This window comes from Methanoculleus sp. UBA430 (assembly GCF_002506585.1).
In the GTDB taxonomy this organism is placed as follows: domain Archaea; phylum Halobacteriota; class Methanomicrobia; order Methanomicrobiales; family Methanoculleaceae; genus Methanoculleus.
On the sequence record NZ_DAXW01000004.1, the window covers coordinates 1 to 112960 of the forward strand.

The following is a 112960-nucleotide window of genomic DNA, read 5'->3' on the forward strand; positions in this document are numbered from 1 at the left end:
CTTCCCGGCTCCACCGTTGAGACTGCTGGAGGAGGGAGTAGGTCTTTTGGTAGACGTTGTAGGAAGGGAGGATCCCGATGGCTTTTGCCGTGAACGATTCGCGGCCGTAGACCTTCTCTCCCTGGCGTATCATGGTGTTTTCTCCTCTTCTTATGAACTCTTCTATCATACGTACCGGTGTGACATCGTCATTCTGCTCCTGTGCTTTTCCCGGCCTTTCGCCGACGAGACAACCAGGATATCCGGTCTCGTCTCGCACCGGCCGCTTTCCGGTAAACCGGCCGGGGCCGGTGCCTCCGGCCGTGAACGCCCCCCGTTCATCGGGAGAGTATACCCCCAAATCCTGTATATATAAATTGGCATGCTGGCATGAGTTCCCTGTGCGATCAGCGTCGCATAAACGCACAGATAGCCCTCCGGAAAGATCCGGTGATGGTTCAGATCTCTCTTCTTTCGGCAGGGGGTTTAATCTCCTGGATTTCCAGGCACAGAATGCCGTTTGGCAAAGCCAAACCTATGGCGGACGTATTTGGATAAACTATAAATATGCAAACGCCTATCAGGGGTATGTCTTGGTAAGATAAGGCGACAGCCACCCGGGCCGTGCACCTTCGCGTATGTGGTGCATGCCGGAGGCAGGGGGGATTATTATTCTAGATAAGGCCGTACCTGATAGCGGTAGCAATGCGGAGATCTTCACAAGTCTCCCAACGGAAAATGATGTTCTGGGTGAGATACGGGCACTGGCCGGCGGGCTGCGCAGGCAGAATGGCGGTGCCCCTGAAGACCTCGATTTCACTGTTCCTATCGGCTGGGAGGAGCGGGTAGGCTACCTTGACGGTCAGCCCACCAGGCGGCTGATCATCTTCCTCCGTTCCACGGGCTGCGAGTGGGTCGAGAAGACCGGGGGATGCACCATGTGCGGGTTTTATTGTGCGACGTCCCGGGGCAGGGAGGTCTCGGCTGCGGAGTACGTCGCACAGTTCGAGCACGTCATGAACACCGTCGATCTGGGGGATTATCCGATCGTCTCGATCTACAACGACGGGAACATCTTTAACGAGCGCGAGATGCCGGTTGCCGCTATCGAGAAGATCTGCTCGTACATCAACGGTTACCCGAACATCAAGAAGGTGGTCGTCGAGTCAAGGATCGATTACTCGCCGGATGAGCACGTGCAGAAGATGAAGAAGGCCCTGAATGGGCGGCAGCTCGAGGTGGCGTTCGGGTTTGAGTCCGCGGACACCCAGGTGATGAACCTCTGCATCAACAAGGGGTTCTCGGCAAGCAATTTCGATCACTTCCATTCGAGGATGCGGGGCATGGGCGTGCTGACAAAGCCGCTCCTGCTCGTGAAACCACCCTTCCTCACCGAGGCGGAGGGGATCAACGATATCCTGCGGACCATAGCGTACTGCATATCCCGCGGGATAGACTACGTCGACCTCGAAGTGATGACGGTCGAGAAGAACACCGTCGTGCATGAACTCTGGAAGAACAACCTCTACCGCCCGCCGTGGCTCTGGAGCCTCGTCGACCTCCTGCAGCGGTGCCAGGAGCAGTTCGGCGATCATGCTCACATCTACGTCAGCCCCTGGAACTACTCGGTCGAGTCCCTCGATTGGGCCCGGAACTGCGGGAAGTGCGATGCCGAAGTCACCAGGGCGATCGAGCGCTACAACTGCCGCTTCGACGTGGGGGAGTTCGAGGGACTGGACTGCTCGTGCCGCGGCGAGGGGTGGAGGGAGGCCGTTCTGGTAGAAGACTCCCGCACGATCCCGGAGAGGATCCGCGAGCAGCTTGCATACATCCGACAGGCAAGAGTATCCGCGGTATAAGCGGATCCTGCCGCCCATACCTTGTGAACCCGGTGGGGGCCGGATGGGCGCGATGCCCGGTCGGTTCCCGTATACTTTTCTTCACGTACGTCACCGTGCGCCGTTCTCTTCTCAGGCTGTCGGAAGCCATTGCCTTCTGGTCAGGATCATCTCCAGCGCGGCACACCTTCACGGATGAAGCGCAGGTGCTTCCCGTGAAGGACGTGAAGATGAGTGTCTGCAACCACCAGTCTTCGCGCACTTCGCATGAGTATGAAGTGCATGGGTAGTTGCCGGACCCCGGTCAACCAGAGATGTTCCGAACTAAAATAGAGAGAGTGTTAAAGCCCGACCTTCCCGAGGTCGATCTCCCGGGGCGTCCCGGTATCGATCGACTCCCAGGCCGCAAACGTCGCAAGCGTTGTTGCGACGTTGCCGACGAAGTCCGGCTCTTCGCCCTTCACGAACGCCAGGAGTTCCTCGGCAAACCCTTTCTCCTGGGCGAGCCACCGCCTCTCCCGTGATACCTTCCCGTCCCGCCGGAGTTCGAGGTCGCGGAAGTCGGTGATCCTCCCGACCGCGTTGCCGCAGAAGACCTCGACCATCTCCTTTGAGTAGGAGCGGTCACCGAGCGTCGTGTAGGTGACGGTGCCGAGCGACCCGTCGTCGAAGGTCAGGGTGGCCTGGAAGTTGTCGTACTTCTGAAGGGTCCCGGTCGGCTCGATGGCCCGGGCGTAGACCTGGACCGGCCGTGCCCCGGTGATATACTGCATGAAGTCGATGAAGTGGCAGCACTCTGAGATCAGCATGCCCCCACCCTGTTCGCCGTCGTGCACCCAGTGCTCGGGAGGGATCTGCCCGGCGTTGACGCGGTAGTGCAGGATTGCCGGTGTGGTCCGGTTCCCGAAGAAATCCTTCATCCGCAGCGCAAGCGGCGAGTGGCGCCGGTTGAACCCGACCTGCACCCGGTGCCCGGACTCGTTCCATGCCGTGACAAGCCTCCGGAGACTCTCGATCTCGGTCGCAAGCGGCTTCTCCACGAAGACGTCCTTTCCGGCGTGCATCGCCTCGATCGCCATCGGGGCGTGGAGATCGTTCCTCGTCGCGATCATCACCGCGTCGATATTGGGGTCCTCAAGGACCTTACGGTAGTCGGTGGTGCAGTAGGCAAACCCGTACTTCTTCGCGACCGTCTGGGCCGAGAGCCCCGTCGCGGTCGCGAGCCCCGCGAGGTTCACGGGGAGACGCGGGAGGTTCGGGTAGAGGGCGGAGAGGGCGTGGACCCCGGCACCGATGCACCCGAGCGTCCGCGCCCCGGTCGGAACCGCCCGCCGCCGTGCGGGAGGCTCCGGGAGGCGGGTGACGGTGCCGGCTGCGCCCGCACCGTTCGGGCTGTACTGCAGGAGAACCCCGATGAACCGCTCCTTTCCCGTGTTGATGAGGTTGTAAGCCTCCGGTGCGGCATCGAGGGGGAAGGTGTGGGTGATCAGGCGGTCGAGATCGATCCTTTTTTGCTGCACCAGTTCCAGGAACGCCTCCATGTTCCGCCGCTCCGTCCACCGAACATATATCGGGTAATCGACCCCCTTCTCCTCGTAGTTCCGGTCGTACCGCCCGGGGCCGTAGGACCGCGAGACGACGACCTCCGCCTCCTTCTCGTAGAAGACGTCCCGGGGCACGTCCATCCCTACGTTCCCGACGACCACGACCCGCCCCTGGCTCCTGACCAGGCGGCCGGCGGCCTCGATGGGAGCGCTCGACCGGGTGGCCGCGGTGATGATGACCGCATCCGCCCCGAACGGGGAGAAGGCCTTCATCCTCTCGGTGAGTCCGTCGTAGTTCGAGACGATGTCGGCGCCGAGGCTTGCCGCGAGCGCGAGTTTCTCCCGGTCGATATCGATCCCGATGACCCGGCACCCTGCGGCCTTGAGGACCTGCACCGAGAGGAGGCCGATCAGCCCGAGCCCGATCACCGCGACGCTCTCGCCCACCGTGACCCTGGCGTTGCGGACACCGTGCATCGCGATCGACCCGACGGTCGTGAAGGCCGCCTCCTTGAAACTGACGCCGTCGGGGATCTTGACGCAGAGGTTCTTCGGGACCGAGACGTACTCGGCATGCACCGCATGCCCGGCCCCGCCGCAGGCGACGCGGTCGCCGACCTCAAAGTCGTCGGCCCCGGTCGAGACCACGGTCCCGGCACAGCTGTAGCCGAGCGGCTCCGGCCTCGTGAGACGACCCATCGCCTGCTGGTACGCCGGCAGGGGGCCGTCCGTGCCGATCTTCTGGAGGACTTTCTTCACGTCGTCGGGACGCGCTTTTGCCTTGCCGACGAGCGACTGTTGTGCGAGGCCGATCAGCGACGATTCCGTGCCGGCGCTGATGAGGGAGTAGGCGTTCTGGACGACAACCCCCCTTGTTACGGTGGGAACGGGGACGTTCTCCACCCGGATGGACCCTGACTGAAGGTCGAGCAGTACCTGTTTCATCTCCAATGGGCAAGGAGGCCCCACTCTAAAGGGTGGGGAGGAATTGCCCCTCCATAATGTTTTTGTGTTCTGAAGTCGATATCCTGGTTACTAGCACACTGACGCCGACTCCTGGAGAGGAGTTTACACACACTACTTGCGGATGATGTGCGCTGACGGGGGACGTCAAGTAGCCGGTGATTCCGTGGTTCCACGGATAATCGGTTGTGGCCGTGTCAACCGGCCGGTGCGAATAAGGCTGGTTAAAGCAAACTTCGTGCGAATTAAATTGCATCGTTGCAGTCTCCGTGATTCCCGGTGCAAGCCCCCTCCGTTAGGGGGGTAGTTGACCTGTGGTTCCCCCATATCCCTGACTGAGTGAGGCAGTCGAGCATCTCTGACGTCATGAAGAGATCGGGAAAGTTTTTCGACGGCTCTACGGTCGACGGCCGGATCCCGAGCAGCCGGCAGAAAACCTCAAACGACCCTGTCTCCGCGGTCTCTGCGTACCGCCTGCGGGCGATCTGCCGGTACATGCCGTAACCGAACCGGAACGCCCGGTGCTTGAGCGGGTAACCCCCGAGTGCCGCCGTCTTTGCCGTCGTGGCGACGGCCGGGATGAGACCGATCCAGGGTCCCGGCTCCCACCGGGGAGCGAGCCCCCGCACGATCTCATCGAGCCGGTCGAGCGAGCGTTCGGCGTGCTCCCGGTAGCGGTCGTCTGTCCGGGATGCGTAGACGAATGAGGCATGGGCAAACGCGTACGCCCCGGAGAGGTAGTAGGCGAAGGAAAGCCCGCTCCCCGACCAGTCGAACCGCCCATCGGGGCGCTGAGCTGCCGCGAGCCACCGGACTCCCTCCGCGATGCTCCGCTCGATCTTCTCATCGCAGAGCACCTCGTTTATCTTTGCGAGGTAGTAGATCGTCACCCCCTGGTAATGCGCACAGGGAAGGTCGAAGACGTACGGGTAGGTCCCCTTATCGGCGGCATAGGGATAGACGCCCTCTCTCTGGTGGCGGACGACGTTCTCCGCCGCCCGCAGGGCGGCTGCACGCGCCTCCTCGTCGTCATACCGGTCTGCATACCGGGCAAGGAACGCCCCGCAGGAGGCGTCGACGTTCAGATGGTCGGCGGTATACCCCGAGGACTTCAGAAAGTACCCCGGGCGTTTCTCGGCGGCGACGACGAAGTCCCGGGCTTTCCGGAGCACCCCCTCGTGCGGATACCGGTCCGCCGCCTCCAGGAGAGCGTCGCCGACAAAGGCGGCGACCAGAGCCGAAGGCTCGTTATAGTTGACGTGGATCTCGTTGTAGGACCCGTCCGGGTTCTGACAGGCCGCGACGTAGTTCAGGATCGGGCCCACGAGCGGGTCGCCGCCCTGCCGGAGCATCGCCTTCACGACCTCGGCGTGGACGCGGTTCCGGACGACCGGAAAGACCGGGTCGCGGAGGTATGCGGTCTCACCTTCGACGACGGCGAGTTCCCTGACCTCCTCGGTTACCCGGGTAAGGAACGACGTCAGGTGCCCGTCCATGCCATCCTCTCGATGTACTGCTTCAGTTTCAGGGCGACTGCTCGCCGATCGTAGTGCTCCGCGACGTACTCCCGGCCCCGGCGGCCCATCTCCTCCATCCTTCCCGGGTCGTCCAGGAGGGCGGTGAGTGCCGCAGCGATCGCCTCCGGCGTGTTCTCGGCGATGACCCCGCCACCCGAATCGTTTGCGAGATGGGCGATCTCACCGCTTCCACAGCCGATGAAGGGTATCCCGCATGCCATGTACTCGTAGGCTTTGGTGGGGGCGGCGTACTCGAGGTTCTTGAGCTGCTTTAAGGGCGCCACCCCGATCAGGGATTCGGAGAGGAGCCGCGGGATCTCTTCACGCGGGAGGATGCCCGTAAAGATGACCGAGCCGGTCAGGCTCTCCGCTTTCACCAGCCGTTCAAGGTTCTCCCTCGTGTCACCATCGCCGACGATGAGGAGTTTCAGGTTGTAATTGCCGTTCATCGACTTGACGGCAAGGGCCACCTTATCGAGGTCCTGGGCGTGCCCGACGTTGCCGGCGTAGATGATCTGCCGTTTCTTTCCGCCGTTTGCGGGACGAAACACGTCGGTGTTGACGCCGTTGGGCATCAACGCCATGGGAGCCGTGACCCGATAACGCGACGAGATCCGTCGCCCGAGTTCTTCGGTCGTGACGCCGACGAGGTCGGCCCGCGAGAGGCAGATCTGCTCGAACCGCCGGCTCGCCCTCTCGTAGAGGCTTCCCTCCCGGAGGAAACCAAGACTTATCGATGCGTCGATCCAGAGGTCGCGGATATCGAGGATCCACGCTACCCCTGCTGTCCGTTTCAGGACGTATCCCGGGATCCCGGTGAAGAGGGGCGGTGCCGACGTGATGATCGCATCGAACCGGTTTCGGGCGAAGAGGAGCCAGAGTGCGGCATGGACCGGGAAGGTGAGGTAGTAGGCCATCCTGCTTGCAAACCCGGGGTCCCCCGAGCCCGGCTGCCAGGTCCAGAGGCGCACGACCCGGACCCCGTCGACCTCCCGCACGTCCGACCGCTTCCAGGTGCGGGGAAACGAGCCGGTGGGAAACGTGGGGTGCGGCGCAAGCACGGTGACGCCGATACCCAGGTTCGCGAGATGCACGGCGGTGTCATAGATGCGTGATGCGTTACCTGATTTTTCCGGTGGAAAGTGTTGTGATACGATACATACCTGTTTCATGAAGCTCCTCGCAGTGTCTGAACGCGGCCGCCGAAGATCGATTGCAATTTCCTCGCCGGGGTTAGATGTAGCCCTCCCGTCCGTTTGGTGAGAGCAGCGAGATCGACGGTGGCGACGGAGGTGCAATCGATCGCGTGGCATCTGCAGAATACAGGCCTGCCGGGGGCATGACCTCGCCCAGCGGCACCGGCTGAAGCAACGACCCGTCACCAAGCACCCTGACGGAAAAGCCCTGGCCGACCCATTTCTCGTGATCCAGAATGTTCCGGGCGTCTATGACATGTTTCGTTCTCATCCGGAGCCCTGCCGGATCGATCGCGCGGAAACAGTCGTGATCGGTGAGGACGACGAGACAGTCGCTCCCGGCCGCCGCATCCGCCGCATCTATGAGTAGGTGCGGGAACTCTCCCACGTACGGGTCGTAGCACCTGACGGCATACCCTTCGTTCTCGGCGAGCTGGATGAACTTGAATGCCGGACTCTCCCGGGTATCGCCGATGTTGCCCTTGTAGGCAACACCGAAGATGCAGATCGTCGGGTTTCTGATGCCGGCAAGCAGGCTGCGGGCGATGTGCAGCACATAGTTCGGCATGGAATCGTTGACCTCCCGGGCTGTTGCGACCATCCTGCACCGGGTCGAGTTCTCGGTCAGGAACCAGGGGTCGATGGCGATGCAGTGTCCGCCGACACCCGGGCCGGGCTTGAGGATGGAGACCCGGGGATGCTTGTTTGCGAGGGTAATGGCCTCCCAGACGTTGATCCCGCACTCCTCCGCAAGCTGGGCGAACTCGTTCGCGAGCGCGATGTTCACGTCGCGGCAGGTGTTCTCCATCAACTTGACGAACTCCGCCGTCCGCGTGTCGGTCTGGTAGATCTGCCCGCGGACGAAGGTCTGGTAGACGGCGGTCGCCCGGTCGATGGAGTCCCGGTCGTACCCGCCGATGACGCGGCTGTTACCCGTCATCTCCTGCAGGGTTCGCCCGGGGATTGCCCGCTCGGGGCAGTGGGCGTACAGGAACTCTCCGGCTGCAACGCCGCTCTTCTCAAGCCTGGGGATGACGACCCGCTCGCTTGTTCCGGGCGGGACGGTCGATTCGAGGACGACCAGGTTCTTCTCAGCGAGATGAGGGGCGATCATCTCGGCCGCTTTCTTGACGTATGAGAGGTCGGAGACCTTCGTTGCGGGATCCAGGGGTGTCGGCACGGCTATCAGGAAGACGTCCGCGGCTTCCGGTTCGGTCCTGGCACGGAATCGAACTTTTGCCTCATGGTACAGGCTTTCAATCCCCGGTTCGTTGAACGGGAGGTTCCCGTGGTTCAGACAATCCACCACGCTCTGCTTCACGTCGACGCCCACGACGTTCGCCCCATGAGCGGCGAAGAGCAGCGCAGTCGGTAATCCTATGTATCCTAATCCCAGTACACAGATCTTCATATTACGTTCCCCGTTAGGTTATTGGGGCCGTGCAGCTGCACAGACCATGACAATCATCTTTCCGGCGATGCCGTCGCCATAGGGATTCTCCCAGCCACGTGGAGACATGGCTGCGGAACGGACCCCTTCAAGGATCTTTCCCGATTCGGTACCGACCAGAACGTTTGATCCGACAGCGAGCGTCTCGGGCCGCTCTGTGTCGTAGCGCATCGTAGCGCAGGGTACCCCGAGAACACAGGTCTCCTCCTGGACGCCCCCCGAATCGGTCAGCACGAGTTTGGCCTGAGATTCAAGCTGCAGGAACTCCAGGAACCCGAAGGGTTTGGTGAGGTTTAATCCGTCGACCCCGATACCCAGCTCCTTGATCCTCTTCTCGGTCCTCGGGTGGACCGGAAAGACGACCGGCAGGGAGAATTCCTTCTGCACCCCTGCAAGCCCTTTCAAGATCTCCTTGAGCCTTGTGCGGTTGTCCACGTTCTCCTGACGATGGGCGGTGACGAGAAAGTACTCCCGGGGCTTGAGATCGAGATCCTTTAAGACGTTGACCTTTCTTCTCGATATGTCGAGGTTCTGGTACACCGCATCGACGATGGTGTTGCCGGTCACGCAGATCCTCCGGTCGGCAATCCCTTCCGCGAGGAGATTCTTCCGGCTGTTCTCCGTCGGGGCAAAGAGGTAATCCGAGATATGATCGGTGAGCACCCGGTTGATCTCCTCGGGCATCCGGCGGTTGAAACTCCGGAGGCCCGCTTCGATGTGCCCTACCCGCACCTGGAGTTTCGATGCCGCGAGGGCCCCGGCCATGACGGTGTTCGTGTCCCCCTGCACCAGGACGATCTCGGGCGGCTCTTTTGCCAGAACCTCCTCGACGCCAGTCATGATCTTCGCTGTCTGACCGGCATGGGTCCCGGAGCCCACATCGAGGATGTAGTCCGGGTCCGGCAGGTCGAGTTCCTCAAAAAAGACCCGGTCCATCTCGTAAGAGTGGTGCTGTCCGGTATGGAGGATAAAAAAGTCAAGCCCCCTTGCTTCACACTCCCTGATGACGGGAGACATCTTGATGATCTCTGGCCGTGTGCCGAGTATTACTCCGATCATTCTGCACCTCTCCTCTGTACTCCGCCCCTCACCCTGCTCACTCCCGCACCCTTGCAATGAGAGCGAGCGCCAGGCCAAGCACGAGTGCGACGCCGCCCGGAATCAGGAGAAGCGATGCGAGCATACCATGCTCGATCTGGGCAAAGCCGGTTTCGTTGAATCCCCGGAAGAACTGGAGCAGGAGAAAGACGCCGACGAGCATCGCGGCAAGCCCGGGCAGGCCGATGTGCAGGAGGGGTCGTCTCTCTACCACAAGCCAGAATATCGATCCGAGCACTTCTATTCCATGGGAAACGGGATTTTTCGTGGATGTGTCAAGATCGTCGTATTTGCAGTTGATCGGCGTCTCCCCGACACGCAGGTGCTTCTCCTGCGCGATCCGGAGCATCTCGGACTCGGTCGAAAAATCATCCTTGCGCAGCAGATCGAGCATCGATTCCATCGTCTTCCTGTTCAGGGCCCGAAATCCGCACTGTGAGTCGGTGATTGCACTGCCGTTGCTGGAGGCGATATCGAGCACCGCCCGTCCGAACCTCCGGTAAGTGGGCATCTGGTCGAAGCTCCGAAACCCGATGACGAGATCGGCGGTATCGGTGAGGATCGGCTCGGCCAGGAGCGGTATCTCCCCGGCATTGTGTTGACCGTCTCCGTCCATGAAGACCAGGCAGTCGTAGTTGTGATCGACGGCGTACCGGAGAGCACTCTTGATCCCTCGTCCTTTCCCCATCCGGGCCCCGTGCGAGATGACGGTCGCTCCGGCATCCCGGGCAACCTTCACGGTGTTATCCGTGCATCCGTCATCTACTACCAGAACCTCGTCGGCATGCTGCCGGGCCATCAGGACGACCGAACCGATGGCGACTTCTTCGTTGAAACAGGGGATCGCTGCAAGTGTTCTCATCCTGCTCGACCGACGGGACGGGGCATCGGCGGCATCGGCGATCTCGCCCGCCACCAGCCGGTGTCCAGGGACCGCCGGCGTCCTCAGCGGACTGATCTGCTCCTGGACCTCACAGCGGAAGGCCGGGATCTCTGTCGAGCTCTCCTGCCCGATACTCCGGGTTATATGGCGTTCTATCCACCTCTCTCTCTCGATATCTGTGTGCTGCGGCAATGGCACAGCCATTTCTTCGGCGAACCACCCTTCCAGATGAACGGATGGCCTCGCCCGAATCGGATCCTTGTCGTACATCCACTTTCCCCTCTTGACGTACTGAAGCGGGACTGTGCTGGCATATATTAATAGGTTATTATTAAGCAAAAATGCTTAATAAATCGAAATATAAAGCTGTTTTAATTAATAATGGTGCCCCTAAAATAGCGTCTCTCTAGTTAAGTATTCCGGCCCGGGAAGAAACGTCGAGAATTGAACTGTAGTCCGGGACGGAGCATCGGCACGCCATGATTCCCGGGGGATCCGGTCCTATTGGGTGCCGCTATCCGCAGCATTTAAATATAACCTGCCGGGATGACGGGCAGAAACATCGATTTTGCCTGCCGCACCTCTATTGGAAGATCCATCGCCTGCGACCTGATCCTTTCAAAGTAGCGATACCGGGAAGGGTCCGTTACTCAACCATCCGTGCATCTCATGTGCCTCGTTCGTAACCCTTATATTCAGGATGTATCCGGCGCCGGACCTTCGGGTGTAAGGCGTGCGGAGACCTCTGCCATAAGGGTGTGGTGGCGGTGGCGGTCGGCAAGGTACCGGCGACTCTTCTCGCCGATCGGGAGTGGCGTAAAGGAGATCGCATAGCCGATATCCCAGAGTACCAGCCCTTCGGGTGGCGCCGCAGGCCCCCTCCGTCCCGCGGGTTCCACGAGGAGCCGGGCGATCTCACCGGGACCGGCCTCGTCCCGCCCCACCCGTTCGAGCGCACTCGCCATGCACCGGACCATATTCCAGAGGAAACTCTCCCCTGTCACCTCGAAGACGACGAACGGCCTGTCGTCAAAGACCCGTGCCCTGATGATCCTCCGCTCCGGGTTCCGGTCGCTTGCGCGGGCGAACGCCGAGAAGTCGTGCAGCCCGACGAACTCCTGTGCCGCGTCATGCATGGCGGCGGTGTCGCCGGGAGCGGGGAAGAAGTAGTAGCGGTAGGTCCTCGATGCGGCGCTGTACCGCGGGTGGAACCCGTCCGGCACCCCGGCCCACCCCGTGCACCATATGTCGGCCGGGAGCACCTGGTTCAACGCCGCAACCGCCCGCTCCGGTTTATCGGTCTGAAACGAGCAGACCTGGTTTTTGGCATGCACCCCGCGATCGGTCCGGCCGGCGGTGACGAACTTCGCCTCCCGCCAGCCGTCGAAGAGTTCGAGGCGTCTGCACGCCTCGATGAACTCGCCCTCCACGGTGCGAAGCCCCGGTTGCACCTGCGAGCCGAAGAAGCGGTCCCCGAAGTAGGAGAAACGGAACGCCAGGTTCATCAGTATACCGTTCGCCGTATCCTGCGGAGAGCCCCCTTGATGGACTGGCGGGTGTAGGTGTGCAGCGGCGTCATCTTCCCTCCCGCCATCGTCCGTCCTTCCCGGATCGCGGAGAGGATGGAGGCCGCGTTCGGTTCGGCCGCGACGTAGGTGACCCCGAACCCGACATACCGGGCATTGTGGGCGTCGCTCCCGGCAACGCCGGGTTTCCCGAATGTTCGTGCAATGACCGCGGCCTTCCGGTTTGCCGACCCGGTGATGTAGCGGCTGTTGAAGACCTCCACCGCATCCACTGCTTCGATGCCGGCAGCGAGTCTCCTCCCGACGCCGTGGCGCCAGCGGTGGTAGGGGTGGGGGAGGATCAGGAGGGCACCCCGGGCACGGGCGAGAGCGACGGTTTCGTGGAAGTCAAGCCCTGCCGGCAGGGGCTCCGTGACCCCGAGAGCGAGCAGGTGGCCCTGTCTCGTCGATATCTCGGTGCCCGGGATCACGGTCACGGTGGTTTCGCACTGCAGGGCGTAGCGGGCGCCTTCCACCGTGTCGTGATCGGTGATCGCGACGGCATCGAGGCCGACTGTCTCCGCTCGCCGGAGGATTTCTTCCACACTGCTCTCTCCGTCCCTGGAGTACCTGGTATGGACATGCAGATCGCACCGCAGCATGAGATCAGATTATTTGGCACCCGCTGAATAATAAGTGAAGTGTATGCGCATTCTTCTCCCGACCGGATCGGCAACGGCCGCGATAGTGAAGGCGGCGGCTGAGCGCTTTTGCGGCCGCTACAAGATAGACGTGGCGGTCACCGGCGATATCGCGTCGTTCCTTGCGCCCGGCACCCTCAGGGGGCTGCTTCTCGCCGGGAACTACGATATGGCGATCGTTTCAGGGATGTGCACCGCATCCTTTGCCGACGTCGAGCGCGAGACCGGGGTTCCGATCTACCGCGGTCCGCGGCATGCGGCCGACCTCCCGCTGGTCCTCCGTGTGCTCGACCGCGCCCCGCTCTCGAAGACCGTTCCGGCCGATGAATTCCTTGCAGAGACACGGCGTGAAGAGGCCTGCCGGCAGGTGGCGCTCCGGGAGACGGAGGCGGACGCCGACTTCATCATCCGGGGTACCAGGATAGGGGGGGGTTCCAGGATGAAGGTGCTTGCGGAGATCATGGACGCGCACAAGCGCGACGATCTCCTCGCCGACGTCCGGCGGTTCTTTGCCGACGGGGCCGATATCGTGGACCTGGGGTTCGGGTTCGATACGACCGAGGACGACGTCGTGCGGTGCTTTGCGGCCCTCGCAGAGGTCGAAGGTCCCCTGGCGGTCGATACGCAGGACCCGCTCCTCATCGCGGCGGCCCTCTCCCGCGCCGACCTGGTGCTCTCCCTGCACGAGGGGAACATCCCGGCCGTCGGGGAGGCGGTTGCGGAGGCCGGGGCGGCCGCGGTCGTGGTGCCGCGCGAGCGGACACTGCAAGAGAACCTTGCGGCGGCGAGAGAGGCCGGGATCCGCCGCCTGATCGCCGACCCCCTCCTTCAGCCGGTGGGTTCCGGGTTGACGGGATCGCTTGCCGGGTTTCAGGGCGCTCCTCGCCCGCTCTTCTTCGGGGCGGGCAACGTCGTGGAGTTGCTCGACGCCGACTCTCCCGGGGCGAATGCGCTGCTCGCGGGGATAGCGCATGAGGTCGGGGCCGCCGTCGTCTTCACAAGCGAGCACAGCGACAAGACCCGGGGCTCGGTGGCGGAGATGCGGCGGGCAACTGAGATGATGGTGCTCGCGACCGACCGCCCCTACCCCAAGGACCTGGGGCTCGATCTCCTGGTCCTGAAGGAGAAACGACGGCGGCGTGAGCCGTCGCTGGAGTACGAGAGTATCGTGGACGCCGCCACCGCCCCGGACGAGATCGTCTACGACCCCCTCGGGTGCATCCGCATCGGCATCGAGGGGGACTGCATCGTCGCGGTCCACCGGGGCCGGGCCGTGCGGGGGAGACACTGGGAAGATGTCTTTGACACGCTCCTTCAGGAGGGGAGTCTCTCACGGCTCGACCACGCCGCCTATCTCGGAAAGGAACTCTTCAAGGCGGAACTCGCTCTGCGGCTGGGACGGAGTTTTGAGCAGGACGGGCCGTTCTGAGCAGTCTGCCGGCGTTTTTTGTTCATGATGTGGGGTGGAATCCGGTCGAGGGCCCTGGCCCCTCAAAATTATAAGAACAGTTATATAATTTATCGGTTATCTCCCCGTCCATGGCAGCGGTGAGCGGTGCCGAACCGGTCGGAAGATACCGCACGTAGCGCGGGTTGCCGGCGACAGAGGGTACGCTGCGCCGGGATCTCCCAGGAGACCCGCTCTCACCCTGTCAGGGTTCAAAACGTGGTGAAACTGCATGAGAAGGAATCCAATTACACTCGGGCTCGTAGCGGCCCTGGCCATCGGCCTCGTTGCCCTGCCGGTTCTCGCGGCGACTGCCGATGTTGAGATACGGGACGGGTTGTATCACCCCGCATCACTCACGATCGAGAGCAATACTACGGTAACCTGGATGAATTATGACCTGGTAAGCCATTCCGTCACCAGCACGGGAGGGGTCTTCGACTCAGGGCCGATAGAGCAGAACGAGACCTTCGACTATACCTTCGCCGATACGGGGACTTACCCCTACGGTTGCGTGATCAACGCCTCGACGCAGCGGACGCCGATGGAGGGTGTCGTCATCGTCGTCCCCGAGGGGATGGCGGTCGCCCCGGACGAGAACGTGACCCCCGGGGAAGAGCCGGCGAGCATGACGCTGGCCGAGCTGGTCGGTCAGAACGAGAACCTGACCGTATTTACGGAGGCTATCGAGAAGGCCGGACTTGCGCAGGCGGTGCTCTCTGAGGGCGGGCCGTATACGGTCTTTGCTCCGGACGATGCCGCTTTTGAGGCGCTCGGCAACCAGACTCTTACGACAATCTTCAACGATACGGAGATGCTTGACGCCCTGCTGATGCATCACGTGGTGGAGGGGAACTATACCGTAGAAGACCTGATGGCGGCAGCAAACACCACCGGGAACATGACGACTCTCGATACGCTTGCCGGGAACACGATCAACGTCACTGCGGTCGACGGCAACCTCACCATAGAGAACGCTACAATCGTCACTGCTGACGTTGCCGCCGAGAACGGCATCGTCAACGTCATCGACAGGGTCCTCGTCCCGGAGGGTCTCATCCCGGCAGAGAACGTGACCCCGACACCGGCGGATAACGTGACGCCGCCCACTGAAGCGAACGTCACCATCGTCGAACCCATGGAGGGCGCCAGCGTCGCTGCCGGGAACGTTACGGTGAGCGTGAACGTCACGAACTTCACGCTGGTGGAGCCGACCGGGCAGCCGAACGCGCCGGGCGAGGGGCACCTGCACTACTACCTGGACGCCCCTGTGCCGACGAACGAGAGTGAGCCCGCCATCCCGGAGACCGGCGGCTACGTCGTCTCCGCGAACCTCTCCCACACCTGGGAGAACGTGACGGCGGGCGAGCACAACCTCTCGGTCCAGGTGGTCAACAACGACCACACGCCGCTCATTCCGCTCGTCTTCGAGACGGTGAACGTCACCGTCGACGGGAACGTGACGCCCGTAGAGACCGTGACCCCGATCGGGAACATCACCCCGGTGGCCCCGCCAGAAGGAAGAGTCATCCCCTGAGCACCCCCTCTTTTTCCTTCCTGACTCCCGGCGGGCCGGTGCTTGCGGCCGGCACGCATGCCGGACGCGAGGGCTTATGTCCCCTTCTCCCCAACTATTCAGGAGAATGGTCATACGTGGGATCAGCAGGGATCTACTTGCGATGCTCCTCGAACTTGGCAAGGAACACTATCCGGATGAGTTCGTTGCCGTGTTGCGGGAACAGGACGGCATCATCCGGGACCTCGACCTGGTGCCCGGGACTATCGTCGGGGAGGAGAGCGCCTCGTTCTTCGTCGATATGCTCCCGCTGGATACCCACCAGGCCGGCAGCGCCCATAGTCACCCGAACGGCGTCCTCTCGCCGTCGTCGGCGGATCTCAGGTTCTTCCCCACGGTGGGCCGGTACCACATCATTGTCGGGTATCCCTACACGATGAGGGACTGGCGGTGCTACCGGGCGGACGGCCGCGCGACACACCTCGAGGTGGTCGAGTGATCCGCGTGGTCGCAACGGGGACATTTGATATCCTCCACCCCGGGCACCTCTACTACCTTGAAGAGTCGCGGAGACTCGGCGACGAACTCGTCGTGATCGTGGCGCGGGATGCAAACGTAAAGCATAAGCCGCAGCCGATCCTCCCGGAGGAGCAGCGGCTCCGGATGGTCCGGGCGTTACGGCCGGTCGACCATGCGCTCCTCGGTGACCTCCATGATATGTTTCGGCCGATCGAGGAGTTCCGGCCCGATATCATCACGCTCGGGTTTAACCAGCATTTCGATGAGGAGAGCCTCCGGCAGAGGCTCCGTGACCGCGGACTCGACGCGGATGTCGTCCGGATACCCGGATATCCCGGCCCGCTTGCCAGTTCATCGAAGATAGTCGAGTGTATCTTGAAGACCCGCTCTCTTTCCCGCCCCACCGGCGAGAGGGAGTGATGACCCGGGAAGCGCGGGCACCCTCCCGCAGGTGACGGCGGTTCATGCGGCAGACCGATGGATGGGGCGACGCCGACGACCGAACGAACTGGCTGAAGATCTCGGTCCCGTTCCTGCTCTGCGGAGCCTTTCTTGCCGTTGTACGGCTCCTCCTTCCGGCGGAGCAGTGGCTCTTGCTCTTCGGGATGATGGTCGCCTACGTCGTCCCGCCGCTCGGCCGGGAGACGATCATCCCGGTCGGCATCCTTCTCGGGCTCCCCTGGTGGCTGGTCGCGTTCTCCCTGGCGTTCCTGGACTTCGCCGGCGGACTCTTCATGGCCTGGAACTTTCCGCTGGTCCTGCGCATCCCCTACGCCGGGCCCTGGATCCGCCGGTTCATGGAGGCGGGCAGGACGTTCCTGGACCGGCGGCCGTGGCTTGAACGGCTCTACTTCGTCGGTCTCATCGCCTTCGTGAGCCTCCCCTTCGACGGGTCGGGGAGCCTCGTCGGTTCTATCGTCGGAAGAATGCTCGGGATGACGAAGACCGAGGTCCTCTCCTGCATCACCATCGGCGGCATCATCGGCAGTTTTGCCATCGCTCTCGGTATCGACTACATCGTGAACCTCATCCCGGCAGGGGCCGGGCTCTGGGTCTCGCTCGCCGTCTTCCTCCTGATCGGCGCCGCGCTCCTGGTGACCTACCGGAGTTACCGGCACAGGCACGAGACGAATGCCTGATCCCGGAGAGGAGCCGCGTGATCCTGTGTTCCGGATGCCGACGGGGGCGGATGGTCTCCCGCGCGCCGAAGTCGATGTCCGGCATAAACAGAAACTATATATGCGGCCCGGAGGATTGATCATCCGGGTCAGGACCCAGAAGGCGGCAGGAGACGGCTCGGCTCTACAGCCCGGGGACGATACGAGTATGGTTCCATACACGGCGAACCGTTCGCTGAACGGAGAACTTTCAGGGCAGCACGATGACGATCTGGATTGTCGGGAGAGAGCGAACGCTGTCGGCAGCCCGGAGATTCCTGCCACGGTGCTGCGGCAGGTGGTCGAGACATCGTTAGCCGGAACCTGCATCGCCGATCGAGAGGGGCGTATCGTCTTTGCCAACGCTTCGTTGCTTGCCATGTGGGGTTACGACCTGCAGGACGTGATCGGACAGCCGGTAGACTTCCTCTGGCTTGCCGGGGGCGAGGGGCCGGACTGTATCGGCTGTGCTCTCTCCGCCGGGCAGTGGAGCGGGACAGTTACCGCCCGGCGAAGAGACTCGTCACTCTTTGGCGCCCGGCTCTCGGTCAACACCGTCCCCGGCCCCCGTGCCGCCGATCTCTGGCTCCTCGTCTCCTGCATGGACGTCACCGCGCAACGAAAGGCAGAGGATGCCCCCGGTCACCCCCGCAGCCTCGCGCGGACCGTCGCTTCGATGCCGGCACGTTTTGTGGATCCTGCGGGGCTCGATCCGGCCATCGACACCTCGCTTGAGGACCTCGGCCGTGCGTGCGGGGCATGCAGGGCCTCTTTCTCCCTCTTCAACGACGCCAGGACGCTCGTCGGTACAACGCACGAGTGGTGCCGGCCGGAGCGGGAGTCCCGGCGGGGGGAGTTCCAGACCCTCTTTGCGCGCGACCTCCCCTGGTGGGTCGTCCGGATCCTCGAGGGCGAGACCGTTCTTGTGGACGGAACGTCCCGGGAAGGACGGCCGCGCAGGGAGGAGCGCGAGTTCCTGAAGCGGCACGGTGTTGCCGCGACGCTGCTGATCCCGCTCCACCTGCAACGGGCGGTCGTCGGGTTTGTCGGGTTCGACCGGAGCACCGGCGGGCCCGGGTTCGCAGACGAGGATGTCGCACTCCTCTCCGCTGCCGTCCAGATCATCGCGAGCGCGCTCGATCGGAAGCAGTCCGAGTACGTCTTCCGGGAGTCAGAAGACCTCTATCAGGTCGTCCTCGACGCCATCACCGATACCGTCACCGTCGTCGATACCGATCTCACCCTCCTCCTCGCAAACGACGCCTTCGTCGCCTGGTGCGAAGAACTCGGCCTCGCGACGGATGTCGTAGGGAAGAACCTGTTTGTCGCGCTGCCGTTCCTCCCGCCCGCCGCGAGGCAGCAGTACGAACGGGTCATACGAACCGGACGGCCGCTGACATCGGAGCGGGCCCTCAGATTCGACGACCGGATCGTGGTCATCCGGGAGATGCTGATCCCCATCTTCGAGCAGGGCAATGTCGGGCGGATCATCACCGTTTCCCGGGATATCACCGCTCAGAGGGAGGTTGAAGACTTGAAGTCGAAGGCCTACAGCCAGGTCGAGCGGAACATGGAGCAGTTCGCCCTCCTCGCCGACCATATCCGGAACCCGCTCCAGGCGATCATGGGGCGGGCCGAGTTGATCGACGATGCCGCGACGACGGAGAAGATCCGGCAGCAGGTGCAACGAATCAACGGTATCATCGATCAGCTCGACGAGCGGTGGGCGGAGTCGAGAAAACTCTCCATGTTCTGGCGGAAGTACTCTTGATATCGTCTCCCTCAAGTCGCATCGCGGATCGAACCCCAGACCCGGTTTCGTTCGAGAATGACCCAGTAACGCCGCAGTTCGGCCTCCGCCTCCCGGTATCCCGGGTAACGGCCGCCGACGAGATGCCAGAACCTTTTTGAGTGGTTCGGCTCAAGGAGGTGGGCTGCCTCATGGACGACGACATACTCCCGCAAGGAGCCGGGGAGGGCTATGACCCGCAGGTTGATGTTGATGTTGCCGAGCGTCGAGCAACTCCCCCACCGGGTTCGCTGCAACTTCACCGCGATCTTCGGCCTCCACCCTGCCGGGTCCGTGCAAGTCTTCAGGTGGTCTGCAACCTCCTCCCTCAGCATCCGGGTAAGGCTTCTCCGGAGAGCGGTGCCGGGCGGGCAGGTGATCGTACCGCGCGTATCGTCGACCACAAACCGGGTCCCCGGTATCAGGTGGTAGAACCTCCCGTGCAGGAGGAGCATCTCCTCCCTCCCGCACCCTTCGGCGGCCAGCCGGTCGAACTCCTCGCGCCGCTCCTCGATCCAGGCCGTGTTGCGTTGCAGGAACCCCGCGACGTCGAATGACGGGGGGGCAACCACCCGCAGGGTCCCGTCAGGCCGCACCTGGAGGCGGGCCGACCGCACCGCCTTCCGGACGACGGTCGTGCCGGCCGGGACTCTCCCCGTCCCTCCCCGGTCCATGTACCAGTAATCGGACGGCAGCGAGAAAAACCCCGCGATCCGGCACGCTCCTATATCTGATGGCGACAAACGTATGTTGACACTCTCCCACGGCTCAAGCCGGGAGATTCTTGCTTCATCGATCGGGACTTGCACCGCCAGAATTAGGGGTGTAGTGGTCCTGATCTCCACAAGCGTAGATTCGGGTGTGCCCCACCCAACACAGAGAACAATGGTGTCCACTATGACAAAAAGATACCCCGCGCGGGGTGAAAATGGAACTTACCAGGGGTGCAATTCATCCCACGGCTCAAGCCGGGGGCTTTCTTGCACCCCTTGGACCCCGAAGTTGTAAGGGGCAGCATCATGAGCGAGAAGGAACTCAAGATCGGCGATATTGCGCACCTCACCGGGCTCTCCGAACGAGATGTCCGGATACTCATCCAGACCTACGACAGCCTCTTCACCTACCGGACCATCGGCCCGGTCAGGCTCTTCCCGCAGAAGACGGTCGGGATTGTCCGGGAACTCGTGGAACTCTCCGGGAAGGGTCTCACTCCCGAAGAAGTCACCACGGAGGTCAAATCCGGCAGGAGGCCCGCTGCGCCGGAGGAGCCCGCAGTTGCGGTCGACCGGGTCGGCGTCCCCCTCCCGCCCGAGGTGGTGCTCGACCTCCGGGTGATGCAGGAGACGCTGGCCCGCCAGGAACGCCGCATAGCACAGATGACGGCTGAACTCGAACGGATAGAGGAGCAGCGGAGAGAGGAGACCGACCGGTGGCGGGAGACCATTGACTGCCTGCAGGAACGGCTCGATAACCAGCAGAGGAAGCTCGCGATCGTCGCGGAGTGGGTGGACTACTTCGACCGGCAGATGGATGAGGTCTCCCGTCCGGTGCTTGACCGGGTCCGGCGAGCCTTCGGGACGAAACAGGACCCGGGCCGCTCGGGTTGACGGCCGGGGTGCGGCCGCCCGCGGCACCCGGGCTGCCCTGCAGCCGTCTGCATGCGATCCGGGACGCCGGGCGCACGGTCACCCGCTGTTGCATCTATTGTATATTTGTATTACAATATATTACACAATAGTATATTATTAGCAAAATTTATATGTGATCCCCGCGACCGTGTCGGCGAGGTGATCGAGATCCAGCAGCAGAAGATGGCCATAGTATTGACCGTTGTCATTCAGGCCCTGGTCATTGGCGGGTTGATAGCCTGCATCGTCGTCGGAACACAGGATCCGCTGTCTTCGGCTTCGCCGGCAGGTGAGATCCGGCACATGGAGTATGGGTCGTGGAGCACTTCGCCTGCCGCGTACCCCATCGTCGGCCACCCACCAGTGGTCCGGCAGATGGACATCGCGGCTGATCGCGGGGAGGATATCTCCCCTTTTTGATGTACGACCGCCCCTCTATCCCATCACGATCTGCACGGCCGTCGGGTACCTGTTCTTGATGGCGTATACGAGGGGTTTTGCCATCCAGAGCCTCCCACCCTGCATCCTCCGGAGAGGACTGATCTCCTGCAGGCACTGGAGGGCCTGCACCGCAGTCTCATCCGCGAGGAAAAAACTGTCCGGGACCCTGGAGCCGAAATAAAAGAGGATCGGAAGCCGGAGCCGCCTCTGCAGCCTCCCCGGGAGGGCCTGCTCCAGCCGGAGGAGGACGTCTTGATCGAAGTCGTACCGGGTCCCGCCCTTCGTGACGGCCGAGGGGTGCTCCTCTGAGAGGAGCAGGGAGAGGCGCTTTCGCTCCGCAACGACGCCGTCGTTGATCTTGCCGATCTCAAGCCGCATCCACCGTAAGAGGGTCGACCCGTCGCCTGCTGATGGTCGGTCGGGCATGGTGCGCTCCCCGTGGGTTTCCTCACCCCTGGTCGGGTCCGGAGATCAGTCTCCGGCATGCAATATATACCTGGCCCCGGACCTGCCGGAGCCCACCCCCCCTCCCGCCGCCCCCGGAAAAGTATATCAGTCTCTACTCCAGATGCGGCGCCTTCTATGTGATTATTCATGAAACATGATTCAGCGTGCCGCAGGGACACCCAACAGCATACCCGCCGCCCCCGGAAGACGCTCATCTCCGTCCTGCTGCTCGTCGGCACGGCGCTCCTCGTCGCCGCCGCGGCAGGTGCTACCGGAGAGCAGAACCCCGCCATCGCCGCAATGCTCACGGAAGTCAACGAATCCGACCTTCAGGAGACGACATATGACCTGCAGGAGATCTCGACCCGGGTCTTCGGCACCCCGGGGAACCGGGAGGCAGGCGAGTACCTCGCCGCGAGACTTGACGGCATCCCCGGTATCGAGGTGGAGTTCCAGGGGGGTGATCTCAGGAACGTCATCGCCACGCTCCCCGGGAAGAATACTACCTCCGATGAGGTTGTCGTGGTGGGGGCGCACTACGACAGCAGGTCGTCGGACCCCGCCCGTGCACCCGGGGCTACCGACAACGGGTGCGGCGTTGCGATCGTCCTGGAACTCGCGGAGGTGATGAGCAGGCACTCGTTTGACCGAACGGTGCAGTTCGCGTTCTGGAACGCCGAAGAGAACGGGCGGTACGGCAGCACCGACTATGCCGGGAACACGGCGGACGCATCAGTCCCGGTCGTACTCTACCTCAACTACGACTCGGCCTGCTACGACCCCCTGAACCGTTCCGTCCTCGACATCATGTGCGACGAGAACTCCTCGGATATCGCGGCACTCATGACGGACTACAATACCCTCTACGCGACGAACTTCACCCTGACGGTGAACAATAACACCTGCGCCTCGGACCATCTGCCCTTCCAGGACCGGGGCTATCCGGCTGTGATGACCCACTGCGAGGGGCACGGTTCGGCCCATACCCCGGACGACACCGTCGACCACGTCTCGTTTCAGTATGCCGTGAGGAACGCCCGGCTCGGCCTCTCGGTGCTTGCGGAGATGGCCGGTATCGGGGACGATGCAGAAAGCCCCACCCTCCCGAGGACGCCGGTCGCCGATGACCCACCGCCGATATCCTGGAACCGTTCCGGGAGGGTTGACCGGGCAGATCGATGACCGGAGATTCCGGTCAGGTCGAGAAACAGCGCCGTTATCCGTCGCGCAGGGGGAGATGAATAGATTCTCATGGCCCATCCGTCATCCCGCCGGGCAACCGGAGCCTATCGTCCCGCCTGGAGCGGGCGAACGCCTTTCCTGCGGCCCGGGGTCCGGTCCCCCTCTCCGGTCGGATGCGGAGCGGAGAGCACGCTTTTATACGGTCGAAGCCAACGTTAGGAAAATATGAGAGATTCCGAGATCCTGATGAACCCCAACGATCTGGTTCGTTATCTCAAGAAAGATCCGGCGGAGTTTACCAGGGAAGATATCATCCGTTTTTGTGCGGAAAACGGCATTCAGATGGTCAACTTCCGGTACGCCGCCGAAGATGGCAAGCTCAAGACCCTCAACTTCGTCATCTCCTCAATGGAGCACCTCGATACCATCCTCTCGGACGGCGAGCGTGTCGACGGCAGCAACCTCTTCTCGTTCATCGAGGCAGGAAGCAGCGACCTTTACGTAATTCCCCGGTACCGTACGGCGTTCGTAAACCCCTTTACCGAGGTGCCGACACTGGAACTCCTCTGCTCGTTCTACGACAACGACGGGAAGCCGCTGGAGAGTTCTCCCGAATACGTGCTCCGGAAAGCAGACCAGGAATTCACCCGTCGGACCGGGTGCACCTTCAAGACCCTCGGCGAACTTGAGTATTACGTCATCAGCCCCAAAGAGGACCTCTATCCCGGCCGCGACCAGAAGGGCTATCACTCGGCCGAACCCTTCGTCAAGTTCGCAGACCTGCGTGACGAAGCAATGCGCCTCGTCGCCCGCGCCGGCGGCAGGATCAAGTACGGCCACTCCGAGGTCGGGTGCTTCTTTGCCGGAGACGCCTACTACGAGCAGCACGAGATCGAGTTCCTCCCGATGCCTGTGGAGCAGGCGGTCGAGCAGGTGATCGTCGCCAAGTGGGTCCTGCGGATGCTCGGCTACCAGTACGGCGTCGAGATCAGCTTCGCCCCGAAGATCACCGTCGGCAAGGCCGGGAGCGGGATGCACTTCCACATGCTCGTCGAGAAGGACGGCCGGAACCTGCTGGTCGAAGGCGGCGGATTAAGCCCGCTTGCCCGGAAGATGATCGCCGGCATCCTTGATGCTTCCGACGCCCTGACGGCGTTCGGGAACACCATCCCGACCTCCTACCTCCGGCTCGTCCCCCACCAGGAGGCGCCGACGACGATCTGCTGGGGCGACCGCAACCGTTCGGTCGTGGTCCGCGTCCCCCTCGGCTGGGTCGGTGCCGGGAACATGACCCGTGACGCCAACCCCTGCGAAGATTCCTGCGCGGAAGAGCGCCCCTCCAAGCAGACGTTCGAGTACCGGGTCGCCGACGGGTCGGCCAATCCCTACCTGATCGTCGCCGGTCTCGTCGTGGCGGCGCTCCGCGGAATCGAGATGCCCGCCGCGCTCGAGATGGCCGAGCAGCTCTACGTCAGCGGCAACATCTTCCGGCCTGAGTTCAGGGAACGGCTTGCCACATTCAGGCAGCTCCCCGCCTCGTGCGTCGAGTCCGCTGAAGCCCTCGAGGCAAAGCGGGCGATCTTTGAAGCGGACGGGATCTTCCCGACGGGGATGATCGAGAGCCGGATCGCCTCGCTGAAGGCGTTCGATGACCGGGGGCTGAGCGAGAGGCTCTACGGCAACAACGAAGCGATACGGGAACTGGTCGAAGAGTACCTCCATATTGCGTGAGAGCGGGTTTTCCCGGCTCTCACGGCAGAACATTTTTCCGATCGGCTTTTTGCTGTCTCTATACCGGCAGATAGCCCCGGCGCCGATGCCGACCGCCCCGCTCCCGGGCAGGGTGCATGCCGGGGGTAAGTTATTATTAGAGGGTGCTCCAGAGGGGGTGGCTCTCCGGGGTGAGGCGGGGACCCCGGCGGTCGAGGATACGGCCTCTGCATTGCTGTCGAGGCCGTCCGGAACCCTGGCCCCTGCCGCACTCCGGATGATGGAGGTATGTGGAATGAAAGGCGGAGCAGAAGAGAGCATGGGAGAGGAATCGGGACCGGTCAAGTTCACCTGCTACCGGGTGACGCCGGGCGAGGGCGAGGGTACCCCTGAGGAGGGTATGAACACCTACAGCGTCGTGGTGTTGCTGCCCGACGGGGACGTCAAACACCAGGTCGTCTGGGCAGGGGCCCCCGAGGATATCGGCGACGCGATCCGGGTCCCCGCCGGTTCACGGGTGATCATGACCGAGATGAAGAGCCCCATGGTCTGGGACAGCGAGGCCATGGAGGAAGAGGCGGTCGCGGAGGCCGCACCGACCCCCTGAACCCTTTTTCTCCCGCCCCGGCTGGGGCTATGCCCTCCGGTTCGCCGCGATGCCTTCTTCCATGTAGGCGTTCACGTTTGAAAGGAAGATATCGACGTAGTCCGGCGCCGGGATCAGGGGCTCTTCGAGGCGTTGGCCGGTCTCTGGAGAGATCCGCCCGTTAATCACGACCTCTGCACCGGCCATCCCGAGCAGGCCCCGGTAGGCATCGATGAGCGGCCGTAGTTCTTCTTCCTGGAGCAGGCTCCCCATCCCCCGGTAGATCTCCCCGACGAACTCCGTGTGGTAGTTCCTCGCCATTCTCCGGGTGAGGAGGCGCAGGACCTGGAAATGGCTCTGTTCGGGGAACCCGCAGTTTGCGATCATGACGAATTTCGGGGCCGGTCTTGCTCCCCGGACGTGGCGGACCTCGCCTACCTCGTCCCTCTCGAAGTGGGGGTCGCCGGCCGGCAGGAGACGGTCGATGAAGTTCTTCGTGAGCACCGAGACGTTGTCGTTATGGAGCGGCGTGGCGAAGACCGCCACGTCGGCGGAGAGGTACTTCTCCAGCAGTTCCTCCATCCCGTCGGCCTGGATGCAGGTCCCGGGGGTCTTTGACCAGCAGGAGAAGCAGCCCAGGCAGTACCCGAGTCTCTTTTCGGCGAGGAATATATTCTCGACCTCTGCTCCCGCACCCTGTGCCCCGGCGAGGAATGCCTCGACCATGACGTGCGTGTTGCTTTGCTCCGCACGGGGGCTTCCGTTAAAGGCAACTATCTTCATCGGACCCCCCTCTGCGATAAGGCCCTTAAAGGTATTTCTGGCGGGTAGCGGCAGGGGGGATAATGATGGCGGCCGGCTTCGCGGGTTCCTGTCCCGGAGGGCCCCGCTGGACGCCCGCCGGGGTTTCCCGACCCCTCTTTCCAGGAGGGCGTGCAGCCCCCGGATACCATTAAATACACCGGCGGTCCCTGTGGGCCCGGTTGTGAACGACGTTCCAGGGGGATGGAATATGGTTGATGACGAAGCAAGGAAGGCAATCGATGCGAATAACAGGAGATTCTCCGAGGGGTTCCGGAAGGGCGACGCCTCGATAACGGCATCCATCTATGCCGGGGACGCCGTGGTCTTCCCCCCGGATGCCCCCGTGGTCGAGGGGAAGGGTGCGATCGAGGAGTTCTGGAGGACCGTCATGGCCTCGGGTGTGCAGGAGGCGGAGTTAACCACGATCGAACTCTCCAGAAGCGGCGATTATGCACACGAGCGGGGAACGGGCATCCTCAGGGTCCGCCCCCCGGGCGGGACGCCTGCCGAGCAGAAGATCAAGTTCGTCGTCATGTGGAAACGCACGGCGGACGGCTGGAAGAATATGTGGGATATCTGGAATGCCTCCCCCTGATCCGGGGAACAGCACGATATCCTGCCCGCGACCGGCTCCCCTCGCTACCGGGGACGGTTGAGGCGGTAGAGGGACCGGTCCCCGGCGTAACCCTTGCCGATACGAGAGGTGCGGTCCCCCGGGCGCGGGAACGGTGTGACTCACGGAAAAAGGGTATTCTTCAGGGGGCCGGGGAGGGGAGGGCTGCATCCGTCCCGGTTACCTCGAAGAGATAGACGCCCGACCCGACCCACCAGTCTTCATCGACCGGGAGGACGTAGCCGATCTTCAGTTCTTCACGGTTCTCCTTATCGGGGTTCGGCCAGACGAAGACGATGAATCCCCCGCCGTCGCGTGCGGTATCCCTGAGCGCCCGGATGTTCTTCATCCCGAAGGGGTCCTGCCGCTCTATCAGGCTGCTCCCGACCGCGGCCTGGAGGTAGGGATGGGCGAGGAGTGTCCCGTTGTAGTCGTAGGCGTAGAGGTAGTGGCCCGCCGGGTCGACGAGGCTCCCGGTCTGGTTCGAGATCTCGGCAAACGCCGTCGCCTTTTCGTGGTTGCGGCCGTAGGCGGCGCCGCGCTCGACGAGGTCGACCATCGCCGATACAGCCTCCGGGTACCGTTCCCGGCCGGTTCCGGCGGTTTCGGAGAGGTAAACACCCGACCCGATCCACCATCCCTCCCCGGCGGGGGCGACGTAGCCGAGCTTCGGGAGATACGCCTCCCCTGCCGATTCATTGACGGTTCCGTTCTCCGGTGCCGGGTAGAGGTAGGCGATGAACCCTCCGCCGTCTGCCGCCCTAGCGGCACCGATACGGATCACCGGCAGACCCCGGAGATCGGTCCAGTTGCCCCGGTCGGTCCCGACCGCTTCGCTCCCGTAGGGGTGCGCAAGGAGCGTCCCATTGTAGTCGCAGGCATACACGTAGAAGTCTCCCAGTGAGAACCGGCCGGAAGCGTTCCCGAACTCGGCGAGCGCGGCATCCTTACCGGCGGTCTCCGCGTAGGCTGCGGCTTCCCGGACGAAGGCTGCAAGGTCCTCGGTGGTCGTGTTCTCCTCCGCGACCTCCCGGACGCCCGGGCTGCTGCACCCGGTCACGAGGACTGCGAGGAGCGCGAGAAGGCAGACCGTGCCGACGAGATGGTATCTTTTCATACCCTTTCGTGCGGCGGGCCCCCTCAAAAAGACGTCGGTATTATCTTCTTCGTTGAAACGGTGCGTTCTCCATCTGCCCATGGACTGCCGGCGGTCTGAACGCCCTGAAAGGGGAAAATCCTCTCAGGAGGGTGTCAGAGCCGCTTGGCAAGATCATGGAGCCCACGCCGACCATCGAGACTGCGATGATTGCAAACACGACGAGGCTGAAGTTCTCGGAGATGAAGGGAACGTTCCCGAAGAGAAACCCTGCGAAGATAAAACTCGATACCCACAGCACTCCTCCGGCTGCGTTGAACTGGATGAACCTGGAGTAGTCCATCTTTCCTGTACCCGCAAGGAACGGTGCCAGGGTCCTGACGAACGGGGCGAACCTGGCTATGACGATGGTCCTCCCGCCGTATCTCTTGAAGTACGACTCGGTCTTTGCGATATGGTGCTCTTTGATGAACGGGATCCCCCGTGAGAGGAACCGGGAGCCGAACGATCGCCCGATCCAGTAGTTCACGGTGTCTCCCGCGATCGCCGCGACGATCAGGAGGACGAGGACGGAGAGAATGTTGAGGCCCCCCTGTGCGGCGATTGCGCCTACAAGGAAGAGGAGCGAGTCGCCCGGCAGGTAGGGGGTGACGACGACCCCCGTCTCGAGGAAGATGATGAGGAAGAGGAAGAAGTACACGAATGTCCCGTACTCCTCTATAACAAGCGGCAGGAAATCATCGAAGTGTATGATGAGATCGACGATCGACCCCAGTTGTTCGAACATCTGCTATCAGTCTATACGCGGACCTAAATCCTTTGCTGTGCCGGTACCGATGCTCTCCCTGAGGCCGCCCCACGGTCACGGGAGGGTCCAAACAGGCCGATTCCCGCGCCCGCTCCACCGCGCTCATCGGTTCCGGGTCTCCGGCCCTCATCCCGACCTCTCCTCAGAGATTAATACGGACAGCGGTTCACTCTGGTTATGGATCCTCCTCCCGACACGGCGGTGCCGATGGTCACCGGGATCACGACGGCGTTCGGTCAGGTCCGCCTCGTATGGGTCTCGTCCGCATCCGGATCGAAGATTCGGCAGATTTTCCTCCCCGGCGACCCGCACGCCGGCGCGGTAGTGGACGAGGGCGTCACGCCCGTCGGGGAGCCCCGCGACGAAGCCGTCCGGGCGCTGATCGCCGCGATACAGTCGTTCCTCCGCGGTCACGACGTGCGGTTCGAGATCGATCTCCTCGACCTTGACCGCTGTCCGCCCTTCCAGCGGCGGGTCCTCCTCACCGAGTACGGCATTCCCCGGGGGCATGTCAGCACCTACGGGCGTATTGCCCGGCATATCGGGAATCCCGGCGCTTCGCGGGCGGTCGGCAGCGCGCTCGCCCGGAACCCGTTCCCCCTCGTCATCCCCTGCCACCGTGCCCTGCGATCGGACGGGCGGCTGGGCGGGTTCCAGGCAGGCCTCGACATGAAACGGAGGCTGCTTGAGATGGAGGGGGTCAGGTTCCGTGAGGACGGCCGGGTGCTCATGGAGAAGACGTGGTATTGACGCGGCCGCAGAGTTCACGAGCCTTCCGGGTGGTTCTCTGCAACGCCCTGGATAACCGTCCTGCGCGACCCGACCCAGAGGTATATGTGGGATGACGTCCCCCCGTCCCCACGGTGATCCGATGGCAGATAGTACAGGTCAGCAGATGACAAAACCCACGGAGTACAGTGCGGCGAACCTGATGAAGGATGCCGGGGTGGATGTGGAACGGTGGAACCGGATGCCGGACGACGCAACGATCCAGAAGACGGTTGCAGCTATCGAGGCACGGAACGTCAGGGTGATCCCTGTGGATACCGCGGAGGAGGCGCTCGGGGCTCTCGTCAACCTGCTCCCCGAAGGGGCTGAGGTCATGAACGGCTACTCGACGACCCTGGTCGAGATGGGGTTTGACCGGGTGCTCAAGGAGAACCCGAAAGGGTGGCGGGACTACCACGCGATCATCACGGCCGAGAACGATACGGAGAAGCGGCACGAGCTCCGCAGGAAGAGCGTGACTGCCGACTACTTCCTCTCCGGGGTGCAGGCGATTGCCGAGTCCGGCGAGATCGTCGGGTGCGACAAAACCGGGAGCCGGATGGGGGCGTGGCCTCACGCGGCGGCCCATCTCATCCTCGTCTCGGGGACAAACAAGATCATGCCGACCGTCGACGAGGGGCTCCGGCGGTGCCGGGAGTACTGCCTGCCGCTGGAGAACCAGCGTGCGCAGCGCACCTACGGCGTCGGGAGTTATATCGGCAGGCACGTGATCCTCGACAGGGAAGATGCTCCGGGGAGGACTACCCTCATCCTGATCCGCCAGCCGCTCGGCTACTAGAACGGGGGTTCCTGCCCACCGGGCGTGATCACGGTGGCCCCGCCCTTTCCCGGAGGATGGGGGGTCCGCCCAAGGTCGTGTCCGGCCCGCCCCGGCAGGCCGGGCATTCGCACCATCGCCGTGACGCACTTCCCCTGCTCCGCTATCGGGCGTGCCCCATTTATCTGTTATTCCGCCCCACGTTTCTATGCATGGATATCATAGGCACACTCAATACCACCACCATTCCACTCGCCGACATCACGCTCGAAAACGTCGTTTTCGCCGTGATCGTCGCCGTGACCGGGTGGATCGCGGTGAAAGTGCTCATCGCTTCTTTCAAGAAGGCACTCTCCCGCGCGTCGCACCTGCCCGCCCTGGTCGCCGAGTTCCTCGTCCGGTTCTTCTCGATCCTGCTCTACGTGATCCTTGTCCTCGTCGTCCTCTCAGCGGTCGGGATTGATATCTCGTCCGTGGTGCTCGGCCTCTCGGCGGTGATCGGGCTCATCCTCGGCTTCGGTCTCCAGGACACCATCACCAACCTCGCTGCCGGGGTCTGGGTGGCGGCCCTCCGCCCCATCGATAAGGGTGAGTTCGTCGAGGTCAACGGCATCTCCGGAACGGTCTCCGCGGTCGGCATTATGGCGACCGAGCTCCTGAAGCCCGACAACACCTACATCACCATCCCCAACTCCCTCGTCTGGGGGAGCCCGGTGATCAACTCCACCCGCATGGAGACCCGCCGTGTCGAGGTCGGGGTCGGGGTCGCCTACGGCAGCGACCTCAACCTCGCCATCCGGGTCGCGACCGACCTGATGAAGGCCCACGAGGCGGTGCTGCCTTCGCCGCAACCTGTGGTCGTCGTCACGGAACTGGCCGATTCGTCGGTGAACCTCGCACTCCGGGCATGGACGAAGACGCCCGACTTCTGGGACGTAAAGGGCGACCTGACCCGCGACGTCGTCAGGGCGTTCAGGGACGCCGGGATCGAGATCCCGGTTCCCCGGATGGCTGTTCAGCTGGACCCGGTCCAGTAACCCTCTTTTCTTCTCCGGTATGCTCGAAGTCGATGAAGCCCCGGTAGGGGTCCGTCGCCATCAGGCGGACCCGGACCCTCTGGCCGACCCTGAGCCCCTCCTCGCCGAGAACGACCTTTCCCTCGGCCGGCGGGTCGATCAGCCGGACATACGTCCCTTTCTCCGAGGCGCCGGTGACGAACGCCGCAAACGATTCCCCGATCCGGTCGCGGAGAAGGACCGCGGCCGCCGCCTTCCGGACGAAGCGCTCGACCTTCTGCGAGGCCTTCTCGCGGTCGGTGAGGTGGAGGGCGAGGTCGTCGAGTTCTTCGGGGGTGTAGGGAGGATACCTCGCGTCGTTGATGACTGATTTCACCAGCCGCTGGATGATTAAGTCGACGTAGCGCCGGTTCGGGGCGGTGCCGTGGGTGTAGTCGGTTACGGCGAGGGCGAAGTGGCCGACCGGGGTCTCGCCCGGCCGGAAGGCTACATACTCACCCGCCCCCATCAGCTTCACGATCGTGAGGGAGAGGTCGGGGAAACGGTCGGGGTCGGCCGCCTTCTGCCGGATGAGGAACCGGGTGAGCGCCTCCGCGTTCGGTTCTGCGGGGAGGGTCTCGCCGTGCTCCGCGGCCTCCCTCACGATCCCCGGCCAGTTCTTCGGGGTGCGGACGATCCGGTGGATCATGGGTAGACCGGCGGCCGCGAGGAACGCCGTCAGGCTGCCGTTCGCCGCGACCATGAACTCCTCGATGAGGCACCGGGCGAGGTTCTGCTCCTGGACGACGAGTTCCAGGACCCGGCCGCCGGCCACGACCGGTTCGGCCTCGATCGTCTCGAGGGCGAGCGCCCCCTGCTCCGTCCGCCGCTTCTTCATCCGCGTCGCGGCCTCGTGCTGGAGAAGGACCTGCTCTGCGAACCCCGGCGTCTCTGCGACCGTCCGGGGGGCGGGTCCGGCTCCCGCGAGCCAGTCGCCGACCTCCTCGTAGACGAGCTTCGCGTGGTTCGCGACGATTGCCCGGTAGACCCCGCCGGGTTTCGTGCTCCCGTCGGGGAGGACGGTATACTCGATGACGACCGCCATGTGGTCCCGGCCGGGCAGGAGCGATGAGAGGCCCGCCGAGAGGCGGTCGGGGAGCATGGGGAACGTCACGACGCCGGTGTAGACCGATGTCCCGTTATGGGCGGCGTGCCGGTCCGTCCACGACCCCTTCGGGACGAGCGCATCGACGTCGGCGATCGCGACCCGGACCCGGATCGCCCCGTTCTTTCCCCGCTCGCAGACCTCTATCTGGTCGAGGTCCTGTGAATCGTGGTTGTCGATCGACGACCAGAGGAGCGAGCGGAGGTCGCGGGGATCGCCGGGGGGGTCTGCAAACGTGTCTTCGGGGAGAGCCCCGACTTCCCGGACGACGGGCCTGGGGAACGCCGGGAAAAACCCGTACTGCTCCATCGCCATCCACGCGATGGCATCGAGGTCGACGTATGGCTGGTCCTGCATATGGGTGAAAGATTCGTTTGCGGGTATAAAACGGCTTGTAAAGGTGCGATCCACTCGCCCATCCCGATCGCCTTTGAGAGGTTCGATATCGTGAGGCTCGAAACGGGCATCCGCTCACCGGATCTCGAGCCGGTCGCCCGTCACCATGTAGTGCACCTTCTCCGCGATCTTGCAGGCGTGGTCCCCGCAGCGTTCGAGGTACCGGGCGATCATGACGTAGTTCGTGCACTGCGCGATCTTCTTTGGGTCCTCCATCATGTAGGTGAGGCACTCGCGGAATACGGAGTACCTGAGGGCGTCGACGGCGACCTCCCTGTCCCTGATATCGCTTATCGCTGTGAGATCTTCGTGTTCGAAGGCGATCAGCGTATCTGCGATCATCCCCTCGACGAGATCTCCCATATGGGGGATGCTGACGAGGTTTCCCACGTGCGGCGCCCTGGCAAGATCGGGTACAACGATGGCGATGTCTTTCCCGTAGCGCCCGATGCGGTAGAGGTTCGTGATCACCTTCATCGAGGCTGCGATCATCCGCAGGTCTTTTGCCATCGGCTGATGGAGGGCGATGAGCCTCAGGCATTTCTGCTCGATATCGTGGTCGTAATCTGCTATCCTCTTCTTGTCCCGGTCGATCGATCCGACGACCACCGCATCCCGGGTCTTCAGCGCTTCCAGCGACTGGTGCAACATCCCCTGCGCGAGGTGGCCCATCGCGAGGACATCCCCTTTTAAGGATGCAAGTTCAGTGTGATATCTCTCTACCATTGGATCTCCCTACCCGAACCGTCCGGTGATGTAGTTCTCCGTCAGTTCTTCACCGGGATCTTCGAAGATCTTCGTGGTTTTATCAAACTCCACCAGCTTCCCCAGGTACATGAACCCGGTATAGTCGCTGGCCCGTGCCGCCTGCTGCATGTTGTGCGTGACGATGACGACCGTATACTGCTGGGCAAGCCGGATGATGAGGTCCTCGATCTTTGCCGTGGCGATGGGGTCGAGGGCGGAGCAGGGTTCGTCCATCAGGATCACCTCCGGTCCGACTGCAAGACATCGTGCAATGCAGAGCCTCTGCTGCTGCCCGCCCGAGAGGGCGAGCGCGGGTTCGTGGAGGCGGTCCTTCACCTCGTCCCAGAGCGCGGCGCCCTTCAGGCTCTCCTCGGCGATACGGTCGAGCGCCTTCTTCTCGCTCACCCCGTGAATGCGGGGGCCATAGACGACGTTCTCGTAGATGCTCTTCTGGAACGGGTTGGGTTTCTGGAAGACCATGCCGATCTTCTCGCGGATCGTGTAGACATCCGCACGAGGATCGTGAATATTGTTCCCGTCAAACAGGATCTCTCCGGTTACCCTCGACGAGTCGATGAGGTCGTTCATCCGGTTACAGCACCGGAGCAGGGTTGATTTCCCGCATCCCGAAGGCCCGATGAGTGCCGTGACCCTGTTTCTCGGGACGCGAACCGAGATCTCCACGAGGGCGTGTTTCTGCCCGTACCAGAGGTTGAGATCCTTTGTCTCAAGGATTGTAGATTCGTCCATTTACATCACCGTTGTCCGATGGTATCGCCGCCGAACGAGGATCGCGACGAGGTAGATCGAGAGGACCATGAGGAGGAGCACGAGGGCGGTCCCGAACTTCTGCGTGGATGCCCCCGGGACGCTCGTCGTGAGGATGAAGAGATGGTAGGGGAGCGCCATCACCGGCTCCGTAAGCGACGAGGGCAGGAACTTGCTGCTGCAGACCGTTGCGGTGAACATGATGGGGGCCGTCTCGCCTGCGGCACGCCCGATGGAGAGGATCGCTCCGGTGAGGATCCCGGGGATTGCCGGGGGGAGGACCACCCGCCGGATCGTCTGCCACTTCGTTGCTCCGAGAGCATAGCTCCCTTCCCGGAGGGAGTGCGGGATCGACCGGAGGGACTCTTCGGTCGTCCGTATGATCGTCGGGAGGATCATCAATCCGAGGGTGATTTGCCCGGCGATCATCGAGACCCCGAGGTTCAGGAAGAGGACGAGGAACGCGAAGCCGAAGAGCCCGAAGACGATCGACGGCGTTCCGTTCAGCAGGTCCACCGCTGCACGGATGCCCCGCGTCAGCGGGGTCTCCGCCGTATACTCGATGAGGTAAACGGCCGTCGCGATCCCGAGGGGAAGAGCAACTGCGAGTGCTCCTCCCACGAGACAGAGTGTCCCGGCAATCGCGGGAAAGATCCCTCCCGCTCTCCCGAGGTCTTTCGGGGACCCGGTCAGGAACTCCCAGGTGAGCGCGCCGGCCCCGTTGACGACGATCTCAACGAGGATCACGCCGAGGACCACGAGCACGATCGCGACCGAGAGCGATACCAGAAAGAACGCACACCGCTGTGCGGTCTTCGGATGGAAGATCCTCGTTTGGGGCCGGCGTGTGAGTGGGGTGGTGCGTGAGAGGGCCGCTGTAAACGCTCGATACAGGCTACTGCGCCGGAGTGCGCCCTTCATCCCTCTGACCGATGTCTCCGGGGTTCTGCACGGCGCGGCCCATGTCACGCCCTGTGTTCCCTGTATGCGGCTGACGACGACCCGTGCCGCGCTGTTGACGGCGAGCGTAATGAGGAGCAGGACCACCGCGACGCCGAAGAGCGCGTGGTAGTGCAGGCTCCCGAACGCGACTTCGCCCATCTCGATACCCAACGTCCCGGTCAGCGTCCGCACGGGGGAGAAGACGTCGAAGATCGGGTCCGGGATGACGGCGGCGTTCCCCGTGACCATGAGCACCGCCATCGTCTCGCCGATGGCGCGCCCCATCCCGAGGATGACCGCCGCGCTGATACCGGAGAGCGCACCGGGGACGATGACGTTCTTGATCGTCTGCCAGTGGTTTGCTCCGAGAGCGAGGCTGCCCTCCCTGAACTCGCGGGGGACCGAACTGATGGCGTCCTCGGCGACGCTCGTGATCGTCGGTATGGCCATGATCGCGAGGAGGATCGAGCCTGCAAGCCAGCTGGACCCCGACGGCTGGTCGAAGGCGATGCGTATCCAGTCGGTCAGGAGGATCAGGCCGAAGAACCCGTATACGACGGAGGGGATGCCGGCCAGGAGCTCGATGGCCGGCTTGACGACCGTCTTTATACGGGGGCCGGCGATCTCCGCGATGAAGATGGCGCTCCCGATACTCAGCGGGACGGCGATGACCATCGCGAGCGCCGTCACCAGGACCGTCCCGGTGATGAGCGGAAGCACCCCGTAGGCCGGGTGCCGGCCGGCCGGGTTCCAGTCCTGGCCGGCCAGGAAGTTCCATATGCCGACCTCAAAGAATACCTGGTAGCCGTCGCGGAGCAGGAAGACGATGATGAACAGAACGGTGACGATCGCGAATAACGCAACAAAAAAAAGCAGCTTGCCGGTGACCTGATCGACAAACCGCCTGTTTGGTCCAGCTGAAGGTCGATCGATCGCTGAAGAGGCCCCTTCCCCGGGGTCTCGCAGCCACCGAAAGTCCTGGAATCGGGCCCGTGTACCGCATTTCTTCGCCATCAGCACGCCGCCGTTGTAGCATTCCGGGGGATCGAGAGCGTTGGCCCGATCAACTCTGCACCGGGATGTAATCGGCGCTCGCCACGATCTCCTGCCCTTCCGCGCTCATGATGAAGTCGAGATACTCTCGCATAAGGCCGTCAGGCTCTCCGTTCGTCAGCATGAAGAGCGGCCGGCTGACCGGGTACGTCCCGTCCGTGATGTTCTCGAGTGTGGGCTCGACGGCGGTCCCGTCGACGTCCAGCAAGAGCACCTTCACGCCCTCGGTGTAGCCGAGGCCGACGTAGCCGATCGCGCCGGGGGTCCGGGAGACCTTCTGCTGAATCCCGCCGTTCGAGTTGAACTCCTCCTGCATTCTGGTGAAGTCCTCTTTTGCGAGCACGTACTCGGAGAAGAACTCCCGTGTCCCCGATGCGCTGTCTCTCCCCACGACAACGATTGGCCGGGCGGACCCGCCGACCTGGTCCCAGGTCGTGTAGGTGCCGTTGTAGATGCCCCGGACCTGATCGAGCGTGAGGTGGTTAACGGTGTTCTCCGGATGGACAATGAGAAGGATCGCATCATCGGCGATGTGGTGCCTGACGAGGTCGGGGTAGCCTGCGACCTCCTCGGGTTTGAGGTCCCGCGAGGTCATGCCGATGTCCGCGGTGCCCTCGCCGACGGCTTTGATCCCGACGCTCGAGCCCCCTCCGCTCACCAGGATGCTGGCGGAGGTCTGTGTCGCTTCGAACGCTTCCCTTGCTTTCTCGGCGATAGGGAGCACCGTTGTCGATCCCGTCACCGTGATCTGCTGCGACGGGGATACCGGGGCACCGGACGATTGATCGCCGAGACATCCTGTTGCCATCAGAACGACCACAACGATGCCGGCAACGGCAACCGTGATCAGACTCCTCAGGCTCCCTGATGGACTCTTTTCTGTCATTATACAGGTAGAAGATGCGAAAAAATATATTGGTTTTCGACATTTAATATAGTTAACTCCATAACGACAATAGGTATATTGATCTCGTTCGAGCTCATCGACGCCGACCGCACCATGGCCATGGTCAACGACCTTACAGAGATAACCGGCGACATCAGCGCTCTCGCAGACCAGAAACAGGGCGACCCTGCCCTCTCGATCGGTTATATCGCGGAGCGATCCTGTGAGCCAGGATATTCCCCGGCGATATCTCCGAAGCGATCATCAATCAACTCGTTCGCAAGTGAGGACGGTAAGCGAGGATACCGTCCTCTTACCTCTCCTCCTTCTCCCACCAGACCGCTGCGGTCGGCCGGACGGCTGTCTCGACGTATTGCCCGGCCTCGGTCCGGCGGAGCATCCGCGCGAAGTAATCCTGGACCGCCGAGAGGTCCTCCATCTCCGGGTTGTGCATTGCCGCCCAGGTCCGGGCGGCATCCTCGGGGGAGTCATAGACCGTGTCCCAGACGGCACGGATGATCCGGGTATTCGGGTAGATCCCGCCGTCATGGAGGATATTGACGGGGTAGATGTAGTCCGGGTAGCCCTTTCCGGCAGCTGCTTCCTCCCCGAAGACCGCTTTATACAGCGCCATCTCGTCGGGGCTCCGCCACTCACCCGCATGCCAGAAGAGGTAGACCGCCCGGAGGGCCGCGGCGTCGAGTTTTTCGAGGGCGGCGGCAAGGTCGTAGAAGCCAAGCGAGAATGCCGCGATGGCGACGTCGTGCGGTTCGATATCCCTGCCGATGACGGTGTCTTCCCAGCGCATCGTGACCGTGGAGTAGTTCGTCCGCCCCTCAGCGGCCATCTGCTCACGGAGGATGGCAAGCATCCCTTCCGAGGGATCGAGAGCCGTGACGTGGGCGGCGGTCCGGGCAATCGGCACGGCAAGCCTTCCCGTCCCCGCACCCATATCCAGCACGGTATCCTCCGGCCGGAGGTCCAGGACGGCGAGTTCCCGCTCCGTCGCCCGTGTCTCGCCGTGGGTGGCCCGCCGGTAAGCGGCGGCGCGTTTGTTCCAGACCGCGGCGGGATCGCGGTCTTTCTCGACACGTGCGGGCGAACTTGCGTGGATTGCCTTCCAGAGCTCGTTCCAGTCGATGATCCGGTGCATACAGGCTCCTCGCCCTGTGATGGTATAAGCGCTCGCCCGCGGCGGTGCCGGGAGCCGGGACTGCACCGCTCCGTGCGGTTCCGGGAGTATATTCATATCGGATGACGGTATTCTGTCGGGCAAAGGACCGCGTATGCCCCTCGCAGACTATATCGGGAGGTACTGGACGGGTGCCGAGGTCATGTACGGTGTGATCATCGCCATGACCTTCACCAGCGTGCTGCGGGGCTATCCGGAGATCTCCGGACTCATCGTCGGGAGAGTCGTCGCTACAGCCCTCTTCTGCTGCATCGCCTGGGGTATCGCGGACGGGATGTTCTACATCTGGGAGCGGAGTTACCTCATCCGGCAGGAGAACCGGATCATCGAATATTCGCGTTCCGGGGAGCAGAGGGGGTCCGCCCTCTCCCTCATCGGAGAGCAGCTCGACGACACGGTCCTCCGGCATATACCCGAAGGTGACAGGCTCCAGTTATACGAGAGGCTCTCCCGCTTCCTGTCCGGCGTGGAGAGCCGGAAGAAGATGTCTCCGCGTGAGGCGGCAACGATCATCCTCGGCACCTTCCTCCTCTCCGCGGGGGCCGGCGTGATCGTCGTCCTGCCGTTCCCTGTCATGGGTGACGTCGGCCAGGCCCTGATAGTCTCGAACCTTGCGGGGATTGCCCTGCTCTTTGGTATCGGCTACATGAGGGCGCTTGACAGGAACATCTTCTTGAGAGTGCTGTACGGGTTCGGGTCGTCGTTCGTCGGGATCATCATCACGGTGATAACGGTTGTGTTAGGTGGCTAGCCCTGCCGCCGATCGTCCCCCGCGACCAGGTTTACGGTCTTCGACACCGTGCCCGGGGTGCGTTGTGCCGCCGGTTCCCGGCATCCCCGTCCGCGAGCGGCATGTTCGCGGTGTCATCTATAGGAGGTATGGCGAGAACCACACTTTAGGGTATGTAACTATATTAGAATATCCTCACTATAGTTTATCCCGGGCGCCTGAAAAGACTGGCAGAAATATAGAGTTTCTATATATGACTATACTTTACGTCGTGAAATGCTATCCTCTGGCAGAACTACCAATACTCACCCGGTACCATGCTCGATCTCACCCTGCTTCTCATCGTCGGCATCATCATCCTCGCACTCATCTTCGATTTCACAAACGGTTTTCACGACTCGGCCAACTCCATATCGACCGTCATCTCGACGAAGGTCCTCTCCCCGAGAAACGCCGTGGCATTCGCTGCGTTCTTCAATTTCATCGCGGCTTTCGGGTTCGGCGTCGCGGTCGCGAGCACCATCAGCAAGATCATCAACCTCGATCACGTCGAAACCTCTGTCGTTCCCTTCATCATCCTCTCCGGCCTCGTCGGGGCGATCGCCTGGAACATCATCACGTGGTACTTCGGCCTCCCGACGTCCTCATCGCATGCGCTCATCGGCGGCCTGATAGGCAGCGGCCTCGCGGCAGCCGGGATTGCGGCAATCAAGATATCGACCGTCGAGACCATCGTTCTCTTCATGGTCCTCTCGCCCATCGTCGGGCTCCTCGTCGGTCTGCTCTTTATGACCGGGGTGATACGGCTCTCCAGGGGCATCCCGCGGCATACAGCCGATCAACGTTTCAGGCGTCTGCAGCTGTTGTCGGCGGCGGCGTACAGTTTCAGCCACGGGACCAACGATGCACAGAAGACGATGGGGATCATCACCCCGCTCCTCTTCTCTATCGGTTACTTCGGGGCGGGCGTCGACCCGAACAACCTGCCGGTCCCGCTCTGGGTGATCCTCGCCGCACACGCGGCGATCGCGCTCGGCACATTCTTCGGGGGATGGCGGATCGTGAAGACGATGGGATACGGAATCACCAGGCTCCGCCCGGTCCATGGGTTCTCGGCGGAGACGGCAGGCTCCGCGACGATCATCGGGGCCTCCCTCCTGGGCATCCCCGTGAGCACGACGCACATCATCTCTTCCTCAATCATGGGCGTCGGCGTCACCAAAGGGGCGAGGTTCGTGAAGTGGGGTGTTGCGCGCCGGATCGTCACGGCGTGGATCCTCACGCTGCCGCTCAGCGCGCTGATCGGGTTTCTCGCATTCTCGGCGCTCCGCCTGATGGGATGGGCCTGAGGTTACAAGCGCCGGGTTTGAGGCATGGGCGGCCGGGAGCAGCACACAAGGGTTTTACCTCTTTACATCTATGGTCGCCGCCGGGGCCATCGGCTACTCGCTCATCGCGGTCGCGGCCGTGGTCTTCCTGTGGGGAGAGACGCTGGCCTGGTTCAGGTGTGCCCGCCAGGCGGGATAAGTACGCTATGCGGCCCGCAGGCGGGGGACTCCCGGACGCGACGCCGCTATCGCGAAAAAAGGTGGGTTTATCCGGAGCTTGAGTTGGAAACGGGGGCATCGGCCCCGGTTGCCTCGGAGAGGTAGACCCCCGCGCCGAGCCACCAGGCATCGTCGACCTTCTCAACGTAACTCATCTTGGGCTCAAGGGCCATGTTGTGGGCAGGGTTCGGGTAGTGGTAGAAGACGAACCCGCCGCCGTGCTGCGCGAGGAGGATCTCGACCCGGGTGTAGTTGACCCCGAAGGGGTCCTGAAGCCCCGAGAGATCGGTCCCGATCAACTGAGGCTGATGGGGGAGCGCCAGGGTCGTTCCGTTGTAATCGAAGGCGTAGATGTAGAGGCTGTCGCGGACGAACGTGCCGTTCCGGTCGTTGAACTCCCGTAACGCCTCATCCGTTCCCTCTGTTCGGGCATACGTAACCGCCTCTCCGACAAAGGATTTCAGGATAAACCCGTCGATCTGGGGCAGGGAGTCGAGATACCCGGCTGCAAAAGCGGACATCTCCTCCGTAACGTCCCGCCCGGTGGCCGGCTGCATGAGGTGATCGGCACCGTCTATCCTGACGATCCTGACGGTCGCCCGCGGGATCCCGAGCCCGATCTCGACCTCCGGGCAGACCGGGATGCAGTCGGCATACTCCCGCAGGCGTGCCACCGTGGGGGAGGGAATCTTTGAGCCGTCGTAGCGGCACGGGTCGAACTCGATGCAGCGGCTGACGACGAGACGGGGGCGGGGGTATTCCCGGACCATGGGGCTCATGATACGGCGGGGTGGATATGAACCCTTGGATCCTGGTTGAGGAAGGGGCGTGCACCACCTTCATGGCCCGGCGGTAAAAAAGGAGCGGGTTGCCCCGCTCAGTTCTTCTTCAGCGAGTCGATCGCGATGCTGAAGGAGTCTCTCCCGTCCGCGTAGATGATCTCCATCTCGCCGGGAGCGACCAGTGAGCCGGAAGAATACCCTCCCTCGTTCTCGATGATGGTGATCTCCTTGCCGTCGCGGCCGATCACGCCGGCACAGGGGGTGACGCCCCAGACCGGGGTGCCGTTCGGGGCCGTGAAGGAGACCTCTCCCGAGAAGACCCGGTCCTGCTGCTCGATGACCGCGAGGGTCATGGTGTAGCCGGCGTAGTCGTTGAATCCCTCTCCGTAGTCGTAGCCTTTCATCGTGCCGGTCCAGTTCCCGATGAGGTTGGGGACGACGAGGTTGGGGATCTCGGGGGTGGCAACGGCAACAGTGTTCTGAGCGTTGGTGGTCGTGCACCCGCAGATCAGCACGGCGAGGATGAGGATGCCCGCACATACGATGCTCTCGATTCTCATAAATCAAGATGCAGTCCTGGAATTGATATGTCTGCTCTTTTGCGTCACGAACCGGGGCTTCGCCCCTCCTCCTTCAGGTAAAACCGCCACCTGCAGAAGGTATCCGCGGGATGCGGGTCGGGGGGAGCGAAGAGGCACTCGACGCAGATCCGCTCGTCGATCTGCCGTGCGAACCCCGTGAATTCCGCCCGGTGCATCTCGCGGCAGACGTATTCGCCGAGGCCGCGCCGCAGCCGGGCTTCCTGGCTCGGGCACGAGGGGACGGTAATGATGACCTCGTCGTCCTTCTCCTCGATATCGTAGTTCACGATGATCGCCCAGGGGAAGAGTTTCAGCGCTTTTACGAAACCCTTCAGTCCCTTTTCCCGGATACCGAACCTGGCGACCAGGTCTTTTGCTGCCATCGGGGCGACGCGGCCCCAGACGCGTTCGTTGACCGCCTCCGCGGCCGGTTGGCCGAATTCCCCGGCGATATTGATGAACCAGAACGCGTCCACCACCCGGTAATGCCAGAGGAGGAACGCGAGGTATTCCCGGAGCTCCTCCGGGGCCATTCTATCGAAGATCTCGCTGTTCATCGTGATTTCTCCGCCCGTCAGCCGCGCCGGGGCGTCTTGCGGTAGACCATCCCCTGGAAGATGGCGATCTTCTCCGCGTCGTCGTTATCCTGACGGTGTAGGAGGCCAGTTTCAGCTTCGCGGCGTACTCCTCTGCCTCGGCATAGAGGGGGCCGGACGTTGCGGCCGTGAGGTAGGAGATCTGGGCGTTTATCGCCGCCGCCGGGATCCCGTGGGAGTTCGATGCGAGCGCGAAGGCCGTATCGGCGAGGGTGAAGAGCGCTCCCCCGTGGACGGTCCCGTGGCTGTTTAAGTGATAATCCCGGACTTCCATCTTCACCACCGCTCTGCCGGGTGCGACCTCAACGCACTCCATTCCGTTGTGCCGGGCGAAGGCGTCGGCGGCGAAGAACCGGGCCGAATCTGCAGGTGCGACCATATACGGTGATCTCTTTCCGGCGGCCGTAATAAGCCTATCAGTCCGCCCCGGGACTCAGAAAAAGGGGACCGGATCTCCCCGCCGATCAGTTCTTGAAACTATGAACCGGTGCGGGAATCCGCCCGCCGCGGTTGATGAAGTCGGCGCAGCAAAACCTGTTCACCTCCTGGACCGGCGCGTGGCCTAAAAGGCCGCCGAACTCGACAGTCTCGCCGACATCCTTTCCGATCACCGGGATCAGCCGGACAGCGGTCGTCTTGTTGTTGATCATCCCGATTGCCGCCTCGTCCGCGATGATACCCGATATCGTCGAGGCGGGCGTGTCGCCCGGGATCGCGATCATATCGAGGCCGACCGAGCAGACGCAGGTCATCGCCTCGAGCTTCTCGATGGTGAGGGCGCCGCGGTTCACCGCGTCGATCATCCCCTGGTCCTCGCTGACCGGGATGAACGCCCCCGAGAGCCCGCCGACAAACGAGCTCGCCATGATCCCGCCCTTCTTCACCTGGTCGTTTAAGAGGGCAAGAGCGGCCGTCGTCCCCGGTGCACCGACCGATTCGAGCCCCATCGCCTCGAGGATCCCGGCGACACTGTCTCCGACGGAGGGTGTGGGGGCGAGAGAGAGGTCCACGATCCCGAACGGGATCCCGAGCCTCTCCGAGGCCTCCTGGGCGACGAGCTGCCCGGCACGGGTGACCTTGAAGGCCGTCTTCTTGACCGTCTCGCAGAGAACCTCGAAGTTCTCGCCCCGGACGCCCTCGAGCGCGTGCTTGATGACGCCCGGCCCGCTGACGCCGACGTTGATGACCGCATCGGCCTCGGAGACGCCGTGAAACGCCCCTGCCATGAACGGGTTGTCGTCGGGGGCGTTGCAGAGGACGACCAGTTTCGCACAGCCAAGGGAGTTATTCTCCTTCGTCGCCTCGGCTGTCTCCCGTACAATCTCTCCCATCAGTTTTACGGCGTCCATGTTGATCCCGGTCTTCGTCGAGCCGATGTTCACCGAGCTGCAGACCCTCTCGGTCGCGGCGAGGGCTGCCGGGATTGAACGGATGAGCGCTTCCTCGTTCGGGGTCATGCCCTTTGAGACGATCGCCGAGTATCCCCCGATGAAGTTGACCCCCATGTCCCGTGCGGCCTTATCAAGCGTCTTTGCAACCTCGACAAAATCCTCCGGGGACCTGCAGGCCCGCCCGCCGACGAGCGCGATGGGGGTTACGGATATTCTCTTGTTGACGATCGGGATCCCGTACTCGAGTTCGATCTCTCTCCCGGTCGAGACGAGGTCTTTTGCGAGCCGGGTGATCTTGTCGTAGATATTCCGGTTTAAGGCATCGAGATCGGCGTCGCAGCAGTCAAGAAGGCTGATGCCGAGCGTGATGGTCCGGACATCGAGCTTCTCCTGCTCGATCATCTTGTTCGTCTCGTTTACCTCGAGAATATTGATCATGGAACCCCTCAGATACGGTGCATCTTCGTAAAGATGTCTTCCCGCTGGCACCGGATCCGAACCCCGATCGCGTCGCCGAGGTCGTCAAGTTCGGTCACCATCTCGGCATACGGTTTTGTTGATCCGCTGGTATCGACGATCATCATCATATTGAAGTATCCCTGCACGATCGTCTGCGAGATATCCTCGACGTTGACCTGGTTATCGGCAAGATACGTGCAGACCTTCGCGATGATGCCGACAGTATCCTTTCCGACGACGGTAATAATTGTCTTGCTCATGCCCTCTTCCGTTCCTGTATCTTGTTGGCTCTCCTCCGGGATTAATCCGATTCGAACAGTCCAGGGAGGAACGTTGTTGCAGGGGACCGTGAGAGGCATCCTGTGAGCGATATGCCGGGATCCGGTCACCGCCGGAGCGGAATCGGTTCAAAACCTTCATCCCTTGCCGGGATGTACGCATAGTACTATGGCTGCATCAGGTGAGATCACGATTCGGCCGATGACGAAGACCGAAGTCGGGATTGCGGTCGACTGGGCGGAACGGGAGGGCTGGAATCCCGGTCTCTCCGACGGGGAATGCTACTACGCGGTCGACCCAAAGACGTTCTTTGCGGTGCTCCTCGATGGCCGCCTGGTCGGGTCATTCTCGATCATGGTCTACCCGGGCGGGTTTGCCTTCGGCGGGTTTTACATCCTGGACCCCGAATACCGGGGGCAGGGCATCGGCCTTGCGATTATGGAGCGCATCGACCGGCTCGCCGGGCCCTACAACTTCGGGATCGACGGGGTCTTTGAGATGCAGGACCGTTATGCCGCCCACGGGTTCCTCTTCTCGCACCGGAACATCCGGTATGAGGGTCTCGGCGGGGGCACCCGCCCTCCGGGCCTCACGGACGTTCGCGGCGTTCCCTTCGACGCCCTCGTCCGCTACGACGCACGCCATTTCCCGGCAGAACGGCCGGGGTTCCTCCGCCGATGGCTGGCGCAGCCCGGCGCGACGGCGCTGGCCGTCCTCGATAACGGGGAGGTCCGCGGCTACGGGCAGGTGCGGCCGTGCCGCCGGGGCGCTAAGATCGGCCCGCTCTTTGCCGACACCCCGGAGACTGCCGGGCGGATCTACTGCGGCCTCGCGGCGGCGGTGCCCGGTCAGCCGCTCTTCCTCGATGTGCCGGAGCCGAACGCCGCCGGTGTTCTGCTCGCAGAGCGGCACGGGATGGTCCCGGTCTTCGGCACGGCACGGATGTACTCAAAGGAGATCCCTGACCTCCCGCTTGATCAGTGCTACGGCGTCACGAGTTTCGAGACCGGGTGAGGGGTTCTTCGCTCCGGAGCGGGTGGCGTGCCCAGAAGTCCGCGAGCGCCCAGGCCATGCCGCGGGCGTTCTGCATCTGCATCCCGTGCGCAGCCCCCGGAAGAACGAAACCCCGGACATCCGGGAACCACTCGAGGAGCAGCCGGTGCGTCTCCCCAAAACGTGCCCCGAGCTCGGTGCTTCCGCTGCCGATGACGGCGAGAACCGGCTGTGTGATACGCTTCGCCTCAGCCTCGCCGAACCTCCATTCCAGCAGTGCCGGTACTTCCAGCTCGAACGAGGTCCCGGCATCGGCAACGGCCTGCTCAAACACTCCCGGCACCATCCGGTCGAGCGAAGCGCGATACCCGGCTCCAAAGCGCGCCTGAAGAAACTCGTCCACGAGCTGCTCCGGAGGCTCCTTCCTATACCGCTCCCGGCCTCGCAACAGACTGTCCCGGTAGGCCGGGCCGCTGGACCCGACGATGAGGGCCGGTTCCAGCAGGGCCAGCGACCGGACGACGTCCGGGGCGTCGAGTGCAAACTGCATGGCGATACAGGCACCTGAGGAGTGTCCCACGATATGCGCCCGCTCGACGCCGAGATGGCGGAGCAGTGCCCGGCAGTCGGCGGCCTGCCGGACGATACCCGCTGGACCACCGCTGTGGCTGCTGCCCGCGTAGCCCCGCCGGTGGTACAGGATGAGCCTGTAGTGCCGGGTGAGAGCCGGTTCGAACATCAGTGGTTTGAACGAGTCTGCGATGAGAGCACCGTGAATAAAGATCGCGGGCTCACCGCTCCCTGATACATCATACTCAAGCGCGACACCATCTACAGCCACTGTCTCCATACATCCTCCGTTCCGCCCCCCTTATCTGAATCAGGGGGAGGCATGAGGGATATCCTGCATGCACATAAGTATAATCCCTGCGGCCCGCACCCCTCCCGGTGCTACCCTCTTTGTCCGCCAATCATCCTCACCCGCACCGATTCGGCCGGGCTCAGCAGGAATTCGATGACCAGCCGCGCAAACAGTTCCGGTGCCGTGCTTATCGCAATGTGTTGCTGTCCGGGCATGACGACAATCCTGCTGTTCGGCAACGCCGCGTGCACCGCCTCCGTGGCTGCCTTGAGATAATCGGGACTGTTCTCGCCCTGCAGGAGCAGGATAGGGACATCCAGATTCTTAAAGCGCGAGGGCTCGAAGATGTAGCCCTCATCTGAAAATTCCCGCGGTATGGTGCGCGCCGCTGCCACCCGAGCCGCCCAGGCAGGCTCCTTTCGCAGCACAGCGATCTGATGCTCCGGGATCTCGACGACGTCGCGATAAAATGCGAGCAGAACCCCCTCCCGGTCCCCTGCATCAAGGAGCGCCTGGATTTTGGCCCGTGCACCGGGCGGATAGATCGGCATTCCCACCGGTATCGAGGGCTCGTACAGAACGAGCCTGTTGAGGTTCGTGACACGGAGCGCCGCTTCCAGACATATCAGTGCTCCGTACGAGTGGCCCAGGAGGTTCACCGGCTCGGGGATGGAACTCACGACAGCCGCGATATCGTCATACTCACGTTCGAGAGAGTAGGCTGTCGAGTCGCCGCTCTGGCCGCGGCCGCGCCGGTCGACGGCATACACGGTGAATTGTTGTTGCAGCATGGGGAGGACGGGCTGCCAGCGGGTGTGGTCCGCTGTTGTCCCATGCACCAGGACCAGGGCCGGCCCGGTCCCGTTTCGCTCATAGACGATGGGCGTTCCATCGTTCGACCTGACTGTATCCATAGGCATCTCCTTGCCCCGAGAGTTAACTCAGGCAATGGGTGCGGTTGGATCCGCTCTTCCTGATAATACCTTTACCTCCCGGTGGCGGCAGGTCTGTTCCCTACACGCGGTCTTTTCAATCCGGTGGGGCGTCTCCGTGAAGGTGTTCGTCACAGACTCGGGCTCGACAACCCTGCCGTGCGGACTGTATAGCCGCAGACTCCCTGCCTGTGACCGGACCTCAGCCGGTCTCTTCCGGTGCCTGCCGGGCACGCCCGAAGACGACCGCGAGCAGGGGGAACACCACCAGACTGACCCCGACGTAGCCCAGGATGCCGATATTCCGGATACTCATGTCGGCAAGCGGCACGCCGATGAGCCCCGCGAGACTCAGTACGCCGCCGGCGATCATGAGGACCCTAACCGTCTTCTCCAGCCGGCCGGTCCAGAACACTGGTGCGGCAAAGAGCATCGAGAGGGCAAAGAAAACATCCCACGCGAGGATGTCGAGGGCATACACGACAGACGGCCACTCGAAGGAGAAAAAGTACGGTGCCCACGGGAGTCCCGCGGACGCGATCTGGCGGCTGACCGTGAGGATGACGAAGTGGACGCCGGCGGTTATCCCTGCCATCATGACCATGAAGGCAAGCGCCGGAAGGCTGTACGCCCTGGCCCCCGGGGAGGCGTAGGCGTGGACCGCAACCATGACGATGACCATCAGCGGCGCCATCGCGATGATGAGCAGTTCCAGCAGAGAGAAGTACGGATCGCCGATCGGGTCCGCCGGCGACTGGAGCGAGAGGAGTCCGAGGGTCAGCGTAACCGTGTATGCGACGAGAAGGAAGAAGACGGCCCAGGCTGCCGTTTTTCCGAGTCGGCGGTGGTGCCGGGTGAAATCTTCGTGTGCCATCCTTCGACTCCTTTGCTGCCCTGTCGGCCTTGGGGTCCGGGTGCCCGTTAGGTGGACCTATCTGTTCTACGTTGCGGTGCTCGTGGGTGAGGCGGGTCCGTGTAAGTCAACTTGCGTTGACTTAGAAGAGGTGTGTCGGTGCTATGTCAACCTGAGTTGACGTATCCGTCCATGCAGATTAAGAAACAAGATATTGAACGTCGATAGAGACTGTTCGTGAAGAAATACAGCAGAGAGGATCAGATGACGATGGCAACCTGGGCCGCGGACTGCGCCGAACGAGTGCTCCCGCTCTTTGAGGAGGCATACCCGGAGGACAACCGGCCGCGAAACGCTATCGAGGCGTGCCGGGCCTGGGTCAGGACGGGCGTGTTCAGGATGGCTGAGATCCGTGGAGCCTCTCTTGCCGCCCATGCCGCCGCCCGCGATGCGAAAAAGAATGACGCGGCCTGCTTTGCGGCGCGTGCCGCAGGCCAGGCGGTGGCGACCGCTCACGTTCCCCAGCACGCCTATGGGGCGGCCTACTATGCCCTCAAGGCCGTCGCGGCGGTGGATATGGTGAATGCCGTGATGAATGTTATCCGGGAGCGGGAGTGGCAGGCGGAGCGGCTTCCGGAGAGGTTAAGGGAGGAGATCATGGAGAGGATTGTCGTTCAGGAACCTCGGAGTGGGGTTTCTATTAAATTGAAGAAGGGCGAGGGGTTTTGATAATTCATTTTTGAAGGCACGTTTCGGTCCAGGTATCTAAGATATCTAATTGTTCCGGGGTATGAAACCAGTGTTCCCCATCTTCCATAACAGTTAGATTGCAATAAAAACGCTGGACAAACTCTTCTACAACACTCCGATCCGTAAGTTCGTCTTGCCCACCATACAATATCTCTGTTGGAACCTTCCATTTTGTTATCGGATGTTCGTGGGCATAGAGTAGATATTCCCACGAAAGAGTTTGTCCAGAGGAAGTGGGGATAGTACGTTCACGCTCAAGTTGCGTTTCTGATACATTGGCCCGGAGCATCATGTTGGAGATGAGCTGTTTCATATCGAGGATAGGGGAAATAAAAATGCTTTTTTCCAACGGTTCGTTTTCGAAACTCAACATCCCGAACCATGCCCCAATGCTATTGGCAAATAGAGAAATTTGCGTCCACTGGCCTTTGATATAGTCCATAACCTGGAGCAGTTCCGGCACGACATGCCACGGGTCAAATGAATTTGCTTCTCCTTTGCGTTCTCCGTGTTCGGGCAGGTCGATGCTCAACACTTGCCACGCATAACGACAGGCTATCCTGGCAAACGCTTCCGCTTCTTCTTTGCGCCCGGCCTGTCCGTGTATGTAGAGATATACTTTATTTGAACGAGACCCCCAGAGAATTGCTGGAATCCCTTGAATCTGGAAGTATTTCTTTTCCATAATCGTCCCCTATTCTGTTTGCTATTTGGATGTGTCTTAATACCGGTTTAATCCCCATGACGAATTGATGTCCACGCCGGAGCAACGCCTGCCTCTCCGAGGAATTCCGTGAGTCATGCCACACCCCGTGGTAACCCCTTCCCACCTTCTGTATCTACTCTGTATGACTATTGATCTGGTTCTGGAAAGAGTATTGGGGTCAGGCTCACTGGGATGAGCGGTTAAACCTCTATTTGAATAAATTTCCCTAAGCCGCTTTTATTGGGATCTAATTGATGATTGAAAGTGGAATCGTCGATATATTGGAACGATTGTGGCGCAACAAAGGTCGGGTTAAGTTTTTTGGGATCTATAGGCTCTTCAAACAATTCGAAATTAATTATTTCTATGGCGTATCCTTTGTCTTTTTCAGAGAAGTACGCATAGAAGTCCTTCTGGGTTAGTCCGGAATACTCACGCAATTGTTCCCACAAATTCTCTGGACGATCCTCAAAGATCTTCCCAACCTTAAATCTGCCGATAATTCTCTTCACAGGAGACGTTGAATAGACGTAAATCTCACAAACTGACCGATCTTTGAACATTACCTTGCGAAATTCATATCTCTTTGTTCCATTGATAATTTTCCGAATGTGCTTCGGTCTAATGGACAGTATAACTCTCATTAATTCCACCTTGCAGCTTTACCCATGTGTACTTCGTATTATCGATTTCGGTGATTGATTGTGGTGCCCCTGAGAGGGCATTAGATCTTCTTAGTTCGCTGATTGTTACGCTGTGTGGCAGATGGAAATGATGCCTAAATAGAATGATAGTCAACGGCTTATTAGATCTTTCTATCGCGGTGTGAGAGTAAACACTTCTTTTCCCTATTATTCGAATGACCTCATCGGTATCTGAGACATCCGGAAAGAAGTCGTCAACGACACCTACTGATGTTACTGCTTTCGTGTCACGTGATCGATAGAATAGAATGATATCTCCGGGTTCTATCTTTTTGATCCGGCTGTGAGTCAGGTAAGCTTTTCGAATAGTATTTCCTTCTACAACAAACTCTCCAGAATGCTCGTAGAGTTTTGTTTGTCTTCCTTTTGAGAAATCAGTGAATAATAGATCATGGTATTCTGGTTGAATGGGAATAACGAATTTTTTCACCAAATCTCCATCGTAAAAGCTTGGGTAGTAGATCTGTGATATCGTGACCGGCAAAAGAGCTGAGACATCATGTCCTCGGGCGCAGAGATTTTTCACATAAACGTCTTCCATTCTGTTTACACGCTTGAGGACGCTTGCTTTATGGAAACCATATTCTGAAATGAGATCGACGAGGCGATCCTCCTTAGGCTGAGTGAAGTGAGTGAGGTAGATCTCAGTGATACCGTTTTTTAGCGCAATATCTATCGAGACTTTCAAGAGCAGTTCACCGATCTTATACCCCACATGTTCAACCTTCATCGTTGCAATTTTCAAACGTTTCTTTTTTGCGAGGGGTGGAGTCGATGGGATAGGCTCACTCTCAACCTTATAAATAAGGATAGCTCCTATGCTCCCATCGGTTCGTCTATAGGCATAGCATTCCCTCCCCTCCTGAGCCTTTCCTATGAACCATTCATCGAACCCGGGATAGTCTGCTCTCAATGAGTCGAAGATTGGATCCCGTAGATCCAGGTTGTGCATACTGTCTTTTACAAGTGCAGGAGGCGTGGGAATGATCTCTTGTGAGGGTAGGCATCTATTGAAATCATACAGTGCTTCAGAGATGAGGAATACACGTTCTCCAACCCCGATTTTATGTGCCTTTTTGTGAATTTCCCGATCCTCGGTGATGAAAAATTCAACTGCATTTTTATATATAGCGTATAGGAGAGCATTATCGACGTCATCATGCGAATTTTTTGCAGGTCCGACGAGCTCACGAAACGATGCATCGTTGTTAGGATCTGGTGGTCGCTCTAGATGAGAGTATGCCTCAATTTTCGAGAGGTTCACTTCTCTGCGCCTGAGATCTGAATCCCTTCGTAATTCTGAAGCTGAGAGGGGGTGAATTAAGAGTTCTGCCCTCAATTTGTTGAGTATTTGGAGCAGTTTAGCTAAATCACGTAGAAGACATGATCTTGTTCACGATAAATGAAGATATTGGTATCAAGTAATATCCTCATCTGTCACCAACGAAGGTTTAAGAATTAGGTCATTAATAATCCTTCTTTATCACTTCAGATTTCTAAGAACTGCCTAAGTGCCCTTATCGCACTCGTATGGCCCAATTTAATCGTATTCGATCTTGAGCCCATCAGATCTAAATTACCTGAAGTCACTAAGGGGATCAAATGGAGCGCACCTCTAATGAAAAAGATATAGGGGTTTCATGAAAGGTTCATTTCCTCTGCGCGCTGGGGACCTCCAGATCTGTAAGCATATCTTACTGGTGCTTTTGGCCGGCTGAACGCAGGAAATCTGCATCAAATCCCAAAATCGTTCGACTGGAATTGTTCTTGGTGACCGAACCCTTTGTACCCCTCTACCCACTTCTGCACCCGCGCCCGCTCTTCACCCCCATCTCCCGCAGATCCCTCCGTACCCGCCGCCGCTGGTACCACTCCGCCACCGTACCCAGCGCATGGTACACCGGATTGACCGGCACGTCCACGTAGTAGCGCCTTCCCTTGTCGAACCACCCCTTCCCGGCCCAGTAGGCATGATCCGCGGGACTCCGTTCGCCAAGTTCGTCGCAGGGCGCCCTCCCGATGTGGAACGCCATCACGTCGAAGAGCCCGGGCCTCCTCGGCGTTTCTCTCCGGAGTGCGGCGAGGAAAGCCTTTGCCGCCGCCTGTAGTTTCTCTTCGTTCTCCCGCAACCGGTAGGCGGGAAGGGGTCCCATCGTCGCGTGGGAGACGACCCCCGCCCGTCCGGCAACCTCAAAACCCCAGATGCGGGCCACCGCGTTGAGGTAATCCAGCACGTCTTTATCTCCCATCACCCCGACGGTGGTGAGGAGGAGTGCCTTCTGCCGGAAGAACCGGGGCCGGTGAAAGATGTAGGAGTGGCGGTCGATGAAGACCTTCATCAGCCCCGAAACCTGGAACCCGTATACCGGGGTGGCGAAGATCACCCCGTCCGCGTCGTGCATCTTCTGTTCAAGGAGGGCTGAATCGTCCTTGATGGGGCAGTGCTCCTCCCCCCGTTCAAAACAGGTGTAGCATCCGCGGCACTGCTCCAGGCCGACGTCCTTGAGCATGACGTATTCCCAGTCCACCGGTGCGTTCTCCTGGAGGATCTCGCGGATCCGTTCGGCTGCACGGTAAGTATTCGCCTTCCGGGCGCTGCCCATGATGGCGAGGACCTTTATGGGCCGATCTTCCATGCGGGAATAAAGGTATCTCTCTTACATAGGTTTTCCCCCCGGTACTGACAACCGCGTGCGGCTACACAGGAAAAGGAGAGAATAAAAGCACGATAAGGCGCGTACAAATGATCTGGCCGGTCAGGTGCGTCTGAATCCGACCCGGCCAGAAACCCCTGCATGGCAAGTCCGGCTCTACCAGGAGCCCGGCGGCCAGACAGACAACCAGTTCCGGTGCCGTGCTCATCGCAACGTGCTGCTGCAGGCCCCTCTCCCGGTCCCTTGCATCAAGGGGGGCCCGGACGGAGTGCATGGGTTACGCGGGCTGGAGATGGGGAGTTGCCCATCTCAACTTGTATTATGCTACAAAAGGGGGTGATGAGGAGTCGGTATCCCCGCTCAGGCCGTGGGGGTGGGGACCACGAGGAACGCGGCATACCCGTCGCCGACGTTCCTCGTCACGTGGCCCCTGCTCGAGGTGTCCTCCAGCAGGACCAGATCGCCGGGGCCGAGCCGCCTGACCGTCCCGTCCGTCGTCTCCATCTCCACCTCGCCCGAGAGGAGGGCGAGGAACTGCCGGGCGGGGGCCGGGTGGAGTTCGCCTATCCAGCCGGGCTCGAAGGTATAGAAGCGATACTTCGACGCGGGTCCGTCTTCGGAGACGTAGAACGGAGCCGCGGGTGGGGCTGCAGGGGCAAGGCTCTGTTCGACCGTCACGGTATCGAAGTGGGAGTCGCCCTGCGCATCCGTGTAGATCCGGTGATACGTTACCCGGTTCAGGTTGGGGGAGGCTGTTTTTGTCATGGTATCCTCGGTGCGGTCTGCGGGTCGGGATGACCTTCGCACTTGGACAACATACTTGGTCGGGAATGGATAAAGGTTGCGGCGGACCTCCGGCAATGGGGCCTGGTTATCCGTCTCCGGGGGAGCAAACCGCGTGTTCCTTGTTTTACGACAGGGCGGGGGATCCTGCGCATGGTGCGGATAGGCAGTTGGGCTATTCTACCAGACAACCTTCATCTCCCCGGAAATCCCACTAAAGTATCAACAGAGGGTTCCGGGAAGCAGTATGGATCACCACAACAACATCATCCTCATCGGCATGCCCGGTGCGGGGAAGAGCACCGTGGGCGTCATCCTTGCAAAAACGCTTGGCATGCAGTTCATCGATACGGATATCCTGATCCAGGAGCGGGCCGGGAGGATACTCCAGGAGATTCTCGACGGGGAGGGGCCGGATGCATTCAAGCGGATCGAGGAGGAGACGATCCTCTCCCTGAATCCCCGCAATGCGGTGATCGCGACGGGTGGCAGCGTGGTCTGCAGCGAGGCTGCGATGGCGCACCTGAAGGCGGTGGGGGTAGTCGTATACCTGGAGATCTCGTATGCAGAGATGGAGGAGAGGCTCAAGAACATCACGACCCGGGGGATACTCCTCCTTCCGGGCCAGAGCCTCCGCGAGATGTACGACGAGCGCCTCCCGCTTTACGAGAAGTATGCCGATCTCACCGTCGCGTGTTCGGGTGAGGACCTCGAGTCCGTGGTCGGGAACGTGATCGAATCGCTGTAAGGTGTCCGGATGGTGGTCGGGGATGTATGCAGGGACACCGGCCGGACTATCGGGTGTCGCCCGACCGGATCGATTTCAGAACTTCGGGTTTCGCACAGGGGAATCCGGAGTCCCGGATGCCCCCTTCGAGCACCGCGAACGGGTTCACGGTACCATAAGAGATATCTGGAGAGGTCTCGCACATAACAACGATCAATGCGCATCGAGTATCCTGATATTGGCATCTGCGGGCTCTCCTGTCGACTCTGCCCTATGTATAATACCGACGCAGAGAGCAGATGTTCGGGATGCAAGAGTTCGAGCAGAATGGCCGTCGGTTGCCCGTTTATTACATGTGCCGTTAAGAAAAAGGGGATCGAGTTCTGCTGGGAGTGCGAAGAGAACGATACGTGCGAACGATGGAAAAAACACCGGGATGCCGGTAAAGAACACGATTCTTTTAAATGTTACCAGACCCTTGAGGAGGATCTCTCGCTTATATCTCAGCATGGAATATCCGCATTCCAGAAGTTACAGGAACACCGGGAGTTCTTACTCAGGGAGATGTTGAACAACTTCAACGAAGGCCGCTCAAAGAGTTACTACTGTATCGCTGCAACTGTCCTGGAACTTGAAGAACTTGAGGAAGCGCTCTCCCGGGCAGGGGAAGAGTCCGGGGAGCTTGACGTCAGGGCAAGGTCGAAGGCTCTTCACCGGGTTTTTGATGAGATTGCTTCAAGGAAGCACTATCACTTAAAATTAAGGAGGTAAGCACGATAGCGATTCTTCATGCAGGGAATACACGCATCGCCGCAGGTGGGCGTTATGCAAATGCCCGGTGCTGCCGGAACGCGACGGGAGATCGTCGAGAGCCTGCAGGGCTAATATCGAGGGAGAGCCCGATATCCCCGGCCGGTGAGGCGCTCTTTCACACACTGTCTTCATGTGCAGCATGAGAACCGTTTTGAGGTGATGGAAGATCCCCCGGAGGCCGGAAGAGTCCCGTTCACCGCTATCCCGCCTCCACGACCAGGAATCGTCCCTCCTCGTCTTCGGCGAAGCGTACCGTGAGCATCTCCCCTTCATGCACGCCGAAGTCCGAATAGGGTTCGTTCAGGAGTGTCCCCTGAAACGACGCGCCGTCGGCCGACTGCTCTTCCAGGCGGACCCAGACTCCTTCAGGGATCGTCTCGCCGTCTTTTGAGAAGAGGATCACCGATACGTCGTCAAAATACCCGGGAGCCCTGAACCTGTCGAGGTCGGTCCTGTTTCGGATCGTGCGGAGCGATTCCGGTTCATAATAGATGCGCCATCTCTGCTCTTCGAGCAGCGAGAGTCTGTTTGCCTCATCGTTTGAGAGGAGCGTGTACGCCCCGATTTCATCGGATGGAAGTATGAGACCCTCGCCGTGATCCTCGAAGTTCGCGATGATCTCCGGCGACCTTCCGGGTTCGAGCCGGCAGAGGGTATGGATACGGAAGGTGATACCCTCCTCGTGGTCCACGTAGAAGAAGCCGATGCACCTGTTTGCGGCCGGGTGCATAACACCCTTCTCCGAGAGGATACGGGAGATGCCGGGATTGATCTCAGCAACCGCCCACCTGTTGATGATCTCCCGGTCTGAGTAGCGTGTCGTTCCATCGTTCATGGTATGTGATACAGGGTCTTTCTGCAGCGTGAAAGAGGTTTTGAAATGTTATGGCAAGCTATTGATTTATTGGGTTTGTCAACCTGGAGTATTGTGGTTCATGAGCACGAGCGGGGACCATCGCAACCGCAATCGTCGCGAACTACCAGGCTCTAAGCTAAGTGGTGATCAGCATCAGTACCGGTAAGTACACACTCCTCGTTTGCACCTCCTCATACGTTTTCGGAGAGTTCCCGTAGTGATTAGAACTGAACGTATCCCGGCAGAGACACCTTACCTCTCATCCTACATTCATAGTCTTGATTCGGACTCAAGAATTTGTTTCAAGTTGATCAGGCTTTTCCGGAGTTCTTTCCGCATTGAGTTGACCATCATGGGAGTCAGGACTTTCAGGAACCCGTTCATAGTCATGTCGTAGGTAAGGGTAAATTTCATCCCGCCCGTGGTGGGAGTGTAGGTGTTGTGCTGTTCGATGAGCAATGGTCCTGAGGTAATGTTTTTCCCAAATTTCCCCGGTGGCTTGCATTCGGTTGCCCTGGCAGTCCATTGCATGGTGCGACCCATCAGGTGGCTGGCACCTTTGAACGTCGTGCCGACACCGACAGGTCCCTGAGAGGTCTGCTCCGCCTCCAGTATGACGGTCTGCCATGTATTCCAACTCCCTGCATCGGTCGTAAAGGCGTATGCCTTCTCGACCGGACAGCGAATTTCTATGCCCTCCTCAATTCTTGGCATTTGAATCCCCTCCTTAGGCATATGCTGGATAAAGGATTCTACCCCATTGCGGTCAGCCGCCGGTGAAAAAACTGCCAAGGCTTCCGCAACAAGAGCAGAACGCCTGGTTCTGGCGATGTTTCCATCACCCGATCCTTCGTAAGGGAGGATCAGTATTTCAATGTTCTGGCATTATTTTCGCTGAGGCCGCTCATTATCGCTACCTCCTTTTATGCCACAACGACTGAAAACAGGCCGTGGTGTGGATGCAATCCGCCAGATGCGGGAAGGGTAGAAAGATCTGAAGATGCCGTAAAAATTCTAAAAAATGCAGGCAATAATGCTTCTAAAGTGATAGAAGTGCCTGTTTCAGAGACGTGCGCAGAATCGAGGCGCATTAAAGTATTGAATCTCCAGCAGAAAGGTTTATTGAAGTTAGAAAAAGATATGCAGGAGGCAAGGATCACTAAATTGGAATTGACCGGGCAAAGATGCGGCTTCTGGAAAGAACCAGATCCAGAAGGCTCAGTTTTTAGAGAAAACATGGTTAAGGAAATGGATAAGAATGACATTGCGACGACAAGAGCACTACTCGAAATAATGCCATTAAATCTAACTGGAATCGAAAATGCGGTTATTGAAGAGGCAGAGAACGCTTAATATAATTGTTAGCCGCTGTGTCAGCCCCTTGAACATCTACAGCTGGCCTGGAAAGGGAGTATTTATTGTATGAACATAGGCAAACGGGTAACAATTGTAGCCATTGTCGTGATTTGCGTACTACTCGATATCGCCCTTCACCTTGTTACAAACGCATACAGTACTATGCCTGAGAATCCGGACTACAGCATAGTGGCAGAGTTGCTCGGGACAGAGATTACCGTCTCTCTCTGGGCGCTGCTCGCTTTTTCCGGTGCTGCCTATGTCTATTGCCGCATCAGAGATGTGATTCCGGGAGAGGGAGTAGAAAAAGGGGTGCGGTACGGGTCTGCAATAGCGCTGATCTGGCTTTTTGCCATGCTGGAGGGGGTATCCCTCTTTGGCAATCCGATCATCAACGAATTTGTGGTCGGCCTCAGTGATGCAATACCTGTTTTTTTAATGGCAATTCTATTGAGTTTGCTAACTGCTGGGAAAGGAGAGAATGCTTCGGGACAGCCATTTACTCTTCGATGGAAGATGACGGCCGTATCCGTATTCGCCGGGATATTCTTAGTTGGACGATATGCCGCATACTTCACAGGAGTGATCCTATCTGGATACCAGACAAGCCCGTTATATACATTCTTCTGGACGCTCCTTATGGGTGCCTGTATCGGGGTAGTCTGTATGTTGCTTGGGAATATCGGAAACACGTTGTCCCTGAAACGCAGAGCGGCGAAATTTGGATTCCTGATCTTTGGCGTTAACTGGGCTACGTTCCTTCTTTTTATGCCCTTATTGTTTTCCGGCTATTTGACCGATGTGTTGTCCAGAATCATTATAGACACCCTGCTTGTAACGATCGGATATTATTTGATGTTTGGTCCCGGAATTGAGGTAACACCTGAATTAAAAGCGAGCAGAAAAATGGGCTCGTCGTGATTCGAACACGAGATCTTCGCCGTGTGAAGGCGACGTCATGACCAGCTAGACCACGAGCCCCATGCATCGACCGGGAATTGAACCCGGGCTATTGGCTTGGAAGGCCAAAGTCATACCACTAGACCATCGATGCGTACTGGTACGTCTATACATTTCTGGCGTAATGAGATATTAACGTATCCCCGGCGACCGGGGCGGAGCGGGGCGCCCACCGGACCCGGTGCCTCTTCCTGCCCGCCTCACGGTATGGCCGGCCTCGATCCGGGCACGGTCCCCGTCAGCCCGGAGAACCGGCAGCGGTCCGGTTCTCCCCGCTCTCCGCGACTGTCAGGACGACCTCTCCACGGTCGCCGAGGGGCGAGACGACGATGACCGCCTCTCCGTTCCGGTTGACCACCTTCTCCATCCAGAAGTCCTGGGTGTTCTCGTACGCGACCGCGTCCGGGTCGTCCGCACCGACCTCGTAGTAGGCCGCGGACCAGGGCAGGAGATCCGCCGCCGGGAACGAATGCACCCCCCCGACCTCTCCGGTGAGGTCGATGTGGCCGGCCACCTGCGGGTACCGGGTGAGGTTGATCCCGGCATACCCGGACGGCGGGTCGCTCCCTTCGGCGTCGAGGTAGTTCGCGACCACCCAGCGCTTGAAGACGTCCTCGAACGACTCCGGGTAGCCGTGTGTGGCAAGCGTCGCGTCGATCCCGGCAAGACCGGTCCGGTTCTCCGCCACGAGATCCGCGAAGAACGCCCGCCTCCCCGGGTCTCCCGAACGGTCCCCGAAGTTCTCCGCAAGGTAGAGCGTCCAGAGGAAGCTCGCGCCGTAGTGGGCCTGGTTGATCTCGCCCTCCGAACGGGCCCACCGGCCGTCGGTCACCACAAGGGGCGTCCCGGGATGGCGGTTGAAGGCGCGGACCTTCGCCCGGTTCTCGCTCGCGAAACAGAGGTACTCCGCGTACCCGCTGCACCCCTCATCGACCCACGTCCTCTCATGGGGGTCGTGCGAGTGGTGGACGAGGTGCTGGAACTCATGAGCAAGCGTCGAGCTCATCTCGCTCTCCCGTGCATCGGCGTCGAGAAAGATGACATCCAGGTTGTTTTCGACGCTGCCGTCGAAATACCCAACGATAGAGAGGTCCGTTACGTTGCCCCCCGGACCGTCGCGGATGTCGAGGAGCAGGATGAACACCCGGGGATCCTCGTCGATCCCGGTCTCGTTGCCGAACGTCCCCGTGATCGTGGGGTGTACGACGTGGTCGAAGGTCTCCGTGAGGTCCCGGATCTCGCTCTCTGCAACCGTCCTGTTCTCCTCGACAAACAGGTAGCAGTGCTCCCCGGTTGCCCTGCAGGTGGCGTTGACGGTATACTCCTCCCCGGTTGCGAAGTCGGTGCAGACGAATGACTTCACATCCCCCGGGGTGAAGTTGCCCGTGGTGTATGCTTTCCTGCCGCCCCCTTCCGTTATATCCCCGAACCGGCCGCCCGGCTCCTCGTGGATGGCGTGGAGAAAGGGGATCCCGGCAATCCACACGTAACTGCCCGGATCGGCGCCTCCTGGTGCCGGATCGCTCCCGGATACGGTCCCGACCGTGCAAAGCGCCAGAACAACAACTGCAACCACGAGATTCCTGGTGCCGATCAATCGTTCATCCCACCAGTAACGGTCGTGCTTTCCCCTGGAGCCCGGGGGCGGCTGCAGGCCCGTGGAGGCCCGCCGACCGCTCCGGGGCCGGATTATATGACCCCCATCGGCAGTTCGGTCATGTTCACGATCGGATTCACTATTGGGGTCACGTTCACCGCCGGGGTCATATTCTCGACCGGGGCCACGGTCTCCACCGGGGTTACATTCGCCGGCGGGACCAGCACCCTGTCAATGGTATGGACAACACCGTTGCTCGCGTTGACCTCCGGCCCGCTGATCGTGGCGCTATCGATCATCAGCACGCTCCCGTTCACCGAGACCGTCAGGTTCACCCCGGCGAGTGTCGTGAGGTTTGTTGCGTTGCCGCCCTCCGTCATGTTCAGGAGCTCGGCAGCCGTATAACTGCCGTTGACCACGTGATTCGAGAGCACCCGGGTCCGCTCGTTCTCGTCGGTGAGAATACCGGTGAAGACCTCGGGCGAGAGGTTGCCGAACGCATCGTTCTGGGGTGCAAACACCGTGTACGGCCCATCGCCCTGGAGCGTGGCCGCGAGGTCCGTCGCGTTGAGCAGACTTGCCATGAAGGAGAGGTTGCCGTCGCTACGGATCACCTCGACCAGACCGTCCTGCTCACCGGGAACCGTCGGCGTGGGTGTCACGTTCCCTTCACCGAACGTAACCGTGATCGACAGCCCCGCAACCGCCCGTTCGATGACCTGTTCACGAACCGGGTCGTAATCGGAGAGATCGCAGTAGATGAACCAGAACGTCTCGCCGTCGGAGAGGTTGTGCGCCAGAGCATCGGTGTTCGTCTCGTAGAACGTCTCATTGAGGTCATTGAGGACGAGCCAGAACTGCTCGTCCTGGTACAGGTACTCGTTGATGCTGTCGACGGCCAGCCGCTGGCTGATCGTGTAGTAGTAGGTCGTATAGTTCAGAGCCGTAGCGTTCACCCCGCCCGACCGGGAGGCCGCATCGAGTGCCCCTACCGGTGTATCCCTCCTCACCTCGAGGGGGGCGTCGAGGTTGATGGGTTCGACCGTGAAGTTCTCCGCCGGATCGATCGTGACGTTATACTCTCCTATGACCTCCATGGTGTCTATCGGCAACTCCAGCTCGAGATCGGCGCCGAGCGGCTGAGCCGAGACCGCAAGACCGGTCCCGGTCAGGGTAAGAAGACACAGAATGGTAAGAATGCCGGAAACTTTTCTTAAAACCAATTTGATCACCTGTCTCTGTTGCACCCGGGTGCTCCTGACTGAAGAGGGGCTCTCGTGTTCGGTATGGTGAAAGCGGGTTTTTTCGTCGCGTGGCCGGGCTGCTTCTGCGTGGTGCAGATACAGCGCTGGATGCTGGAAAGCCCGACTGAGTGCCGGAGCATTCTGAGTCGGGCCATTTGACTGACAGAGCGGGTATCTGGAGGTCTCCAGGTTATATATATTTTTTTAAATAAAAATTTGGAGCCCTGAATGCGCATGTTGACCGCTTATCGCCCGATTCACGTTCTGGAGATCGCTGAGGTAACTATCCGGTTGCGGCGCGGCTGGTACCCTCGTCCGGGGATGAACGACGGCGACGTGTCACCGCTCTCGAGCCGTGCGAAAAAAAGTTGTCTTTTGGGTTACCGGATCCCGGTGGCCAGCTCTTCGAGAGCGGCGACCCGCTTCTCCAGCGACGGGTGCGTGGAGAAGAGCTCCATCAGGGTGTTTCCGGAGAGGGCCGGGATGATGAAGAAGGCATTTGCGCCCTCCACTTCCTGTTTCTTCTCGGCCGGGACGTAGTCCATCCGCCCGCTGATCTTCTGGAGCGCCGATATCAGCGCCCGCGGGTTGTCCGTCAGGGCGGCGCTGCCCCTGTCCGCGGCGAACTCCCGGTAGCGGGAGAGCGCACGGGTGAGCAGGGTGCTCACGATCCAGACCAGGATCGAGACGATGTAGACCAGGATCAGCGCGCCCATGTTGTTGTCGCGGTTGTTGAAGAGCCCGATGAAGAACCAGTTCCGCATGATCAGGAAGGCGAGCATCGATATGAAACTCGCCATCGTCAGGGTCAGCATGTCCCGGTTCTTCACGTGCGACATTTCATGGGCAAGCACCGCCTCCAGTTCTTCGCGGTTAAGCGTCCGCATGATCGAGTCGGTGACCGCCACCACGGCGCTCTTCGGACCCCGTCCGGTTGCAAACGCGTTCGGCACCGGCGAAGCCATGATCCCGATCTTCGGCTTCGGGAGGTCGGCTTTGGCGGCGAGGCTCTCGATCATCCGGTGCAGCTCCGGGTACTCGTCTTCCTCGACGAGCCGGGTGCCGGTGCTCCAGAGCACCAGTTTGTCAGAGAAGAAATACTGGGCGAACGCCATCACGGCGGCCGCGAGCAGGAGGAACCCGAAAGAAAATCCCAGGGCGGAAAGGACGCCCAGGAAGATCAGGTAGACTATGAGGAGCAGAAACGACGTTAAAGCCATCCTCATCGTCAGACCGAAGTCGCGCGTCCACTTCATGACAGAGATCTATTGGGCTGGATGCTATTAAGATATATGCCGGACCCTCTCCGGGCGCTCACGTCTGAACCGGTCTCCGGCGTATCCGGCACCACGTGCCGGTGCTCTTATCTCGTCGAGGTGAAATATTAGTGATTGGATGACGCTCAACGAAGTGACCATCAGCAGGGCTATCCTTGCGGAGCAGCACAGGACATTCATCGATTACCTCGATATGGACGCTGCCGTCATCGGCGGCGGGCCGTCGGGGCTCGCCTGTGCAGCGCTCCTCGGGGAGAGGGATGTTCGGTGTGCACTCATCGAGAAGAAACTCAGTGTCGGCGGCGGGATGTGGGGCGGCGGGATGATGTTCCCGCGGATCGTCGTCCAGGAAGAAGCACGGCGGCTCCTCGACCGGTTCGGAATCGCTTACCGGGAGTTCGAGCCGGGCTACTACGTCGCAAAATCGGTCGAAGCAGTCGCCAAACTCACCGCGGCGGCCTGCGACGCCGGGGTCGAGTTCTTTAACCTCACCACCGTCGAGGACGTCATGATCCGGGGCGACGGCAGGGTCGGCGGCCTCGTCATCAACTGGACGCCGGTCGATATGGCCGGGCTGCACGTCGACCCGCTCACCGTGGCCTGCACCTGCACCGTCGACGCGACCGGCCACGACGCCATGGTTGCCCGCATGATCGAGCGGAAAGGCGGCAGACTCCAGGTCAAGGGCGAGAGTTTCATGTGGGCCGAGCGCGCTGAGTCGCAGATCCTCGATCACACAAAAGAAGTCTTCCCCGGGCTCTTCGTCACCGGGATGGCGGCAAACGCCGTTGCTGGGGAGTGCCGCATGGGACCGATCTTCGGCGGGATGCTCCTCTCCGGGGAGCGGGCCGCAGAACTTGTTGCGGAGAGGCTTGGCCGGTAACACTTCAAAATTCTTTTTACTCTCCCGGCGGTTACCATTAGGTATGGAAACGATCGATCCGGAGGCCCTTGCCGAGGTCGCGTACGGGATCTTTGAGATCTACCTCAACCGCGAACTCCGTGCCCGGGGCCCGTACCTGTTCGAACTCGTCGAGCAGGGGACCGATTTTGAAGAAGACGCTCGTGAGATCTTTGAGCGGTTCCGGGAGGACTACCCGGAGCTCGCCGGGGCGCTTCTCCGGCGGTTCGGCGAGATCAACGCGTTCTACGTTCCGATCCGGGCGGGCGAAGGCGTTCTCCCCTCCAAGACGACCAGAATATACTGGATTGTCCAGGACGCCCCCGGGCCCGCGACGAGGGGCCTCGATGACGAGCAGGTGGGAAAATGGCTCATCTTCGTCCCCGGGGAGGAGGTTGACGAGGCGTGGCGGAAGGTCCGGGACGAAACGGCGAAGGGAACTCTCGGGATATCCGCAAAAGTCAGCACCGCCAAACCGAACCCCGACTCACGTGACGAGCGGTACGTCGTCTACGTCTACACCTGTGACTGGGCGGACGAGGCCGACGTGATGCGGGTCCGTGAGCGGCTCCGCGACCTCGGTTTTGTGGAACGGATCGGTTACAAGCGCAACATCGAGACGTACCGGGGCGAGTACAGCGAAGAGGGCAGAAGAGTCACCTACTACAGCGCGTGAAGACCGGACCCGGCAACCACTTCCTGTTGTTGAGGTTGTCCCAAAACACCTTTGCCGGGAGGGGGTGTCCCCCTCCCGGTCCCTCCCCCACGTGGCGATACCCTATGGAAAGCCGTTTCACCATTTTTGCCCTGGATCTGGTTCAGGTGGTAGAAACTTTGGATGCAAGCGCTCCGATCAGGGTGTACCGAAGGTTCATAGATCTTTTTGGGACGACCTCGTTATCCCCGGGTTGTGCCTGACAGAGAATCCGGGGTTCAAGGGGCACAAACAAGCCCCCGGCTTGAGCCGTGGGGAGAAGTGCGCCCCTTGGTCCGTCCACTTTCACCCCGCAGGAGCTACCTTATAGCCGGCTGAATACCCACGGTTATCTGGAGTCTGGAATGCGGCACGTCACCCGGTACCGGATCTACCCCTCGCAGAAGGTGGAGGGACGGCTGTTCACCGGGTTTGCACGATGTACCTTTGTTCGGAACTGGTGCCTTGAAAACCGGGTGTATGTAGATTCCTGTCTCCCCGACCTCAAAGCCGAGTACCCCGAACTGAAAGAGGTCCAGAGCCATGTTCTCCAGAAAGTGATCCACCGGATTGTTGCCAGCCTTCGCGCCCTGAGAGCAATGAAAGCGAAGGGGAGGAAGGTCGGCAAACTCCGAAAGAAGTGGGTTCACTCGATGGAGTATGATTCGACCGGGTTCCGGCTCACGGGCAACCGCCTCCGGCTGAGTAAGATCGGGGAGCTGCGAATCGAGCTCAGCCGCCCGGTACCGGGAAGGATCAAGCAGATCGTGATCAAGCACACCCCGGCCCACAAGTGGTTCGTGGCGATCATCTCCGAAACCCCTGACACCCCGGTACCGACGACCGGCACCCGGACGGTCGGGATCGACCTGAACCTGGAGAACTTCTCCACCGACACCGACGGTAGGGTCTTCCCGCACCCGCATAACGTCAGGAAGGCCGCACAACGGCTCCGCCGGGCCCAGAGAAAACTCTCCCGGGCCGTGGAGGGGAGCCGGAACCGCCGGAAGCAGCGGGTCCGGGTTGCCCGGATCCACGAGCAGGTCGAGAACCGGAGAAACGACTTCCTGCACAAGTGGAGCCGATACTACGTTGATCGCTACGATCTGATCGCTCTGGAACACCTGACCATCAGACCGATGGTCGAATCGCTGGATGCAAAACTTCGCGGCAGATCCCAGTCTATTCTCGATGCCGCGTGGTACAAGGCAAGAGAGTTCATACGCTACAAAGCTGCGAATGCTGGTAAGTATGTGCATCTGATCGAGCCGGCCTACACGACGCAGGACTGTTTCCTCTGCGGGCACCGGGAGAAGAAGGACCTCTGGCAGCGAACCCATGCCTGCCCGATCTGCGGCTACACGGTTCCCCGGGATCTGAACGCCGCACAAAATATCTTGAAACGAGCATCCGTAGGGTGGGGCACACCCGAATCGACGCTTGTGGAGATCAGGACCGCTACACCGCCAATTCCAGCGGTGCAAGTCCCGGTCGACGAAACAAGAATCTCCTGGCTCTAGCCGTGGAGAGTGTCAAAAAAGAGTATATCCGGCTCCCGGCCCGCCGTGACCGGAAGCACCCGGAACGCCATCCGCGCAAGCGCTACAGCTGCGTTACGCCTTCCGTTCCTTGGACTTGGGCCGGAGTTCTTCCGAGCCGCATTTGCGGCAGCGGGTCGCGCGGAGTGCGTTCCGGGCATTGCATTTCATACAGATCTTTACGTTGAGCAGACGTGCTTCAGCTTCGGGAAATCTTGCCATGTTGAAAACACCACTTGTCAGATTGGTACTATGCGTTCTTGGTCCTATTAACAGTTCTGTCAGGATGCGTCTTCCCGCTCGATCCATGTACGGAACGCCTCGAGTGCCCGCGCCCGGTGGGATATCAGGCTCTTCTCGGCGAGCGGCATCTGGGCGAGCGTTTGTCCGCCGTGGGAAAAGATCGGGTCGTAGCCGAACCCGCCCTCTCCCCGGGGAGCGACGATCGTCCCCGGGAGGACTCCCCGGAAGATCCGGATGCCGTCCTCCCGGGCGAACGCGATCGCCGTCTCGAAGTGAGCGCTCCGGTCTTCGACGCCCTCCATGAGTTTCAAGATTCCTGCGTTCCCGATGGTGTCGTGGACGTAAGCGGCGCACGCGCCCGGAAACCCCTTGAGCGCGTCGATGAAGAGACCGGTATCGTCCACGATCAGCGGACGGGCGAGCACCCGGTAGGCGTATTCCGCCTTGCCCCGGGCGATCTCCCCGACGTCGACGTGGCGGAACTCCGGGCACTCGATCGCGACGTGCTCGACCTCCAGCACCCCCGCAAAGGACGCGGCCACTTCCCGCGCCTTGTTGACGTTGCTCGTCACCACGAGAAGCCTCACAGGTAGCGCCCCCGCAGTTCCACCTCATGCTCCCGGGAGAGGACCTCCTCCGCCCCCCCAAATGCCCCGGCATACCCCTCGACGAAGGCCGCCTTCAACTCCTCGAAGTTCTCCGTGGTGCTCTTGAGCGTCTGGAAGAAGACGTGGAGGTCGACCCCCCGTGCCTCAACCTCCGGCGACGTGGACGCAAGCCCGAAGTCGATCAGGACGCACTGACCGTCGCGGACGATCATGTTGCTCGTCGTCAGGTCGCCGTGGACGATCCCCGCGCCGTGCAGCCTCCCGACCGCCTCGCCCGCAAGGCGGATATTCTCCGGCCTCGTGACGTATTTCAGCACCTCGCCTTCGACCCGCTCCATAACGATCGTATCCGCCGTAACATCGCGTATCACCGGGGTGGGGACGCCTGCCCGCCGGGCATGCGCGATCAGGCGGGCCTCGGCCCGGGTCCGCTCCGTGATCAACCGCCGATCAAGCGCCGGGTTCCGGTAGTGTTTGCTGGTACGGTGTTTGATCACCTCAGCCTCCCGGATCTTCACGACCGCCTCCGCGCCCCGGGCGACACCCCCGTCATGCGGCCCGGCGGCAAAGATCTCGCCGGGCTCTTCCTCACGCCAGACGACCTCCACCTCGTCCGCCCGAAAGCCCGGCCGGATCTGCGACTCATCGAGAGTGAGCGTGACCCCGTGCTCCAGCATGACCTTACCCGTGTAGGCGATCATCGCACCGTTGTCGCCGAGGAACGTCCGCTCCGGGACGGCGAACGCCGCTCCCCGGTCCTCGCACATGATCCGGAGCATCTCCTGCAACCGTGCATTCGCCCCGACGCCGCCCACAAGCAGCACCTCGTCCTTCCCGGCATGGGCGAGCGCGCGCTCGGTCACCTCGACGCACATCGCAAACGCCGTCTCTTGCAGCCCGGCGCAGGCATTCTCGAGTTTCGCCGCGCTCTCCTGGGCGGCGCTGACGAGCCCGGAGAAGGCGAGGTCCATCCCCTTCACCGTATAGGGAAGATCGATGTAGTCGCCCTCCCGGGCAAGCTGCTCGATGATCGGGCCGCCCGGGTGCGGGAGGTCGTGACCCCGGGCGAACTTATCGAGCGCGTTCCCCAGGCCGATATCCAGCGTCTCCCCGAATATCCGGTAGCGGCCGTTTAAGTACCCGAGTACCTGCGTATTCGCGCCGCTCGCATACAGGACGATCGGATCGGAGAATCCGGTTGCCCATCGCCCGATCTCGACGTGCGCCACGCAGTGGTTGACGCCGACGAGTGGCACGCCGAGCGCGATCGAGAGCGCCCTCGCGGCGGTTGCCACCGTCCGGAGCGAGGGGCCGAGACCGGGTCCCTGGGAGAAGGCGACCGCCCGGACCCGGTCCGGTTCCGTGAGCACCCGGGAGACGATCTCCTTCATCATCGAGGCGTGATGCTGCGCGGCCTCTCTGGGGTGGATCCCGCCTTTCGGGGGGACATATGGCGCCGAATGGAGGGCGACAAGGTCGTCTCCGAAGAGGGCGGCACTGAGGTTCCACGCGGTCCCTTCAAGCCCCAGCACGAGCCCTTCGTCGGGCGTTCCATCAGGCATAAAACAGGTATCTCTCCGTTATGGTGTGAAAAAGACCGACCGCGGCCGCGACCTGCAGGGGGAGCAGGTGAAGTGCGGCCGGGGCCGTATGTTATATCAGAAGGTGAGGACCTACTTGCGGAACTCGGTGTAGCCGCACTTGCCGCAGGCTGCCCGGTCCTTGTGCTCGGCCATCAGCACGCCGGGGCCGCATCGGGGGCAGTGCCGCTTCTGCAGGACTACCTTGTCGCCCTTGACCTCGTAGCACTCGTGTCTCTTGACCTTGGTCGATTCCTGCTTTTTGGCTGCCATGCTTTATGCCTCGCTCTCAGCCTTCGGCTCGCCGCGCTTGAGCAGGTACTCCCGCTCTGTCGACGTCTTGCTCTCCTCGTCGTCGTAGATCCGGGCACGGCCGAGGAGTTCCATCTTTCCAAACCGGGTCCGTGCAAGGTCCAGCACGAGGAGGTTCTCATTCTTGTTCAGCATCGCAGCGAGCTTCTCCTGAATGCTCTTCCGCGAGGGTGTCGGGCCGTCAAAGGTGAGGGTAAACGAGAGTTCCCTCCGGTTCAACAACTCGTTCCTCAGGTCATGGGTAATTTCGAAGTCCATCGATATCCCTAAAATATTGTTGGCGGATTTATTTATACTCTGGGATGAGAGGCCCCGGGGCGGGTTTCGCCGCACGGCTCACTCACGCACGAAACGGTTCAGCATGGACGCGGCCTCCCGTTTCGCCGGCGCATCGACGATCCGGAGGACGACGCCTTCTCGCGGCTGGCCGTAGAGGACGGCGGCCCCGATCGGGACAGCGAGGACGAGCGGGATGACCGCAAGGTCTTCCTCGCCGTCGACGACGATCACCACGGGAGGATCGCGGACCGCCGTATCGATCGCGTCGACGAGGTCGTCGGTGATCGTGCCCGCGGGGTTCGTTGCCGTCAACTTCCGCGCCTGGAGCAGGGGGGAATGGGTGCAGGGTAAGCGCATCGTGTAACCGTCGATGATGGCAACATCCGGGACGACGCCTGCGGCGAGGAGGTTATGGGTCACCACATCCCCGACGGCGTAGACCGCCCGGCCTTCGAGCCGGGCGAGCAGTTCGTCGATACTCCCATACAGGGTGCCGAACGGTTTTTTAAAGAGATCCCGGTGCGCTTCGGGAAGTCGGAGCATCAACGGACCTTCAGTGCATACCTGCCGGCCATGGTGATGTTCATCTTCTTTGCTATATCCGAATGCTCGGGATCGATGATCACGACGTAGCCTGCCCAATCTTCGCTCAGGTTGGTCGTGCTGCAGACCACACAGGCCTCTCCTTCGACGACCCGGTGGCATTCGCGGCAGACCCTGATCACTTTCTTACGGACGACCATTGGTTATGCCGCTCCTTTTGCCTTCTCGCGTTCGAGTTCCTCTTCCAGCCAGAGCATGGTGCCGAGGCCGGACTGCCGCATGGTGAGGCCGATCTTGCTCTCCCGGGGTTCGCGCTCGTTCAGCGAGAGCGCAACGACCCGGGCCCGGACGCCGTCGCCGACAGCGATATACCGCTTCGAGTCCTGGCAGATCAACCGGCCGTTCTTCTCGTCGTAGTTGATATACTCATCCGATATCTGGCTCACGTGAAGCATGGCATCGATGGGCCCGAGGCTGATGAACGCACCGAAACTCGTCGTCTCCACCACCTCGCCCTCGATCACTTCCTGAAGCGCCAGGCGGAGCACCGCCGCCTCGAACCTGACATCGTAGTAGACGGCACCGTCCCCGGGGATCAGTTCTCCCTCGCCGATCTCGAGGATCTTCGTGACCGCGATGAAGATCCCGATCTCCTTGGTGATGCTGCCTTCCAGTTGCTCCTGCAGTACATTGAGGATGACCTTCTCGAGGTCTTCCCCGAGGCGGTGGGGCGGAACCCGCACCTTGTCCTCCAGCGTCATTTTGTAATACATGTTACCTCACCTATCCCCTCAACAGTTCCAATGTCCTCGTTCTTCGCATCGAAACAACGTCAATCCCCTCACGGAGGAGAGCATTTCTGAGTTCCCGGTCGTTCGTCACCACAACGCACCCCTCCCGACGGGCATACTCGATCATCCGGTCGTCCACACGCTCCGCGGCACTCCCACTCGGCACGACCCTCGAACGCCGGGCCATCGCGAGGCCCACACGGGCCGCCGCCGCATCGCGACCGCGGCCCCGGGCGAGCCCGCGGAGTTCCCCGGTCACCTCTTCAAGCGTGATCGGCTCGAAGTCACCGAAGAGACCCATGAGTTCGTCGTATAGGTCAATCCCAAATTGGGCCGGCATCAAGAGGGCGTTCGTGTCGAGGAGCACCCTCACTCGACTAGAATCCCCATGCCGATCAGCCGCCATCGCCCGCCGACCTGCCTGCTGATGGCAATCCGTGCACCGATCTCCGCGCAGACCGCCCGCTTCAGCTGGACTTCTATCTGGTTCTTCTTCGTGTTCACGATCACCCCGACGGTGACGGCGGTGCCGACCGAGAGCATCAGCGGCTCTTTATGCTTCAAGGGCTCGATGATCTGCTCGCTGTCCGCACCGACCACGCGGTCCATGAGCGTGACGTCGAATTTCAGGCGTTCCCAGACCGGCGGCAGTTTCCCCACGAGCCCGGCCACCTGCCCGGCGAGGGCGTCGCTCTTCGTCAGTGCCGGGTCGAGTTTCGTCCCGACACCGAGGAGGCCTCCGGGCGCTGCCTCGGTCACCTTGATGTGACCGGCGTTAATGGAGGTGATCTTCGTCTCGATCGGTTCCCACTTCGTCCGGTTCTCTACCTGAACCTGTCGGCCGGGCCGGATCTCGATATCGTCTCCCTCATGCAGGATTCCCCGGATGAGCGAGCCGCCGATGACGCCGCCTTTCACGTCCCGCCAGCTGCAGCCGGGTTTGTTGATATCAAACGACCGGGCGACGAGCAGCAACGGGTCGATCTCCGGGTTACGGTCGGGCTCCGGGATGACCGTATCAAGGGTCTGGATCAGGGCAGCGATATTGATTCCTTTCTGCGCGGAGACCGGTATGATGGGCGCGTTCTCGGCGATGGTGCCCTTGATGAACCGCTTGATCTGCTTATAATGCTCAACCGCCTCGGCCTGGGTGACTACGTCGATCTTGTTCTGAACGATGACGATCTTCTTGATGCCGATCAGTTCGAGCGCCATCAGGTGTTCTTTGGTCTGGGGCTGCGGGCAGACCTCGTTTGCAGCGATAACGAGCATCGCCCCGTCCATCAGGGCGGAGCCGGAGAGCATCGTTGCCATCAGTGTCTCGTGGCCGGGGGCGTCGACGAATGAGACCGTCCGGAACGGGACCGCCTTCCCTCCGCATTTCGGGCATTCGGGATGGGGAGAATAGGCCGCCGCACCCTCGCACTCCTCACATTTGTAGAACGTTGTATCCGCGTAGCCAAGGCGGATGGAGATGCCGCGCTTGATCTCCTCGCTGTGCCTGTCCGTCCAGGTACCGGTCAGCGCGCTGACCAGAGTGGTCTTGCCGTGATCGACATGACCCACGAGCCCAATATTGACACCGGGAATGAATGCATCTCGCAAAAGTTTTCGAACCTCCTTATCCTATATAGAGTGACACTACTTATACATAATCGGTCGGGATTGTGTATCTCTTTCATCTCGTCTTTGTAGGACATACTCCGGGTATCCTCCCACCTGCTGTCCTCTCTTCTGGCATACGAAGTATGAAGAATACCCCCTGATCTTAGCGAAAATTTATACCCCATGAAGAGAGATATGGAGACTGATTGCAACATGTCAGGTGATACCGAACTTTCACGTATCGGGATCTCTCTACCTAAGAACCTACTCGATAAGTTCGATGAGATCCTGAGCCTCCGGGGGTACTCCTCCCGTTCCGAAGGGATACGGGATTCGATACGGAGTTACATAACCCATTATCAGTGGATATCCGATGTAAAAGGAGAGCGTCAGGGCGTCATCACCATGGTGTACGACCATGACCAGCGGGGGCTGCTCCAGACGCTCACCGAGATCCAGCACCAGCACGCCCATAACATCCAGGCATCCCTTCACTCGCATGTGACCCCGAACAAGTGCCTCGAGGTGATCCTGATCCGCGGGGATGGCGGGATACTGAAGGATATCACGGAACAGTTGATGGCGCAGAAGGGCGTTGAGGCGGTGAAACTCACCACCATACCGATCGAGAGTTAGCCGCCGCCTTCGCAGCTCCGGTCGGTGCCCTTCTCCCACACCTCTTCGAGCTGGGTTTTGAGTTCCTCATGCTCTTTTACGTAGTCCTCAAGCGAACGCTCTTTTCTCTCCACGTTGCCGGTCGTACGGTCGGCACTGATGAGCTCGTCAACCCGGTAGTAGAGTCCGGTGCTGTCGAGTTCGGCATACTTCCAGCCGTCGATCTCCTCGACCCGCACGACCTTGCCGGTTGTGCCGGTGCGGGGGTACCGGACGACCGCGCCCACTGCTACGTCATCCGCGCTCATACACGGTAGGGTACATCTGCCATACTATTAAGGTATCACCTCCAAGGGATCTTGAATGGCAATCACGATTCACCCGGTAGAGAAGGTGTGCTTCGATGGGACGCACCGTTCCCGGTCTCCTGAGGAGACCCATGCCGCCGTAGAGCCGCTGATGAAGGAGATCGGCGTCGTCGAGATCGTCGACGCGACTCTCCTGGACCGTCTCGGGATCCCCGTATTCATCGCGTTCCGGCCTAAAGCCGCCCGGCTGGGAACCCGCGTCCACGGCGGCATGGGGAGAGAGCCGATCCATGCCAGGGTCTCGGCGATGATGGGGGCGTTAGAGCGGTACAGCGCCGAGTACCGGGGCGACCGGATGGAGTATGCGACCTACGAGGAGATCGGCCCGGGACGGGCGGTGCATCCCGAGGACCTGATCCTCTCGCGGGAACTCGAGCAGGGGGAGATGATCCACTGGACGCCGGTGTGGGATATCCTGAACGAAGAGGAGGTCTACATGCCGAGCAACGCTATCTTCCACCCCTACGATTCGCTCGGCATGGCCGTGCCCCTCTTCCGGAGCGACCCGAACGGGCTTGCGTCGGGAAACGTCATGGAGGAGGCGATCCTCACCGCTCTCTTCGAGGTGATCGAACGGGACGCGCTCAGCCTCGCCGACCAGAACCATGACCCCGGCCGCCGTCTCACCATCGAGAAGGAATGCGCTGCACGCGAGGTCCTCGACCGGTTCAAAGAGAACGGGATCGATATCCACCTCTGGCTGCTCGCCGGGAGGACCGGCATCCCCACGGTCGCTGCCGCCGCGGACGACACCGTCACGAAGGACCCGGCGATGATCGTCATCGGGTCGGGGACGCACACCAGCCCGGAGATTGCAGCGCTCCGCGCCCTGACCGAGGTTGCCCGGCTCCGGGCGAGTTACCTTCATGGCGGCCCGAGCGACCCCCGCCGGGAGATGGTCATCAGGAAGGCGGGATACGACCGGCTGAAACGGATCAACCGGATGTGGTTTGCCGGTGGAGATGCCGTCGATATCGCCGATGTGCCCGACATGAGCACCGACCGGTTCGACCTGGATATCCGGCGGGTGCTCGATGAGGTCGCGCCCTATACGGATCGGGTCTGCGTCTGCGACCTCTCAAGGACCCCGGTGCCGGTGGTGCGGGTCATCGTCCCCGGGTTTGAGATCACCTACATGGACCCTGACCGGAAGCGGTTGGCGCAGGGGTGAGATCCTTCCGATCCGGCCCCGAAGCCCAAAGGGTTTTGGGCCGGTCGCAACTCGAAACCGCTTCGCGTTTTCTCAAGCTCCGGTTCTACGAACCGTCGTATTCAACAGAACCGGACCTTCTTTAAGATCTCCACAACCCTTCTCGTGCTCCCATGCAGGGGCCTCTCCGCGGGGGCCGGACGCTCCCCGGCGAGAGCGCGGAATATCGCGGCGACGGCCTTCCCGAGCGACGGGCCGTATCCGCCCTCGAGCGTCAGCGCGAGCGGGAGGTCGGCACCGTCGATCAGCATCCCGGTGAGCACGCCGTAATCCTCGGGCACCAGGTTCATTCGCCCGTGCTCGTCGTCGGCGAGGCCGTCCTGCCCGGCTGAGACGATCAGGGCGTCGGGCCGGAACCGGACAAGCGCCGGGATGAAGATCTCGTCAAAAACATAGCGGTAGTCGGCGATGGTCGATCCCGCCGCAAGCGGGGCGTTGAGGGTGTAGCCCCGGCCCGCCCCGGTACCTATCTCGTCCACCCACCCGGTCTTCGGGAAACTATTCTCCTCGTGTACCGAGCAATAAAGCACCCGGTCGCTCCCGTAAAATGCCGTCTGGGTGCCGTTGCCGTGGTGCAGGTCCCAGTCGAGAATCGCCACGCGGTCGACCGACTCGAGCGCTTTCGCCGCCGCGACGGCGGCGTTATTGAATATGCAGAACCCCATCGCCCGGTCTGGTTCGGCATGGTGCCCCGGCGGGCGGACCAGGGCGAAGAGGTGTTCGCCGTCGAGTGTCCTTTCCACCGCTGCAAAGGTCGATCCGGCGGCGTATGCCGCCGCTTCGAAGGAATGGCAGGTTACGTAGGTGTTCACGTCAAGAAAACAGGTTCCCCGGGCGATCTCCTGTACCCACCGGATATATTGCGGGAGGTGGACCCGCTCCAGGTCTTCCTCGGTGGCCCGGATCGGGGGGCGCCACTTCACGCTCTCAGGAACCCCGGAGAGGGCCGCCCGTAACCGGGCGGCCGACTCGGGGTGGGCCTCCATATCGTGCCGGGTAAAGATGTCGCTGTAGATGACCGAAGAACGCATCCTCGTTCAGTTAATGATGTGTCCCTGCTGGATATCCTCTTCGGTGACGTCGAAGACCTGGCCGGTGCCTGCGATCCGGTACTGCCCCGTCGCCTTCACGTCGCCTGTCCATCCGGACGTCGCGTACGGGACGATGAACGTGCCGTTCACGCTCTCCTGCCGGTAGGTGAACTCCCGGCCGGCATTCGTCGTGACCGGCACCTCGATGATCCCTTCACCCTTGATTGTGGCCCCGGGAACGTACTCGAATATCTTGACTGCTTTGAGGTCGGGCCCGGTCGCGCCGACGTTTCCGAAGATATTCTGGGGCGTCTCATGGACGAGCCGATAGTGCTGGAGGGCCGGTACCCGCTCGACCGGCTGGAGGATCGCGTCCCCCCGGTACTGGTACCAGTAGTTCAGGAGCGTCGCGTGAGATCCGGCCGGCGCGCCCCTGTTATAGGCGTCCACCGCGGCCGCTCCCTCGGTGACGTTCATCTGCTCGGTACGCGTGATGACGGGAAGCGAGGTGTTCGCTGTCTCCGCGTCACGGTACTCGGCATAGATCACCTGTGACGTCGGATCGGCCATGGACCCATCAAAGTTGTGGAGGCGGGAGACCATCGTCTGGTAGTACTCCTGGTTGTAGAACGGCACCGCCTGGTAACTTGTCGAGCCCGCGCTGGCGGGGAGGAGGAACTGCGGTTCGAAACGGGTGTTCCCCACCTCGGGGTCGGCCCATGTCGCCGGGGCGTGGAATTTAGAGGTATCAAGCATGATATCAGTGACGACGTAGCGAGTGCCGATGGCATCAAGGACCCGGTTTGCAGCCTCCTCGGATGTCGAGACAAAGTACGTGGCAGAACCGTTCGGCCCGGCAACCCCGTGCTGGAAGGGGTTGTTGTTCGGAATCCGCTGCGAGACGAAGGTGATCCAGTGACCGTAGTCCCACCAGGACATGACGCCGTAGGACTCCTCCGGGTAGGTAAAGGTGTTCTGGTCGTGGATGGCGTAGTAATCGACACCGGGGTCGGGGGTGTTTGCGCCCATCCACTCCAGGGCCTCCATCCACTGCGAGTCGATCCCCCCGTATTTGGCGTTGTTCGCCAGGGCAAGGTTCGTCTGGAGAGAAGATCCCACGAAGAGGAGCGTGACGACGACGACCGCGGCGAAGGCTCCTACTTTGATGTAGTCCGGCTGGTCCCTCGAGGAGGTCTTCGACTTCCGGGCATCCGGGGCTCTTGCTCCCTTCTTCCCCTTCCGCGCCGGCTCCCCCTGCTTTTCGCCGGTCCTGGTGGTAGAGGGAGTCGTACTGCTCTCCGTCCCGAGGAGACGGGCAGTGTCCTTCCAGCCCAGGTTCAGAACTGCTCCTACAAAGACCGCGGAGAGCAGGGCGATGTTTGCGGCGAGGTAGTATTCGTACCGGACGTGCGCGGCGGTCGACGCGAGGATGACCGCCGTCCAGATCAGGACAAAGACATGGGCCGGGTTCACCTTCTCGCGGCTCCACCAGAGGAGGGCGGCAACGCCGCCGGCTGCAAGCAGGATGCCCCAGTGGAACGTCATCCAGGCCGCATCGAACGTCCAGGCCCGAGCCTCCTGAACGGTCGTGGTGACCGGCGCTTCGCCGAAGAAGGCGAAGAGGCTTGAGATCAGGAGATTATAGACGTCCGGGAGGGCGACAAAGAGTAACGCAATAGCGGCGATCGCGATTCCGGCGATCGCAGCCGGGAAGTAGTACTTCGGGCGTCCCTTCAGGTAGACCGAGAGCCCGTAGAGCGCGAGCGTCCCTCCGATGAGGACGGCATACGCGACGACGTGCCCGACGGTGTACCGGGAGAGATCGAGGCCGGGATGCGGGAAGCCGAATGCCGCGATCCCGATGATCACCACGGCGAAGGTGACCAGGTTTACGAGGACCAGGTAGTCGCTCGTCTTGTCCTGGAAGAAGTCCAGGAGGAACTGGACCAGGGTGAACCCTGCCACGATGAGCGCGAAGAGGATCATCGTCGGCATGTTGAAGAAGCCGAGGAGGTACGCGATACCGGCGAGCGCCGCCGCCAGCACCGGTGCCTTCAGCGTCTCGACATTCAGGGTGTCGCGGTTCGCGAGGGAGAACGGGCGGTCGCGGGTGGCGAGCAGTGCCGCAACGTAGGCGAGAACAAAGAGCGTCGAGAAGAGCGTCTCCGCGATGTGATGATCGACGAAACCGAAGAGGGAGCGGTAGGCATAATTCCCGCCGATGGCCGCGATGAGGCCCGCCGCGATGATCCCGGTCTTCCAGTCGGTGATCTTCTTTGCCAGCAGATAGGTGACCGGCACCATCGCCGCGGCCATCAACGGCGGGACCCAGGATGCCACCACCATGATCTCGGGCCGTGTCGTTGCGCCGACGAGGACGCAGAGCACGGATATGACCTGGATGAAGAGCGGCCCCCAGTAGACGACGTCACCGTTCGGGTAGAGCGTCATGGGGTCGAACCAGGCGTAGCCGGGGAAGTTCGCGACGGTCTGTTCGACCTGGCGGAGGCTGTACCAGGGATCGTTGCCGAGGAGATTGACACCTTCGGCGGTCACCAGACCTTCTGCAGGGATACCCCGCGTCCAGAGCGTGAGCAGGGTGAACAGGACGATAAAACCAATGATAATATACGGTCGATACTTTTTGAGATCCACGTGAGCCATCGGACCCTCCTTGTTACCAACCTGTTTTCTTTCGAACCATTATAACCTTGGCGTATCCGTGATGCCGGAAAAAAAGAGTAAATTTCAGTGTTTCCCCGTCAGTCGCGTAAAGATCTCCTCAAACGCCTCCATCTTCTTCTTCCAGTCGTGCTCCTCCATTCCGGCAGGTTCTCGCCCCGGAGTGAGCGCCAGTTCGTCGACCTTCTCAATGAACTCCTCCCGATCGCGGTAGACGGAGATCTGGTCGCCGCCCATCCGGAGCATATCGGGAATGGGAGTGGAGAGGATCGGTTTCCCGCACGCCGAGTACTCGAAGTACTTGTTGGGGAGAGCGATATCGACCCAGTGCGGGGGGGAGAGGGGGATGAGGCAGAGGTCCATCGGGGCGATGTAGCCGGGGAGGGCGCGGTAATCGACGGCGCCGGTAAAGTGCACCCGGCCGGCGACCCCGAGCCGGGCCGCGAGAGCCTGTAGTTCGTCCCGGTAGCCGGTGAAGAGTGAGCCGCCGACGATCAGGAGTTCTGCGTTCGCGTGTCGTTTCCGGATCTCCGCGAACGCCCGGATCACATCGTCGAGGGCATACCATCGTTCGACGGCACCGGCAAACCCGAGAACGAAGGCGTCGGGGGAGATCCCGAGGGTGGATCGCATGGTTCCGCCGTCCATGGGGCGGAAGAGGTCGGTGTTGACGCCGTTCGTGATCAGTTCCGCCTCGTAGCCGTAATTATGGAGTTTCCTGACGAGTCCGGGGGAGACCGTCGTGATAACATCGCTGTGGTCCAGGTTGTACCGGGTGATGGCGAGGACGCCTTCCCGCAGCAGCCGCTTCACGGCGGGGTTCGTGTAGTAGGCGGCGGCAGAGTCGGGGAACCAGTCTTTCAGATCGAAGACCACCGGCACATCGAACTTCTTCGCCGCACGGACCATCGCCGTCCCCGCGAGGACATGGGCGCCGACGACGACGTCGATGTCGTGGTCGCGGATAATCTCGCAGATGACCCGGTAGTGGCGGGGTGCGTTTAAGGTGTAGTGGAGGAAGGGGCTCTCGATGGGGAACCGCGTCGCCTCGTGGACGTGAAGAAGGGTCTCGCGCTCCTTTCCCCTGCTGACGTGGAAGTGCGGCACGTGGACCTCGTGCCGTGTCGCAAGCTCCTCGAAGATGTTGTGGTGCCTTGAGGGGATCGGGTGGTGGATGTAGTCCTGGGTGGAGACGAGGAGGATTCTCATTGGTCTTGCACCCTTGCGATCGATTAGAAACAGTTAAAGATGATCCCCCTCTTCACCCCTCATCGGTCCCGGGATGCCCTGATCTCCGGGGCTTCTTGAAGGGTGGACCTCCGGTTGAACGATCCTCGTTCAGTAAAGGTGCGGTGAAGGTGATTGTCAGGAGAACCACCCAATGAGCGTAACTATTCAGTCCACGTTCGGTAGCAAGTGGATAGAATTGTATTTGTAACAGTACTCTTAAACAAGATATCAGGTATGGAGTTCATCCCGGACCCCCGGTTGAATCTTTGAGGCGTGATTTATCGGGATTCGGTCCTGCTTGCGTTCAATGTTTGCCAAAATGTAAATCATAGACCTTCACATACGGACAAAAAAATCGGAAACAGAAATTTTCACAGTGTACCTTAAGGAGTGGATGAACTGGCTACAGACCTTTTAGACTGCTGGTGCATGAGGCTGTAGGTTCCCGGTTGGCTATTGCGAAAATCGTGGTGACAACGATGAAGAGCACTATTGACGGTGTCAAGATCAAGAAACTCAGCGTCATCCCTGACGAGCGCGGCTGGCTGATGGAGATCCTCCGCTGCGACGACGCAATCTTCGAGCAGTTCGGCCAGGTCTACTGCACGACGGCCTACCCGGGCGTCGTCAAGGCGTGGCACTACCACAAGAAGCAGACCGACAACTTCACCTGCGTCCACGGGATGATGAAGGTCGCGCTCTACGACGCCCGCGAGGACTCCCCCACCTACAAGAGTCTCATGGAGTTCTTCGTCGGTGACAAGAACCCTATCCTCCTCAGCGTCCCGCCAGGCGTCTACCATGGGTTCAAGGCAATCGGCACCGAGACGGCGTTCTTCGTGAGCATCCCGACCCTCCCCTACAACTACCAGGAGCCCGACGAGTTCCGGCTGCCCCCGGACACCGCCGAGATCCCCTACGACTGGGGGCTTGCCCCCGGCCTGAAGCACGGATGAGGGGCGGCAAAAATGACCATGCTCGTCACTGGCGGCGCGGGGTTCATCGGCAGCAACTTCATCTGCCATATGCTCGCGGAGCATCCCGAGACCCCGATCGTTAACCTCGACGCACTGACGTACGCAGGCAACCCGGAGAGCCTCCGGGATGTTGCCGATAATCCGAACTACACCTTCGTCCATGGCGACATCTGCGACCCCGGCACGGTAGCAGCCGTCTTCCGGAACCACCCGATAAAGACCGTCGTCCACTTCGCCGCGGAGAGCCACGTCGACCGCTCGATCGCCGACGGCTCCACCTTTGTGCGGACGAACGTCCTCGGCACCTTCACCCTGCTCGATTACGCGCTGAAGCACGGTGTCAGGCGGTTCATCCACGTCTCGACGGACGAGGTCTACGGGAGCACCCCTGAGGGTTCGTTTGTGGAGACCGACAACCTGAACCCCTCCAGCCCATACTCGTCGAGCAAGGCCGGCTCCGACCTGCTCGCCCGGTCGTTCTTCATCACCCACGGCCTCCCGGTGATCGTCACCCGGTGCACCAACAACTATGGGCCCTACCAGTTCCCCGAGAAGTTGATCCCGCTCTTTGCGACCAACCTCCTCGAGGGGAAGAAGGTCCCGGTCTACGGCACGGGCAAGAACATCCGCGACTGGCTCTACGTCCTCGACCACTGCCGGGCCATCGACTTCATCCTCCAGCACGGGGAGCCGGGGGAGGTCTACAACATCGGCGGCGGCGCGGAGAAGACGAACCTCGAGATCACCGAAAAGATCCTCGAACTCCTGGGGAAGGACGAGTCGATGATCGAGTACGTGCCCGACCGGAAGGGGCACGACTTCCGCTACTCGCTCGACTTCGGGAAGCTCCGGGCGCTCGGCTGGGAGCCGGCGTATACCTTTGATGACGCCCTCGCGGCGACGATCGAATGGTACGCAGAGAACGAATGGTGGTGGCGGCCGCTGAAGACAAGATAGATGATTATGAGGTTGACTCTGTGACGAAATTGATAAAATACTACCAATGGTTGCTCGGCACCGTTTTGAGCAGGTCGTTCGGGCTGTGGGAGCGGTTAGGGATTCATATTGTGCCGAACCATTTCTATCAGCCCATACCCGATGTCAGGCATCTGGATGATCGATTATGGGAGAGATCATCGTCATTAGTCGGGATTGATATGGATGAGCAGTCCCAGACTGCATTGCTCTCCCGGTTCCACGAGAACTACAAACCGGAATATGACCGGTTTCCAACCCGCAAAACCGGCAGGCCGTTCGATTACTTCGTAAATAATGGCGGCTTTGAGAGCGTTGATGGCGAGATCTTATACTGCACCATACGACATTTTAAACCAGAAAGAATCATCGAGATCGGGTCCGGGAACTCCACGTACCTGGCGGCATCGGCAATCCGGAAGAACAAGGAAGAAGATCCAGAGTACGCCTGCGAGTTAATCGCCATTGAACCCTATCCAAATCGCGTATTGCAGGATGGTTTTCCAAATTTATCCCGCCTGATCGAAGAGCCTGTGCAGAATGTCCCGTTTTCGGTCTTCGAGAGGCTGGGTGAGAATGATATTCTCTTTATCGACTCGAGCCACGTCTTAAAAGTAGGCAGCGATGTCCAATACGAATATAACGAGATCCTGCCGAGACTGAATAAAGGTGTACTTATTCACGTTCACGATATTTTCTTACCTTTTGAATACCCTAAAGAGTGGATCTGCTGGCACCATCTTTTTTGGACAGAGCAGTATCTCCTCCAGGCGTTTTTAACGTACAATCCTGCATTCAAAGTAGTCTGGGGCGGCTACTACATGCACAGGAGCCACCCGGAGCTCCTTGAGGAAGCGTTCAGCACCTACAACCGTGAGAAGATCCAGCCTGGAAGTTTCTGGATGAGGAAGATACAGTGAGCGTACAGAACGTTGAGCAGGCAGAAAGGGGCGTCCTGATCCTCGGCGCCGGCGGCATGCTGGGGCACGACCTCGCGGCGGTCTTCCCCGGCGCCCGGCTCTGCGAGCATACGGACCTCGATGTCATCGATGAGGCCGCGGTGAAGGCCTATATCCTTGAGATGAAGCCCGACCTCGTCATCAACGCGGCGGCGTACACGAACGTCGACGGGTGCGAGGACGACCCCGAGACGGCGTTTGCCGTCAACGGCGACGCACCGGGTTACATCGCCGCCGCCTGCCGCGTAGTGGGCGCGGTGCTCGTCCACTACAGCACCGACTACGTCTTTGACGGCACAAAGACGGAATACGTCGAGTCCGACGAACCGAACCCGATCAATGTCTACGGCGCCTCGAAACTCCGCGGCGAGCAGAAGATCGCACAGAACATGGACGACTACCGGATCATCCGGACCTCCTGGCTTTTCGGCCGGCACGGCAAGAACTTCGTCGAGACGATCCGGCACCTCTCGCGTGAGAATGAAACCGTCCGGGTGGTGACCGACCAGGCGGGGAAGCCCACCTACACGGCGGACCTGGCCCAAAAGACAGCCGAGATCGCCGACTGCCCACCGGGGATCTACCATGTCACGAACGACGGCGTCTGCTCGTGGTACGAGTTTGCCCGGGCCTTTGCCCCGAACATCGTCCCCTGCACGAGCGACGAGTTCCCGCGGAAGGCGAAGCGCCCGGCCTACTCAGTGCTCGTGAACACGAAGACCAGCCCCATGCGCCCCTGGAAAGGGGCGCTCGAAGACTACCTGCGCCCAACGGTGAGAAGACCCATGAAAGGCATCATTCTCGCGGGCGGGACCGGGTCCCGCCTCTACCCCCTGACAAAGGTGACGAACAAGCACCTGCTGCCCGTCTACGACAAGCCGATGATCTACTACCCCCTCCAGACCCTCGTTGCGGCGGGGATCAAGGACATTATGATCGTCTCCGGGAGGGGGCACGTGGGCCACTTCCTCGAGCTCCTGGGGTCGGGCAAGGAGTTCGGGGTCCGGCTCACCTACGAAATTCAGGAAGGTGCCGGCGGGATTGCCCAGGCCCTGGGGCTCGCGGAGTCCTGGGCAGGGACGGACAACGTCGCGGTGATCCTCGGCGACAACATCTTCCAGGACGATATCCGGAAAGATGTCGAGGCGTTCGCGTCCGGGGCGAAGATTTTCTTAAAAGAGGTCCCCGACGCCCACCGGTTCGGGGTTGCCGAGGTTAGGGGGAATAAGGTGCTCGGGATCGAGGAGAAGCCCCGGACCCCGAAGTCGAACCTCGCGGTGACCGGGCTCTACCTCTACGATGCCGGGGTCTTTGCAATCATCAAGACGCTCAAGCCGTCCGGGCGGGGCGAACTCGAGATCACGGACGTGAACAACGCCTACGTCCAGCGGAATGCGATGGAGTTCTCGGTTCTTCCGGGGTTCTGGAGCGATGCCGGGACGTTTGAGAGCCTTTTGCGGGCAAGCCTGATGGTCAAGAACAACGGTTTCCGACAGGACTTTACTGGAGAACCTGGCCCGGAGTCGGCAGTCTCTTCCTCAAACCCCATTGCGAGGGATAAGACTGCTGAGTTGCAACTCCGTGGGAAGAAGCTCGAGAGATAACCTCATCCGGTGAAGAGCATGTCCAGAAACGAACTGTATCAGGATAAAGAGAGCGGCTATTTCTCCAGCATTCGGTGGGACATAATTTCTTTCATCCCCGATGGGGACCACAGTGTGCTGGAAATCGGTTGTGGGAATGGAAATACGCTTATAACATTACGAGAACTCAATAAAGCCAGAGAAATCGTCGGAATAGAGATTAACTACGATTGTTTACGAGGCAATTGCGATCAACTTGATGGCTTTCTGGTCGGTGACGTCGAAGAGATCGAACCGGCCTTCGAAGAAGATCATTTTGATTACATCATTTTAGGTGATGTTCTGGAGCATCTCGTGGATCCTGCTGCCGTTCTAAAGCGCTATTCATCTTTCCTTAATAGCACGGGATATATCATTGCCAGTATTCCGAACATTAAGAATTACAGGGTACTGCTCGACCTGGTGCTCTATGATAAGTTTGAGTACGCGGACGCAGGGATTCTGGATCGTTCGCATCTCCGTTTTTTCACGAGACGGGAGATGTGTAACCTGTTTCAACAAGCTGGTTTGAGTGTTATCTCGGTGCAACCGAAGTTCGGGAGTGGACACCTCGATAAGATTGACAGAAGGCTGAATAACTCTTTGGGCAGGTATCTACCGGCGGGGTCGTTCTTAACGGTTCAGTATATCATCAAGGCAACACGGAGGGGCGGCACAACGTCAGTATGATATGCAGAACCGGTTACGGTGCATGCCGCAGGACAATGAAGGCGGGGATGTCTCGCTCCGGTGGATCTCCAGCCCGGGAATGATCTAAGAACGGTTCTCGTGTGCAAGATATCCTGTACGATAGCAGAATGTATAATGATAGGTATAATCGATATAAATGAGCATAATGCCTCGCGTTGCAATCATAATTTTAAACTGGAACGGATGGACGGATACGGTTCAATGTATCCGATCTGTCCACCAGCTATCCAATGCCGACTACGATATCGTACTGGTCGATAACCGCTCGACTGATCGCTCAATAGAGAATATCCGGCGTTTTTGCGAAGGGACCGATGAGGCAGAACCTGCTGATGACACCCCTATCCATCTATTTGAACTGTCAGAGGGTGAAGCCGATAGGTGCAGGCCCGATCTATCCACGTATCATCAGTTAGATCCTCGCCGGCGGCTTATACTGATTAAAAACAATGAGAATTACGGCTACGCCAGGGGCAACAACATCGGCATCAGGTTTGCCCTCGATATCCTTACATCCGAATATATTCTCATCCTGAATAACGACGTCATCCTCAATGACAGAGAGGTGCTCAATAAACTTGTCGAATCGGCCAGCAGGGATAACCGTATCGGGGCCGTGAGCCCGGTGCTCAAATCAACGACTGGTGAGATACAAAGAACCTGCACGGGAAATACCCCTGGTTTCCTCGACTTCATATTCGTTTACACCTTTATCGGTCAGAGGTTGTTTAAAGAGAACCGGATCTTGAAGAGACACTTTAATTACGATTACGCTTTCGATCGACCAAAAGAGTTCGGTGTTCTGGGAGGTTCCTGCATTCTGTTCCGGAGCCGGGCGATTGCAGACGTCGGCCTCTTCGATGAGAACACCTTCCTCTACTGGGAGGAGTACATCATCGGGTCTAAACTTGCCGAGCGTGGCTGGAAGTTGCTCTTGAATCCTGGTGCCGGGGTCATTCACAAGGGCGAATCCTGCATTAAGAACCTGAACCTGAAGAGTTGGGCAAGATACTGGTCGATCAAGAGCGAACTCTACTACATCAGGAACTACGCTTCGCTGAATACGATAAAAAGGGGCATTATTGTGGTAGCGCTCCTTCTGGAGACGATGCTGGCTCTCTCTGATACGGTTCTGAGGGATAAAAAGAGTAAATTCGATAGAAAATATGAGCTGAAGATTATCTCGGTTCTCCTGGGGAGTTTTGTTTAAACAGGTTAATCGCGGGAGGGTTCGTCAAATCTGGGCGGGTGCGAATTGATTGGCTTCTTACCCCTTTTTTCCTCCAGCGGCACACAGTACAGGTCGTCGGGCGAGAGTTGCTCAACGGTATAGTCATATCCCGAAAGGATGCCCAGGCACTCATCTAATAGCCCGTCATGTATCGAGAGTATAATCTCCGGCCGGATCTCCGATAGGCAGGCATCAGCGCCGTGCAACGCACGCACCTCCGCTCCCTCGATATCCATCTTCAGAATCTCCGGGGGGACCCCGCTCTCCTGGATGAATGCATCGAGAGTGGTACACTCGACCTCGATATTGCCACCGTCAGACAACCTGCACATCGTATGTGCGGTTCCGTCGAACCGGAGTATGCCGGGAGCATCTGATAATGCTTTCTGCACAGGCAAGACGTTGGTGCTCCTGTTGATCCTGGTGTGCTCAATGAGCAGGCGCATGTTCTCCGGCTCCGGTTCAAACGCAACCACCCGCCCGTCATCGCCGACGAGGGTGGAGGCAAACAGGGTATAGTATCCAACGTTTGCACCGATATCGAAGAAGACCATCCCTTCTTTCAACCTGTCCTGCAGCACGGCTGCAATATGCTGTTCATAGGTTCCAAGTGCACAGGAAGGGATAGAGGACGTGAACTGCCACCGTTTCCCGTGGAGCACGCCGAATGGGATCCTGACCGTACCAATCCCGAATCTCCGCCCTGCCTGCATGACCGCGACCCCTGCGCGTTCGCGGAGTTTCAGGTTCATACTACCCTTCCTTTTGATGTGAAGCGACCCTCTGTCCCGACGATCTCCACGATCCTCTTTCCTGCCGTCCCATCGCCGTAGGGATTTTGCCAGACGCGCTCTCTCTCCATCATCGTCCGCACCCCCTCCGAAATCGCCTTCGGGTCGGTCCCCACCAGGATATTCGCCCCGACAGCCACCGTCTCCGGTCGCTCCGTGTTCTCCCGGAGCGTCGCGCAGGGCGTGTGGAGAATACATGCCTCCTCCTGGACTCCACCGGAGTCGGTCAGGATCAGTCCTGCGTGCTTCTCTAGCTGGAGGAAAGAGAGGTAGTCGAGAGGCTCGACGCAGCGGATGGAGCCGGCCCGTAAGCCGAACTGCTCCATCATCTTCCTCGTCCGGGGATGCATGGGATAGATCACCGGCATCGCGTAATCGGCCGCGATACGCTCAAGACCCTTGAGGATATTCCCGAGTCTTCTCGCGTCGTCGACGTTCTCCTGCCGGTGGGCGGTGACGAGGAAGTAGCCGCCCGGGCAGACCCCCAGTTCTTTAAGCGGATCTATCGTCTCTTCGCTGATCGAGAGGTTCTGGAAGAGCGCATCGACGACCGTGTTGCCGCAGACGAAGACCTTCTCATCAGGTATGCCCTCATGCACAAGGTTCTGCCGCGACGCCTCCGTCGGCGCAAACAGGTAATCCGAAGCGTGGTCCGCCAGGATGCGGTTGATCTCCTCCGGCATTCTCCGGTCGTTGCTCCGCAGGCCGGCCTCGACGTGCCCAACAGGGATATGGAGTTTCACTGCGGCGAGCGCTCCCGCGAGCACCGTGTTGGTGTCCCCCTGGACGAGAACCGCACGCGGCTCCTCTTCGATCAGGACCCGCTCGATCTGGCCGAGCATCTTTCCGGTCTGCTCCCCCTGCAGGCCCGACCCCACGTTGAGGTTGTACCGCGCCTCCGGGAGGTGCAGCTGCTCAAAGAAGATCCTGTCCATTGAGTAGGAGTAATGCTGGCCGGTATGAAGGATGAAGTAGTCATCTCCTCTCCTTTCATATTCCCTGATGATCGGAGACATTTTGATGATCTCAGGCCGTGTCCCGAGGATAATTGCAACGCCGCTCATGGTTCACCTGCATGGTTGGTGCGGTATTCCATTCATTGGTCCGGTGCCATATATAGCGCTGTTGTTGCGATTATCCCGCCAGGGTCAACGCTCCTTCGGCTCCCGTCTGGGAAGACATATAATGAGCCTGATGTAAATGTAGTTAGGAGAGCGAATGGGGCTCAATATCTGCATACTTTCGGTCGATTTTCTCCCGAATGTCGGGGGGATCGCAGCACATGTCTACGAGCTTGCCAGAGCGCTCCGGGCTCTCGGGAACGACATCACCATAGTTACGTTCCGCGATTCCCTCTTCGCTCCGGGAGAAGAGACGATCGACGGCCTCCACGTCGTCAGGGTCTACCTGCCCCGGAACACCGTGCTGCTGTATCCGGCATTTGCCCTGTTTGAATACTTCAGCGTACGGCGCATCATCAAGAGAAAGAAGATCGATCTCCTGCACTCGCACTATGTATTTCCCGACGGGTTCGTGTCGAGGCTGCAGCCGGGGGTGCCCGGGATTGCGACCGAGCATACCTCCGGGTTCCTGGACCGCCTCGAGCAAGGAAGGATGTTAGGGCTGTACCGGTGGGTCTACAGCCGTATGGACCAGATCATCACCCCCAGCGACGAACTTGCCGGGGCGGTCGGGTCGCTCGGGGTTCCCCGGCAGAAGATCACGTTCGTCTCGAACGGGGTGGATACGGATAAATTTTCGCCGGAGGTTCCGCCCAGGGACCTCCGGCAGCAGTACGCCCTCGCACCGGACACCCGGATCGTGCTCTGCCCCCGCCGCCTCGAGCCGAAGAACGGTGTCAGATACCTGGTTGAGGCGGTTCCGGCGGTTCTCCGGCAATGCCCGGAGGCCAGGTTCTTCGTCGTCGGGGGATCGTATCCCGACCAGCTGGCCCTGCTCCGGAAGAGGGCCCGTGAACTCGGCATCGAGGACCAGATCATCTTTGCCGGTTCGGTCCCGAACGCCGAGATGCCGTCGTGGTATACGGCGGCGGACGTCGTGGTTCTCCCCTCCCTCAAAGAGGCGACCAGCATCGCGGGGCTCGAAGCGATGGCGTGCGGCCGGCCTCTCGTGGGGACGAATGTCGGGGGCATACCGCATCTGGTCACCGACGGCAAGACCGGGCTCCTCGTGGAGCCGAGAGACCCCGACGGGCTCGCCGGTGCGCTGGCGCGTCTCCTGACCGACGATGCCGCCCGGAGGGAGATGGGGGTTGCGGCCCGCAAGAAGGCGGTGGACCGGTTCTCGTGGGCCCGGATCGCCGGCACCGTAGAGGGCATCTATACGAGAACCCTCGAGAACGTTGAGAATCGAGAGAGGAAGCGGTGATAGCATGGGGATCTCAGCCTGCCTTATCACAAAGAACGAAGAAGAGGCTCTCGCCCGGTCGCTTGAGATGATCTCTGCGTACGTCGATGAGATCGTCATCGTCGACGGGCAGAGCGAGGACAATACGGCCGGCGTTGCCGGGAAGTACGGCGCCGTCCTGATCCAGCGGAAGTTCTCCGGCAGTTTTGCCATCGAGCGGAACTGCGGCATCGAGCGGGCGCGAAACGACTGGGTCTTCATCCTCGATCCCGACGAGACGCTCGAGCCGGGGCTTCTCGAGAGCCTCAGGGACCTTGCATCCTCCCCGAAGTACGACGCCTACTCGTTCCTCAGGCACGACGTCCTCCCTGACGGCACGGTCCTTGAGACGCCGTGCGGGCACCCCGAGATCCACGTCAGGCTTGCGAAGAGGGACAGGCTGCGGTATTACGGCGCGATCCACGAGAAAGCGGTCGTCAACGGAAAGATCCGGTTCGTCCCGAAGGCGATCTACCACCATCGCGGCTACTTTGAGGACTATCCTGCGGAGAAGAAGGAGCGCTTCGAGACGATCGGACGGAACGCGTCAGAAGACCTCCAGGGCATGAAGATATCCTCGCGGGCGCTGCTCGTGAGGAACGTGAAACTGGTCTTTCACTATTTCAGGAACATGCTCATCGGGATGGGACTCTACCGAAAGGGGCCGTCCGGCATCGTCCGCGCGATACAATATACCTACAGTTTTGCGAGTTATGGGCTGAGACAGTACGTCCGCCTGGGCCAGATCTGATAGAGGAGATCTCCCTTCCTCCTTGCCGGGGCTATGCTGCCGGATCGATGAACCGGCGCAGCCAGAGTTCACAGCAGACCATACGCCAGATCTCGGACGAGTAGGGCGCCTTCCCCTGGAGAAAGGCCCGGTAACTCTCTGCTACTGCGTCAGCATCCCAGTAGGGGCGGCTCTTAAACGCCTCGGACGACAGAATCTCAAGAACCTTCTCGCTCATGTCCCCCTGCATCCAGACCTCCTCGGGAGTGGCGAACCCTTTTTTGTCCATCCTGCACCGGATCACTTCGGGAACCAGCCCCCGGATCGCCCGCCGGAGGATGAACTTGGTCACGCCGCCCCTGATCTTCTGGTCGGCGGGCAATGACGCCAGAAATTCCACGACCCGGTAGTCGAGGAACGGCACCCGGGCTTCTATCGAGAAGGCCATGCTCGTCCTGTCCTCCCAGTGGAGCAGATACGGCAGGTTCGCCCGCATCAGGTCGGTCTCCAGGACCTCGCTCAGGGTGCCGTGATAGCGGGGAGTGCCTGACCCTTCCATCCGGATCAGGCTCCGGTGCTTCTTGCGGGCAAAGAGCTGTGTCAGGGTGTACGAGAGGAAATCACTGTGGTGTCTGAGTGTCCCGAGGGTCTCGCGTGCGGCCCGCAGGATATGGAATCCCCGGACCAGCTCCCTGATATGGCAGTACTGGTAGGCGATGTAGCCTGCGAGGAGTTCGTCGGCTCCCTGCCCGTCGAGCACCACCTTCACCTCGTCCCGGGCAAGCCGCATGACGCAGTACTGGGAGTACAGCGTCAGGGCGGCAAATGGCTCGTCGTTGATGTAGAGCAGGTGCTCGATATCCGCCCAGATCGCATCGGCGGCCGGGTAGACCCGGTGCGACCTGACACCCGAGTTCTCCACGGCGATATCTATGTAGGCGCTCTCGTCACACCGTTTGTCCTCGAAACAGGCCGAGAACGTGTTCTGGCGCGGGGGCTCCCTGCCGGGAGAGCCGCGGCGGAGCGCCCGGTTGATGAGCACCGTGAGGGTGGATGAGTCCAGTCCGCCGGAGAGGCAGGTCCCGACGGGCACGTCGCTACGCAGGTGGAGGTCGACCGCGTCTTCAAGGAGGCTTAAGAACTCACCGGACAGGCGTTCGTCGGAACCGGGCTCCGATTCAAGGGCGGGACTGAAGGTTGCTTCCCAGAACGCCGCATGCTCCACGATCCCGCTCTCCCCGACGATCATGTAGTGTGCCGGGAGGAGCTGGAGCACTCCCTCAAACATCGTCCGGGCGGTGTGGTCCGCGAGGCCCCACGCGAGGAACGCAGCGACCATCTCCTCGTCGGGGCGTCTCCCGACGCCGGGAGCAGCGCGGAGCGCCTTGATCTCGGACGCAAAGAGGAACGAGCCGCCGGCCATGGCGTAGTAGAACGGTTTGATCCCCAGGCGGTCGCGGGCACAGAAGAGCTCGCGGCGCCGGCCGTCCCAGAGGGCGAACGCCCACATCCCGTTGAACCGGGCGAGGCACTCGACCCCCCACTCCTCGTAGGCGTGGAGGATCACCTCGGTGTCGGTCTTTGACCGGAACCGGTGGCCGCACGAGGCGAGCTCCTCGATGAGCTCCCGGTAGTTGTAGATCTCCCCGTTGAAGACCAGCCGGAGCGTCCCGTCCTCGTTCTGCATCGGCTGGTGCCCTTCTTTGGAGAGATCGATGATTGCCAGGCGGCGGTGGGCAAGCGCTACCGTCCCGTCTACGTAGATCCCGTCCCCGTCGGGCCCGCGGTGCCTGATGAGGTCGGACATCCGCCGGACCAGATCCGGATCGGCCGCTCCTCCCGCAAGGTGCAGTTGCCCGGCAATGCCGCACATGGATAAGAGAGTCTATCTGCAGGATGATATATTTCTCTTGCATGGTCCGGGTTATCATGCCGGAACGTGTCGCGGATAAAAATCGATGGTTCCAGGGTCCCTGGCAACGGGGATGCCGGGCCGGCTACCCGGTTCCCGGTTTGGTCGACGTGCTCTCCCAGACCCGCATGTCTTTCCCGAGGTTGAGCAGTCCTTTGGCGAGGTAGACCTGGTTCGTGGCGAAGGAGACGAGCGTGCTGCTCCTCCGGAAGTAACCGACCAGGGCGGCGAGGCAGAGCACCCCGAGAGCGAGGATCGGGTATGCCAGGGCGAGCCCTACGATGAAGAGGGCGCTGCCGACGAAGAAGAGGGCCGGCGTTGCGAGGTACATGTAGATCCGCAGCGGGTAAAAGAACCGCGAGAACGGACGGGCGTGCCTCAGGAGATCGAGGTTCGCGGTCGTCGCCTCGATCAGACGGGTTGCCCGGCGGATCTTCTGCCGGTACTGCTTGTGGAAGTCCCGGGGTATGTCCTCATACACCAGAGCCCCGGGCTCGTACGCCGCCCGGAACCCGCGGCGGATCGCCTCAAACGCCGTGTTTGCGTCGTCCGCCCCGCGCTTGTCGTCGATCCTGGTCACGAGATCACGCTTGAACGCGACGAGCGCACCATTGAACGTGTAGGTGGAGTCGACGGCACTCTCCCAGCTGCACATCCGCCCGTAGTAGTTCCGGTAAGCGCTCTCCATCTGTGCGGGATGAGAGCCGTCGCCGGGGAGAGGGTGGAGGTCGCCGCAGACCGCAGCGATACGATCATCGCTGACGAGCCGGGCAATCAGGTGTTCGAGCGCTCTTCGCTCGAAGAAGACGTCCGCGTCCGTGGTGACGACGATCGGGAAGCGTGCCAGCTGCATCGCCTTGTTATACGAGCGGTTTGTGCCCAGGCGCTCGGTATTCGCGATGATCCGGTGAGTGATACCGGCCTTCCTGAACGCCTCCTCTGCAAGCGCCCGGGTGTTGTCGGAGGAGCAGTCATCCACGAAGATCACTTCGTACCTGTCCGATGGGTACGAGGATTCGAGAATGTTTTCGACACGCTTGTGGATAACAGCCTCTTCATTGTATGCCGATATGACAATGCTTATTGGTGGATACTCCTTGAGTGCCGGCGGCGCTCCGGGTTTTCTGCCGATGCTGATCCCGACGAAGAATATGCTATAGGGTATGAGCGCAGCCATGATGAGCCCCAGGCCGATCCAGAGAAGCATAGCATTAATATCACTGATTGGTATTTATCGTTTTGGGGAGCAGGATGCAGAAATTCGGCGCTAATTTAATCCTTTTTTTTTAAGTTGCGGGCATTCGTTGTTTTCTTCTTTTCTGCAAAAGTATAGTTAGAGGGTACGATACACGCACCCCTTCTGCACCTCGCCGTTCTTCCGCAACATTCCGGTCACGTCCACGATGATAGGCTTCCCGTTGCAGATCGCAAGCACCGCATCCAGCGTCAGCGATGCAAACACCCCGTGCGGCGAATTAATAATAATACAGTCCACCGGGCCGTCGAGCCCCTGGAGCGAGGCGACCGGTTTCGCTCCGAACCGCTCGATCTCCGCGGGCGAGAGAAGCGGGTCGTAGCCGTAGACGTCGATATCGAACTCCTTGAGCTCGTGGACCATCTCGCCGGCCGGGCTCTCGCGGGTGTCGGGGACGTTCTCCTTGTAGGTCAGGCCCAGGATGAGGACCTTTGAGTCCCGGATCACCTTGCCGGCCCGGTTCAGCTCCTTGATCGCGATATCGGCGACGTGCCGGGGCATACTGTCGTTGATCGCGCGGCCGGCCAGGATCACCTGCGGGTGGTAGCCGAGTTCCTCGGCCTTGTAGACGAGGTAGTAGGGGTCGACGGGGATGCAGTGGCCGCCGACGAGGCCGGGGCGGTAGTTGTGGAAGTTCCACTTGGTCCCGGCGGCCTCGAGCACCGCCTTCGTCTCGATCCCCATCCTGCGGAAGATGATCGAGAGCTCGTTCATCAGGGCGATGTTGATATCGCGCTGGACGTTCTCGATCACCTTCGCCGCCTCGGCGGTCTTGATGTCGCGGGCGACGTAGACGTTGGTCACGAGGCCGTAGAGGGCCGCGAGGTGCTCGGTGGTTGCCGGGTCCATGCCGGCGACGATCTTCGTGATCTTCTCCAGAACGTGCTCGGCGTCGCCCGGGTTGATCCGCTCGGGCGAGTAGCCGACGGAGAAGTCCTTCCCGCAGGTCCTGCCGGAGGCCTCTTCCAGGGTCGGGACCATCACCTCCTCGGTGAGGCCGGGGTAGACGGTCGACTCGAGGACGACGATGGCGCCGTCCTTCATGTGCCGGCCGACGGTCTCGGCGGCCGAGACCACGTAGGAGATGTCGGGGTCTTTCGCCTTCGTCACCGGGGTGGGGACGGCGATGATCACGACGTCGGCCTCAGCGATCCTGGCAGGGTCCGTGGTGGCGAGGACGTTGTTGCCGGGCTCGGCGTTGATCCGGGCGATCTTCTTCGCGTCGAGGTCGTAGCCGATTGTCTTCACATGCCGCGAGAACGCGTCGGCGAGAGGGTATCCGACGTATCCCAGGCCGACGACGCAGACGGTTGTATCCTTGAGTGCTCCCTGAACCATACTGACGGGTCTCCCGCGAATGTTAGTGGTGTAGAATATTTCCCGGTCTTGCATTTGAAGGCTATGGTTCGTTATGCGGGCGCCGGGGAGAAGTCTGGTGGAAACTGTACTTCTGGACTTGAATCTGAGTAAATGGGTCAGGCATCAGGAGTATCCGGGCGGGCGGGTGGGATGTTGCCGGCGAGACCTCTCTTACGCCCGCTCCCGGAACCAGGCCACCGCCTGCCGGAGCCCTTCCTCGACCGGGTACTGCGGGTCGTAGCCGAAGGCCTCCCGGGCCCGGCTGATATCGGCGAGCGAGTCGCGGATGTCGCCCGCGCGCGGCGCCTCGTAGATGGGCTCGCACCTGGTGCCGGTGAGTTCCATCAGGATCGACGCGAGCTCGTTCAGACTGATCCGGCGGCCGCCGGCGACGTTGAAGACCCCGCGGGCGTCGCTCTCCATCGCCCTGATGTTCGCCTGCACCACGTCGGCGACGAAGGTGAAGTCGCGGGTCTGCTCCCCGTCGCCGTAGATGACCGGGGGCTCGCCGGCAAGCAGCCGGGTGACGAACTTCGGGATCACCGCCGCGTACTCGGACTTCGGGTCCTGCCGGGGGCCGAAGACGTTGAAGTAGCGCAGGAAGACCGTCCTGATACCATAAAGGTCCGAGAAGACCTTCCCGTAGCACTCGTCCGCGAACTTCGTGACGGCGTAGGGGGAGAGCGGGTTTCCGACCATGCCCTCGTGCTTGGGGAGGACCGGGGTGTCGCCGTAGACCGAAGAGGACGACGCCGCGATGACGGCGGGCACCCCGCAGTCCTTCGCCGCCACGAGGACGTCGAGCGTGCCGGTCACGTTCGCCTCGTTCGAGGCAAGGGGGTCCTTCACCGACCGCGGCACCGAGGGGATGGCCGCCTGGTGGAAGATGCCGTCCGCGCCGGGGAAGACCTCCATCAGGAGGTCGAGATCGGTGATGCTCCCCTCGACGAACGTCACCCGGGGGTGGTCCAGGAGGTGCTCGATGTTCACCCGGCCTGGCACGGTCGCGAAGTTGTCGATGATGACGACGTCATGGTGCTGTGCCAGGGTATCTGCAAGGTTTGAGCCGATGAACCCGGCCCCGCCGGTGACGATGTAGCGCATAGCAATGAAGTTTGCCGGGGGTCCGCTTTAGTCTTTTTATGGCTCGATTGTGAGCGACATGTCCGGGATTAACAGTTCACTGCAGTCCTCGGATCACATCGCAGATACAGGCCAGTTCGTCGTCCGTCACCGAGGGGTGGACCGGCAGGCTCACGACCGATGCCGCAAGGTCGTCTGCGACCGGGCAGGAAGGGTTTTCGCCCTGGTAGACCGGCTGCCGGTTGACAGGGATGGGGTAATGGACGGCGGTCCCGATCCCCCGCTCGGAAAGAGCGGTCATGAACGCGTCCCTCGAGAGCGGGTAGCCAGCGGGGAGCCTCACCACGTACTGGTGGTAGACGTGCCGGACGCCCGGCGCAACGTGAGGAGTGACGAGCCCCGTGCCTGCCAGATGCCGGTCGAGGTAGCGAGCGTTGTAGATCCTCCGCTCGTTGAATCCCTCGACCCGCTCGACCTGCACGAGGCCGATGGCGGCGGCGATGTTCGTCATCCGGTAGTTGTAGCCGATGACGGTATGGAGGTATTTTTTGCTCTGCCCGTGGTTGATGAGGAGCCGGACCTTCTCCGCAAGGAGGTCGTCGTCGGTCGTGACCATGCCCCCTTCACCGGTGGTCATGTTCTTCGTCGGGTAGAACGAGAAGCAGCCAATGTCGGCGAGGCTCCCCGCCCGCTTCCCGTGATACTCCGCACCGTGTGCCTGGGCCGCGTCCTCGATGAGGACGAGGTCGCGGTCCTCGCAGATCTCGCGGACGGCGGCGACGTCGAACGGCTGCCCAAAGAGGTGGACCCCGATGACCGCCCGGGTCTCGGGCCGGATGAGGTTTTCGACCGACTCCGGGTCGATGTTGAATGTCGCGGGATCGACGTCTGCAAAAAGCGGCGTCGCCCCGCACATCGAGACCGCGGACGCCGTCGCAAAGAACGTGAACGCCGGCACGACCACCGAGTTCCCCGGCCCGACGCCGGCGACAAGGAGGGCCGCATGGAGCGCCGTCGTCCCTGAGTTGACGCCAATCCCGTGGGCAGCACCGCAGTACTCCGCAAACCGCGACTCAAACTCCGTGACGACCGATCCCTGGGCCAGCATCCCCGACCGCATCACGCGGGCGACGGCCTCGACCTCCTCCTCCCCGACGAGCGGTCGGGCGATGGGGATCTTCACCGGCACCGCCTTGCCTCCGCGGGCAGCGGCCGGAACCGTGCCGGCGCACCGACCGCGAGCACCCCCGGTGGGACGTCCTTTGTCACCACCGCACCGGCGGCGACGAACGCTCCCTCGCCGACGACGACGCCGGGGAGGATCGTCGCGTTCGCACCGATGACGGCGTCGTCCCCGATCACCGGACCGCGGAGAGACTCGTGGGGGCCCGGGGGGTAGCGGTCGTTTGTCAGCACGGCGTTCGGGCCGACAAAGACCCGGTTGCCGATCCGGGCGCCGGTAGGAATATAGACCAGGCTCTGGAGGCGGACATCGTCACCGATCGTGCAGTCACCCTCGACCACCGCCGCCGTCCCGATCGCGACGCGGTCCCCGATGGTCGTCTTCTCGCGGATCAACACATTATGGCCGGTCTGGAACTCCTCGCCGATCGTCACGTCGCAGTAGACGATGGTCCCCGACCGGAGGACCGCGTTCCTCCCGATGGTGGCACCCGGGTAGCCTTTCTCGCCGATCCGGTCGCGGGACGGAAACCCGATGGTCACCGGCTCGAATATCACCGCCCCCTCGCCGAGGGCGTTACGTCCATATTCTATCATTCAACGGTCACGCTCTTTGCCAGGTTCCGCGGTTTGTCGACGTCCCGCTGCAACGCGCATGCCGTGTGGTAAGCGAGCAGCTGGAGGGTGACCGACGCGGTCAGCACCTGCACCAGAAGGTGTGTGTTCGGGATGGGGATGAAGATGTCCGTTATCTCAGCGAGCTCCGTATCGCCGGCAACGCCGAGCGCGATGACCGGGGCTTTGCGGGCTTTCATCTCCTTGATGTTCGAAGCCATAACATCGTAGGTCGGTCCGGGGGTGCAGATGGCGACCACCGGCGTCTCCTCCGTGAGGAGGGCGAACGGCCCGTGCTTGAGTTCTCCCGCCGCATACCCCTCGGCGTGGACGTAACTGATCTCCTTCATCTTCAAGGCGCCCTCCATCGAGACCGGATAGAACGCCCCTCTTCCCACGAAGAAGACGTGCTCGGCCTTTGAACAGAGGGTGACCGCCTCCTTGATCTCGCCGAGGAGAACATCGCTGATAGCGAGGTGCGCATGAGAGAGGACATCGTCGAAGACGCCCTCGCACCGGGCGTTGAGGATCTGCATCAACGCAGCAAGCTGCGCCGTGTAGGACTTGGTTGCGGCGACGCCGATCTCAGGGCCGGCCCGCATAAGCAGGGTCTCGTCTGCGATACGGGTGACCGTGCTCCCCTGCATGTTGGTGATGGCAAGCGTGGGGCAGTTGCGAGCTTTCGCCATCTTTAAGGCGGCGATCGTATCCGCGGTCTCTCCTGACTGGGAGACCGCGATCACGAGACCGTGGAGGGGCGGGGTGAAGTACTTGAACTCCGACCCCATCTCGACCCGCACCGGTATACAGCAGAGCGATTCCGCCAGGTACTTGAAGATCAGGGCGGTGTGATACGACGTCCCGCACGCAACGAGGGTGATATCGTCGACCTCCGTGACCATCTGCCGCACCTTATCGTCGATACCGGCCCGGATGGTCTCGTAGAAGGACTGGGGCTGCTCGTAGATCTCCTTTAACATATAGTGAGCGAACCCACCCTTCCGGGTATCCTCGACGCACCAGTTAATCAGTTCGACCGGGCGCTCCACCTTCTCGCCACCATGAAAGATGGTGAAACTGCCGGGCCTGATGTCGGCGACGTCGCCGTCTTCCAGGTAGATAACGCGCTCGGTGTACTCGAGGAGCGGCGTCATATCCGAGGCAGCAAAGACCTCGGCATCGCCGATGCCGAGAACGAGCGGGCTCGCGTCGCGGGCGGCGACGATCCTCTGCGTATTCTCCGCGATCGCGAGGAGGGCATAGGAACCTTTGAGCAGGGGGAGGGTCGCGTTGACCGCACTGAGGAGGTCTCCGTCGTAGTGCTCCTCGATGAGGTGGGCGATCACCTCGGTATCGGTCTCGGACCGAAACGTGTGGCCGCGCCCTTCGAGCTGTCGTTTCAGTTCTCTGTAGTTCTCGATGACCCCGTTATGCACCACGGCGATCTTATCCATGCAATCCGTATGTGGGTGGGCGTTGATGTCGTTGGGTTCGCCGTGCGTGGCCCACCGGGTGTGTCCGATCCCCGTGCACCCGTGCAGATCGGCGGCCCCGGCCTCGCCGTCCGAGATTCGGCCCGTCTTCTTGTAGACCTCGATCGCGCTCCCGACCGTTGCGAGCCCAAACGAGTCGTAGCCCCGGTACTCTAGCCGCTTCAATCCCTGGATCAGGATTGGTGTCGCCTCCCGTCTACCGATGTAGCCGACAATTCCGCACATCTACATCACCCGGGTGGCGTCCTCGATGAGACCACTCACTGTCTTCCCCTCCTCGATGATAACATTGTTACCTGCAATACAGTTTTTAAATGTTGTGAATGGTGCCGCACGGACCCCTTCACCGAGGACTGCGCCGAACTCCTCCTTCTGGACCCGGCCCCCGACCTCAATGAAACTCGCCGACGGGTAGGTGGTGGTGTGGTCGGCGAGGATGCACCCCTGGCCGAAAACCGCCGAGACGATCCGCGAGTGTGACCCGATCTTGACGTCGCCCATGATGAGGGAGTCGGCGACGTAGGTGAACGGCTCAAGCACCACCCTATCGCCGATGCTCACGTCCGGCATGATGACGCAGTTCGGGCCGATGTTGCAGTTGTTTCCGATGGTGACGGGACCGTAGATCACGGTGTTCGGGCCGACGGTCGTCCCGGCGCCGATATGCACGGTGCCCCGGCGGATGACGGATGCGTCGACCATCCCGCCGATCTCGGGCGTGATCCCCCTGAGCATCCGGCTGTTGAGCTTCAGGAGGTCCCAGGGATAGATGGCATCCTGCCAGTCGTCCGCCGGGATCGCCCGTATCCGCTTGCCCGTCGCGATCATGGCGGCGAGGGCGTCGGGGATCTCGGTTGTATGGAGGTAGGAGAAGACATCGGGTGTGAACGAGTAGATCCCGGTCGATACCGTGAACGTCGGGGCATCCTCGGGCTTTTCGATGATCTCGCGGACGAGACCGTTCCTGATCACCACGACCCCGAAGTTCGAGGGGTTCGGGTGCTCGGCGACGAGCATGGCGTTCCGCTCCCTCTTGATCCGGGCTATCGACTCCGCGTTGATGTAGTTGTCGCCGGGGAGGACCAGAAAGTCGTCCGTGATCTCGGTCTGGGCCGCCCGGAGGGCGTCGGCGGTGCCGAGCTGCCGCTCCTGCACGGCGACCTGGATGGGGGCGTCGAGCCTGTTCAAGTGCCGGATGACGTCCTCCTTGCGGTAGCCGACCACCACCACGATGTCCCGGATCCCGTTCTCGAGGAGGGCGTCGATGACGTACTCGATGATCGGCCGGTTCGCGACCGGAAGCATGGCTTTGGGCTTGCTCCGGGTCAGCGGCCGGAGGCGGCTCCCTTCTCCCGCTGCTAAAATGACTGCCTGCATCATATCACCTGATGATCGATCCTTCCTCGATACATCCCTCTACGAGGGAGTGGGGGGCGATCCTCGCATTGCTACCGATGAGGCTCCCGACGTTGACCGAGCAGTTGATCCCGAAGAGGACGTTGTCGCCGATGATGGCGCCGAACTTCCGCCGGCCGGTCGTCTTCCCGCAGACCTTCACCGGCCCGTTATCGTGCCGGAGGTTTGCGACCTTGGTGCCCGCCCCGAAATTGCACCCGCTTCCGACGATGCTGTCGCCGATGTAGTTGAAGTGCGGGACCTTCGTCCCCGGCATGATGATGGAGTTCTTGATCTCGGTCGAGTGCCCGATGTGGCAGCCGTCGCCGATAGCAGTCGAGCCCCGGATGTAAGCGTGGGGGCCGATGACGCAGTTCTCGCCGATGGTGCAGGCTCCCTCGATGTAGGTCCCGGCCCGGATCACCGTTCCTTTCCCGATGCTGACCCCCTCCGGGATGGTGCACCCGTCTTCGACGGTACCGCACTGTTCGTGGTGCATCGAGGAGAGGAGCGCTTCGTTTGCATCCAGGAGGTCCCACGGTTGTCCGACGTCGAGCCAGTAATCCAGCGGGTATCCGGTGAGCGTCCCGTCCCTGATGTAGGTCTCGAGGGCATCGGTCAGTTCGAACTCCCCGCGGCCGGAGACTTTAATCCCGGTCAGGAGGTCAAAGATGCCGGGGTCAAAGAGGTAGGCACCAGCGTTGATCAGGTTGCTCTTGGGGTGCTCCGACTTCTCCTCGAGACCGGTGATACGGCTCCCTTCCACGGTCACCACGCCATAGTCCTGTGGGTGGTCCGTCTCGTGGATCCCGACGCACGGGGCACTCCCCCGGCAGAGTTCCCTGATATCGTCCTTCTTGAGGACCATGTCGCCGTTTAAGAGGAGGAACCGGTCGTTGACCATTCCTGCCGTAGCCCGCAGGGCGTCTGCGGTACCGAGCTGGTGCCGCTGGGTCACGTAGGTTATCTTCACCCCGAGGGCGCTGCCGTCCCCGAAGTGGTTCCGAATCTCCCGCTCGAAGTAGCCGACGACGAAGATGAAGTCGGTGATCCCCGCATCGCGGGCCGCGATAACCAGGTGTTCCATCATCGGGCGGTTGGCGATAGGGAGCATCACCTTCGGGCGCCGGGCGGTCAGCGGGCGCATCCGTTTCCCCTCTCCTGCTGCAAGTACGACACACTGCATAGACTTACTCCAGACTCCGTTTCGCTCGCTCCAGGGCGGCCTGTCCCAGATCGAGCATCTCTTTCGCTTTCTCGCGCGTCCTTCCCTCGGCCGTGATCCGGACCTTCGGTTCGGTCCCGCTTGCCCGGACCAGGTACCAGCCGTCTTCGTCCTCGAACCGGACCCCGTGGGTCGGTTCGTCGGCTCCCATCGCCGTCATAACCTCGCGGGGCGATCCGATGCGGTAGGACTCCCGAAGGAGGGTGTACCTCGGCATCCGGTCGAGTTCCTCTGCAATCGACCACTCGGACGCGATCTCGCAGAGGAGGGCCGCGGCGTAGATCCCGTCCGGGCAGAAGGAGTGTTCGGGGAATATCCAGCTTCCCGACGCCTCGCCGCCGAAATCTCCCCAGGAGAGGAGTTCCTCGGAGACGAAACTGTCGCCGACGGGGGTGCGGTGGACCTCCGCGACCTCCTCGATCGCCATCGAGGCGTCGACGGTGGTGACGACGCGCTTCCGGTCGAGGTACTTCGCAAAGAGCATCAGGAGGTGGTCCCCGTCGATGTAGCGGCCCCGCTCGTCGAAGGCCATCATCCGGTCGGCGTCGCCGTCGTGGATGATCGCACATGCGGCCTCCCGCTTCCGGACAAGCTCCCCGATGTAGGGGAGGTTCGCCTCGAGCGGCTCCGAAGGCCGGGCAAACCGGCCGGAGACGTTGCAGTTCAGCCCGACGACGGTCACCCCCGCCGCTGCAAGGAGGTCGGGGCTGACGACACCTCCCGCACCGTTGCCGCAGTCGAGCACGACCCTGATCGGTCGCGAGAGGCTTATCCGGTCGAGGATTGCGTCCCGGTGCGCATCAACCGCATCGGTAGGAAGGACGCGCCCCTGCTCGTCCCAGCTCTTCCAGTGGGAACTCCTGAGCGCCTCCTCGATCGCTGTCTGCTGCCGGAGGGTGAACGACGAGCCGTCGGGGTTGAGCAGTTTTACCCCGTTGTAGGACTCGGGGTTATGCGAGGCGGTGATCATGCACCCTGCGTCCACGTACCCTGTCGCGTGTGCGACCGTCGGGGTGGGCGCGATGCCGCAGGTGTAGACGGTTGCACCGGCCGAGAGCATCCCGGCGATGATGCAGTGTTCCAGTAACTCGCTGGTCGTGCGGGTATCCCTGCCCACGACGACGCCCGATGCGCCGCCTGCAGTGGCTGCTCCTATGCGGAGCGCGAGATCGACGAGACCGGGGTCAAATTCCCGCCGGATTCCGGAAGAGCCGAAAAGCATACTCCTGTATACTCATTTCTTCCCTAAAAAAAGGTATTCATCGGCCGTGAGGGCACCAGTGTTCGAGATTTATGTGGGCACTGACCCCGGCGGTCGACGGCCCGAGGAAGATCATCCGCTTCCGTCCCCGGTACTCGTCGATGCAGGCGACCCCCGCGTCGGTCGTCATGCCGTCGCCGGCGACCAGGAAGAGATCGGCCGCTTCCGGCGAGTCGACCACCTGATTCCCGAGGGCCCGCTCGAGGACCGGCATCGGGCCGACGAGGTAGACGCATTTTCCGGCGACCTCGCGGGAGAGTTCCGCAAGGCAGGGGCCGTAGCAGTCGGGGGTGCAGGGGCGGAGTTTCCGCGAGAGGCAGAGGAACGCCGAGACGGCGTTGACGATCGCGCCCGCCGCCGCTCGTTGTTTCTGGTTTGCGAGCGGTGCGCCGAACATGAATGAGATCCGGGTGTTGGCCCGGACGGGTTCGCTCGTGATGAACTGTCCCCGCTTCCCGCCGAAATGCCCCTCCATCGGGACCCCTTTCGGGTATTGGCAGACATCTGCGTCGTAGTTCACCCTGAGCGTCACGATCCCGTCCTCGCACCCGCTGTCCGCGAGGATCGTCTCGAGTTTTCCTATAGCATCGTGCCAGAACGTCACGTCAATTCCTCCTTATCCCGGAGGATCGCCCGAACAGGCGACCCGTCCGCGCCTTTGATCCGCAACGGGAGCGCTGCCATGCAGTATTCTCCTTCCGGGACCGCCGCAAGATCGAGGAGTTCGAGGATGACCATCTCGCTCCCGAGCAGCAGTCGGTGGACCGAGCCGTCGCCGTTAAACTCCTCAATCGACGGGGTGTCGGTGCCAAGGCAGGTGATCCCGGCCTCGACGAGGACTTCTGCCGCCTCGAGGGAGAGCCCCGGGTACCCGGGATCGAACTCCTGCCGTCCCGAGAACCAGGTCTTTAAGAGGAGCGTCCGGGTGCCGGAAAGGCGGCCGGCGAGGTGGCCGGGACCGATGATCCCTTCCGCATCGCTGCAGTCGAGCACCTGCGCCGGTCCTGCGAGCCTCTCGGGCGGGATTGCATCGACCGTCAGCCCGCCCTCGAGGTAATGAGACGGGGCGTCGATGTGCGTTCCCGTGTGGGTCGCGAGGGTCATCTCTGTCACCCGGTACTGCCCGTTGTCGATCTCGTTGAACCGGGGCCGGATATCCCCCGGGTAGATGAGGGTATCCTCAGAGAGGGGACGGGTGATGTCGTAGACCGTCACAGGCCGTCCTCTCCCCGCCACCCAAACTGCCCGATCAGCGGCACGAAGCAGACGCCGCCGAGCGGGATCTTCTCCACCCTGCCCTCGCGCTTGACGAGTTTGATGAGGTCCTGGCAGTCCCGCGGCCCGACGGGAGCGATCAGCCGCCCGCCTTCGGCGAGCTGTGTTACCAGGGGGTCGGGGATGTCGGGCGATGCGGCCGTGACGACGATGGCGTTGTAGGGCGCCTCCGGCGGATACCCCTCCGTGCCGTCGCCGACGACGACCGTAACGCCGGTGACTCCCGCCCGGGCGAGGTTCTGTTGCGCCCGGTCGGCGAGGTCCGGGAGGCGCTCGATCGAGATGACCGTCCCGGCGAGTTCAGCGAGGAGTGCGGACTGGTAGCCGCTGCCGGTCCCGATCTCGAGTACCCGGTCCTCTGGCGACAGAGCGAGTTGTTCGGTCATGACGGCGACGATGTAGGGCTGAGAGATGGTCTGCCCCTCCCCGATGGGAAGCGGCCGGTCCTCGTAGGCGGCACGCTCAAAGCCCTTCGGCACGAAAAAGTGGCGCGGGATCTTCTCCATCGCGGCAAGCACCCGCTCGTCCCTGACCCCCCGGGCCCGGATCTGGAACTCCACCATCTCCTCGCGCTCTTTCCGGCAGGGATCGGCCTCTGTCATACCCTCTCACGAATCAGAATCCTGATTCAGCTTTATCGATCGCGGCATCGATCTGAGTCTGCAGGACTGCAGGCAGACCGCTGATCTTTACATCCAGGAACCCGCGTATAATGGTTGCGGTAGCCTCCTCCTCGGAGAGTCCCCGGGCCATGAGGTACTCGATCTCGTGGCGAGCGATCTTACCGACCGCGGCCTCGTGAGAGAGTTCGGTGCCGGTCAGGGTCCCTTCGATCTCGGGGATGGCGTGGATGATGCCGTCTTTTAAGATCAGGCCCTTGCACTCGATGTGGCCCCGGGTGTTGTCCTTCTCGCCGAGGATGTGACCCCGTGAAATGACCTTGCCGCCGGTGGTGATTGCCCGGGTGATGAGTTCGGTGCTTGTGTGCTCGGCGGCAAGGATGGTCCGGGAACCGAGATCGAGGGTTGAACCCGGCGTCGCAACGACGATGCTCGAGAACCGGGCGACGGCGTTCTTCCCGACCAGGCGTGCCGTCGGGTACATGTTGACCTGGTTGACCGGCTGCATGCAGATGTAGTTTGAGAGGAAGGTGCCGTCCTCTTCGACGACGGTGGCGCTTCGCGGGAAGACGCTGATCCCCGGGTTCCAGTTGTGGATCATCGTGGATGTGACTTTGGCGCCTTTGCCGACGTAGATCTCGGTCACCCCGATATGCGCCCCGTGCTCCTTCTGCCAGGAACTCGCGCAACCGGAGATGATGTGAATCTCCGAGCCTTCCCGCGCGATGAAGAGGTTGTGGACGTGCTGCACCGGCTCCTCGCGGAGGAAGAGACAGGCCTGAAGGGGCATCTCGACCTTCACGCCTTCGTGGGCGATGACGACGAGGCCCTGTGGGTTCTCCTGCTTTGCCACGAACTGGGTATACTTGTCCTTATCCTTCGGAACGGCGTTCCAGTAGTAGTCCTTCACCCAGTCGTACTTCTCGAGGGCGACCTTGATGGGGAGCATCTCGATCCCCTCGGCCCCGCAGGTGGTCTGGATCACCTTCTGGTCGACCTGGAAGAAACTCCCGCACCGGTTCTGCATCCCGACCTCAAGGCCGGTCAGGGCGAGGCGCTCCCGGTCCTTCTCCGAGAGGTGCTCCATATCGGTTACATCTGTTTGCAACGCAGACACTCTCCGTATCCCTTCTCCTTGACGACCCGCAGGATCTCGCGGGGGTTCCCGTGGCACCGGATCTGGCCGTTGATCAGTACGTGGCCCTGGTCGGCCTCGAGGTAATCGAGGATGTAGCCGGTGTGGGTGATGATGAGACCGCTCCGGCGCCGGTTGACGATGTGGACGTCTTTTTCGAGGAGGCTTGCGATCTCCTTGCCCATGAGGTTCATGTTCTCGAGGTCGACGCCGCTCTCCGGCTCGTCAAGCATGAGGAAGTCGGGCTGCTGGACCTTCAGTTGTAAGACCTCGCTCCGTTTGATCTCACCGCCGGAGAACCCGACGTTGATGTCCCGGGAAAGAAAGTGCTCCATGTTGACCGACTGCGCGAGCGCCTCTATCGCCTCTTCCCCCATGTGGGATGTGGCGGTGAGCAGTTTCCCGAGTTTCAGCCCGGAGATCGCGGGCGGGTGCTGAAACATCATGCCTATCCCGAGACGGGCCCGCTCGTGGATCGGCATCCCGGTGATATTCTGCCCTTTAAAAATGATGGATCCCGATGTTATCGTATAGCCGCCGAACCCCATGATCGCTTTGAGCAGCGTGCTCTTTCCCGAGCCGTTCGGCCCCATCAGGATATGGGTCTCCCCCTGCCCGACGTGGAGGTTGATGTCGTGGAGCACTTCGGTGTCATCCACGCTCACGTGCAAATCACTGATATCCAGCATACGACACTTCGTTTCATGTATTCGCAGGGGATGCAATTAACACTTGTCAACGGAACAGTTGCCGTTTCAGCGGCAGGAGGGTGAATAGCCGGAATAACCGAGAATTCACCAAAACCCGTGTGAATATCCGTTTTATTTGACGAACAGGTCCAGGAATGTTGGCGGATAGGGGCGGGATCGCCGGCACACTCCCGGTTCTCCACTTTCACCCCGCGCACGGCTTGCGGTTAAATACCGGCCCCACCCTGTTTCATATATGGAAAGATCTGCATTCACCACGTTTGCCTCTCTGGCTGAGCGGGCCGCCCGGTACCCGACCATCGTTCGGCGGAGCCAGATGAGTAAGTTGACATACGCCGTCACAACATCTCCGGCACCCCGCACCCCGCGTGAGGCAGAGGGTTACGCTTAACCCCTCCTGTGATCCACCGGCACCCCGGAGGGTCATGTCGGGGTGCCGTGGGAAGGCATAGCGAACCGGAAGGAGAAAAGGAAGATCCGGCGTGGCGCCGGGAGCAAGCATGCCGTATACACTCCTGAGCCTCACGCCGTCCGGCAGTTCGTAGACAGCATCATCTGCGGCGATGCCGCAGCGGTGCTCCAGGAGATCCCGGATCGGAGCGTCGACCTCGTCGTCACGTCCCCGCCTTACAACTTCGGACACCACTACGCGGACAACAACGATACCTGCGAGTGGGACGATTACTTCAGGGGGCTCAAAGCGATCTGGCAGGAGTGCTACCGTCTTCTCAAACCCGGCGGGCGGATGGCGGTCAACGTACAACCTCTCTTCTCCGATTACATCCCCACGCACCATGTCATCTCGTCACAGATCCTCGATATCGGCTTCCTCTGGAAGGCGGAGATCCTCTGGGAGAAGAATACCTATAGCGCCCGGTACACCGCCTGGGGGAGCTGGAAATCGCCGTCGATGCCGTACATGAAGTATACCTGGGAGTTCATCGAGGTCTTCGATAAGGAGACGCATAAGAAGACCGGAGAGAAAGAGAAGATCGATATCACCGGCGACGAGTTCAAAGAGTGGGTCTTTGCGAGATGGGCCTTCCCGGCGGAGGCGAGGATGCGGGATTACCGGCACCCGGCGATGTTTCCCGAGGAGCTCCCCCGGCGGGTGATCAAACTCTTCTCCTACCGGGGGGATCTGGTGCTCGATCCCTTCAACGGTGCAGGGACGACGACGCTCGTCGCCCATCGGCTTGGGCGACGGTTCATTGGCATCGATATCGTCCCGGAGTACTGCGAGACGGCCATGGCCCGGCTCCGGGGGGAGGGGATGGGGGACGGCGCCTCCTCCCCGGCCCGGTACATCGTCCGGGAGTAAGTCCGTCCTCGCCTCAGAGGTACTCCGGCAGGTCCGCAAGCGAGTCGATGACGAGGTCCGGTGTGATGCCCGACCACGCGAGCGTCTCTTCCCGGTACTTACCGGTCCTGACCTGGATCCCTCTCATTCCGCAGGCCTGGGCACCACCGATATCGGTGACGATGTCGTCGCCGACCATCGCGGCCTCTTCGGGACGCGCCCCTGTCTCTGCGAGCGCACGGAAGAAGAACGCCGGGGAGGGTTTGCCGATCACCTCTGCCTCCCTGCCGGTGGCGTACTCGAGGGCGGCCGCGAACGGGCCGGCCGAGAGCATCAACCCGTCCGACCCCATCCAGTAACGGTCTTTCTCGAGCGCGACGAGGTCTGCGCCGGAGAGGAGAAGCCGGAACGCCCGGTTCATGTTCTCGTAGGTGAACCCTTCGGCGGCGTCGGCGACCACGACGGCGTCGGGGTTCTCCTCGACCGCCCGGATGCCCGCGCCCTCAAAGTCGGTCCGGGCGTCGGAGGTGGTGAGGAGGAAGCAGCGTGTCCGGCCTCCTTCCTTGAGGTGTGCCGCGGCGGCGACCGGGGCGGTGATGACCCAGGCCTCCGGGATGGTGTAGCCGAGGCTTTCCAGCCGGCGGGCAACTGAGGCGCGGGAGCGGCGGGTGGTGTTCGAGACGAACCGGTAGGGTATTCCCCGCCGGTCGAGTTCCCGGAGTGCCCGGTCTGCACCCTCGATCGGCCGGTCGCCGACGTAGAGGACACCGTCGATATCGATCAGGAACGCGTGTATGGCGGTCATGGCTCTCTCTGATTGTTGCCCGTAAAAGTATTTACGTGGTAGCCGGTGGGCGCAGCACCCGGATAACCGTATTGTGCGTTGTGGTGCATCCGCACCGACCAGGAAACCATCACGGGCAGCAGGAGGCAACGATATGGACGTATTCGAACGGATTCCGGTAGATGTGCGGTGGAAGCTGGCCGCCCGGGAGTTCTCCGGGCTGCCGCCCGCCTACCGCAGGGCTATCCGCGACGGCGCCGACGACCTGCTCTACAACGAGATTGAGCGGGCGGTGTGGCAGGTGCAGAGCAGGAATGTCGGCGTCATCGCCCGCGCCTTCTGGATGCCGACCGGCGGCGACACGGGTGCTCTTCGGTCCCGAGTACCGGTACGAGGTCCGGGAATCCCTGTTCGGTGAGGCGCTCCTGACCGTCAGGAAGTGCGCGATGGCAGCGAAGGCAGGCGAGCAGGGAGAGGATCCTATCGCCGTCTGTAACGCCTGCCACGCGTATGCGAACGCTGCGGTGGCCGGTCTGAACCCGAACTACACGCTGAAATACCGGAGCAGCATCTGCAGCGGTGATGCCGGAGGCAGGTTCCCGTTCACTTTCGCGACGCGGCGGTTACATTTGAATGCCGGGAGGCACAACTCTCTGTCGGCAGAATGGCTTACCCGTTCAATCAGGGATGGCGCGATGGCCCGTGCAGGAGCACCCCGTCCGGGTGGGAGCGCATGCCACCGTCGCTCTCCGACTACGAGCGGGCCCGGCACCTCCACGACGGCCTCATTGCAACGAACCGGAACCGGAGGGTCGAGGACGTCTTCTGCGGCCGTGAGGTTGCCTCTCCTGCCGGCACATGCTACGTCATCGAGTCCCGGTCCGCCGTGGGCCTCAACGGCCGGGACCCGGACCGGGCGGCCTCGGCGGTCCTTGCCGACCTCACGCTCGTTCCCGGGATCGGTGAGGCGACCGGACGAAGGCTGGAGCGGCAGGGTTACCGGACGGTCGCCGACCTTGCCCGGCACCCGCTCTACTGCCGGGACGCCGCACGGCTCCTTCATGCGGTGGAACAGGGGGATACCCGCGGCCTTGCGGAGTGGATCGGGCGGCGGCACCGGCGCTCCGATCCGCTCATCCTCGAGCTCAGCCGGTTTCATGATGCCGGAGACCTTCTCTTCCTGGATATCGAGACACTGGGGCTCTTTGCCCGGCCGGTCATCCTCATTGGCCTTGGCCGGCTCGAACAGGGGTCGCTCACCGTTCGCCAGTACCTGCTCCGCTCTGTCGGGGAGGAGGCGGCGGCGCTCACCGCTCTTGTCCCATACCTGGAAGCGGACGGGGCGGCCCTTGTCACGTTCAACGGCAGGGCGTTCGATCTCCCCTATATCGGCGAGCGGCTCACCCGCCACGGCATCCCGGCAGACCTGGCCCTGCCGCACTTCGATATCCTCTACCCCGCACGCAGGCGCTGGAGGGGAACGTTCGGGTCCTGCCGCCTCTGTGCGCTTGAGACCGGAGTTCTCGGTATTGAGCGGGAGGATGATATTCCGAGCCGGGTGGTTCCGGAGTTCTATGAGTCCTACCGCCGGACCAACAACCCCGGCCCGCTCGTCCCGGTGGTGGAGCATAACCGGCAGGACATCGTCTCGCTCGCACGGCTCTTCGGTCTTCTTAGAGGGGATGGTGATCGCGGTTCCTGACCGGTATCATCAAGTCCCCACCGGTCGGTACGCTGCGCGGGAGTGCCTGCATGAGTATCGTCCTTGTTCCTATCGGGAGGGTCAATCCGGCGGAGATGAGGTGGCTCCAGGAGTCCTTGAAGGAGTACTTCTCCGCAGACGTGGTGGTCGGGAAGAGGATCCCGCTTGCTGCAACCGCGTGGAACCCGGCCCGCAGCCAGTATGACGCTGAGATGGTGCTTGAGTCCCTCCTGCTCTCCGGCGAGGCCGCCGGGTGTGACCGGGCACTGGGTGTCACCGACGCCGATCTCTACCTGGCGGGCATGAACTTCGTCTTCGGGATTGCGAACCGCGGAATCGCCATCATATCCCAGCACCGCCTCAGGCAATCGTTCTACAACCTCCCGGAGGACCCCGGCATCTTTCGGCGCCGGGCCGTCGTGGAGGCGGTGCACGAGCTCGGCCACACCTTCGGGCTCGCCCATTGCGAGAATCCCCGGTGTGCCATGCACTTCTCGAATACCATCGCAGATACCGACCGGAAGGGGCCGGCATTTTGCCCGGTCTGCCGATCGTGGGTCGCGACGGTCCGGAACTCCGGCAGGCCGGATCGGGCCGGTGCCCCGAGATGCGGCGTCGGTGGGGAGGGGCCGACAGAGGGGAATGAAATGGCACGATTCTCTCGAAAACCGGAATGATCATTCCCGGGCGCCGCGCTCATCCCGAATGATCGGGACATCGTCATAAATTATCTTCGGGATGTAATAAAAACTATTTTTTTGAGATTAAGCAAAAATTTGAGGTTAATCAGGAATCGGGAATTAAATTAAAGAAATTCAAAATCATAATGCTTTTATTCTTCTATTCCTAACGTAAAAAATGCCCCCAATACATTTTTGCGTTCCTCAGTTGGTTTTGTTGTCGTCGTCCTCCGGGTGGAGATCCGCTCTCCTGCCCGGTGCCGGGCAGCCATCGGGAAACGTCACCTCCAACCCGTAATCGGGTTCGTCCGTCTTTCAACGGCGTTCTGGCATCATGGTCGTGGGTCTCAGGGTAGTTGACGCTGCGTATCCCGCTCAGTCCAGGACCGTGCGTCCGGTCACGCCAGGTCCTCCTCCTCGAATGTGAAGACCTCCTCGATGGTGGAGCCGAGCGTCCGGGCCACCTTGTAGGCGAGTTTTAGGGAGGGGTTGTACTTCCCCTTCTCGAGGAAGACAATCGTCTCCCGCCGGACCCCGACCTGTTGCGCCAGTTCCTCCTGGGTGAGCCCCGCCTTCGCCCGGAGCTCCTTGATCCGGGTCTTCACCCGGCGTCCCCCTTCCGGAGCCGGATTATCGTGCTTGTTCTTCTCATGCTACGTCCCCCTGCCGGAAGAAGTACCACTGGAAGATGCGGGCCGAGAGCCCCATCAGCAGGATGGTCGAGAGGAGCACGCTATCGACCGTGAGGGCAAGGACACCGAGGTAGTCCACCCAGAAGAGGACCGCGAGGAAGATGAGGGTGAGGAACCAGGACCAGGAGATACCGTATGCACCGATCCTCTGTATCCGCTCATCCTTCTCCGGCTCGTCACGGAACCTCCAGTGCCGCACGGCGGCCACCATGAGGATCACGAGGCCGATCGTCACCAGGACCGAGGAGAACACTTCCATCCCGCTCGTGAGAAACGGGAGGAGGAGCCCGGCAGTTGCGATAATCGCTCCCGCCGCAATCTGTACCGCGTATCGCGTCTTCATCACGTCACCTGTTATCTATACCTAACATTGTGTTGGAATAATATAACTTTTACGGGTGGGGAGGCAGGGGGACGGGCCGGCCCCACACAGGGGTCTGCCCTCTAGTTGCACTTCAACGGCAGGAGACCAGAACCCCACGTAAACAGGCCGGAGCATGAACACTGAAGGTGTGAGCGAGGAGGCGCGGAGCGCCGGGCGGTGGGGGCCAGTGGATCTGCCGGGCGCTCCAGTGGATGGAGGCGCAGGACGCGATGGTTCGTGAGTGCGACTGCCTGTAGGGCAGGAGTTCGAGCACCGTCAGGTGCGTAATCACGGAGAATCCGTGCCCGGGCGTGACCCCGGAAATCAGATCGGCATCCTCTTTTTTCTCCGCGCCCCGGCCTCTGACATACGATGACCGCGGTCCAGTTGCTCTGACCGCCCCCACCCCAATCCACCTTCCCTCCGCCAACCGCTACCGCAAATGCCCCGACAGAACCTGCCCATCCGACCATGTGCGAAGTCTGAAGTGTCTGCCGGCGTCGGGAAGGCCGGGGAGGAGAAATGGTTGCCGGAAGCGCGATATCTGCAATTTTTGGAGATTTCTCCAAAAACTTAATTTTAGTTGAGAATCTTTGTGATGCGATCAATCTATCCGATCGTAAGCAGGTCGAACTATGAACAGGTTACTGATAGTATCGAACAGGCTCCCGGTCAGTCTCTCAAAAAAGAACGGCGACTTCCGCCTGCAACGGAGTGTCGGCGGTCTTGCCACCGGAGTCGGCTCATTCTACAAGTCGTACGAGAGTCTCTGGATCGGCTGGCCCGGCATGAACCTCCAGAGAAAGCAGGACGAAGAGAGGGAACGGATCGTCGAGGCATTAAGGAAGGAGCAGTGCCACCCGGTTTTTCTCTCTCCGTACGACATCAAACACTACTACGACGGGTTCTGCAACAACACCCTCTGGCCGCTCCTGCACTACTTCAATCTCTTTGTGGACTATGACCCCAAGACGTGGCAGGTCTACCAGCGGGTGAACGAGCGGTTCTGCGATGCCGTCATGGAGGTCGCCCGGCCCGACGATGTCATCTGGGTCCACGACTACCACCTGATGCTCCTGCCGCAGATGCTCCGGGAACGCCTTCCCGAGGCAGAGATCGGTTACTTCCATCACATCCCCTTCCCGTCGTTCGAGGTATTCAGGCACCTGCCCTGGAGGAAGGAGATCCTCGCCGGCCTCCTCGGTGCGGACCTCATCGGGTTTCACACCTACGGCTACGTCCGCCACTTCCTCTCCAGCGTCCGGCGGCTCCTCGGCTACGAGCACACCTTCGGCGAGGTCAGGACCGGCACCCGGGTGGTGCGGACCGACCTCTTTCCCATGGGCATCGACTACCACCGGTTCGCCGACGCTGCGGGCAGCAACCCGGTCCAGAAGGAGATCGCCAAGGTCCGGCAGCGGTACGGAAAACAGAAGATCGTCCTCTCGTTTGACCGGCTCGACTACACGAAAGGGATCCCGCTCCGGCTCGAGGCTTTCGATGCGCTTCTTGACCGGAAACCGGAGTACCGGGGAACGATCTCCTTCGTCGTCGTCGCCGTCCCGTCCCGGACGAGCGTCAACAGTTACAAGGCATTAAAGAAGCGGCTCGACGAGCTCGTCGGCCGGATCAACGGGAAGTACGGGACGACCGACTGGACCCCGGTCCGCTACTTCTACAACTTTCTCCCGTTCGAGACGCTCGTCGCGTTCTACAGCGCCGCCGACGTCGCCCTGGTGACGCCGCT

General features: G+C 61.2%; 115 protein-coding genes and 2 tRNA genes (1 of these 117 cut by a window edge). 42 read left to right on the top strand and 75 right to left on the bottom strand.

Going from position 1 to position 112960, the window contains the following annotated elements; translation table 11 throughout:
• Positions 1 to 626 precede the first annotated feature (626 nt).
• Entirely contained in the window at positions 627 to 1838 is a 1212-nt protein-coding gene (locus BRA49_RS04105; RefSeq protein ID WP_292383760.1) for an archaeosine biosynthesis radical SAM protein RaSEA, read from the top strand.
• A 320-nt stretch (positions 1839 to 2158) separates the two neighbouring features.
• On the opposite strand, the gene BRA49_RS04110 is transcribed toward BRA49_RS04105, so the two are convergent.
• The 8 genes from BRA49_RS04110 to BRA49_RS04145 all read right to left on the bottom strand — a co-directional run bounded on the left by BRA49_RS04110 (position 2159) and on the right by BRA49_RS04145 (position 12635).
• Positions 2159 to 4306 carry a bi-domain-containing oxidoreductase gene (locus BRA49_RS04110; RefSeq protein ID WP_292383762.1) on the bottom strand — a complete coding sequence of 716 codons (2148 nt, stop codon included), beginning with the start codon at positions 4304 to 4306 and terminating at the stop codon, positions 2159 to 2161.
• 263 nt (positions 4307 to 4569) lie between these two features.
• On the bottom strand, positions 4570 to 5820 hold the full coding sequence (locus BRA49_RS04115; protein ID WP_292383763.1) for a prenyltransferase/squalene oxidase repeat-containing protein: 1251 nt from the start codon (positions 5818 to 5820) through the stop codon (positions 4570 to 4572).
• On the bottom strand, positions 5805 to 7013 hold the full coding sequence (locus tag BRA49_RS04120; protein ID WP_292383765.1) for a glycosyltransferase family 4 protein: 1209 nt from the start codon (positions 7011 to 7013) through the stop codon (positions 5805 to 5807). Before BRA49_RS04120 ends, BRA49_RS04115 begins: the two co-directional genes overlap by 16 nt.
• Positions 7014 to 7074: 61 nt before the next feature.
• On the bottom strand, positions 7075 to 8448 hold the full coding sequence (locus BRA49_RS04125) for a nucleotide sugar dehydrogenase (protein ID WP_292383766.1): 1374 nt from the start codon (positions 8446 to 8448) through the stop codon (positions 7075 to 7077).
• A gap of 18 nt (positions 8449 to 8466) precedes the next feature.
• A complete protein-coding gene (gene wecB, locus BRA49_RS04130; RefSeq protein ID WP_292383768.1) occupies positions 8467 to 9546 on the bottom strand; it encodes a non-hydrolyzing UDP-N-acetylglucosamine 2-epimerase in 1080 nt (359 codons plus the stop codon).
• A gap of 37 nt (positions 9547 to 9583) precedes the next feature.
• Entirely contained in the window at positions 9584 to 10672 is a 1089-nt protein-coding gene (locus BRA49_RS04135) for a glycosyltransferase family 2 protein (protein ID WP_292383770.1), read from the bottom strand.
• A gap of 491 nt (positions 10673 to 11163) precedes the next feature.
• Positions 11164 to 11973, bottom strand: coding sequence for a tRNA pseudouridine(38-40) synthase TruA (gene truA, locus BRA49_RS04140; protein ID WP_292383772.1), 810 nt, complete (start codon positions 11971 to 11973; stop codon positions 11164 to 11166).
• On the bottom strand, positions 11973 to 12635 hold the full coding sequence (locus BRA49_RS04145) for a PHP domain-containing protein (protein ID WP_292383774.1): 663 nt from the start codon (positions 12633 to 12635) through the stop codon (positions 11973 to 11975). Before BRA49_RS04145 ends, truA begins: the two co-directional genes overlap by 1 nt.
• Positions 12636 to 12678: 43 nt before the next feature.
• On the opposite strand from BRA49_RS04145, the gene BRA49_RS04150 reads away from it, so the two are divergent.
• From BRA49_RS04150 to BRA49_RS04175, 6 genes are all read left to right on the top strand, one after another.
• Positions 12679 to 14103 carry a dihydropteroate synthase-like protein gene (locus BRA49_RS04150; protein WP_292383777.1) on the top strand — a complete coding sequence of 475 codons (1425 nt, stop codon included), beginning with the start codon at positions 12679 to 12681 and terminating at the stop codon, positions 14101 to 14103.
• A 250-nt stretch (positions 14104 to 14353) separates the two neighbouring features.
• Positions 14354 to 15658: a fasciclin domain-containing protein gene (locus BRA49_RS04155; RefSeq protein ID WP_292383779.1), complete on the top strand. Its 1305-nt coding sequence runs from the start codon at positions 14354 to 14356 to the stop codon at positions 15656 to 15658.
• Positions 15659 to 15764: 106 nt separating this feature from the next.
• Positions 15765 to 16136 (top strand): Mov34/MPN/PAD-1 family protein, encoded by a 372-nt coding sequence (locus tag BRA49_RS04160; protein WP_292383781.1) that lies wholly within the window; start codon positions 15765 to 15767, stop codon positions 16134 to 16136.
• Positions 16133 to 16576: an FAD synthase gene (locus BRA49_RS04165; protein WP_292383783.1), complete on the top strand. Its 444-nt coding sequence runs from the start codon at positions 16133 to 16135 to the stop codon at positions 16574 to 16576. Before BRA49_RS04160 ends, BRA49_RS04165 begins: the two co-directional genes overlap by 4 nt.
• 44 nt (positions 16577 to 16620) lie before the next feature.
• Positions 16621 to 17295, top strand: a complete 675-nt coding sequence (locus BRA49_RS04170) for a small multi-drug export protein (RefSeq protein WP_292383785.1) — start codon at positions 16621 to 16623, stop codon at positions 17293 to 17295.
• Between the two features lie 187 nt (positions 17296 to 17482).
• A complete protein-coding gene (locus BRA49_RS04175; RefSeq protein ID WP_292383787.1) occupies positions 17483 to 19084 on the top strand; it encodes a PAS domain-containing protein in 1602 nt (533 codons plus the stop codon).
• Positions 19085 to 19095: 11 nt separating this feature from the next.
• Here the strand turns inward: BRA49_RS04175 and BRA49_RS04180 are convergent, their stop codons facing one another.
• Entirely contained in the window at positions 19096 to 19845 is a 750-nt protein-coding gene (locus BRA49_RS04180; RefSeq protein WP_292383788.1) for a M48 family metallopeptidase, read from the bottom strand.
• 276 nt (positions 19846 to 20121) lie between these two features.
• On the opposite strand from BRA49_RS04180, the gene BRA49_RS04185 reads away from it, so the two are divergent.
• Together BRA49_RS04185 and BRA49_RS04190 are read left to right on the top strand one after the other, a co-directional pair.
• The gene (locus BRA49_RS04185; protein WP_292383790.1) at positions 20122 to 20709 is read left to right on the top strand and encodes a hypothetical protein; all 588 of its coding nucleotides are present in this window, start codon (positions 20122 to 20124) and stop codon (positions 20707 to 20709) included.
• 180 nt (positions 20710 to 20889) lie between these two features.
• Positions 20890 to 21150: a hypothetical protein gene (locus BRA49_RS04190; RefSeq protein ID WP_292383791.1), complete on the top strand. Its 261-nt coding sequence runs from the start codon at positions 20890 to 20892 to the stop codon at positions 21148 to 21150.
• 15 nt (positions 21151 to 21165) lie between these two features.
• Here the strand turns inward: BRA49_RS04190 and BRA49_RS04195 are convergent, their stop codons facing one another.
• On the bottom strand, positions 21166 to 21597 hold the full coding sequence (locus tag BRA49_RS04195; protein WP_292383792.1) for a DUF61 family protein: 432 nt from the start codon (positions 21595 to 21597) through the stop codon (positions 21166 to 21168).
• 168 nt (positions 21598 to 21765) lie between these two features.
• Here BRA49_RS04195 and BRA49_RS04200 point away from each other — a divergent pair, with 168 nt between their 5' ends.
• From BRA49_RS04200 to BRA49_RS04210, 3 genes are all read left to right on the top strand, one after another.
• Complete coding sequence (locus BRA49_RS04200; protein WP_292383794.1) at positions 21766 to 22800, top strand: M28 family metallopeptidase; 1035 nt, start codon at positions 21766 to 21768, stop codon at positions 22798 to 22800.
• 225 nt (positions 22801 to 23025) lie between these two features.
• Positions 23026 to 24531, top strand: coding sequence for a glutamine synthetase family protein (locus BRA49_RS04205; protein WP_292383796.1), 1506 nt, complete (start codon positions 23026 to 23028; stop codon positions 24529 to 24531).
• 274 nt (positions 24532 to 24805) lie between these two features.
• Entirely contained in the window at positions 24806 to 25117 is a 312-nt protein-coding gene (locus BRA49_RS04210) for a hypothetical protein (RefSeq protein WP_292383797.1), read from the top strand.
• A 27-nt stretch (positions 25118 to 25144) separates the two neighbouring features.
• Here BRA49_RS04210 and BRA49_RS04215 read toward each other — a convergent pair whose 3' ends face one another.
• Entirely contained in the window at positions 25145 to 25879 is a 735-nt protein-coding gene (locus BRA49_RS04215; protein WP_292383798.1) for a flavodoxin family protein, read from the bottom strand.
• A gap of 229 nt (positions 25880 to 26108) precedes the next feature.
• On the opposite strand from BRA49_RS04215, the gene BRA49_RS04220 reads away from it, so the two are divergent.
• The gene (locus BRA49_RS04220) at positions 26109 to 26495 is read left to right on the top strand and encodes a YybH family protein (RefSeq protein ID WP_292383801.1); all 387 of its coding nucleotides are present in this window, start codon (positions 26109 to 26111) and stop codon (positions 26493 to 26495) included.
• Between the two features lie 160 nt (positions 26496 to 26655).
• On the opposite strand, the gene BRA49_RS04225 is transcribed toward BRA49_RS04220, so the two are convergent.
• Positions 26656 to 27630 (bottom strand): cache domain-containing protein, encoded by a 975-nt coding sequence (locus BRA49_RS04225; RefSeq protein WP_292383803.1) that lies wholly within the window; start codon positions 27628 to 27630, stop codon positions 26656 to 26658.
• A gap of 40 nt (positions 27631 to 27670) precedes the next feature.
• Positions 27671 to 28396, bottom strand: coding sequence for a VTT domain-containing protein (locus BRA49_RS04230; RefSeq protein ID WP_292383805.1), 726 nt, complete (start codon positions 28394 to 28396; stop codon positions 27671 to 27673).
• A 198-nt stretch (positions 28397 to 28594) separates the two neighbouring features.
• On the opposite strand from BRA49_RS04230, the gene BRA49_RS04235 reads away from it, so the two are divergent.
• From BRA49_RS04235 to BRA49_RS04245, 3 genes are all read left to right on the top strand, one after another.
• Positions 28595 to 29167 carry a methylated-DNA--[protein]-cysteine S-methyltransferase gene (locus tag BRA49_RS04235; protein ID WP_292383807.1) on the top strand — a complete coding sequence of 191 codons (573 nt, stop codon included), beginning with the start codon at positions 28595 to 28597 and terminating at the stop codon, positions 29165 to 29167.
• Between the two features lie 121 nt (positions 29168 to 29288).
• Positions 29289 to 29984, top strand: a complete 696-nt coding sequence (locus BRA49_RS04240; protein ID WP_292383808.1) for a lactate utilization protein — start codon at positions 29289 to 29291, stop codon at positions 29982 to 29984.
• A gap of 191 nt (positions 29985 to 30175) precedes the next feature.
• Positions 30176 to 31000 (top strand): mechanosensitive ion channel family protein, encoded by an 825-nt coding sequence (locus BRA49_RS04245; RefSeq protein ID WP_292383810.1) that lies wholly within the window; start codon positions 30176 to 30178, stop codon positions 30998 to 31000.
• On the opposite strand, the gene BRA49_RS04250 is transcribed toward BRA49_RS04245, so the two are convergent.
• The 6 genes from BRA49_RS04250 to BRA49_RS04275 form a co-directional block, all read right to left on the bottom strand.
• Positions 30936 to 32480 carry an RNB domain-containing ribonuclease gene (locus BRA49_RS04250; protein WP_292383812.1) on the bottom strand — a complete coding sequence of 515 codons (1545 nt, stop codon included), beginning with the start codon at positions 32478 to 32480 and terminating at the stop codon, positions 30936 to 30938. The two genes, BRA49_RS04245 and BRA49_RS04250, sit on opposite strands and share 65 nt — an antisense overlap.
• A gap of 114 nt (positions 32481 to 32594) precedes the next feature.
• On the bottom strand, positions 32595 to 33245 hold the full coding sequence (phoU, locus tag BRA49_RS04255; RefSeq protein ID WP_292383814.1) for a phosphate signaling complex protein PhoU: 651 nt from the start codon (positions 33243 to 33245) through the stop codon (positions 32595 to 32597).
• A 9-nt stretch (positions 33246 to 33254) separates the two neighbouring features.
• On the bottom strand, positions 33255 to 34016 hold the full coding sequence (gene pstB / locus BRA49_RS04260; RefSeq protein ID WP_292383815.1) for a phosphate ABC transporter ATP-binding protein PstB: 762 nt from the start codon (positions 34014 to 34016) through the stop codon (positions 33255 to 33257).
• Positions 34017 to 35990: a phosphate ABC transporter permease subunit PstC gene (pstC, locus tag BRA49_RS04265; RefSeq protein WP_292383816.1), complete on the bottom strand. Its 1974-nt coding sequence runs from the start codon at positions 35988 to 35990 to the stop codon at positions 34017 to 34019. It abuts the gene before it with no gap.
• Between the two features lie 49 nt (positions 35991 to 36039).
• A complete protein-coding gene (locus tag BRA49_RS04270) occupies positions 36040 to 36915 on the bottom strand; it encodes a phosphate ABC transporter substrate-binding protein (protein WP_292383818.1) in 876 nt (291 codons plus the stop codon).
• A 313-nt stretch (positions 36916 to 37228) separates the two neighbouring features.
• On the bottom strand, positions 37229 to 38068 hold the full coding sequence (locus BRA49_RS04275) for a class I SAM-dependent methyltransferase (RefSeq protein ID WP_292383820.1): 840 nt from the start codon (positions 38066 to 38068) through the stop codon (positions 37229 to 37231).
• 133 nt (positions 38069 to 38201) lie between these two features.
• Between BRA49_RS04275 and BRA49_RS04280 the strand changes: the two genes are divergently transcribed.
• A complete protein-coding gene (locus BRA49_RS04280) occupies positions 38202 to 38858 on the top strand; it encodes a hypothetical protein (protein WP_292383822.1) in 657 nt (218 codons plus the stop codon).
• 296 nt (positions 38859 to 39154) lie between these two features.
• A complete protein-coding gene (locus BRA49_RS04285; protein ID WP_292383823.1) occupies positions 39155 to 40186 on the top strand; it encodes an inorganic phosphate transporter in 1032 nt (343 codons plus the stop codon).
• Positions 40187 to 40431: 245 nt separating this feature from the next.
• On the opposite strand, the gene BRA49_RS04290 is transcribed toward BRA49_RS04285, so the two are convergent.
• From BRA49_RS04290 to BRA49_RS04315, 6 genes are all read right to left on the bottom strand, one after another.
• Positions 40432 to 41163 (bottom strand): 2-thiouracil desulfurase family protein, encoded by a 732-nt coding sequence (locus BRA49_RS04290; RefSeq protein ID WP_292383825.1) that lies wholly within the window; start codon positions 41161 to 41163, stop codon positions 40432 to 40434.
• A 98-nt stretch (positions 41164 to 41261) separates the two neighbouring features.
• Positions 41262 to 41726: a hypothetical protein gene (locus BRA49_RS04295; RefSeq protein ID WP_292383827.1), complete on the bottom strand. Its 465-nt coding sequence runs from the start codon at positions 41724 to 41726 to the stop codon at positions 41262 to 41264.
• 44 nt (positions 41727 to 41770) lie between these two features.
• Positions 41771 to 42304, bottom strand: a complete 534-nt coding sequence (locus BRA49_RS04300; protein WP_292383828.1) for a DUF6125 family protein — start codon at positions 42302 to 42304, stop codon at positions 41771 to 41773.
• A complete protein-coding gene (locus BRA49_RS04305) occupies positions 42282 to 42722 on the bottom strand; it encodes a PaaI family thioesterase (RefSeq protein ID WP_292383830.1) in 441 nt (146 codons plus the stop codon). Before BRA49_RS04305 ends, BRA49_RS04300 begins: the two co-directional genes overlap by 23 nt.
• Positions 42723 to 42807: 85 nt before the next feature.
• On the bottom strand, positions 42808 to 44172 hold the full coding sequence (locus tag BRA49_RS04310) for a PFL family protein (RefSeq protein WP_292383832.1): 1365 nt from the start codon (positions 44170 to 44172) through the stop codon (positions 42808 to 42810).
• 8 nt (positions 44173 to 44180) lie between these two features.
• Positions 44181 to 44453 carry an ACT domain-containing protein gene (locus BRA49_RS04315; protein ID WP_292383834.1) on the bottom strand — a complete coding sequence of 91 codons (273 nt, stop codon included), beginning with the start codon at positions 44451 to 44453 and terminating at the stop codon, positions 44181 to 44183.
• Between the two features lie 220 nt (positions 44454 to 44673).
• Here BRA49_RS04315 and BRA49_RS04320 point away from each other — a divergent pair, with 220 nt between their 5' ends.
• On the top strand, positions 44674 to 45486 hold the full coding sequence (locus BRA49_RS04320) for a GNAT family N-acetyltransferase (RefSeq protein ID WP_292383836.1): 813 nt from the start codon (positions 44674 to 44676) through the stop codon (positions 45484 to 45486).
• Here the strand turns inward: BRA49_RS04320 and BRA49_RS04325 are convergent.
• From BRA49_RS04325 to BRA49_RS04335, 3 genes are all read right to left on the bottom strand, one after another.
• Complete coding sequence (locus BRA49_RS04325) at positions 45464 to 46315, bottom strand: alpha/beta fold hydrolase (protein ID WP_292383838.1); 852 nt, start codon at positions 46313 to 46315, stop codon at positions 45464 to 45466. The genes BRA49_RS04320 and BRA49_RS04325 overlap by 23 nt on opposite strands.
• 101 nt (positions 46316 to 46416) lie before the next feature.
• Positions 46417 to 47241, bottom strand: a complete 825-nt coding sequence (locus BRA49_RS04330) for an alpha/beta fold hydrolase (protein WP_292383839.1) — start codon at positions 47239 to 47241, stop codon at positions 46417 to 46419.
• Between the two features lie 220 nt (positions 47242 to 47461).
• Positions 47462 to 48133, bottom strand: coding sequence for a hypothetical protein (locus BRA49_RS04335; protein WP_292383841.1), 672 nt, complete (start codon positions 48131 to 48133; stop codon positions 47462 to 47464).
• 216 nt (positions 48134 to 48349) lie between these two features.
• Here BRA49_RS04335 and BRA49_RS04340 point away from each other — a divergent pair, with 216 nt between their 5' ends.
• Positions 48350 to 48841 carry a putative immunity protein gene (locus BRA49_RS04340; protein ID WP_292558534.1) on the top strand — a complete coding sequence of 164 codons (492 nt, stop codon included), beginning with the start codon at positions 48350 to 48352 and terminating at the stop codon, positions 48839 to 48841.
• A 4-nt stretch (positions 48842 to 48845) separates the two neighbouring features.
• On the opposite strand, the gene BRA49_RS04345 is transcribed toward BRA49_RS04340, so the two are convergent.
• The 5 genes from BRA49_RS04345 to BRA49_RS04365 form a co-directional block, all read right to left on the bottom strand.
• Positions 48846 to 49547 (bottom strand): alpha/beta hydrolase, encoded by a 702-nt coding sequence (locus BRA49_RS04345; RefSeq protein WP_292383845.1) that lies wholly within the window; start codon positions 49545 to 49547, stop codon positions 48846 to 48848.
• A 221-nt stretch (positions 49548 to 49768) separates the two neighbouring features.
• The gene (locus tag BRA49_RS04350) at positions 49769 to 50131 is read right to left on the bottom strand and encodes a hypothetical protein (RefSeq protein ID WP_292383846.1); all 363 of its coding nucleotides are present in this window, start codon (positions 50129 to 50131) and stop codon (positions 49769 to 49771) included.
• A gap of 58 nt (positions 50132 to 50189) precedes the next feature.
• The gene (locus BRA49_RS04355) at positions 50190 to 51611 is read right to left on the bottom strand and encodes a hypothetical protein (protein WP_292383848.1); all 1422 of its coding nucleotides are present in this window, start codon (positions 51609 to 51611) and stop codon (positions 50190 to 50192) included.
• A 454-nt stretch (positions 51612 to 52065) separates the two neighbouring features.
• The gene (locus tag BRA49_RS04360; RefSeq protein ID WP_292383849.1) at positions 52066 to 52908 is read right to left on the bottom strand and encodes a flavodoxin family protein; all 843 of its coding nucleotides are present in this window, start codon (positions 52906 to 52908) and stop codon (positions 52066 to 52068) included.
• 378 nt (positions 52909 to 53286) lie between these two features.
• Positions 53287 to 53691, bottom strand: a complete 405-nt coding sequence (locus BRA49_RS04365) for a cupin domain-containing protein (RefSeq protein ID WP_292383851.1) — start codon at positions 53689 to 53691, stop codon at positions 53287 to 53289.
• A 265-nt stretch (positions 53692 to 53956) separates the two neighbouring features.
• Here BRA49_RS04365 and BRA49_RS04370 point away from each other — a divergent pair, with 265 nt between their 5' ends.
• A complete protein-coding gene (locus BRA49_RS04370) occupies positions 53957 to 54457 on the top strand; it encodes a shikimate kinase (RefSeq protein WP_292383853.1) in 501 nt (166 codons plus the stop codon).
• Positions 54458 to 54652: 195 nt separating this feature from the next.
• Positions 54653 to 55207 (top strand): DUF3795 domain-containing protein, encoded by a 555-nt coding sequence (locus BRA49_RS04375; RefSeq protein ID WP_292383855.1) that lies wholly within the window; start codon positions 54653 to 54655, stop codon positions 55205 to 55207.
• Between the two features lie 241 nt (positions 55208 to 55448).
• On the opposite strand, the gene BRA49_RS04380 is transcribed toward BRA49_RS04375, so the two are convergent.
• On the bottom strand, positions 55449 to 56084 hold the full coding sequence (locus BRA49_RS04380; protein ID WP_292383856.1) for a hypothetical protein: 636 nt from the start codon (positions 56082 to 56084) through the stop codon (positions 55449 to 55451).
• Positions 56085 to 56375: 291 nt separating this feature from the next.
• Entirely contained in the window at positions 56376 to 56819 is a 444-nt protein-coding gene (locus tag BRA49_RS04385) for an SRPBCC family protein (protein ID WP_292383858.1), read from the bottom strand.
• Positions 56820 to 57158: 339 nt separating this feature from the next.
• Here BRA49_RS04385 and BRA49_RS04390 point away from each other — a divergent pair, with 339 nt between their 5' ends.
• Together BRA49_RS04390 and BRA49_RS04395 are read left to right on the top strand one after the other, a co-directional pair.
• Positions 57159 to 57458 (top strand): hypothetical protein, encoded by a 300-nt coding sequence (locus BRA49_RS04390; protein ID WP_292383860.1) that lies wholly within the window; start codon positions 57159 to 57161, stop codon positions 57456 to 57458.
• Between the two features lie 69 nt (positions 57459 to 57527).
• The gene (locus tag BRA49_RS04395) at positions 57528 to 58382 is read left to right on the top strand and encodes a hypothetical protein (RefSeq protein WP_292383861.1); all 855 of its coding nucleotides are present in this window, start codon (positions 57528 to 57530) and stop codon (positions 58380 to 58382) included.
• On the opposite strand, the gene BRA49_RS04400 is transcribed toward BRA49_RS04395, so the two are convergent.
• The 5 genes from BRA49_RS04400 to htpX form a co-directional block, all read right to left on the bottom strand.
• Positions 58369 to 58442: transfer RNA gene (locus tag BRA49_RS04400), tRNA-Val, on the bottom strand. The genes BRA49_RS04395 and BRA49_RS04400 overlap by 14 nt on opposite strands.
• Positions 58443 to 58444: 2 nt before the next feature.
• Positions 58445 to 58515 (bottom strand) — tRNA-Gly (locus BRA49_RS04405).
• Positions 58516 to 58659: 144 nt separating this feature from the next.
• Positions 58660 to 59997: a hypothetical protein gene (locus BRA49_RS04410; RefSeq protein ID WP_292383863.1), complete on the bottom strand. Its 1338-nt coding sequence runs from the start codon at positions 59995 to 59997 to the stop codon at positions 58660 to 58662.
• Between the two features lie 113 nt (positions 59998 to 60110).
• On the bottom strand, positions 60111 to 61265 hold the full coding sequence (locus BRA49_RS04415; protein ID WP_292383865.1) for a fasciclin domain-containing protein: 1155 nt from the start codon (positions 61263 to 61265) through the stop codon (positions 60111 to 60113).
• A gap of 377 nt (positions 61266 to 61642) precedes the next feature.
• Positions 61643 to 62518, bottom strand: coding sequence for a zinc metalloprotease HtpX (gene htpX, locus BRA49_RS04420; protein ID WP_292383866.1), 876 nt, complete (start codon positions 62516 to 62518; stop codon positions 61643 to 61645).
• 139 nt (positions 62519 to 62657) lie between these two features.
• Here htpX and BRA49_RS04425 point away from each other — a divergent pair, with 139 nt between their 5' ends.
• The 3 genes from BRA49_RS04425 (at position 62658) to BRA49_RS04435 (ending at position 65654) form a co-directional block, all read left to right on the top strand.
• Positions 62658 to 63422, top strand: a complete 765-nt coding sequence (locus BRA49_RS04425; RefSeq protein ID WP_292383868.1) for a sulfide-dependent adenosine diphosphate thiazole synthase — start codon at positions 62658 to 62660, stop codon at positions 63420 to 63422.
• A gap of 43 nt (positions 63423 to 63465) precedes the next feature.
• Entirely contained in the window at positions 63466 to 64116 is a 651-nt protein-coding gene (locus tag BRA49_RS04430) for a putative phosphothreonine lyase domain-containg protein (RefSeq protein ID WP_292383869.1), read from the top strand.
• Between the two features lie 383 nt (positions 64117 to 64499).
• Positions 64500 to 65654, top strand: coding sequence for an RNA-guided endonuclease InsQ/TnpB family protein (locus tag BRA49_RS04435; protein WP_292383872.1), 1155 nt, complete (start codon positions 64500 to 64502; stop codon positions 65652 to 65654).
• A 93-nt stretch (positions 65655 to 65747) separates the two neighbouring features.
• Here the strand turns inward: BRA49_RS04435 and BRA49_RS13555 are convergent, their stop codons facing one another.
• The 10 genes from BRA49_RS13555 to BRA49_RS04485 form a co-directional block, all read right to left on the bottom strand.
• Positions 65748 to 65981 carry a 50S ribosomal protein L40e gene (locus BRA49_RS13555; protein WP_349680899.1) on the bottom strand — a complete coding sequence of 78 codons (234 nt, stop codon included), beginning with the start codon at positions 65979 to 65981 and terminating at the stop codon, positions 65748 to 65750.
• A complete protein-coding gene (gene rdgB, locus BRA49_RS04445; protein ID WP_292383875.1) occupies positions 65954 to 66502 on the bottom strand; it encodes an RdgB/HAM1 family non-canonical purine NTP pyrophosphatase in 549 nt (182 codons plus the stop codon). Before rdgB ends, BRA49_RS13555 begins: the two co-directional genes overlap by 28 nt.
• Entirely contained in the window at positions 66499 to 68085 is a 1587-nt protein-coding gene (locus BRA49_RS04450) for a bifunctional N(6)-L-threonylcarbamoyladenine synthase/serine/threonine protein kinase (RefSeq protein ID WP_292383876.1), read from the bottom strand. Before BRA49_RS04450 ends, rdgB begins: the two co-directional genes overlap by 4 nt.
• 111 nt (positions 68086 to 68196) lie before the next feature.
• Positions 68197 to 68376: a 30S ribosomal protein S27ae gene (locus tag BRA49_RS04455; protein WP_292383878.1), complete on the bottom strand. Its 180-nt coding sequence runs from the start codon at positions 68374 to 68376 to the stop codon at positions 68197 to 68199.
• A gap of 3 nt (positions 68377 to 68379) precedes the next feature.
• On the bottom strand, positions 68380 to 68673 hold the full coding sequence (locus BRA49_RS04460; protein ID WP_292383881.1) for a 30S ribosomal protein S24e: 294 nt from the start codon (positions 68671 to 68673) through the stop codon (positions 68380 to 68382).
• A 78-nt stretch (positions 68674 to 68751) separates the two neighbouring features.
• Positions 68752 to 69237, bottom strand: coding sequence for a GTP-dependent dephospho-CoA kinase family protein (locus BRA49_RS04465; RefSeq protein ID WP_292383883.1), 486 nt, complete (start codon positions 69235 to 69237; stop codon positions 68752 to 68754).
• On the bottom strand, positions 69237 to 69437 hold the full coding sequence (spt4, locus tag BRA49_RS04470) for a transcription elongation factor subunit Spt4 (protein WP_292383885.1): 201 nt from the start codon (positions 69435 to 69437) through the stop codon (positions 69237 to 69239). Before spt4 ends, BRA49_RS04465 begins: the two co-directional genes overlap by 1 nt.
• A 3-nt stretch (positions 69438 to 69440) precedes the next feature.
• Positions 69441 to 70010 (bottom strand): DNA-directed RNA polymerase, encoded by a 570-nt coding sequence (locus BRA49_RS04475; protein WP_292383886.1) that lies wholly within the window; start codon positions 70008 to 70010, stop codon positions 69441 to 69443.
• 10 nt (positions 70011 to 70020) lie between these two features.
• The gene (locus BRA49_RS04480; RefSeq protein WP_292383887.1) at positions 70021 to 70434 is read right to left on the bottom strand and encodes a PIN domain-containing protein; all 414 of its coding nucleotides are present in this window, start codon (positions 70432 to 70434) and stop codon (positions 70021 to 70023) included.
• Positions 70398 to 71633 (bottom strand): translation initiation factor IF-2 subunit gamma, encoded by a 1236-nt coding sequence (locus BRA49_RS04485; protein ID WP_292383889.1) that lies wholly within the window; start codon positions 71631 to 71633, stop codon positions 70398 to 70400. Before BRA49_RS04485 ends, BRA49_RS04480 begins: the two co-directional genes overlap by 37 nt.
• Before the next feature lie 213 nt (positions 71634 to 71846).
• Between BRA49_RS04485 and nikR the strand changes: the two genes are divergently transcribed.
• Positions 71847 to 72269, top strand: coding sequence for a nickel-responsive transcriptional regulator NikR (gene nikR / locus BRA49_RS04490; RefSeq protein WP_292384026.1), 423 nt, complete (start codon positions 71847 to 71849; stop codon positions 72267 to 72269).
• On the opposite strand, the gene BRA49_RS04495 is transcribed toward nikR, so the two are convergent.
• On the bottom strand, positions 72266 to 72556 hold the full coding sequence (locus BRA49_RS04495) for a DUF2098 domain-containing protein (protein ID WP_292383891.1): 291 nt from the start codon (positions 72554 to 72556) through the stop codon (positions 72266 to 72268). The two genes, nikR and BRA49_RS04495, sit on opposite strands and share 4 nt — an antisense overlap.
• Positions 72557 to 72611: 55 nt before the next feature.
• Between BRA49_RS04495 and BRA49_RS04500 the strand changes: the two genes are divergently transcribed.
• Positions 72612 to 73787 carry a YcaO-related McrA-glycine thioamidation protein gene (locus BRA49_RS04500; protein WP_292383893.1) on the top strand — a complete coding sequence of 392 codons (1176 nt, stop codon included), beginning with the start codon at positions 72612 to 72614 and terminating at the stop codon, positions 73785 to 73787.
• A gap of 101 nt (positions 73788 to 73888) precedes the next feature.
• Here the strand turns inward: BRA49_RS04500 and BRA49_RS04505 are convergent, their stop codons facing one another.
• The 3 genes from BRA49_RS04505 to BRA49_RS04515 form a co-directional block, all read right to left on the bottom strand.
• Positions 73889 to 74857, bottom strand: a complete 969-nt coding sequence (locus BRA49_RS04505) for a histone deacetylase family protein (RefSeq protein WP_292383895.1) — start codon at positions 74855 to 74857, stop codon at positions 73889 to 73891.
• A 6-nt stretch (positions 74858 to 74863) separates the two neighbouring features.
• Complete coding sequence (locus BRA49_RS04510; RefSeq protein ID WP_292383896.1) at positions 74864 to 77521, bottom strand: oligosaccharyl transferase, archaeosortase A system-associated; 2658 nt, start codon at positions 77519 to 77521, stop codon at positions 74864 to 74866.
• 84 nt (positions 77522 to 77605) lie between these two features.
• Positions 77606 to 78748 (bottom strand): glycosyltransferase, encoded by a 1143-nt coding sequence (locus tag BRA49_RS04515; RefSeq protein ID WP_292383897.1) that lies wholly within the window; start codon positions 78746 to 78748, stop codon positions 77606 to 77608.
• 500 nt (positions 78749 to 79248) lie between these two features.
• Between BRA49_RS04515 and BRA49_RS04520 the strand changes: the two genes are divergently transcribed.
• The 6 genes from BRA49_RS04520 to BRA49_RS04545 all read left to right on the top strand — a co-directional run bounded on the left by BRA49_RS04520 (position 79249) and on the right by BRA49_RS04545 (position 85223).
• A complete protein-coding gene (locus tag BRA49_RS04520) occupies positions 79249 to 79725 on the top strand; it encodes a dTDP-4-dehydrorhamnose 3,5-epimerase family protein (RefSeq protein WP_292383899.1) in 477 nt (158 codons plus the stop codon).
• A gap of 12 nt (positions 79726 to 79737) precedes the next feature.
• Positions 79738 to 80703: a dTDP-glucose 4,6-dehydratase gene (gene rfbB, locus BRA49_RS04525; RefSeq protein WP_292383900.1), complete on the top strand. Its 966-nt coding sequence runs from the start codon at positions 79738 to 79740 to the stop codon at positions 80701 to 80703.
• Positions 80673 to 81641, top strand: a complete 969-nt coding sequence (locus BRA49_RS04530) for a class I SAM-dependent methyltransferase (RefSeq protein WP_292383901.1) — start codon at positions 80673 to 80675, stop codon at positions 81639 to 81641. Before rfbB ends, BRA49_RS04530 begins: the two co-directional genes overlap by 31 nt.
• Entirely contained in the window at positions 81638 to 83284 is a 1647-nt protein-coding gene (gene rfbD / locus BRA49_RS04535) for a dTDP-4-dehydrorhamnose reductase (protein WP_292383903.1), read from the top strand. Before BRA49_RS04530 ends, rfbD begins: the two co-directional genes overlap by 4 nt.
• 18 nt (positions 83285 to 83302) lie before the next feature.
• Positions 83303 to 83992, top strand: a complete 690-nt coding sequence (locus tag BRA49_RS04540; protein ID WP_292383905.1) for a class I SAM-dependent methyltransferase — start codon at positions 83303 to 83305, stop codon at positions 83990 to 83992.
• Positions 83993 to 84149: 157 nt separating this feature from the next.
• The gene (locus tag BRA49_RS04545) at positions 84150 to 85223 is read left to right on the top strand and encodes a glycosyltransferase family 2 protein (protein ID WP_292383907.1); all 1074 of its coding nucleotides are present in this window, start codon (positions 84150 to 84152) and stop codon (positions 85221 to 85223) included.
• A gap of 5 nt (positions 85224 to 85228) precedes the next feature.
• Here the strand turns inward: BRA49_RS04545 and BRA49_RS04550 are convergent, their stop codons facing one another.
• Together BRA49_RS04550 and wecB (BRA49_RS04555) are read right to left on the bottom strand one after the other, a co-directional pair.
• Positions 85229 to 85957, bottom strand: a complete 729-nt coding sequence (locus BRA49_RS04550; protein ID WP_292383909.1) for an FkbM family methyltransferase — start codon at positions 85955 to 85957, stop codon at positions 85229 to 85231.
• Positions 85958 to 85992: 35 nt separating this feature from the next.
• Positions 85993 to 87099, bottom strand: a complete 1107-nt coding sequence (wecB, locus tag BRA49_RS04555; RefSeq protein ID WP_292383910.1) for a non-hydrolyzing UDP-N-acetylglucosamine 2-epimerase — start codon at positions 87097 to 87099, stop codon at positions 85993 to 85995.
• Positions 87100 to 87253: 154 nt separating this feature from the next.
• Here wecB (BRA49_RS04555) and BRA49_RS04560 point away from each other — a divergent pair, with 154 nt between their 5' ends.
• Entirely contained in the window at positions 87254 to 88423 is a 1170-nt protein-coding gene (locus BRA49_RS04560; protein ID WP_292383912.1) for a glycosyltransferase family 4 protein, read from the top strand.
• 4 nt (positions 88424 to 88427) lie between these two features.
• Positions 88428 to 89192, top strand: a complete 765-nt coding sequence (locus BRA49_RS04565) for a glycosyltransferase family 2 protein (RefSeq protein ID WP_292383915.1) — start codon at positions 88428 to 88430, stop codon at positions 89190 to 89192.
• 31 nt (positions 89193 to 89223) lie between these two features.
• Here the strand turns inward: BRA49_RS04565 and asnB are convergent, their stop codons facing one another.
• The 15 genes from asnB to BRA49_RS04640 all read right to left on the bottom strand — a co-directional run bounded on the left by asnB (position 89224) and on the right by BRA49_RS04640 (position 105670).
• Positions 89224 to 91044 (bottom strand): asparagine synthase (glutamine-hydrolyzing), encoded by a 1821-nt coding sequence (asnB, locus tag BRA49_RS04570; RefSeq protein ID WP_292383916.1) that lies wholly within the window; start codon positions 91042 to 91044, stop codon positions 89224 to 89226.
• Positions 91045 to 91168: 124 nt separating this feature from the next.
• A complete protein-coding gene (locus BRA49_RS04575; protein WP_292383918.1) occupies positions 91169 to 92290 on the bottom strand; it encodes a glycosyltransferase in 1122 nt (373 codons plus the stop codon).
• 126 nt (positions 92291 to 92416) lie between these two features.
• On the bottom strand, positions 92417 to 93676 hold the full coding sequence (locus tag BRA49_RS04580; RefSeq protein WP_292383919.1) for a nucleotide sugar dehydrogenase: 1260 nt from the start codon (positions 93674 to 93676) through the stop codon (positions 92417 to 92419).
• 192 nt (positions 93677 to 93868) lie between these two features.
• A complete protein-coding gene (locus BRA49_RS04585) occupies positions 93869 to 94801 on the bottom strand; it encodes an SDR family oxidoreductase (RefSeq protein ID WP_292383920.1) in 933 nt (310 codons plus the stop codon).
• A gap of 76 nt (positions 94802 to 94877) precedes the next feature.
• On the bottom strand, positions 94878 to 95963 hold the full coding sequence (locus BRA49_RS04590; RefSeq protein WP_292384027.1) for a DegT/DnrJ/EryC1/StrS family aminotransferase: 1086 nt from the start codon (positions 95961 to 95963) through the stop codon (positions 94878 to 94880).
• A complete protein-coding gene (locus BRA49_RS04595) occupies positions 95960 to 96559 on the bottom strand; it encodes an acyltransferase (RefSeq protein WP_292383922.1) in 600 nt (199 codons plus the stop codon). The genes BRA49_RS04590 and BRA49_RS04595 overlap by 4 nt, the downstream gene beginning before the upstream one ends.
• Entirely contained in the window at positions 96556 to 98295 is a 1740-nt protein-coding gene (gene glmS / locus BRA49_RS04600) for a glutamine--fructose-6-phosphate transaminase (isomerizing) (RefSeq protein ID WP_292383924.1), read from the bottom strand. The genes BRA49_RS04595 and glmS overlap by 4 nt, the downstream gene beginning before the upstream one ends.
• Positions 98296 to 99447 (bottom strand): bifunctional sugar-1-phosphate nucleotidylyltransferase/acetyltransferase, encoded by a 1152-nt coding sequence (gene glmU, locus BRA49_RS04605; protein WP_292383926.1) that lies wholly within the window; start codon positions 99445 to 99447, stop codon positions 98296 to 98298.
• Between the two features lie 4 nt (positions 99448 to 99451).
• Complete coding sequence (glmU, locus tag BRA49_RS04610) at positions 99452 to 100651, bottom strand: bifunctional sugar-1-phosphate nucleotidylyltransferase/acetyltransferase (RefSeq protein ID WP_292383927.1); 1200 nt, start codon at positions 100649 to 100651, stop codon at positions 99452 to 99454.
• A gap of 4 nt (positions 100652 to 100655) precedes the next feature.
• Complete coding sequence (gene glmM / locus BRA49_RS04615; protein ID WP_292383930.1) at positions 100656 to 101912, bottom strand: phosphoglucosamine mutase; 1257 nt, start codon at positions 101910 to 101912, stop codon at positions 100656 to 100658.
• A 37-nt stretch (positions 101913 to 101949) separates the two neighbouring features.
• Entirely contained in the window at positions 101950 to 102555 is a 606-nt protein-coding gene (locus BRA49_RS04620) for a hypothetical protein (protein ID WP_292383932.1), read from the bottom strand.
• A complete protein-coding gene (locus BRA49_RS04625; RefSeq protein ID WP_292383933.1) occupies positions 102552 to 103166 on the bottom strand; it encodes a cyclase family protein in 615 nt (204 codons plus the stop codon). The genes BRA49_RS04620 and BRA49_RS04625 overlap by 4 nt, the downstream gene beginning before the upstream one ends.
• The gene (locus tag BRA49_RS04630; protein WP_292383935.1) at positions 103163 to 103828 is read right to left on the bottom strand and encodes a protein-L-isoaspartate(D-aspartate) O-methyltransferase; all 666 of its coding nucleotides are present in this window, start codon (positions 103826 to 103828) and stop codon (positions 103163 to 103165) included. The genes BRA49_RS04625 and BRA49_RS04630 overlap by 4 nt, the downstream gene beginning before the upstream one ends.
• A gap of 13 nt (positions 103829 to 103841) precedes the next feature.
• Positions 103842 to 104933, bottom strand: a complete 1092-nt coding sequence (locus BRA49_RS04635; protein ID WP_394339104.1) for a SufB/SufD family protein — start codon at positions 104931 to 104933, stop codon at positions 103842 to 103844.
• Between the two features lie 5 nt (positions 104934 to 104938).
• A complete protein-coding gene (locus tag BRA49_RS04640; RefSeq protein WP_292383938.1) occupies positions 104939 to 105670 on the bottom strand; it encodes an ABC transporter ATP-binding protein in 732 nt (243 codons plus the stop codon).
• Positions 105671 to 106124: 454 nt separating this feature from the next.
• Between BRA49_RS04640 and BRA49_RS04645 the strand changes: the two genes are divergently transcribed.
• Positions 106125 to 107012: a DNA-methyltransferase gene (locus BRA49_RS04645; protein WP_292383939.1), complete on the top strand. Its 888-nt coding sequence runs from the start codon at positions 106125 to 106127 to the stop codon at positions 107010 to 107012.
• A 13-nt stretch (positions 107013 to 107025) separates the two neighbouring features.
• Here the strand turns inward: BRA49_RS04645 and BRA49_RS04650 are convergent, their stop codons facing one another.
• Positions 107026 to 107796 (bottom strand): TIGR01458 family HAD-type hydrolase, encoded by a 771-nt coding sequence (locus BRA49_RS04650; protein ID WP_292383940.1) that lies wholly within the window; start codon positions 107794 to 107796, stop codon positions 107026 to 107028.
• 133 nt (positions 107797 to 107929) lie between these two features.
• Here BRA49_RS04650 and BRA49_RS04655 point away from each other — a divergent pair, with 133 nt between their 5' ends.
• The 3 genes from BRA49_RS04655 to BRA49_RS04665 all read left to right on the top strand — a co-directional run bounded on the left by BRA49_RS04655 (position 107930) and on the right by BRA49_RS04665 (position 110154).
• The gene (locus BRA49_RS04655) at positions 107930 to 108193 is read left to right on the top strand and encodes a hypothetical protein (protein WP_292383941.1); all 264 of its coding nucleotides are present in this window, start codon (positions 107930 to 107932) and stop codon (positions 108191 to 108193) included.
• Between the two features lie 315 nt (positions 108194 to 108508).
• The gene (locus tag BRA49_RS04660; protein WP_292383942.1) at positions 108509 to 109477 is read left to right on the top strand and encodes a ribonuclease H-like domain-containing protein; all 969 of its coding nucleotides are present in this window, start codon (positions 108509 to 108511) and stop codon (positions 109475 to 109477) included.
• A 50-nt stretch (positions 109478 to 109527) separates the two neighbouring features.
• Complete coding sequence (locus BRA49_RS04665) at positions 109528 to 110154, top strand: archaemetzincin family Zn-dependent metalloprotease (protein ID WP_292383944.1); 627 nt, start codon at positions 109528 to 109530, stop codon at positions 110152 to 110154.
• Positions 110155 to 110555: 401 nt separating this feature from the next.
• On the opposite strand, the gene BRA49_RS04670 is transcribed toward BRA49_RS04665, so the two are convergent.
• The 3 genes from BRA49_RS04670 to BRA49_RS04680 form a co-directional block, all read right to left on the bottom strand.
• On the bottom strand, positions 110556 to 110762 hold the full coding sequence (locus BRA49_RS04670; RefSeq protein WP_292383945.1) for a helix-turn-helix transcriptional regulator: 207 nt from the start codon (positions 110760 to 110762) through the stop codon (positions 110556 to 110558).
• 43 nt (positions 110763 to 110805) lie between these two features.
• Positions 110806 to 111192, bottom strand: a complete 387-nt coding sequence (locus BRA49_RS04675) for a hypothetical protein (RefSeq protein ID WP_292383946.1) — start codon at positions 111190 to 111192, stop codon at positions 110806 to 110808.
• 112 nt (positions 111193 to 111304) lie between these two features.
• Complete coding sequence (locus BRA49_RS04680; protein WP_292383947.1) at positions 111305 to 111505, bottom strand: hypothetical protein; 201 nt, start codon at positions 111503 to 111505, stop codon at positions 111305 to 111307.
• 343 nt (positions 111506 to 111848) lie between these two features.
• Here BRA49_RS04680 and BRA49_RS04685 point away from each other — a divergent pair, with 343 nt between their 5' ends.
• A protein-coding gene (locus BRA49_RS04685) for a bifunctional alpha,alpha-trehalose-phosphate synthase (UDP-forming)/trehalose-phosphatase (protein ID WP_292383949.1) crosses the window boundary here: on the top strand, positions 111849 to 112960 show its start. The gene runs 1147 nt beyond the window's last position; only the first 1112 of its 2259 coding nucleotides appear in the window; the start codon lies at positions 111849 to 111851; its stop codon lies beyond the right edge, outside the window.

Coding starts and splice junctions, on each gene's coding strand:
- BRA49_RS04635 (WP_394339104.1), bottom strand. CDS start 104,933: ATGGAGCACCTCTCGGAGAAGGACCGGGAGCGCCTCGCCCTGACCGGC.
- BRA49_RS13555 (WP_349680899.1), bottom strand. CDS start 65,981: ATGGATCGAGCGGGAAGACGCATCCTGACAGAACTGTTAATAGGACCA.
- BRA49_RS04155 (WP_292383779.1), top strand. CDS start 14,354: ATGAGAAGGAATCCAATTACACTCGGGCTCGTAGCGGCCCTGGCCATC.
- BRA49_RS04650 (WP_292383940.1), bottom strand. CDS start 107,796: ATGACCGCCATACACGCGTTCCTGATCGATATCGACGGTGTCCTCTAC.
- BRA49_RS04675 (WP_292383946.1), bottom strand. CDS start 111,192: ATGAAGACGCGATACGCGGTACAGATTGCGGCGGGAGCGATTATCGCA.
- BRA49_RS04135 (WP_292383770.1), bottom strand. CDS start 10,672: ATGGCTGTGCCATTGCCGCAGCACACAGATATCGAGAGAGAGAGGTGG.
- BRA49_RS04385 (WP_292383858.1), bottom strand. CDS start 56,819: ATGCCAAGAATTGAGGAGGGCATAGAAATTCGCTGTCCGGTCGAGAAG.
- BRA49_RS04225 (WP_292383803.1), bottom strand. CDS start 27,630: ATGAAAAGATACCATCTCGTCGGCACGGTCTGCCTTCTCGCGCTCCTC.
- BRA49_RS04505 (WP_292383895.1), bottom strand. CDS start 74,857: ATGCGTTCTTCGGTCATCTACAGCGACATCTTTACCCGGCACGATATG.
- glmM (WP_292383930.1), bottom strand. CDS start 101,912: ATGCTTTTCGGCTCTTCCGGAATCCGGCGGGAATTTGACCCCGGTCTC.
- BRA49_RS04120 (WP_292383765.1), bottom strand. CDS start 7,013: ATGAAACAGGTATGTATCGTATCACAACACTTTCCACCGGAAAAATCA.
- BRA49_RS04220 (WP_292383801.1), top strand. CDS start 26,109: ATGGTTGATGACGAAGCAAGGAAGGCAATCGATGCGAATAACAGGAGA.
- BRA49_RS04170 (WP_292383785.1), top strand. CDS start 16,621: ATGCGGCAGACCGATGGATGGGGCGACGCCGACGACCGAACGAACTGG.
- BRA49_RS04380 (WP_292383856.1), bottom strand. CDS start 56,084: ATGAACGATGGAACGACACGCTACTCAGACCGGGAGATCATCAACAGG.
- BRA49_RS04270 (WP_292383818.1), bottom strand. CDS start 36,915: ATGACAGAAAAGAGTCCATCAGGGAGCCTGAGGAGTCTGATCACGGTT.
- BRA49_RS04325 (WP_292383838.1), bottom strand. CDS start 46,315: ATGGAGACAGTGGCTGTAGATGGTGTCGCGCTTGAGTATGATGTATCA.
- BRA49_RS04315 (WP_292383834.1), bottom strand. CDS start 44,453: ATGAGCAAGACAATTATTACCGTCGTCGGAAAGGATACTGTCGGCATC.
- BRA49_RS04545 (WP_292383907.1), top strand. CDS start 84,150: ATGAGCATAATGCCTCGCGTTGCAATCATAATTTTAAACTGGAACGGA.
- BRA49_RS04350 (WP_292383846.1), bottom strand. CDS start 50,131: ATGTTCAAAGATCGGTCAGTTTGTGAGATTTACGTCTATTCAACGTCT.
- asnB (WP_292383916.1), bottom strand. CDS start 91,044: ATGTGCGGCATTGCCGGGCAACTGCACCTTGCGGGAGGAGCGGCCGAT.
- BRA49_RS04335 (WP_292383841.1), bottom strand. CDS start 48,133: ATGGCACACGAAGATTTCACCCGGCACCACCGCCGACTCGGAAAAACG.
- BRA49_RS04110 (WP_292383762.1), bottom strand. CDS start 4,306: ATGAAACAGGTACTGCTCGACCTTCAGTCAGGGTCCATCCGGGTGGAG.
- BRA49_RS04105 (WP_292383760.1), top strand. CDS start 627: ATGCCGGAGGCAGGGGGGATTATTATTCTAGATAAGGCCGTACCTGAT.
- BRA49_RS04115 (WP_292383763.1), bottom strand. CDS start 5,820: ATGGACGGGCACCTGACGTCGTTCCTTACCCGGGTAACCGAGGAGGTC.
- BRA49_RS04515 (WP_292383897.1), bottom strand. CDS start 78,748: ATGAGAATCCTCCTCGTCTCCACCCAGGACTACATCCACCACCCGATC.
- BRA49_RS04285 (WP_292383823.1), top strand. CDS start 39,155: ATGCTCGATCTCACCCTGCTTCTCATCGTCGGCATCATCATCCTCGCA.
- BRA49_RS04455 (WP_292383878.1), bottom strand. CDS start 68,376: ATGGCAGCCAAAAAGCAGGAATCGACCAAGGTCAAGAGACACGAGTGC.
- BRA49_RS04530 (WP_292383901.1), top strand. CDS start 80,673: ATGGTGGTGGCGGCCGCTGAAGACAAGATAGATGATTATGAGGTTGAC.
- BRA49_RS04560 (WP_292383912.1), top strand. CDS start 87,254: ATGGGGCTCAATATCTGCATACTTTCGGTCGATTTTCTCCCGAATGTC.
- nikR (WP_292384026.1), top strand. CDS start 71,847: ATGTCAGGTGATACCGAACTTTCACGTATCGGGATCTCTCTACCTAAG.
- BRA49_RS04370 (WP_292383853.1), top strand. CDS start 53,957: ATGGATCACCACAACAACATCATCCTCATCGGCATGCCCGGTGCGGGG.
- BRA49_RS04230 (WP_292383805.1), bottom strand. CDS start 28,396: ATGTTCGAACAACTGGGGTCGATCGTCGATCTCATCATACACTTCGAT.
- BRA49_RS04280 (WP_292383822.1), top strand. CDS start 38,202: ATGCCCCTCGCAGACTATATCGGGAGGTACTGGACGGGTGCCGAGGTC.
- pstB (WP_292383815.1), bottom strand. CDS start 34,016: ATGGACGAATCTACAATCCTTGAGACAAAGGATCTCAACCTCTGGTAC.
- BRA49_RS04310 (WP_292383832.1), bottom strand. CDS start 44,172: ATGATCAATATTCTCGAGGTAAACGAGACGAACAAGATGATCGAGCAG.
- wecB (WP_292383910.1), bottom strand. CDS start 87,099: ATGAGCGGCGTTGCAATTATCCTCGGGACACGGCCTGAGATCATCAAA.
- BRA49_RS04475 (WP_292383886.1), bottom strand. CDS start 70,010: ATGTATTACAAAATGACGCTGGAGGACAAGGTGCGGGTTCCGCCCCAC.
- BRA49_RS04575 (WP_292383918.1), bottom strand. CDS start 92,290: ATGCTTCTCTGGATCGGCCTGGGGCTCATCATGGCTGCGCTCATACCC.
- BRA49_RS04660 (WP_292383942.1), top strand. CDS start 108,509: ATGCCACCGTCGCTCTCCGACTACGAGCGGGCCCGGCACCTCCACGAC.
- BRA49_RS04430 (WP_292383869.1), top strand. CDS start 63,466: ATGGAAACGATCGATCCGGAGGCCCTTGCCGAGGTCGCGTACGGGATC.
- BRA49_RS04465 (WP_292383883.1), bottom strand. CDS start 69,237: ATGCTCCGACTTCCCGAAGCGCACCGGGATCTCTTTAAAAAACCGTTC.
- BRA49_RS04395 (WP_292383861.1), top strand. CDS start 57,528: ATGAACATAGGCAAACGGGTAACAATTGTAGCCATTGTCGTGATTTGC.
- BRA49_RS04330 (WP_292383839.1), bottom strand. CDS start 47,241: ATGGATACAGTCAGGTCGAACGATGGAACGCCCATCGTCTATGAGCGA.
- BRA49_RS04200 (WP_292383794.1), top strand. CDS start 21,766: ATGAAACATGATTCAGCGTGCCGCAGGGACACCCAACAGCATACCCGC.
- BRA49_RS04595 (WP_292383922.1), bottom strand. CDS start 96,559: ATGATAGAATATGGACGTAACGCCCTCGGCGAGGGGGCGGTGATATTC.
- wecB (WP_292383768.1), bottom strand. CDS start 9,546: ATGATCGGAGTAATACTCGGCACACGGCCAGAGATCATCAAGATGTCT.
- truA (WP_292383772.1), bottom strand. CDS start 11,973: ATGAACCTGGCGTTCCGTTTCTCCTACTTCGGGGACCGCTTCTTCGGC.
- BRA49_RS04580 (WP_292383919.1), bottom strand. CDS start 93,676: ATGGTTCAGGGAGCACTCAAGGATACAACCGTCTGCGTCGTCGGCCTG.
- BRA49_RS04175 (WP_292383787.1), top strand. CDS start 17,483: ATGGTTCCATACACGGCGAACCGTTCGCTGAACGGAGAACTTTCAGGG.
- BRA49_RS04145 (WP_292383774.1), bottom strand. CDS start 12,635: ATGCTGCGGTGCGATCTGCATGTCCATACCAGGTACTCCAGGGACGGA.
- BRA49_RS04435 (WP_292383872.1), top strand. CDS start 64,500: ATGCGGCACGTCACCCGGTACCGGATCTACCCCTCGCAGAAGGTGGAG.
- BRA49_RS04345 (WP_292383845.1), bottom strand. CDS start 49,547: ATGGAAAAGAAATACTTCCAGATTCAAGGGATTCCAGCAATTCTCTGG.
- BRA49_RS04305 (WP_292383830.1), bottom strand. CDS start 42,722: ATGGTCGCACCTGCAGATTCGGCCCGGTTCTTCGCCGCCGACGCCTTC.
- BRA49_RS04550 (WP_292383909.1), bottom strand. CDS start 85,957: ATGCAGGCAGGGCGGAGATTCGGGATTGGTACGGTCAGGATCCCATTC.
- BRA49_RS04275 (WP_292383820.1), bottom strand. CDS start 38,068: ATGCACCGGATCATCGACTGGAACGAGCTCTGGAAGGCAATCCACGCA.
- BRA49_RS04320 (WP_292383836.1), top strand. CDS start 44,674: ATGACGAAGACCGAAGTCGGGATTGCGGTCGACTGGGCGGAACGGGAG.
- BRA49_RS04450 (WP_292383876.1), bottom strand. CDS start 68,085: ATGCCTGATGGAACGCCCGACGAAGGGCTCGTGCTGGGGCTTGAAGGG.
- BRA49_RS04205 (WP_292383796.1), top strand. CDS start 23,026: ATGAGAGATTCCGAGATCCTGATGAACCCCAACGATCTGGTTCGTTAT.
- BRA49_RS04125 (WP_292383766.1), bottom strand. CDS start 8,448: ATGAAGATCTGTGTACTGGGATTAGGATACATAGGATTACCGACTGCG.
- BRA49_RS04630 (WP_292383935.1), bottom strand. CDS start 103,828: ATGACAGAGGCCGATCCCTGCCGGAAAGAGCGCGAGGAGATGGTGGAG.
- glmU (WP_292383927.1), bottom strand. CDS start 100,651: ATGCAGTGTGTCGTACTTGCAGCAGGAGAGGGGAAACGGATGCGCCCG.
- BRA49_RS04360 (WP_292383849.1), bottom strand. CDS start 52,908: ATGGAAGATCGGCCCATAAAGGTCCTCGCCATCATGGGCAGCGCCCGG.
- BRA49_RS04300 (WP_292383828.1), bottom strand. CDS start 42,304: ATGAACAGCGAGATCTTCGATAGAATGGCCCCGGAGGAGCTCCGGGAA.
- BRA49_RS04210 (WP_292383797.1), top strand. CDS start 24,806: ATGAAAGGCGGAGCAGAAGAGAGCATGGGAGAGGAATCGGGACCGGTC.
- glmS (WP_292383924.1), bottom strand. CDS start 98,295: ATGTGCGGAATTGTCGGCTACATCGGTAGACGGGAGGCGACACCAATC.
- BRA49_RS04215 (WP_292383798.1), bottom strand. CDS start 25,879: ATGAAGATAGTTGCCTTTAACGGAAGCCCCCGTGCGGAGCAAAGCAAC.
- BRA49_RS04585 (WP_292383920.1), bottom strand. CDS start 94,801: ATGCGCTACATCGTCACCGGCGGGGCCGGGTTCATCGGCTCAAACCTT.
- BRA49_RS04500 (WP_292383893.1), top strand. CDS start 72,612: ATGGCAATCACGATTCACCCGGTAGAGAAGGTGTGCTTCGATGGGACG.
- BRA49_RS04565 (WP_292383915.1), top strand. CDS start 88,428: ATGGGGATCTCAGCCTGCCTTATCACAAAGAACGAAGAAGAGGCTCTC.
- BRA49_RS04185 (WP_292383790.1), top strand. CDS start 20,122: ATGAGCGAGAAGGAACTCAAGATCGGCGATATTGCGCACCTCACCGGG.
- BRA49_RS04195 (WP_292383792.1), bottom strand. CDS start 21,597: ATGCCCGACCGACCATCAGCAGGCGACGGGTCGACCCTCTTACGGTGG.
- BRA49_RS04365 (WP_292383851.1), bottom strand. CDS start 53,691: ATGACAAAAACAGCCTCCCCCAACCTGAACCGGGTAACGTATCACCGG.
- BRA49_RS04240 (WP_292383808.1), top strand. CDS start 29,289: ATGGCAGATAGTACAGGTCAGCAGATGACAAAACCCACGGAGTACAGT.
- phoU (WP_292383814.1), bottom strand. CDS start 33,245: ATGGTAGAGAGATATCACACTGAACTTGCATCCTTAAAAGGGGATGTC.
- glmU (WP_292383926.1), bottom strand. CDS start 99,447: ATGCAGGCAGTCATTTTAGCAGCGGGAGAAGGGAGCCGCCTCCGGCCG.
- BRA49_RS04655 (WP_292383941.1), top strand. CDS start 107,930: ATGGACGTATTCGAACGGATTCCGGTAGATGTGCGGTGGAAGCTGGCC.
- htpX (WP_292383866.1), bottom strand. CDS start 62,518: ATGAAGTGGACGCGCGACTTCGGTCTGACGATGAGGATGGCTTTAACG.
- BRA49_RS04520 (WP_292383899.1), top strand. CDS start 79,249: ATGAAGAGCACTATTGACGGTGTCAAGATCAAGAAACTCAGCGTCATC.
- BRA49_RS04290 (WP_292383825.1), bottom strand. CDS start 41,163: ATGAGCCCCATGGTCCGGGAATACCCCCGCCCCCGTCTCGTCGTCAGC.
- BRA49_RS04640 (WP_292383938.1), bottom strand. CDS start 105,670: ATGCTGGATATCAGTGATTTGCACGTGAGCGTGGATGACACCGAAGTG.
- rfbB (WP_292383900.1), top strand. CDS start 79,738: ATGACCATGCTCGTCACTGGCGGCGCGGGGTTCATCGGCAGCAACTTC.
- BRA49_RS04495 (WP_292383891.1), bottom strand. CDS start 72,556: ATGAGCGCGGATGACGTAGCAGTGGGCGCGGTCGTCCGGTACCCCCGC.
- BRA49_RS04150 (WP_292383777.1), top strand. CDS start 12,679: ATGCGCATTCTTCTCCCGACCGGATCGGCAACGGCCGCGATAGTGAAG.
- BRA49_RS04480 (WP_292383887.1), bottom strand. CDS start 70,434: ATGGCGGCTGATCGGCATGGGGATTCTAGTCGAGTGAGGGTGCTCCTC.
- BRA49_RS04250 (WP_292383812.1), bottom strand. CDS start 32,480: ATGCAGGACCAGCCATACGTCGACCTCGATGCCATCGCGTGGATGGCG.
- BRA49_RS04295 (WP_292383827.1), bottom strand. CDS start 41,726: ATGAGAATCGAGAGCATCGTATGTGCGGGCATCCTCATCCTCGCCGTG.
- BRA49_RS04245 (WP_292383810.1), top strand. CDS start 30,176: ATGGATATCATAGGCACACTCAATACCACCACCATTCCACTCGCCGAC.
- BRA49_RS04460 (WP_292383881.1), bottom strand. CDS start 68,673: ATGGACTTCGAAATTACCCATGACCTGAGGAACGAGTTGTTGAACCGG.
- pstC (WP_292383816.1), bottom strand. CDS start 35,990: ATGGCGAAGAAATGCGGTACACGGGCCCGATTCCAGGACTTTCGGTGG.
- BRA49_RS04375 (WP_292383855.1), top strand. CDS start 54,653: ATGCGCATCGAGTATCCTGATATTGGCATCTGCGGGCTCTCCTGTCGA.
- BRA49_RS04425 (WP_292383868.1), top strand. CDS start 62,658: ATGACGCTCAACGAAGTGACCATCAGCAGGGCTATCCTTGCGGAGCAG.
- BRA49_RS04235 (WP_292383807.1), top strand. CDS start 28,595: ATGGATCCTCCTCCCGACACGGCGGTGCCGATGGTCACCGGGATCACG.
- spt4 (WP_292383885.1), bottom strand. CDS start 69,437: ATGGTCGTCCGTAAGAAAGTGATCAGGGTCTGCCGCGAATGCCACCGG.
- BRA49_RS04160 (WP_292383781.1), top strand. CDS start 15,765: ATGGTCATACGTGGGATCAGCAGGGATCTACTTGCGATGCTCCTCGAA.
- BRA49_RS04540 (WP_292383905.1), top strand. CDS start 83,303: ATGTCCAGAAACGAACTGTATCAGGATAAAGAGAGCGGCTATTTCTCC.
- BRA49_RS04665 (WP_292383944.1), top strand. CDS start 109,528: ATGAGTATCGTCCTTGTTCCTATCGGGAGGGTCAATCCGGCGGAGATG.
- BRA49_RS04510 (WP_292383896.1), bottom strand. CDS start 77,521: ATGGCTCACGTGGATCTCAAAAAGTATCGACCGTATATTATCATTGGT.